Origin of the sequence: Rugamonas brunnea, assembly GCF_014042345.1 — a bacterium.
Lineage (GTDB): Bacteria > Pseudomonadota > Gammaproteobacteria > Burkholderiales > Burkholderiaceae_D > Rugamonas > Rugamonas brunnea.
The window spans coordinates 338,393-431,345 of the sequence record NZ_JACEZT010000002.1 but is presented as its reverse complement, the minus strand read 5'-3'; the positions used below and the strand labels follow the sequence as shown (position 1 = coordinate 431,345).

Sequence of the window (92,953 nt, the reverse complement as noted above, 5' to 3'; positions counted from 1 at the left end):
CTGGCGCGGTCGCGACCGGCGCGGTATCGGCGGCGGCGGCAACGGCAGCAACCGGCGCCGGCGCAGCGGTAGGGGCAGCGGCGGCGGCCGGGGCAGCAGCGGGCGCTGCCTCTGGCGCACCGGCTGCAGGCTTGGCTGCCTTGGCGGCCGGCTTGGCGCGCGGTTTCTTGACTGGCGCTTCAGCCGGCGCGGCCGCTGGCGCATCGGCCGGCGCGGCCGGTGCAGCTTCGGCTACCGCCTTGGGCTTGCGTTTGGGCTTGGCCGCGACCGGCTCGCCGGCGGCGGCAGCGGCCGCTGCGTCGGCTTCGATCTGGGCTTTGGTGCGGCGTTTAGGCTTGGCGACCACTTCGGCGGCGACTGCGCCGCTGACTGACTCTGGAGAATTAGGATTGTTCATTATTCATTTCTTGGTTGTGCTCAGCGTCAACCGTTAAATCTGGCGCAGGGCCGTGGGTAATGGCCGGGGCCGCCGAATCATCGGCCACCCCCGCGTCGTGGCCGGCATCCGGGCTGGCCGTGACATCCACAGCCACTTCCGCCTCACCATCCGTACCAACTGCTTGTTGCGCGGCATTATGTGCCGCAAAATTTTCCTGCAGGGCCGCTTCCAGCGCTTCCATATCGGGACCGCCGCCCTGCATTTCGCTGATTTGCTGCAGCGGCGGCAGCTGGGACAGCGAATTCAAGCCCAAATCATCCAAAAACTGCCTGGTGGTGCCCAGCAAGGCCGGGCGGCCCACCACATCGCGGTAGCCGATCACATCGACCCAGCCGCGGTCTTCCAGCATCTTGATCGTCTGCGAGTTGACGGCCACACCGCGGATTTCCTCGATGTCGCCGCGCGTCACCGGCTGACGGTAGGCGATGATGGCCAGCGTTTCCAGTGTCGCGCGCGAGTATTTGGGCGGCTTTTCCGGATTCAGGCGGTCCAGGTACAACTTCATTTCTGGCCGGCTCTGGAAGCGCCAGCCGCTCGACAGGCTGACCACTTCGATACCCTTGCCGGCCCAGTCCAGCCGCAATTCTTCCAGCAAGACCTTGATCGTGTCGGCGCCCACGCCCGGTCCACGTGGCCGGCCCTGGTCATCCACTTCGACGTACAGCTTTTTCAGACTGTGAATGGACAAAGGCTCATGCGCGCACAGCAGCGCGGTTTCGAGGACTTTTTTCGCCTCACCAGTATTCATAGCGATCTTATGGTTGCATTCACATGCAAGAAAGAAATCAATAACAATCAGTGAGGCGTATGGCAGGCATACGGGATGCCGCCTGGCTGGAGTACTCGCTGAAGCTGGTTTTTCCGACGCTCGTGCCGATGCGCGCTGAGCGGGAGGGAGAGACAGACCACTTACGGGGCCGCCGCGATGACGTGGCAGCTACCGATGATTTCAAGTGAAACGCAGTCCTGGCGCGCCGTTTTCGGGCGAAAAGCGGTGCGCACTACCTGGAACGATCCATGCCGTTTCATCCAACACAGCGAATTGTACCTGATAAAAGACTGAAAAGCGCATTTCGCAACCGCGAAATGTAACAGGGCTTACGCTTGAGCAAGTCTTTCGGACAAGATTGCGGAGACGCCAACGAAGGCCGGGTATTCCGCCGTGATGACAAAGGTGGGCACCTTGGCCAGGTAAGCGGCGAAGCGGCCCTTCTGTTCGAAGCGGGCGCGGAAGCCGGAGCGGTCGAAGCGCGCTCCCAGGCGGGGCACGATGCCGCCGCCGATGTAGATGCCGCCCTGGGCGCCGAGCGTGATGGCCACGTTGCTGGCGACGGTGCCCAGCATGCAGCAGAACGCTTCGATGACCTGGTCGCACAGGGGCGACTCGCCGGACAGGCCGCGGCGCGTGATTTCCGGCGCACCGATGTCTTCGGCCAGCACGCCCGTGTGGTCGGCCAGCGCGCGGTAGATCAGTTCGATCCCCACACCCGACATCAGCCGTTCGGCCGACACGTGCTCGAATTCGCGCCAGGCGAAGCGCAGGATGGCCACTTCCGTTTCATTGAACGGCGAGAAGCTGACGTGGCCGCCCTCGCTGAGCAGCGCCGTCCAGCTGTCGCCGGACGGGATCAGGCCGGACACACCGAGGCCCGTGCCGGCGCCGATCAGCCCCAGCGGCGCGCCGGCCTGCGCCTCGCCGCCGCCGACCTGGTGTTTCTGCAGGTCGGACAACAGCGGCAGCGAACGGGCCAGCGCCGTGAAATCGTTGACCACCACCAGCGTCTCGAAGCCGCACGCGACGCGCAGCGCTTCGATCGAGAATTCCCAGTGATGGTTGGTCATGCGCACCAGGTCGCCCGTGACAGGGTTGGCGATGGCGATGGCGCCCTGCCGCACCGGCCCCACGTTGGCCTGCACCACGGCCGGCAAGGCCAGGTAAGCCTGCAAAGCGGCGGCCAGGGTCGGGTAATCGGCGCACGGTAGCACGTTGATCAGCTCAATCTTGCCCGGTGCCAGTTCCAGAGCGAAACGGGCATTGGTTCCCCCCACATCCGCCAGCAGGCGTGCGCCGCCAGGAAAAGCGATGGAGGAAGACTGTGGTGCGTGCAAGGACTGGGCTGTCATGATGAACTAAAAGAAGTTGAGCCCTAAGCTTAATGGATTTCTAAGCCGATCCGCAAGCATTGTTTGTAGTTTTAGTACACGCTCAGCGAAATTTCCTACAAAAAATTACATTACGAAATAATGGCGTCGTAGTATGACTACCGTTTTCGTGCATAGGAGCAACTGAAAACTGCTCTAAACATCCTCGGCACGTCCGTTTGCGGCCAGTCAAATCTGGATTTGGACGGCGCGGCTACGCTGGAAAACAAATGAAAATCCAACTAAAACTGCTTGTTCTAGCGGCAGCATTCGCGCCAACGTTGAACGAGGCCGCCGTAAACGGACCGCCCGAGTTTGCCCGGTATTATGTGGCGCAGCACTATGCCGGCCCCATGGCAAGGCCGTTGCTGGCAACGCGGCAGGACAAGGAATTTCAAACTCAGCTACGGCGCGGCGCCCAAGGGGAACCGAACTTCGCCGGGCATTATCGGATGGTCACGTTCGGATGCGGTGCATCGTGCGTGATGGGCGCCATCATCAACGCGCAAAATGGAAAGGTGCTTTGGCTGCCATTCACCGTGTGCTGCGGCAGCGATGCCAGCGCGCGCCCCGTGGACTTTCGCCCCGACAGCGCCCTGATCGTCATTAACGGCATGCGTAACGAGAAAGGCGACGGAACGCACTACTACGTGCTCAAACAGGATCGCCTGACGCTTATTGACTCACGCCCTCGGTAACTTCCTCAGGGGCCGCCGCTGGCGCCGGCGCGAACGCGGCGTTCCAGGCATCCAGACCGCCATGCAGCGGGCGGGCGCGGTGGAAGCCGTGGGCCAGCAATTCCTTGGCCACCTGGGCCGCCGTAACATCATTGGGGCAGCTGCAATAGACGATGATGTGGCTGTCCTTGTCCAGCGCCGCCAGATCGGGCAGCCCTGCGCCGCCCTTGAACAGCAGCGCGCCCGGCACGGCCGGTTCCAGCGATTGGGCGGTCGCGCTACGGGCGTCCACCAGCACCGGCTCGTGCCCCTCGTCCAGCAGGCTTTTCAGCTCGTCGATGGTGATGCGGTCCATCTGCGTTGCTTGATGGAAGCGCTTGCGCTCCACGTATTTGAACATGACGAACAGGCCCAGCAGCACCCCCAGCACGAGCAAGGCCGTCGTGCCCATGGTGCTGAGGATGCCCAGGACTTGCGCCACGCTGGCGTGGAAATAAGCGCCGATGGCGATGCCGGTGCCGCTCCACAGCAAGCCGCCGGCCATGCTAAAGCCCAGGAACGTGGCCTTGGCCGTGCCCATGGCGCCGGCCAGCGGCGAGGCGATGGTATTGAAGCCGGGGATGAATTTGGACACCATCAGCGCCTTCGGCCCCCAGCGCTTGAAGTTGTCCTCGGTCTGGCTCACGCAATAATCGGGCGACAGCGAGATGCGGCACAGCAGCTTGAGGATGCGCTTGCCGAAATAGCGGCCGGCATGGAACCAGAACTGGTCGCTGATCACGCAGGCGATCAGGCTCACGGCCAGCACGCCCGGCCATGCCAGGTCGCCATCCTTGGCCAACGCGCCGGCCACGATCAACACCGGATAGGCGGGTATGGGCAATCCGATCTGCTCGACCAGCACGACGGCGAACACGATGAGGACGCCGTATTGTTGCAGCAATGGGATGAGATTGGCCATCCCGCTATCTTAGCGCAATTCGGAAAACCACCGGGGTCAGGTCATGCAATCATGCATCTTGCGTGGTTGCATGACCTGACCCCGGTATGGCCGCCAGCAGACTGCGCGTGTAGGGATGCGTGGGATTGCGGTACAGCTCATCCGAATTGGCCAGCTCCACCACCCTGCCCTGCTGCATCACCATCACCTGGTCGGCCATGTATTTCACTACCGACAAGTCGTGCGAAATGAACAAGTAGGATAGTCCGTACTCATCCTGCAAGTCCTGCAGCAGGTTGAGCACCTGCGCCTGCACCGACACATCGAGCGCCGACACCGATTCGTCGCACACGAGGATCTCCGGCTTCATCGTCAGGCAGCGCGCGATGGCGATGCGCTGCCGCTGGCCACCGGAAAACTCGTGCGGGTAGCGGTGCATGGCCTGCACCGGCAAACCCACCCGCTCCAGCAACTGGCAGGCGATGGCGGTCCGCGCGCGGTCGTCCGCGCCGATGGCGTGGATGCGCATCGGCTCCAGCAGGATTTGCCCCACCGTGTAGCGCGGATTGAGCGAGGCGTAGGGATTCTGGAAGATGATCTGCATGCGCCGCTTGTAAGGTAGGAACTCGCGCGCACTCATGGCCAGCAGGTCGCGGCCTTCGAAGATGGCGCTGCCGGCCGTGGCCTGATGCAGGCGCAACAAGGTCAGCCCCACCGTGGTCTTGCCGGAACCCGATTCGCCCACCACGCCCAGCGTCTTGCCACGCGCCAGGGTGAACGAGACGTCGCGCACGGCATGGAACGCGCGGTGGCCGAACCAGCCTTCGCGCACGTCGAAGCTCTTGCCCAGGTTGTTCACGGTCAGTACCGTGTCATCGCCGGGCACCACGCCGCGCACGCGTTCGCGCGCGGGCGCGGGCTGGCCTGCGCCCGTCCTGCCCTCCAGATAGTCGGCGATCACCGGCAGCCGCCACGGCCGCGTCGCCAGCGGCGGCCGGCAATGCAGCAAGGCACGCGTGTAGGCATCCTGCGGCTGGTCGAACACCTGCCGCAGCGGGCCAGCCTCGCGCACTTCGCCATGGCGCATGACGATCACGTGGTCGGCGATTTCACCGACCAGCGCCAGGTCGTGCGTGATGAACAGCATCGACATCTTGTGCTTGCGGCGCAGGCTGGCCAGCAAGGCCATGATCTGCTTCTGGATCGTCACGTCCAGCGCCGTGGTCGGCTCATCGGCGATCAGGAGCTTGGGCTCGCACGCGATGGCCATGGCGATCATCACGCGCTGCTGCTGGCCGCCCGACAACTGGCCGGGATAGGCGTCGATCTTGTGCGCCGGGTCCGGGATGCCCACTTCGTCCAGCAGCGCCAGCGCGCGGGCGCGGGCTTGCCGTCGGTTCATGCCCATGTGCCGGCGCAGCACTTCGCCGATCTGGAAGCCGACCGTGAACACGGGATTGAGCGAGGACATGGGCTCCTGGAAGATCATCGCCACGTCCTTGCCGCACAAGGCGCGCCGTGCGCGCGCATCAAGCGCCAGCAGCTCGCGCCCGTCAAAACGGATGCCGGATGCCGGCGCGATGGCGGCACTGTCCGGCGGCAGCAAGCCCATCACGGCCAGCGCGCTGACGGATTTGCCGCTGCCCGATTCGCCCACCAGCGCCACGGTCGCATCGCGCGGCACGTCGAACGAGACGCCTTTGACGGCTTCCACGCTGCGTTGCCGGTCCACGCGGAAACGCACGCGCAGGTCGCGCACTTGCAGCAACGGTTCGCCACTCATGCGAAGCTCCTTACCTTGGGGTCGAGCGCGTCGCGCAGCGCGTCCGTCAGCAGCGAGAACGCCGTCACCAGCAAGGCCATGGCGGAGGCGGCGGCCGTCAGCTGCCACCATTTGCCCAGGATCAGCTCGTTCTGCGCCTCGTTCAGCATGCTGCCCCACGACACCACACCGACCGGCACGCCAAAGCCAAGGAAGCTCAGGATCACCTCGGCCTTGATAAAGCCCACCACCAGGATGGACAACTGCACCAGCGCCACGTGGCTCACGTTGGGGAAGATGTGGCCGAACATCTTGCGGCCATGCGAGGCGCCGATGGCGTCGGCCGCCAGCACGTATTCGCGCCCCTTGTGCTTGATGTACTCGGCCCGGATCAGGCGGTACGGGCCGGTCCAGCCGGTCAGTCCCAGGATCAGCACGATGGTCAGCACGCCCTTCTGCTGCAGCACGGCGGCCACGGCCAGGATCATCAGGATGGACGGGATGGAGGTGAAGATGCTGTAGAACCAGTTGAACAGATCATCGACCAGCCCGCCAAAGTAACCGGACACGGCACCAAACAGCGTGCCCAGCGTCACCGCCAGCAAGGCCGCCACCAGCCCCACGACGATCGAGGTTTCACCGCCCTTGATGGTTTTCTTGATCACGTCGTGACCCCACTTGTCGGCGCCAAATGGCAGGCTGGGCAGGCGCGCACCGTGGCCGTGGGCCTTGGCTGGCAAGGTGGTGCGCAACTGCGCCAGATCGGCAGCGAGCGGATCGGTCAGGCCATACATATCGGGCGCATCGGCAGCCGGCTCCTTCAGTTGGGCGCGCAGTTCGGCCAGGTCGGCGGCCAGCGGATCGAAGGGATTGTCGGGCGGCGCAGCAGCAGCCCGTGCGCCCGGGGCGTCTGCCGACGCTGTCAAACCGGTCGCATCCGGCACCGGCGGCGCGGCGGTGGACTGGGGCTGGCCGGTACGATCGAGCATGAAGGTGGGCGGCGCGTAGTTGACGGCCACCTCGTCCTCCCAGTCCGCCACGATCAGGCCGCTGGCCGACAGCAACAGCGTCAGCAGGAACGCCGCCACCACGGCCAGCGCCGCCATGGCCAGACGATCGGCGCGCAAGCGGCGCCAGGCCAGCGCCCACAGGCCGGGGGATGCCAGCGCGTCACGCATCGCGCCGCCTCATGCCAGTTGCACCCGGGGATCGACGGCCTGATACAACAGGTCGGTCAGCAGGTTGACCACCATGGTGGCAGCCGCCACGTAGATCGTGATGGCTTTGATGACGGGAAAATCACTGCGTTCGACCGCCAGGATCACCTCGCGCCCGATGCCGGGAATGCCGAAGAAGCGCTCCAGCAGGAACGCGCCGATCAGCAAGGCCGGCAGGTTGGACATCACGTAGGTAATGATGGGAATGGCGGCGTTGCGCAGCACGTGCACCCACATCACGCGCCGCTCGGACAGCCCTTTGGCGCGGGCCGTGCGCACGTAATCCTGCCCCACCTCGTCCAGCACGAAGCTGCGGAACAGGCGCAAGGTGGGCGCCACCGAGACGGCCAGCCCGATCAGAATCGGCAGCGGCGCATAACGCAGCAGGTTGATCCAGAAGCCGTCGCCCCAGCCCTGCACCGGAAACAACCCCAGCCGGTAAGCCAAGCCATACTGGAACACAATGATATAGACCAGGATGCTGACCGACATGCCCACCGTGCACGCCACCATCACGGCGCGGTCCGTCAGCGAACCGCGCACGAACGCGATGGCCAGCGCCAGCGCGATGCCGAGCGCCGTTTCCAGCACCGTCAGTGGCACCAGCACCGTCAGCGACGGGCCGAGCCGGGTGGTCACGATGCTGGACACGGCCTCGCCCGTGGCCCAGCTCTGGCCGAAGTCAAACGTCACGATCTGCTTGATAAAGATCCACAACTGCACGTAATAAGGTTCATCCACGCCCAACTGGTGGCGGATATTGGCGATGCTCTGGGCATTGGCCATCTTGCCAGCCAGGATATAGGCCGGGTCGCCGCCCACCCAGTTGAACAGGATGAACACCAGCAGCACCACACCGAGCATGGTGGGCAGCATTTGCCACAGGCGACGGACGATATAAGCAAACATGAACTTTTTCTTCTTTTATTAGCTGCGCTTATCTGGCCGGCCCGGCCGAGCGGTCCAGGTCGATATAGGGCCATTCCTGGTGCAGGATGGGATGCTTTTTATACCCGAGTACCGCCGGCTGCGCCAGCATATTGCGATACCGCGCGTAGCCCATCAACGCCACGCCGTTCACTTCGAGGCTGCGCGCCATCTTGTGGTACAGCGCGTCGCGCTCCGGCCCCGCCGGCAAGGCATGGCTGGCCGTGTACCAGGCATCGTACTGCGCATCGCGGTAGCAGGCGGCGTTGTTCTGATGCACATTGGCGCCGTAGAACAATTGCATGAAGTTGTCGCCATCGGGGAAATCGGCGATCCACTGGAAATTGCGGGTTTGCAGCTTGCACAGGGTTTCCGCCTGCATGATGTCGGCGAGGATCATGCGCTCGTTGTCCATGTGGATGGCCAGCGCATTATAGGTCTTGCGCCACAGCTCGGCCTGCAGCACGCCACTGGCTTCGTTGCGCGAGGTGTAGCGCACGCGCAGCGGTTTGCCATCGGGCAGCGTGCGCCAGCCGTCGGCGCCCTTCTTGTAGCCGTAGCGGTCGAGCAGCTTGTTGGCCAGCACGGGATCGTATTGCAGCAGGCTGCGGTAACGGGGGTCATGGCCCACCACGCCCGGCGGGATCGGATAGTGCACGGGCGTGGCCTGGCCGTTCCACACCAGCTGGATTTCCTCGTCCACGTTGTGGGCCATGGCGATCGCGCGCCGCAGGGCGATCTTCTCCTTGCTCAGGCCGCCCAGCACCGGGTCCTGCATGTTCCAGTAGTAATAGGTGATCTCGGGGTCGATCAGGCGCGACAACTGTATGCCCCTGGCCGCCAGCTCCGGCCGCAACTTGCCGTCGAGCAGGGCCTTGGGCGCCAGCGGGCCGTCCAGCCAGAACAGGTCGGCCGCGCCGCTGGTGAACGACAGCCAGCGCGACTGGTCCTCCAGCTGCACGGTGATCTCGATGCGGCCGATCTGCGGGATCTTCTTGCCCCGCATCTGGCGCACGATGCGCTGGTCGTCGGGATCGTCGCCGGCCTGGAAATTCCACACCATGGGCCGGTGGCCGGGATTTTCTTCCAGCACGATGCGGCTACCGCGCACCCATTGCCCCAACTGGTAGACGCCCGTGCCCACCGGATGATCGGCCACCTCGCCCTTGCCGTCGCCGTAGCGCGCCACCACTTCGCGCGCCACGGCCGCCAACGGCACATAGGCCAGGATCATGCCCAGGTTGAAATCGGTCTGCGTCAGGTGGATGCGCAGCGTGTAACGGTCAAGCTGTTCCAGCCCCGCCACCGGACGGTCATAGTCGAACCTGCCGCTGCGCGCGGCGTCGGCCGCCAGCTGGTCCAGACCGACGATCTTGCCTTCGAGCAGCCAGGTGTGGGGCGACGCCAGGCGGGGATCGAACAGCCGCTTCCACGCGTACACATAGTCGGCCACGGTCAGTTCGCGCCGCTTGCCGCCGAACGCGGGGTCGGGCGTGAAAAAGATGCCAGGCTGGAGGCGGATGGTGTAAGTCTTACCATCCGCCGAGATCTCCGGCAGCGCGGCCGCCGTCTGCGGCGCCAGCTTGACGGGGCGCGCCAGGTAATCGTAGGTGTAAAGCGTCTCGAAGATGGCTTCGTTGACGTGGCCCGTGTACAGGTCGCGCGCGATGGCCGGATCGAAACTGGTTTCAGCCGCCGGCAGGATGTAGTGCAGGGTCTTGGCCGCGTCCGCGCCGTGCGCCGGGATTGCCGCTGGCAAGCCGAGCAGGCAGGCCAGCATGGACAGATTCCTGATGCGTGTTGCCGTCATCCGGTGGCTCGCGATGGGTGGTTTCTAATGAGCAAACAACCATAACGATAACCGAATTCCCCCATCCCGACATCGAAGTTTTTGCATCAATTTGGTGCATTTTTCGCACCGTCAAGGTGCATCGATACCGCGTCGCACAATAACTGAGGCCAATATGCTGCAATGCCACGCAACTTGCGCAGTGGCTTTCCTGCCGTTTCCCCAAATTTTCCGTAAAGTCGGATGCTGCGTCGCAGCAAATCTGTTTTCCCGCATTTGCAGAGTGCAAACAAAACGTTGTATTTACACATCAATAATGACGATTTTGTTTGACAAGCAAGATCACGTAGTGTCTGATGCGCCCCTTCTAAAAATACATTTAGTGATTTTTGGAAAGAATTGGCGACTGATGCTTTCCGCTCCGCTACCCACGAGGTGGCAGGGTGGGCGTTTTGCCGCCGTCTAGATATCTTTCTATGGAGTTTTTGGTAATGATGATGGAAACGGTAATTTCCCGTTCCGTGCGCCTGATGTTCTCGGGCGGCGTGGCGGCAGTAAGCCTGGGCCTGGCCCAGCCGGCATTCGCACAAGACGCCAACATCCAGCGCGTCGAAATCACGGGCTCGAGCATCAAGCGTGCTTCGGCCGAAACCGCCTCCCCGGTCCAGATGATCGGCCGCGAGGAACTGATGAAGTCCGGCAAGGCGACGGTCGCCGAATTCCTGCAAACCCTGACCGTGGACGGCGCCGGTTCGCTGCCCACCGGCTTCGGCAGCGGCTTCGCCGCCGGCTCGACCGCCATTTCCCTGCGCGGCCTGGGCGCCACCTCGACCCTGGTGCTGCTGAACGGCCGCCGCATGGCGCCCTACGCCCGTGCCGATGACGGCCAGAAGAGCTTCACCGACCTGTCCACCATCCCGATGCAGATCGTGGAACGCATCGAAGTGCTGAAGGACGGCGCCTCCTCGACCTATGGCGCCGACGCCATCGCCGGCGTGGTCAACATCATCCTGCGCAAGGACTTCGAAGGCGTGCAACTGAAGGCCGACACCGGCGCTTCGCGCTACAGCGACAACAAGCAGAACAACATCGCCCTGACCGTGGGCAAGGGCAACCTGGACGACGACAAGTACAACCTGGTGTTCAACGCCGAGTACAAGAAATCGGACCTGCTGGCCGCCGCCGACCGCGCCGACCGCGGCTGGATCGGCCATGGCGACATCCGTCCCTGGGGCTACACCCAGAACACCCAGTACATGGGCGGTTACATCACCCCCGGCAACGCCTCCTACACCCCGACCGGCGCGCTGCGCGATCCCAAGACGGGCAACTTCGTGTCGCTGGACGGCTGCAGCCAGTTCTCGCAAACCGTCAAACAAGACCCGGCCGGTGGTTGCCTGTGGTCGCAGGACCAGTTCCGTTCGCTGCAACCGAACGTCGAAACGGTCAACCTGTACACCCGCGGCACGCTGCAACTGAACGCCGACCACCAGATCTACACGGAACTGGGCTACTCGCAGCGTAACAGCTCGTTCATGCTGGCACCCGTCTCGGCCACGCCTAACGTGACCTTCCCCGGCACGGCGGCCAATCCGACCGGCATCATCCTGTACAGCAACGACGTGCAGATGGCCGCATCGCACCCGCAGAACATCTTCGGCGTGAACACCCGCATGCGCTACGCCATGTTCGACGTGGGTCCAAGCAACCACATCGCCAACAACCAGTTCAACCGTTTCGTCATCGGCGCCAAGGGCACGGCCTTCGGCTGGGATTACGACACCGGCCTGACCCACTCGGAATCGAAGCTGCACATCGAGTGGACCAACCAGCTGAACATGAAGGTGGTGAAAGCCGCCCTGGGCGACCCGACCAGCCAGTACTTCCCGTACTACATTGGCTCGCAGGCGTACAAGAACCCGGCCTCGCTGTACGCGGCCATGGTGACCAACGCCACTTCCGATTCGAGCACCAAGCTCGACATCGTCGACTTCAAGGCCTCGCGTGAACTGTTCGCGCTGCCAGGCGGCAACCTGGGCCTGGCCGTGGGCGCCGAGCACCGCCGCGAGCAACTGGACAACCCATCGCTGAGCGGCACCGCCGATGGCTCGACCAACTCGAGCTACGTGGCCGCCAAGGGCGAGACCAAGGTCTCGGCCATGTACGCCGAAGTGCTGGCGCCGATCGTGAAGACGGTGGAACTGTCGGCCGCCCTGCGCTACGACCACTACAGCCAGTTCAACTCGACCACGCCGAAACTGGGCCTAAAATGGACCCCGGTCAAGACCTTCGCGCTGCGCGGCACCTACACGGAAGGCTTCCGCGCCCCCGGCGTGGCCGAAGCGAGCGCCGACAGCCAGTCGACCGGCTCGTCGTCGGTGGTCGATCCAGTCCGCTGCCCGGGCGGCAAGCCAGCCGCCGGCGGCGCCACCACGCTGGACTGCAACATCCAGATCGGCGCCGTCAAGGTTGGCAACCCCAACCTGGCGCCGGAGAAGTCCAAGGGCTACACGCTGGGCATGGTCTGGGACCCGCTGAACGACACCAACATGTCGCTGGACGCGTGGAAGATCCGCCGCACCAACGAGATCAACCCGCTGTCGTACGTGGAAGCGGCATCGCTGCCGTCGGCCGTGCGCCTGGATAACAACCTGGTGGTGAACGGCGTCGTGATCCCGAACTCGGGCACGCTGCTGATCTCCAAGGCCCCTTACCAGAATTCCAGCTACACGGAAGTCAAGGGTATCGACCTGGACGTCAAACAGCGCCTGCGCCTGGGCAACTACGGCAAGGCCACCATCAACCTGGTGTGGTCGCACGTGGCTTCCTGGGTACGCGCCGACAAGAACCAGACCTTCCAGTTCGCCGGCACCCATGGCAACTGCGATACGTCGGACTGCGCCGGCACGCCGAAGGACAAGATCAACCTGATCACCTCGTGGGACAAGGGTGACTGGAACGTCAGCGGCACCATCAACTACCGTTCGGACATGAAGAACATCCGCTATGAAGGCGCCAACTGCGCCACGTTGATGGCCGATGGCAGCAAATCGCCGAACGGCGCCTGCCGCCTGGCCTCGTTCACCACGCTGGACCTGTCGACCCGCTACAACTACAGCAAGCAACTGCAACTGTACGCGTCGATCAACAACGTGCTGGACAAGATCGCCCCGCTCGACCCGCTGACCTACGGCGGCATGAGCTTCAACCCGATGGACGCTTCCGGCGCCACCGGCCGCTACTTCAAAGTGGGCGCGCAGTACAAGTTCAACTAAGCTGAACTGACGTGACCGGCCCGGCCGGTCCGGAACGGAGGGCGGTGAGCGATCACCGCCCTTTTTTCATGCCCGGCAAACATGCGCCACGGGGCCCGGCCCATTCAACAGGCGTAAAAAAACCCCGGGCAAGCCCGGGGTTTTTGTGGGTACTAAGCCTTACGGCATTAGAACTTGACGTTGCCGGTCAGGTAGAACGAACGGCCGATCGGATCAGCGTAACGACCATCGTAGCCCAGCTGGTTACCACCACCTGCGTTCTGCAGGGTCAGTGGTGGGTTGCGATCGAAGATGTTCTTCACGCCGCCGGTCAGGCTGAACTTACCGAAGTCGTACTTACCCTGCCAGTCGAAGGTGGTGTACGAAGGCGTCCACAGGCCATCGAATGCCACGGACGAACCTTTCGTACCATCTGGATTCGCAGCGTAGATCGAGGTACCGACCGGGTATGCCTGGTCGTGGTAGCCCGACTTGTAGTGCGCGGTCACGGTGTTGGTCATCTTGCCGTTGGTCAGGCTCAGCGACAGGTTGGTCTGCACGCGGAACACGACAGCATTGTCAGGACCGAAGGTACCCAGATCGGAGTTCACCGTGCCACCAGCTTCGGTGGTGTAGTTCTGCTTGATCATGTAGGTACCGTTCCAGGCCGCGCGCAGGTCGCCGATCGACGACTTGGCACGGTAGGTGAAGTCCCAATCCACACCGCGGTAGTTAGCCACACCGCCGTTGATCGGTGCCAGCAGGTAAGCAATGGTGGTGTAACCAGCTGGGTCCGGGTACGGGTTGGTGAACAGGTACTTGTACTGCTGCGGGTTGGCGAAGCCAACTTGCTCAGGCGTACCAGCGGACAGCACCTGGTTGCGGATCTGCACGTTCCACAGGTCCAGACCCAGCGACAGGCCCTTCGCCGGTTCGATACGGCCGCCGAAGGTCCACTGCTTGGACTTCTCAGGCTGCAGGCCGGCCGAACCGCTGGCGCCGTTAGGACCGCTCAGCAGGTCGTACTGGGCATTGCCCACCAGGCAACCGGTCGAACCAGGGAATGGGCAAGCATAACTGCCCGAGGTGCTGCCACCGAAGGTGTTGGCACCGGCGATGTCGTTGATGTTAGGCGCCTTGAAACCGGTGCCGTACGCTGCGCGCACCAGCACGGTGTCGACCGGCGTCCAACGGGCGCTGATCTTGTAGGTGCCGGCTTTGCTGGTGTTACCCAGATCGCCGCTGGCCAGTTGCTGCTGGATGCCGTTGGCATCAGGCACGGTCGCGAAGATGTAGTTGCTGTGGGTCTTGCCATAGCTGTCGTAACGGCCGGAAATGGTCGTTTCCAGGGTCTTGGTGACAGGCAGCAGGATCTCGGTGTACGCACCCCAGTTGTTACGGCTGGCGTCGAACGGCACCTGGCCATAGTTACCGCCGACTGGGTAGTCGTCGGACGCTGGCTGGGTCGAGAAGCCGGACTGCGACAGGATCAGCGGGCTGTACGCGGTCTGGTAGTGGGTCTTCGAGTAGTCGCCACCCAGGGAGATGATCGACGTACCGCCGCCCAGCTCCATCAGGTCATGCTGAGCGCCAGCATGGATGGTGTTCAGCTTGGAGTCGGTGGTCGAGAAGTTGACGCCGTTCAGCAGCGCGTTCTTCAGCAGGCCAGCACCGGTGCCCATCACAGGGTCGTAGGCGCCGGTGGCGACCAGGTTCGACAGCTGGGTGAAGTCGGTGTAACCGCCAGCCGCGTTGTCCTTGATCTTGCTGCTCGACAGGATCAGGCTGGCCGTGTAGTTCCAGCCCGCCGCTGCACCGTCGATACCGGCCGCGAAGTGGCGTGCGTCGGTCACGAACTCGTCAGTACGACCGCCGACCAGCACGGAACGGTAGCCCAGGGTTGCTTTCTGGGTTGGGTTTTCCAGGCCGTTCGCGTCCAGGTAAGGCTGCACATACTTGGCGTACAGGCCAGGGAAGCGGGTGGTCGAGTTCACGCCCATCGGCTGCGCCGATGGTGCGAACTGGGCGGTCATGGCGAAGCTCGACAGAACCAGTTCACCCCACAGCTTGGTGTCTTCGTTCAGTTGCAGCGTGCCTTTCAGCAGGCCACTGTCGCGGCGGTTGCCGGGGATGTTCTCCACGGTGGCGGCGTAGTTGAAGCGGCACTGGGAACCGGCGGCGCCAGCCAGCGCGCTGCCGCAGTTGCCGTTGGCGGCCAGGTACGGATTGATGGCCACGCCGTGGGTATCCACGGTCGAGCCGATTGGACGCACGTTGAAGGTCAGGTTGGCCGGCTCGGTGTTGCCGGTGCGCTGGTCAAAGAAGTAGTCCTTGCCGCCGCTGCTGAACTTGAAGAAAGCGCCCTTGGCCGAGAAGTCACGCTGCAGCGCGGTCAGACGCTGCTGTTCGTCGTGGCTGTACGAGAACAGGACGTTGAACTTGTCGGTGTCCAGGTCGCCCCAGCCCTTGGTGATGCCCATGCTCGACGAGCGGCCACCCGATTTTTTCGGCTGGTTGTAGGTGGCGAAGGCTTCGCCCTTGGTGTTGTTCTTCTTCAGGATGAAGTTGACGACGCCGGCAATGGCGTCCGAACCGTACAGGGCGGAAGCGCCGTCGGTCAGGATCTCGACGCGCTCAACCGCTTCCAGCGGGATCGATTCGATGTTGACGGCATAGCCGCCGCCCTGGCCCGAGCCCACGGCCGTTGGCGCCATGCGCTGGCCATCCAGCAGCACCAGCGTGTATTTCGATGGCAGCGAGTGCAGTGCCGCGGTGGTGGCGCCGCCGCCGCCGCCGTTGACGGAGCTCGACGATGGCACGAAGCCTTGCATCGATGGCAGCATCTGGATCAGATCGGACGCCGAGGTAGCGCCGCTCTTCTTGATCTCGTCCTGGTTCAGCACTTGAACCGGCAAAGCGCCTTCCTTGGCGATCCGTTTGATCGACGAACCGGTAATTTCCACCCGTTGGATGGTCGTGTCAGTGGTTGCTTGCTGCGCCAGCACAGGCTGGGCCAGCAAACCGAAACCTACAGCTACACCGCCCGAGAACATCAGGCGCAGCGAGCGCGACAGTACAGTTTCTTTAATCATTGCTATCCTTGAATTTGAATTTATTAAGCGGCGCACCGGCTGGTAGGTTGATGCGTCGACTAAACACTGCTCGTTTTTGAAGCATGAATTGCGCGGATCTGAGCATTTTGTGATGCCACAAACCTGCATGGTTCAAGCAAGGCCGGGGGCCGGTTTCTCCCCGATTTATTTACCAGTTCACCATTTCAGGCAAATTTAAGTAGGCTTTTGGACCAAAACAGCCACTTAACTGATCATGGATGAGAACATGGCAGCACAAACAGTGTCAACGCGCCCCATGTCATCAAGATGTAATAAAACAACAAACATGCAAGTATTCCTCGCCCTCAGCCCGATTCTTGGTGCACCATTAGATACTGGGGAGCTATGCCCCACCTCCACACACCGAAAAACTGTCGCTTTTCAGTCTTAGCATGAAATAAACGTTGTCCGGGATATCAGGACAATGCTGCGACCATGCCACTCGATTTCTCCCCGCCGCCCCACCCGCCCATGGCGCATTCCCGTTGCTGCAGCCTGGCCACGCCTGTTGTTCCAGCACCACAAAAAATGTTTTAAATACAATCTTGTACCCTTCCGGAAACTTTCGAAAATTTTGAACTAGACAAGAATTTCCAAAACATTATGGTTGTCAGATCGTCTTTAAACCACTTTAATTTTCCTTCACCTATTGATTTATAAACAAAATCAGCATCGTCCGATTTGCCTGTAAAAACGCGCGCAGGACAAGACACATTATTAGGCTGAGACGCCAACATTTACAGATTGACACCCCAGAACGCGAATGTTTAGATGCGAGCCGAAGAAGGGGCAAACCAGCCCGCTTTTTTCTGGGAGGGGAAACATAGCCTCTTTTGCGCGGCCCAGCGAACGACGCGACGACCAGTGGTGATCGTCTCTGGGCTTTTAGTAGAACTTCGGGGAGTCTAAAAAAATGATGGTTGAAACAGTTTTATCGCGCTCGATCCGCCTGATGTGCGCTGGCGGTCTGGCTCTGGGCATGCATGCGGCATACGCACAGGAAGCCCAACCTCAGACGGTGCAACGGATCGAAATTACCGGTTCCAGCATCAAGCGCATCGCGGCCGAAGCGTCGCTGCCGGTGCAAACGTTTAATGAAAAAGATATCAAGCGCGCCGGCGTCACGTCGGCCACCGACTTCATCCAGCAACTGCCGGTCATGCAGGGCTTCACCGTGGCGGCCGACTCGGTCGGCGGCGGCGGCGGCGGCCTGACCACCGCTTCGCTGCACGACGTGGGTGAGCAGTACACGCTGGTACTGGTGAACGGCCGCCGCATCGCGCCCGCCAACTCCGGCACCACCATCGACATCAACGCCATTCCGCTGGCCGCCATCGAGCGCGTGGAAGTGCTGACCGACGGCGCCTCCGCCCTGTACGGCGCCGACGCGATCGCCGGCGTGGTCAACTTCATCCTGAAAAAAGGCGCCGCGCCTCTGCAGATCGACGCCAAGTACAGCAAGCCACAAAGCCCAGGCGGCAAGGACAAGTCGGTCAGCATCAGCAAGGGCTTCGGCGACATCGAGGACGACGGCTACAGCGTGTTCCTGTCGGCCAGCCACCAGGAATCGACGCGCATGAAAGCGTCGCAGCGCGACTTCGCCAAGACCGGTATCATCAACTTCAACGACCCCGTCACCGGCAAGCCGCTGCAGTTCTTCAACGGCTCCTCGCGTTCGATCCCGCCTAACGTCACGATCCGCTACCTGGACGCGGCCGGCGCCAAGAAGTCGGTCAACGTCAATCCCTACATGAAGATCAACGGCAAGTGCCCACCGGCGCACGTTGACGCATTCGGCGATGGCCAGTGCTATTTCGATTACACCTCGACCGTGGAAATCGCGCCTGAAGTCCAGCGCGACAACGCCTACGGCTCGGCCAGCATCAAGCTGGGCAACAGCGGCTTCAAGGCCTTCACGGAAGTGTCGCTGGGCGAATCGCATGTGTACGCCAACATCGCCGCCTATCCGGCTGAATTCTCGCTGGACAAGTCCTCGCCCCTGTTCGCCAAGTATGTCGCGCCTTACCTGACGGCCCAACAACTGAGCGGCATGACCTCGGCCACCGTCAAGTACCGCCTGCAGGACCTGGGCGGCCGTGCCTACGACTACCAGAGCAAGACCGCCGACATCGTCGCCGGCGTCGACGGCAGCGCCATGGGCTGGGACATCAATTCGGCCTTCACCTATTCGACCAACAAGTCGCCGACCAACTACGTGGGCGGCTTCCCGCTGGCCGACAAGTTCGACGCGGCACTGGCCAGCGGCACCATCGATCCGTTCCCGTACGCCCAGGGCACGATGCCGGCAGCCATGGTCGATGCGCTGAAAGCAACCCAGTACATCGGCAACTACAGCAACACCGACATCAAGATGCACGGCTTCGACGTGCACGGCTCGCATGAACTGTTCGACCTGCCAGGCGGCAAGTCGCAGATCGCCGTGGGCGCCGACTACCGCAAGACCAGCTACTCGGAAAAAGGCAACGACGCCGTCAGCCACTCGGAAATCCTGTTCGATTCGGACCAGACCCCGTTTGACTTCACCCGTCACAACGCCGGCGCCTTCACCGAACTGCTGATGCCGATCGTGAAGGACCTGGAAGTGACCGGCTCGCTGCGTTACGACAGCATCAGCAAGCTGACCGACAACCTGACCAACAGCTCCGTGGGCAACAACCAGTCGGCCACCACCTACAAGCTGAGCACCCGCTACCAGCCAACCAAGACCGTGCTGCTGCGCGCTGCCTACGGCACCGGCTTCCGCGTCGCCAGCATGAAGCAGATCGGCCAGCCACTGGCTGACTTCGGCGTCACCGGCGGCACCTACAACTGCCCGCTGAGCGCCGCCAACGGCCTGGCCAACCACCCGCTGGCCCAGTACTGCGACGGCCGCAACCAGCTGGAAGTGTGGCAGGGCGGCAATGCCAACCTGAAGCCTGAGCACTCCAAGCAGTGGTCGTTCGGCACCGTGTGGGAGCCAAACGCTTCCTTCAGCGCCAAGGTCGACGTGTGGAACGTGGAAATCCGCGACGCGGTGACGTCGGTCAGCGAATCGCTGATCGCCAACAACCCGAACAAGTATATCGACCTGTACACCACCAAGTACAAGGCGTCGACGGGTGTGAACGCGCTGGCGATCAAACTGATGCCGATCAACATCGGCCGTCAGGAAAACCGCGGCATCGACTATGACCTGCTGTTCAAGACCAAGCTGGGCGAGGCCAAGATCACCAACCGTCTGGCCGGCACCTACATGCTCAAGTCGCGCTTCACCACCCCTGGCACCAACGACCAGTGGGAAACCAGCCTGAACGAATACGGCAGCAACGACGCCGTCACGTTCCGCAACGTGGTGAAAGCATCGAGCACCTACGAGCTGGGCCCATGGACGCATACCCTGACCGCCAACTATCGCAACGGCTACAAGGATAAGCACCATGACATCGACAACTGCGCCGTGACCACCAACGACGCCAACCAGGATTGCGTCGATGTCCAGCTGGAAGTGCCGAGCTACACCACGTTCGACCTGCAATCGCAGTACCACGTGATGAAGAACTTCGACGTGACCGCCGGCATCAACAACCTGGCCGACCGCAATCCACCGCTGTCGCTGCGTAACACGGGTTCGCACCAGCTGGGCTACGACCCACGCTACGCCAGCCCTGTGGGCCGCACCTTCTACCTGAGCGGTTCGTACAAGTTCTGATACGCCTGACTCAGTAGTCAAAAAGCCCGCCGGTTCGCACCGGCGGGCTTTTTTCATTGTGGCGGGCGCGCCATGCGCACGGCGCCACGGGCTGCGGCACCGGCCCGTGCAGGGCCCGCGCCGGGACCGCCTCAGTCGGCGGCCCGTTCCTCGGCCTTCAGGCGGCGCTGGCGCACCGCGTCGGCCAGGCTGTGCAGCACTTGCACGCTGGTGTCCCAGTCGATGCAGCCGTCGGTGACGGACTGGCCGTACACCAGTTCCTTGCCCGGCACCAGGTCCTGGCGGCCGGCCACCAGGTTCGATTCCACCATCACGCCGACGATGCGGCTGTCGCCGCCGGCCACCTGGCTGGCGATGTCGGCGCACACCGGCACCTGGTTCTCCGGCTTCTTGGAGCTGTTGGCGTGCGAAGCGTCGATCATCAGGCGCGCCGCCAGGCCCTGGGCCGCGATTGCCTTGCACGCCTCTTCCACGCTGGCCGCGTCATAGTTGGGGGCCTTGCCGCCGCGCAGGATGATGTGGCAATCCTCATTGCCGTTGGTGGACACGATGGCCGAGTGGCCGCCCTTGGTCACGGACAGGAAGTGGTGCGGCTGGGAAGCGGCCTTGATCGCTTCCACGGCGATCTTGACGTTGCCGTCCGTACCGTTCTTGAAGCCGACCGGGCACGACAGTCCCGAGGCCAGCTCGCGGTGCACCTGCGACTCCGTGGTGCGGGCGCCGATCGCGCCCCAGCTGATCAAGTCGGCGATGTACTGCGGGCTGATCACGTCCAGGTATTCGGTGCCGGCAGGCAGGCCCATTTCGTTGATGTCGCGCAGCAGTTCGCGCGCCATGCGCAGGCCGTCGTTGATGCGGAAGCTGTTGTCCATGTAGGGGTCGTTGATCAGGCCTTTCCAGCCCACGGTGGTGCGTGGCTTCTCGAAATAGACGCGCATCACGATCTCCAGTTCGCCGGCCAGTTCCTGGCGCAGCTTGACCAGGCGCTGGGCGTAGTCCATGGCCGCCTTGGGGTCGTGGATCGAGCACGGGCCGATCACCACCATCAGGCGGTCGTCCTGGCCGTGCAGGATGCGGTGCAGCGCCACGCGTGCCGCGGCGGCCGTCTGCTCGGCCGCTTCCGTGCAGGCAAATTCACGGATCAGGTGCGAGGGCGGCGTCAGTTCCTTCATTTCGCGGATACGCAGGTCGTCGGTACGGGGCATGCTGTTACTCCTTAAGGGTTCGATGGTGAAGTCTGGAAAAATTCAGGGTAAAAAAAAACCGCCATCGCTGGCGGTTTTTTCGGATTCTGCTGGGTTACGTTTTGCTGCTACGTGTACCGGCCGCTACTCCACCGCCTTGAGGCTGGAATTGCTAAAGTAAAAATAGCCGGTAAAGAAAACAATCGAGCGCATGAACGAAATCCGTGGTGTTTGAACGACTATAACAACAATAGACTGAAATTGGCAAGGCTTTCCTTGGAATAAGCTTATATCTGAGCCATGTTGTTGTTCTTCACTTGATCCGGCGAAGGATCAGGCCGTGCCGCCGACCGTCACGCCGTCCAGCCGCAACGTGGGCTGGCCCACGCCCACCGGCACGCTCTGGCCTTCCTTGCCGCACACACCCACGCCCGGATCGAGGCGCATGTCGTTGCCGATCATGGACACGCGGTTGAGCACGTCCGGACCGTTGCCAATCAGGGTCGCGCCCTTGACCGGGTAGGTGACCTTGCCATCCTCGATCATGTAGGCCTCGCTGGCCGAGAACACGAACTTGCCGTTGGTGATATCGACCTGGCCGCCGCCGAAATTGACGGCGTACAGCCCGTTCTTGACGGACGCCAGGATCTCGCCCGGGTCCTTGTCACCGCCCAGCATGTAGGTGTTGGTCATGCGCGGCATGGGCAGGTGGGCGAACGATTCGCGCCGCGCGTTGCCGGTCACGGGCATCTTCATCAGGCGCGCGTTCATGGTGTCCTGGATGTAGCCTTTCAGGATGCCATCCTCGATCAGCGTGGTGCACTGGGTCGGGTTGCCCTCGTCGTCCATGTTAAGCGAACCGCGGCGGTCGGCCAGCGTGCCGTCGTCCACCACCGTCACGCCCTTGGCAGCCACGCGCTCGCCGATGCGGCCCGAGAAGGTGGACGAACCCTTGCGGTTGAAGTCGCCCTCCAGGCCGTGGCCGATGGCTTCGTGCAGCAGGATGCCGGGCCAGCCCGGGCCCAGCACCACGGTCATGGGGCCGGCCGGGGCCGGGCGCGCGTCCAGGTTGACGATGGCCGAGTTGACGGCGTCCGTCGCGTACTGCTCCAGCAGCGCGTCGCTGAAATAGCCGTAGTCGTAGCGGCCGCCGCCGCCGGACGAGCCCATTTCGCGGCGGCCGTTCTGTTCCACGATCACCGTCAGCGAGACCCGCACCAGCGGTCGGATATCGGCCGCCAGCACGCCGTCGCTGCGCACCACCAGCACCACGTCATACTCGCCGGCCAGGCCCGCCATCACCTGCACCACGCGCGGGTCCTTGGCGCGGGCCATCTTCTCGACCTTTTCCAGCAGCTTGACCTTGGCCGTCGCGTCGAGCGACACCAGCGGATCGTGCGGCAGGTACAGCGAGCGCACGCCCTGCTGCGTCATCTGGCCGGCCACCTTGACCTTGCCGGCGCCGGCGCGCGCGATGGTGCGGGTGGCGGCGGCCGCGTCCAGCAGCGCGCTTTCGGAGATGTCGTCCGAGTAGGCGAACGCCGTCTTGTCGCCGGACACGGCGCGCACGCCCACGCCCTGGTCGATCGAGAAGCTGCCCGTCTTGACGATGCCCTCTTCCAGGCTCCAGCCCTCGTTCTTGGTGAACTGGAAATACAGGTCGGCGTAATCGACCTTGTGGGTAAACATGGAGCCCAGCGCCTTGAGCAGCTTGGCTTCGTCCAGCCCGAACGGCGTCAGCAGGATGTCGCGCGCCACGGCCAGGGTGGAAAGATTCGGTTCAAATGGGGTCATGATGGTGCCTCTGGATGGTGCCTCTGATTAGTTGCTGCCATTGTATCGGAAGGCGGCTTACATCGTGCGGTGTTTCAACGCCGGCAAGCTCTCGCGCACGCTGGCCATGAAAGCGGGATCGACCTCGCCATGGATCACGCCTTCCCCCTCGGGCAGCACGGCCTTGATCTCGCCCCACGGGTCGATCAGCATGCTGTGGCCCCAGGTGCGGCGGCCATTGACATGCAAGCCACCCTGGGCCGCGGCCAGCACATAGCATTGGTTCTCGATGGCGCGCGCGCGCAGCAGCACCTCCCAATGGGCGCGGCCGGTGGTGTAGGTGAACGCGGCCGGCACCACGATCATGGCCACCGGCCCCATGGCGCGGTACAGCTCGGGGAAGCGCAGGTCGTAGCAGACCGACAGGCCGACCTTGCCGAACGGCCCGTCCACCGTGCCCACGGTGCGGCCCGGCACGATGGTCTGCGCCTCGTCGTACGATTCCGTGCCCTTGGAAAAGCCGAACAGGTGGATCTTGTCGTAGCGGCCCACGTGCTCGCCCTCGGGGTTGTAGATCAGCGTGGTGTTGATCACCTTGCCAGCCTGGTCCGACACCAGCGGCAGCGTGCCGCCGATCAGCCACACGCCATACTGGCGCGCCATGGCGGCCATGAATTCCTGGATGGGGCCGCTGCCGGGGCGCTCCGCGTGGTCCACCTTGTCGCTGTCGCTCAGGCCCATGATGGCCCAGTATTCGGGCAGCAGCACCAGTTCCGCGCCCGTATCGGCGGCCTGGGCGATCAGGCGGCGCGCGGTGGCGATGTTGTGCGCCACATCGGGCGAGGAGATCATCTGGACGGCGGCAACGGTATGCATGGCTACACCTCGGAGAAAGTTATTGGGCCGGCACGGCGGCCGGCGCCGGGGAATCAGGCTGGGCGCTGGCCAGCTTGGTCACGACGGGCGCCTTCCACGGCCCCGTCACCTGCATCTGGTAAGTGAGTGCCTTCATCACGGGCGCGCTCAGGAACAGCTGGGCCAGGAAGCTGCCCAGCCCGATCACGGGGTTGACGGCCAGCGCGTACACCAGCGGCGCCGTGCCCAGGTTCACCTGCGGGATCACCACCACGTGCAGATTGGTCGATTCGTTGGCGATGTCGGCCGTGCCATCCATCAGTACAGTGGCGGCCACGCCGTGCATTTTCAAGTTCTCGGTCTTGACGATGCCGTGGTCGATGGCGGCGTTGGCCGTGATGCCGTCGAACGCCAGCCCTTCCGAGAACACGTCGTGGAAATCGAGCTTGAGCAGGCGCGGCAAGGCTTGCAGGCTGAGCACGCCCAGCAGCTTGGCCGCGCCCGGGTCCTGCTTGAGGAACTGGCCCTTCTCCACGTTCATCGTGATCTGGCCCGACAGGCTGGGGATATCGAACGCATACGGCAAGCCCTTCCAGGCGATATCGCCCGACAGCGTGCCCTTGCCGCCGCGCAGCGTGCCGGCGAAGCCGAAGCGGTCCAGCAGCTTGCCCGCGTCCATCAGCTCCAGTCCGAAATTGAGGCTGCTGCTCTGCACGCCATCCTTGCTGATCCAGCGGCCCGTGCCTTTCAATTCGCCATCGGGATTGGCCAGCAAGAGCTTGCTCACGCGCCACTCGCGTCCCGTGCTCAGCATGACGTTATTGGCCAGCAACTCCAGCTTGCCCAGCGGTTTGTTGAACAGTTCGAAACGCTCGGCCATGATGTCGAGCGCGGGGATGGTGGCCGTGCTGTTCTTGCCCTCCAGCAGATCGCGCACGTCGCCGGCGGCCGACTCGGGAATGATCAGCGTCGACAGCCGGGCCGTGACCTTGCCCAGGCCACCGGGCGCCTCGGCCCACGTCAGGTAGCCGTTGGCCTGGCTGGAATCGATGTTGGCCTGCCACACATTCTTCTGGTGGGACAGGCCCAGCAGCACATTCTCCAGCTTGCGGTCGCCCACCAGCAATTCGCCGGCCCGCACTACGATGGCGTCCGGCTGCACGAACTGGGCCACGTCCATGCCCTCCTCCTCGGCCGCCTGGCGCGCCGGCGCAGGAACAGCAGCGGGCGCGCTACTCATGGCGCTGGCCAGGTCCAGCCACGCATCCACGTTCAGCGCCCGCATGTTGAGGTTGAACGCCACGCCACTGTCGGGTTCGGGCGCCGGCGCGTTCACGCCCACGCCACCGCGCACCAGCCGCCACGGCCCCTTGCCCGTCTTCTGGCGCTGGTAGCGGGCCGCGATGGCGTTGCCGATGCCGATGCGGATATCGTCGCGCCACGCGCCTCCTTCCGGATTGAGGTTGCTGTTCATCACGAAGCGCAGCGGCAACGCTTCGGGCGCCGCCTTTTTCAGCGGCGCCGGCAAGTCCAGCCCCGCCCCCACCAGGCTGGTGTCGACGGCCACCTGCAGCTGGTGGTCGCGCACCGTGACCTGGCCGCCGAAACGGGTGGCGCCGGCGAAATGGCTGGCCAGGCGCTGCATGGCCGGCGCCGGATAATTGCGGCGGAAGCCATCGGCCGTGACGGTGCCGGCCAGCTTGACGACGATGGCGTTGTCGCGCTGGGTGCCGCCGCTGATGGACACCGGTCCACCCAGGAAGCTGCCGCCCAGCCCGTTCAGATTCACGCCCCGCTCGTTGAACTCGATCTTGCCCTGCGAACCGAGCACGGGCGGCAGGTCGTTGAACAAGGTCACATCGTTGCCCTGCAACTGCAACACGCCCAGCACCTTGGCGTCGATGAGGTGGTTGAGCGGCAAATGCAGCTTGAGCGCCAGTTTGGTGTTGCCGCTGGACTGGGTTTCATCCGTGAAGTGGTTGATCCATTCCTGCACCGGGCTCACCGTCACGTACTTGAGGAATTCCTGCATCGGGCCGGTGGCCGTGCCGTCGATGTCGAGCATCATGTCGTGCACGGTCAGGTCGGGGATCACGGCTTTCACATTCGACAGCGCGGCGCCGCCGGTGCGCGCCGTGTCGCCGCGGATCTCCATGCGCGGCCCTTCGAACACGAAGCTGCCCTTGATCTTCTCGGCCTGCGGCCACAAGGGCAGCTTGCCCTCGTCGCGCAGCGTCTCGCCCGGCGTGTAGTTCAGGCGCGCGTTCTCCAGCCGGCCCGCGACGCGGAACTCGCCGCGCGCGCGCTCGGCCGCCGTGTCGGTGCGGAACGGGAACTGGGCCAGGTCGCCGCGCAGGCGCAGCGTGACGTCCTGCGCCATGCCATCCTCCAGCGCGCCCGTCAGCCAGGCGCGCAGGTCATGGGGCGTCTGCAGCGGCAGGTAGCGGTCGATGGTGTTCAGCGCGAAGCCGTTCAACTTGCCCGTGAAGTCCACCTGGCCCAGGCCCTTGCCGGCCAGCGGCAGCACGTGGCTGCCCGACAGCGAGGCCGTCAAGCCCTGCTGGGCGAAGTCCAGGCTGTCCACCTGCACGCGCAGCTTGTCGTCCTTTTCGAACGACCAGCGGGCGCGCATGGCCAGCCGCTCGAACGGCATCGACGGTTCGGTGAAATAAGCCGGCATCTGCAACACCAGTTGCTGGGTATCGAGGCTCAGGGTGCCGCCTTTTTCCGTGGCGTCGATGCTGCCACTCAGGTTGTCGAAGCCGGGGATGGCGGGCATGCCGGCAATGGCCGGGCTGCGCGCCGTCTTCGGCTGCGGCGGCTGGGCCGGCAGCGGGTTCAGGCCCAGCCCGTCCAGGCGGCCACGCACGCGGTAGGTTTGCAGGGCCGGATAGGCGCCCTGCCATTCGGCCACCACGTCCAGCAGCCGGCCATGAGGGGCGAAATCGGCCAGCATCTTGCGCTGGCGCGGCGTGAGCGGCAACCGGCCGGCCAGGCTGGCCAGCGTCTGCAGGTCCAGCAGCGGCGCGCGCAATTCCGTCTTTTCCGGCTGCTTGCCGCTGGCGGCCAGGTGGTGTTCGAACAGCGAGGTGGGCGCCAGCGTGAGGCCGTCGCGCGTGGTCAGCGAGAAGTTGCTCAGTTCGACCGTGTGGCCGCGCGCGCCGAACGTGGGCTTGCCCTCCTTGTCGCCGGCCGGATACTCCTCGCGTGCGGCCAGCCGGCCCTGCACCTGCACCAGGTCCAGCGGCGGCAAGTCCTTGCCCAGCACGGCGGCCACGTTGGCCAGCCGCACGTCGGCCATGAAGCCGGCCAGCTTGGCGTGGTCCAGGTCGACCCAGGCCCGCAGCGAGCCCTGGCCCGCTTGCACGGTGAATGGATAAGTCAGGTAGGTGTTCCAGGCGGCCAGGTCGGCGTCGCGCAATTGCGCGTATAACTGGCCGGTCCACATGGCCACGTTCGACACGCGCGAGGTGAACGGCGGATGGGTGAAGTCGGCCCGCACGTCGAGCGGCGCGCTGAGCGCGGCCGGCGGCGTCGCCTTCAGGGCGAACTGGTGGCGCCGCCACTGGTTGCGCAGCACCAGCGTCAGCTGGTCCAGCGCCAGCGGCGGGGCCGCGCGCAACTGGTCGGTCCACACGATGCGCCCTTCGCGCACCACGATCTCGCGCTGCCCCAGCAGCCAGTCGGCGGCCCGGCCGTCGCCGCCCTGGTTCAGGTCGATGTGCACGCCGGCCACCACCAGCGTGCCGTCGGGCAGGCGGCGCGCATCGAGGTCGGGCCGGATCAGCTCCAGCGATTCGAAGCGCACGTCGGCCGCCAGCACGCTCCACCACGACAAGGTGGCCGACACACTGGGCAGGGCCAGCACTTGCCGGCCCTGGGCGTCGCGCAGCAGCACGTCGCCGAGGAACAGGTTGGGATGCAGGCCATTCCAGGACGCGTACAGGCGCGCGATGGTGACCTGGTTGCCGACGGCGCGGCTGGCCAGCCGTTCGATGTCGGGCTTGTAGTGGTCGATATTGGGCAGGATGGCGTAGCGCAGCACGAGGAACAGCACGCCGAACACGAAGTACAGCAAGGCCACCGACTTGATGGCGAAGCCGAGCACATGGTGGCTGGCCAGGTTGCAGACCCGATAGACGGCACGCAGCCGCTGCCAGCGCACGGCCAAGGGCACGTTGCCTGTCACGGTCTCCTCTGCTGTTTTTTTGTCGAGTATGCTAATAAATTCAGGCCCGGCGTAAAATACATCGCTACAATCGTCCAGCGCACTTGGGTCCGGGCACACTCCCCGGGCACAAGCCATTTCGCCTGCGCGGCAATTTTACCGCAACCGCCGAACCGACCTCGCCCCGCTTACATCCGGTTACCGCCACCACGCCCGACACCATTCTTCATGAGCCCAACTTCCCTCACGTCCGCATCCCGCTTCTACCAACGCTGGCTGGCCGCCAGCCCCGAACGCCAGAGCCAGGTCGATGAACTGGCGCAATTATCGCTTGCCCGGCTCGATTTTGCTGAATTTTTGGCAAAAGAGACGGGCGCCGGCCTGCCGCTGGTGCGCGCCATGCGCCGCCTGCGCAACCTGGTGGTGTGCGGCCTGATCCGGCGCGACCTGGACGGCGCGGCCGACCTGGACGAGGTGGTCACCACCATGACCCGCTTCGCCGATTTCGCCATCCAGAGCCACCTGGCCGAGCTGGACGCGGAAATGCGGGCCGCCCACGGCATCCCCACCGGCCACGACAGCGGCGAGGAACAGCAGATGATGGTGCTGGCCATGGGCAAGCAGGGCGGCGGCGAGCTCAACGTCTCGTCCGACATCGACCTGATCTTCGTCTACCCCGAGGATGGCGACACGGTGGCCACGGAAGCGGGCCAGCGCAGCCTGTCCAACCACGAATACTTCATCCGGCTGGGCAAGAAACTGATCGCGGCCCTGTCCGAGATCACGGAAGACGGCTACACCTTCCGGGTCGACATGGCGCTGCGCCCGAACGGCGCCTCCGGCCCGCTGGCGGCCAGCCTGGGCATGGTGGAGCAATACCTGATCGTGCAAGGCCGCGAATGGGAGCGCTACGCCTGGGTCAAGGCGCGCGCCGTCAGCGGCCGCGCGCAGGACATCGCGGCGCTGGACGCCATCGTGCGCCCGTTCTGCTTCCGCCGCTACCTGGACTTCGGCGTGATCGAGGCGATCCGCACCATGCACGCCCAGATCCGCGCCGAGGTCAACCGCCAGGAACGGCTGCACCCGGACCGCAGCAACAACGTCAAGCTGGGCCGCGGCGGCATCCGCGAGATCGAATTCCTGGCCCAGGTGTTCCAGCTGATCCGGGGCGGGCGCGACGCCGCCCTGCGCGACCGCTCCACCCGCGCCACGCTGCGCACAGTGGCCGAGAAAGGCTTGCTGGCGCCGGCCATCGTCGAGGAACTGCTGGCCTGCTACACCTTCCTGCGCAACCTCGAACACCGGCTGCAATACCTGGACGACGCCCAGACCCACACCCTGCCCGCCAACGAGGCCGACCGGCGCGTGGTGGCGCAGATGATGGGCCTGCCCGACACGGCCACCCTGCTGGCCCGGCTCGACGAATGCCGCGCCTTCGTCGCCGCCCAGTTCGACGCCATGTTCGCCGACAAGTCGGCCGGCGCCGAGGCCGACATCGATCCCCAGTCCAGCAACGAGTGCGCCGACCCCGACAACCGCGAGGCGATCGAGGCCCGCTTCGCCGCGCTCGGCTTCGACGACGCCCCCGGCGCGGCCAAGCGCCTGATCGCCACCTGGCAGGCGCCGCGGCTGCAATCGCTGCCCGAGGCCAGCCGCAACCGGCTGGTGGCCCTGGTCAACACGGCCCTGCCCCTGATCGCGCGCTGCGCCGATGAGGCGCGCGCCGGCAACCGCCACGATACGCTGGGCCGCCTGCTCGACTTCCTGGAAGCGATCGCGCGCCGCTCGGCCTATCTGTCGCTGCTGACGGAATACCCGCACACGCTGGAGCGGGTGATCCGCATGGTGCACGCGTCCGGCTGGGCCGCCACCTTCCTCAGCCAGCACCCCATCCTGCTCGACGAGCTGCTCGACGACCGCATCCGCAACCTGGTGTTCGACCCGCAGGCGCTGGCGGCCGACCTGGCGCGCCAGCTCGACGCGGCGGCCGGCGACACGGAACGCCAGATGGACATCCTGCGCGAAGTGCACCACGCCCAGCTGTTCCACCTGCTGGCCCAGGACTTGGCCGGCGACCTGACAGTGGAGAAACTGGCCGACCACCTGTCGGCGCTGGCCGACACCATCGTGGCCGCCACCGTGCAGGCCGTGTGGCAGACGGTGGCCACCCGCCACCGCGAGGTGCCGCGCTTCGCCGTGATCGCGTACGGCAAGCTGGGCGGCAAGGAGCTCGGCTACGTGTCGGACCTGGACGTGATCTTCCTGTTCGACGACGACGACCAGGACGCGCCGGCCCAGTACGCCAAGCTGGCGCAGCGCTTCATCACCTGGATGACCTCGCACACCTCGGCCGGCATCCTGTTCGACATCGACATCGCGCTGCGCCCGGACGGCGCCAGCGGCATGCTGGTGTCGAGCGTGGCGGCGTTCGAGCGCTACCAGGCCAGCTCGGCCTGGGTGTGGGAGCACCAGGCGCTGACCCGGGCCCGCTATTGCGCCGGCGACGCCGACATCGGCGCCCGTTTCGAGCAGATCCGCGAGCAGGTGCTGCGCACGCCCCGTCCGCCCGACGGCCCGCTCAAGGGCGAAGTGCTGGCCATGCGCCAGCGCATGTTCGACGCCAAGCCCAACCGCTCGGCCCTGTTCGACCTGAAGCAGGACCCGGGCGGCATGATCGACATCGAATTCATCGTCCAGTTCCTGGTGTTGCAGCACGCGGCCGACTACCCTGCCCTGACCGGCAATATCGGCAACATCGCCCTGCTCAAGCTGTGCGGTGAACTGGGCCTGATCGACGCCACGCTGGCCGGCCATGTGGCCGACGCCTACCGCGCGCTGCGCAAGCTGCAGCACCAGCTGCGGCTGCAAGGCCAGGACCTGGCGCGCGTCGATCCGGCGCTGGTGTCCGGCCATGCGGCCCAGGTGCGGGCCTTGTGGACTGCCATCTTCGGCGCCGGCGATGGCGACGCCAAAGCGGAGGCACGGCCCGCCGCCGCCTGACCACACCAAATCAGAAAGACGATAAAAAAACGCTGCGGGGCTTCCACGCAGCGTTTTTTTTCACATCCGTGGCCGCCGCGGCGGCCACGCGCACCATTACTTGGCCGTCATCAGGGCGACGGTGGTGTCCAGCATGCGGTTCGAGAAGCCCCACTCGTTGTCGTACCACGACGATACCTTGACCAGGCGGCCCGACACCTTGGTCAGGGTCGAGTCGAAGTTGGACGAGGCTGGGTTGTGGTTGAAGTCGATCGACACCAGCGGTTCGGTCTGGTAGGTCAGCACGCCTTTCAGCGGGCCTTCAGCAGCGGCCTTCATCAGCGCGTTCACTTCTTCCACGGTGGTGTCGCGCTTGGCGATGAACGACAGGTCGACCAGCGACACGTTGATGGTCGGCACGCGGATGGCGAAGCCGTCCAGCTTGCCGTTCAGCTCAGGCAGCACCAGGCCCACGGCGGCGGCGGCGCCGGTCTTGGTCGGGATCATGCTCATGGTGGCCGAACGGGCGCGGCGCAGGTCTTCGTGCATCACGTCGGACAGCACCTGGTCGTTGGTGTAAGCGTGCACGGTGGTCATCAGGCCGGTTTCCACGCCGATGGCGTCGTTCAGCGGCTTGACCAGCGGGGCCAGGCAGTTGGTGGTGCACGATGCGTTCGAGATCACGGTGTCGGTCGACTTCAGCACGTGCTGGTTCACGCCGAACACGACGGTCGCGTCCACGTCCTTGCCGCCCGGGGCCGAGATGATGACTTTCTTGGCGCCGCCCTTCAGGTGGGCCGAGGCTTTTTCCTTGCTGGTGAAGAAGCCGGTGCACTCGAGCACCACGTCCACGCCCAGCTCGCCCCATGGGATGTCGGCTGGGTTGCGCTGCGCGAACACGCGGATCTTATCGCCGTTCACGATCATGTTGTCGCCGTCCACTTCCACGGTGCCGGGGAACTTGCCGTGGGCCGTGTCGTAGCGGGTCAGGTGGGCGTTGGACTTGGCGTCGCCCAGGTCGTTGATGGCCACGATCTGGATGTCCTGCTTTTTGCCGCCTTCGTAGAAAGCGCGCAGCACATTGCGGCCGATGCGGCCATAACCGTTGATTGCAACTTTGATCGTCATACTTTACTCCTGATTATGAAAAAAAAGGGTTCCAGCGACTAGGCACTGGCTGCCTGAGTCCTCAGGCGGCCAATACCGATTGAACTTTTGCCACGACGTTGTCGACCGTGAAGCCGAAGTGCTTGAACAGCACGCCGGCCGGGGCCGATTCGCCGAAGGTGTCGATGCCGACCACGGCGCCTTCCAGGCCCACGTACTTGTACCAGAAGTCGGTCACGCCGGCTTCCACGGCCACGCGCGGCAGACCCTTGCCCAGCACGGCGGCCTTGTAGGCGGCATCCTGGCGGTCGAACACGTCGGTCGACGGCATCGACACCACGCGGGCGGCCACGCCCTGGGCGGCCAGCGCGTCAGCGGCAGCCACGGCCAGTTCCACTTCCGAGCCGGTGGCGATCAGCACCACCTTGGCGTCGGCCGCGTCGCGCAGCACGTAGCCGCCGCGGCGGATGTCGGCGATCTGCTGGGCGCTGCGCTCCTGGTACGGCAGGTTCTGGCGCGAGAAGATCAGGGTCGACGGACCGTGCTGGCGCTTGACGGCCTCGCCCCATGCCACGGCCGATTCCACCGTGTCGCATGGACGCCAGTTGTCCAGGTTGGGGATCAGGCGCATCGACGAGATGTGCTCGACCGACTGGTGGGTCGGGCCGTCTTCGCCCAGGCCGATCGAGTCGTGGGTGAACACGAAGATCGAACGCTGCTTCATCAGCGCGGCCATGCGCAGCGCGTTGCGGCTGTAGTCCGAGAAGGTCAGGAAGGTGGCGCCGAACGGGATGAAGCCGCCGTGCAGGGCGACGCCGTTCATGATGGCGCTCATGCCGAATTCACGCACGCCGTAGTTGATGTGGTTGCCAGGCTGGCCCGAACGCAGGGCCACGCATTCCTTCCAGTTGGTCAGGTTGGAGCCGGTCAGGTCGGCCGAGCCACCCAGGAACTCGGGCAGCGACGGGGCCAGCGCCTGGATCGCGTTCTGGCTGGCCTTGCGGGTGGCGATGTTCTCTTTCTTTTCCACGCAGGAAGCGATGGCGGCGGCCAGCGCACCTTCGAAGGCGGCCGGCAGTTCGCCTGCCATGCGGCGGCTCAGTTCGGCCGCTTCGGCCGGGAATTGCTTGCCGTAGGCGGCGAACAGTTCATTCCACGCGCCTTCGCGGGCGGCGCCGGCCGCTTTCGCGTCCCAGGCCGCGTACACGTCGGCCGGCACTTCGAACGGGGCGGCGTCCCAGCCGATGTATTCGCGCACGGCCGCCACTTCCTTGTCGCCCAGCGCGGCGCCGTGCACCTTGTCGCCGCCTTGCAGGTTGGGCGAGCCCTTGCCGATCACGGTCTTGCAGCAGATCAGGGTCGGACGGTCGGCCTGCTTGGCGGCGGCGATGGCGGCGCTCACGGCGGCCACGTCATGGCCGTCCACGGCGCGGATCACGTTCCAGCCGTAGGCTTCGAAGCGCTTCGGCGTGTCGTCGGTGAACCAGCCTTCGACCTTGCCGTCGATCGAGATGCCGTTGTCGTCGTACAGGGCGATCAGCTTGTTCAGGCGCAGGGTGCCGGCCAGCGCGCACACTTCATGCGAGATGCCTTCCATCAGGCAGCCGTCGCCCAGGAAGGCGTAGGTGTAGTGGTTGACGACGTCGAAGCCGGGCTTGTTGAACTGGCTGGCCAGCAGGTATTCCGACAGCGCCATGCCGACGGCGTTGGCGATGCCCTGGCCCAGCGGGCCGGTGGTGGTTTCCACGCCCGGCGTCACATCCACTTCCGGGTGGCCCGGGGTCTTCGAATGCATCTGGCGGAAGGCCTTGATGTCATCCATGCTCACCGCATAGCCGGCCAGGTGCAGCAGCGCGTAGTGCAGCATGGAACCGTGGCCGTTGGACAACAGGAAGCGGTCGCGGTTGACCCACTTCGGGTTGGCCGGGTTATGGCTGTAGTGGCCGCTCCACAGGGCGACAGCGATCTCGGCCATGCCCATCGGCATGCCTGGGTGGCCGGAATTGGCCTTCTGGACGGCGTCCATTGCCAGCGCGCGGATCGCGTTAGCCATTTTGGTGGTGGGGAGCGTAGAGGTCATCGTCTATCTATCACGAAAGTAGGGAAACTGGTTGCGCTGCGGTCTTGCGCGCCACTCTGGCGGCGGCCGGCCACTGGCTGAACCCATTATTTTACCAGACCCGATCTGTTCAACAGAAAAATGGCGACCCCGCTTGCGCCCGCGCGTGGTGCTTACGCCCGCCGCGCGGCCTTCATGCGCCCACTCCGGCGTTGCGAAATTATTACACTTGGCAAAATAATATACCAGAGCATTGTTGACAAAAAGACATATAGGGTGTCTGATGGCAGTTGCGAAATACTCAATGTTATTTAAATATTTCGCCGATCGATCAGCAGCATCCCATTTATCCAGATTGGTACCAAGAGGAGTTGAGCAATGATGATGGAAAAAGTGTTATCGCGTTCCTTACGCCTGATGTTTTCCGGTGGCGCCGTGGTCGCCGGCCTCGGCATGCTGGCGCAGCCCGTGCTGGCGCAGGAAGCGCCGATCCAGCGCGTGGAGATCACCGGTTCGTCGATCAAGCGCATCGCCAAGGAGGGCGCGCTGCCGGTGCAGACCCTGACCAGCGCCGACATCGCCAAGACCGGCGCGAAAAGCGTGGAAGACCTGGTGCAGGCGCTGCCGGCCATGCAGGGCTTCATCGCCGCGTCCGAATCGGTCAACGGCGGCGGCGGCGGCGTGCAGACGGCTTCCATCCACAACATCGGCACCGGCTACACGCTGGTGCTGCTGAATGGCCGCCGCATGGCGTCCTACAACTCGGGCAGCGGCGTCAACCTGGCCAGCATCCCGCTGGCGGCCGTGGAACGGGTCGAGATCCTGACCGACGGCGCCTCGGCCCTGTACGGCTCGGACGCCATCGCCGGCGTGGTCAACTTCATCCTGAAAAAGAACCAGCAGGACTTCAACATCGACGGCACCTACAGCGCGCCGGAGAAATCGGGTGGCAAGAGCAGCAAGTTCTCCATGTCCAAGGGCTTCGGCGACCTGGAGAACGATGGCTACAACGTCCTGCTGTCCTATGCCCATGACGAGCAGAAGGAGCTGAACGCGGCCGACCGCGACTTCGCCAAGACCGGCCTGGTGCGCTTCTCCGAAGGCGGCAAGCAATACTCGATGTACCAGCTGGCCGTCAACACGGCCCCGGCCTCCGTCACACTGAACTTCAAGGACAAGACGCGCGATCCGCTGACGTTCTCGCCCAACTACCTGCGCGACGGCAAGTGCGCGCCCAACACGGCCTACATCGGCACGGCCACCGACAAGTCCTGCTGGTTCGACTATTCCGGCACCGTGCAGCTGATCCCCGAATCGAAGCGCGACAGCTTCTTCGCCTCGGGCAATCTCAAGCTCAACGCCGACACCAAGCTGTTCGCCGAAGTGGTGGACTCCAAGTTCAAGCAACGGGCCCGCTTCGCGCCACCGGCCCAGACCCTGTCGCTGCCGCTGACCGATCCGAAGTACGCGGCCAACGTCATGCCCTACCTGAGCCAGCTGGGCGTGAACCCGGCCGACGTCCAGAAAGCGCAGATGAACCTGCGCCTGGTCGACGCCGGCGGCCGTGCCGAAACCTATGACACGGAAGCGCGCCACATCGCCCTGGGCGTCGAAGGCAGCTATAAAGATTATGATTACAGCGCCTCCTACGTCCATTCGGAAAACAAGCAGACCATGAACTACGATGGCGGCTTCCTGAGCCGCAATACGTACAAGACGCTGACCTTCGATCCGTTCGGCATGCCCGGCAACTCGGCGGCCATCCTGGCCCCGGCCGTGCTGCATGAGCTGGACAACGAAATCAAGACCAAGCTCGACGTGCTGAGCCTGCGCGGTTCCGGCACCGTGTTCAACACGGCGGCCGGCGCGGCGCAGCTCGGCGTGGGCGCCGACTACACCAAGCAGAGCTACACCAACACCCCAAGCTCCATCACCCAGGGTCCGAACCCGCAGCAGCCCAACTGGACCGATACGGTGCTGGGCAGCGCGCCCGGCGCCCTGCCGGTCGATGCCAGCCGCAAGAACTGGGGCAGCTTCGCTGAAATGCTGGTGCCGGTGCTGAAGAACCTGGACCTGTCGGGCGCGCTGCGTTACGACAGCTACGACGCACCGAAGAACAACAAGGTGTACGACCTGGACGGCAAACTGATCGGTTCGGCCACGCAAGGCAACTCGGCGTCCAAGACGACCTACAAACTGTCGCTGCGCTACAACCCGGTCGAGACGGTCCTGCTGCGCGCTTCCTACGGCACCGGTTTCAAGGTGGCCGAACTGGACCAGATCACCAAGCCGGTGCAGGACTTCGGCGTGACCTCGGGCAAGTACGCCTGCCCGGTGACCGCACCTGATCCGCGCGCCAACGATTGCATGGGCAACACCCAGTACGCGCTGACCTCGGGCGGCAACGCGCTGACCGGTTCCAACGGCCTGCGTCCGGAAGAATCGAAGCAGTACACGCTGGGCTTCCGCGTCGAGCCGAACAACAACGTGTCGTTCGGCATGGACCTGTGGAACGTCAAGCTGAAGAACCAGATCGACCAGTTGCCGGAAACCTTCCCGTTCGCCAATCCGGCCCAGTACAACAACCTGTTCTCGACCGTGTACGACGCCGGCCAGGGCCAGAACAAGCTGGTCACGCTGCTGCCGTACTTCAACCTGGCCGGTTCGCTGTACCGCGGCATCGACTGGGATGGCACGGTCAAGAGCAAGACCGGCCTGGGCAACCTGACCGTCAGCTGGACCGGCACCTATATGCTGAAGTCGGAAAAGGATGTGCCGGGCAACCCGACCGAGAGCAGCCTGGGCCGCTTCGACGCCTATAACAACGCCACCGCCCGCGTCATCACCCACCTGGCGGCCAGCCTGCAAGCGGGCATGTACACCCACACGCTGACCATGAACTACCGTTCCGGCTACCACGACCAGGTGGTGTCCGCCGACGACGCCGTGGTCAAGTCGGTCAACGCCGATGGTACGCTGGGTGACTTCGTCGACATGAAACGCGATGTGTCGTCCTACCAGACCTTCGACTGGCAGACCCGCGCGCAGATCAACAAGACCTTCGCCATCACCGGCGGCATCAAGAACCTGCTTGACACCAAACCGTCGTTCTCCGACCGCACGGCCGGCGGCGGCAACCAGGTCGGCTACGATGGCCGTTACAACAGCCCGCTGGGCCGCGAGTTCTACGTGACCGCGTCGGCCAAGTTCTAAGCTGACCCCGCGCCCGGGCCGCCACCGGCCCGGCGATACCCAGCCCGCCGGCCTGCCGACGGGCTTTTTTTATGTCCCCGCCCCGCCCGGCCGCCAGCCGCCCCGTCCCCGGCGGCCGAAAGCGCTTCCCATCCGCGGCGCGCGCCATTACCATCCTGCCAGCGGCCCTGAAGCCGTGCTCATCGTTACCCATCCACCTCAGGAAGCGCCATGCCCCGTTTTTACTGCCCCCAGCCCCTCGCCATCGGCCTGGACGTCACCTTGCCCGACACCGTGGCGCACCACATCCAGGTGCTGCGGCTGGCGCCGGGCGAGCTGGTCACCCTGTTCAATGGCGACGGCGGCGAATACAGCGCCAGCCTGGGCCACATCGCCAAGCGCAGCGTGACGGCCACGGTCAAGGCGCACACGGCGCGCGAGGCAGAGCTGCCCTATGCCGTCACGCTGGCCCAGGCCCTGCCCGAGGGCAGCAAGATGGACTGGATCGTGGAAAAGGCGGTGGAACTGGGCGCGGCCGCCATCGTGCCGCTGGCGGCCCAGCGCTGCGTGGTGCGGCTGGCGGCCGAGCGGGCCGAAAAGAAGCTGGCCCATTGGCAGGGCATCATCGTGGCCGCGTCCGAGCAGAGCGGGCGCAACCGGCTGGCCCAGCTGGGCGCGCTGCAGGACTACCGCCAGTGGATCACCCAGCACGACCTGCACCGGCGCGTGATCCTGTCGCCGCGCGCGGACCAGTCGCTGGCGGACTGGGCCCGCCACCAGGCGCCGCAGCCGCTCACGCTGGTGATCGGCCCGGAAGGCGGCTTGAGCGAGGCCGAGGAACAGGCCGCGCTGGCCCACGGCGCATTGGCGCTGGGCATGGGGCCACGCATCCTGCGCACGGAGACGGCCGGCCTGACGGCGCTGGCCACGCTGAACGCCATCTGGGGCGGCATGTAAGCACAGGCAGGTCAGCACATAAAAAAACGCCGCCGGGCTTGCGCGCGGCGGCGTTGTCGCAGGTTCAGGACCGGGCGGTCATCAGAACTTGTAGTTGGCCTTCACGGTGAAGTAACGGCCACGGGCATTGTGCAGCGCCGTGTTGTAGCCGGCCGTTGCATAGCTCGGGTCATACGGCGCCTTCGAGTCGAACAGGTTGGCCACGTTGAAGCTCAGCACCGTGTTCTTGAAGCCCGAATAGGCGTACGCCAGGTCCACCGTGGTCCAGCTGTGCACTTCGCAGTCCGGGTAGAACTTGGTGTACTGCGGGTTCACGCCGGGGCGGCCATACTGGCAGAACGGCTGCTCGTAAGGACCGACCGTGCCGTCGTCCTGGGTGCTGTAGCGCGCCATCATCGACAGCGAGGACACATAATTCACGTTGGCCGTCAGGTTGTGCGCCTGGTAGCTCCAGGTGGTCGACAGGGTGGCGCGCACGCGCGGCAGTTCGCCCACGCTGGTGGTGTCGTTGCTGATGGCGCCGTTGGTGCCCACCAGGTCGAACATCGGATCGCCCACCACGGCGGCCTTCTTGTAGTCGAACACATAGGTGTAGTTCAGGCGCGACGACAGCTTGCCCAGGTCGCCCAGCGAATTGCGCACGTCCAGTTCCAGGTCCACGCCGCTGGTGCGGGTGCCGCCGGCGTTCACGTACGGGGTGGCGATCGAGATCAGCGGACCCGTGTTCGGGATCGGCTTGCCGTTGGCGTCTACCAGCCAGGTGCCAGGATTCTGGTCACGCTTGACCAGGTCGGCGTACTTCGGATTGTCCACCACGGCCGTGTTCGGCAACAGGTCCACTTCCTTGTCCTTGCGGATCGTGTAGTAGTCGACCAGGATGTCGATGCTGCTGGTGGGCGAGAAGATCAGGCCAGCCGTGAAGCTGCGCGCGGTTTCCGGTTCCAGTTCCTTGTTGGCGGCCGCGATGCCCGACAGGCTCTTGGCGCAGTCGGTCGAATCCGAACCGGGCTTGTTGCAGCGCAGCTTGTCTTCGAAGTTGTTGACGAAGTACTGGGTGCCGCCGTTGACCATCTGCGTCAGCGATGGCGCGCGGAAGCCTTCCGAGTAGGTGCTGCGCAGCGCGAAGGTCGGGGTCACGTCCCATTTCGCGCCCACTTTCGGCGTGAAGTGCGACTTGAAGCCATCGTACTTGTCGTAGCGGCCGGCGAAGTCCATCTCGAACGACTTGAAGAACGGCGTGCGCAGTTCGACGAAGGCCGAACGCACGTTGCGCTTGGCGTCCGAGTAGGTGTTGACCAGGCCGATGATCTTGCCGTCCACGGTCAGCGGATCGGGCACGATGTTCATCTTTTCCTGCTTCACTTCGGTGCCCACGGCCAGGCCCAGTGCGCCGCCCGGCAGCTGGCCGAACTCGGTCGAGCCCTTCAGGTCCCACTGGGTGATGCTGGACTTGCCGTCCAGGGTGACGTTGCGCGTCACGCCCGGGGTGCTGGCGATGGTGGCCAGCGGCACATTCTGCGTCATCAGGGTCTGCACGATGGGCAGGTACAGGAAGCCGTTCGACAGCTGGTGGCGCTTGGATTCGTTGTACAGCAGCGCGCTATCCCAATCCCAGCCGTAGTTCGTGCCCTGCAGGCCGGCCAGCAGGCGGGTGGCCTTGTTCTCGTTCGAGCTGCCGCCAGGGGCGTTGACGAAGCGGTAGGCCACGGCCACCGGCACCGGATTGGCCGTGCCGCGGGTCGGGTTGTCCGGATGGTCCACGCCCAGCACCGGGCGGAACGGGGTGCCGGCACCGTCTTTCGGGAACACGGTGGTGAGGCTGCGGCCGGTCATCGAGCGCGACACGCCGTCGTAGAACAGTTCGGACTGGCTGTAGGCCGCTTCCGTGAACGCCTTCAGGTCGGCGCCCAGCTTGAACTCGGCGCGCGCCAGCAGGTTGCCGCTGCGGTTCTTGCCTTCCGCATCCTCGTACTGCCAGCCATCGTAGTTGCAGAACTTGTTGCCGATCAGCGGATCGTTGGAACGCATCGGTACCAGGGCCGTGGAACCGGTGCGGATGTCGGCCGGGTTGCAACCCAGGTCGGCGCTCACATACTTGTTGAAGCTGCCGCTGCCGAGCTTGGATTCCTTGTAGAACACGGGGTAGCCGCTGATGCCGCTGTAGAAGCTGCTCAGGCGGCCGTCCATGATGCGGCTCTGTTCCACCTGCGACGACTTGGCGTCCTTGAGCAGGGTGCGGTCGCGCTGCGACACGTCGAACGCGACGAAGGCGTTGTAGTGGTTCTCTTCCAGGTCGCCGAAGCCGACCACGCCGTTCAGGCCCGAGCGGCCGAAGGCGTTATCCTGGTTGCGGCTGGCCTGCAGGGTCAGCTCGCCACCCTTGTAGTTGCTCTTGGTGATGAAGTTGATCACGCCGCCGATAGCGTCCGAACCGTACACGGCCGACGCGCCATCCTTCAGGATCTCGACCCGCTCCAGCGCCGACAGCGGGATGGAGTTCAGGTCGTACTGGGTCGATTGGCCCGCGTTCGGGTCGGCGTAGGCGGCCGGCGACATGCGGCGGCCGTTGATCAGGATCAGGGTCGAGGCGGAACCGAGGCCGCGCAACGAGGCCGTGGCCAGGCCCTTGGAGAAGCCGCCGTCGCGCGCATCAACCTGGTTGTTGGAACCGAGCGCCGGCACCTTGGCGATCAGGTCGGCCACCGACACGGCGCCCGTGTGCTCGATGTCCTTCTTGGTCAGCACCTGCACCACGGACGGGTTCTCCGTCGCGGTACGCTTCAGGTTGGAACCGGTAATGACGACGCGCTCGACGTTCGCCTCGTCGGCGGCAAACGCCGCCTGGCTCCAGCCCACGCAGCCAAGCAGCGCGATGGCCTGGACAATAACTTTCTTCTGCATTCAAAGACTCCCTCAACGTGGTGACCAGCGGTTCGTGGCCGCCTGCACCAATAAAAAAACCGCCGCAGCGGTCCTGTCCGTTTGTTAGTAGAAATGAACATTGTTCCTACCAACAAGATTTTGATTGTAGCAACATTAAGATACATTAAGATACATAGCGCTGTAGGCAATGAGGATTTTTTGGCAATTTCGCCTGAAATACAACACATCGGACAATAAATCGCGCGCGGCGCTTGACAAGCAAATTTCCCGCGAAACGAACCAGCCTGATCCCGGTACGGTAAAATGGCGGGTTGTCGCGCGCCCCGGCGCCGCCCCGCTCTCCGCTAGCTACGGAGCCCTGGAACCACAGAACGAAAACATCATGCTGCGAATCAATGAAGTCAAACTCCCGCTGAACCACACCGAGCCGGAACTGCCGGCCGCCATCCTGGCCCGGCTGGGCATCCCCGCCGCCGACCTGCGCGGCTACACGGTCTTCAAACGCAGCTACGATGCGCGCAAAAAAGCGGCCATCGTCCTCATCTATTCGATCGACGTGGACGTGGCCAACGAGGCGGCCGTGCTGGCCCGCCTCAAGCACGACATCCACCTGATGCCCGCGCCCGACACGGCCTACAAATTCGTGGCCGACGCGCAGCAACTGGCCGGCCACGACCGCAACGAGCGCCCGGTGGTGATCGGCACCGGCCCGTGCGGCCTGTTCGCGGCCCTGATCCTGGCCCAGATGGGCCTGCGCCCCATCATCCTCGAACGGGGCAAGCAGGTGCGCGACCGGACCGTGGACACCTTCGGCTTCTGGCGCAAGCGCAAGCTGAACCCTGAATCGAACGTGCAGTTCGGCGAAGGCGGCGCCGGCACCTTCTCAGACGGCAAGCTGTACAGCCAGATCAAGGACCCCAAGCACTACGGCCGCAAGGTGCTGACGGAGTTCGTCAAGGCCGGCGCGCCCGAGGAAATCCTGTACGTGAGCAAGCCGCACATCGGCACCTTCCGCCTGGTCAAGATGGTGGAACAGATGCGCGCCACCGTCGAGGCGCTGGGCGGCGAGTACCGCTTCGAGAGCAAGGTGGTCGACATCGACATCGAGCAGACGCCCGAGGGCGGCCAGGTGCGCGGCGTGACGCTGGAAAACGGCGACAAGATCGCCACCCGCCACGTGGTGCTGGCCATCGGCCACAGCGCGCGCGACACCTTCCAGATGCTGTACGACCGCGGCGTGTACATCGAGGCCAAGCCGTTCTCGATCGGCTTCCGGGTCGAGCACCCGCAATCGCTGATCGACCAGTGCCGCTTCGGCCCCAACGCCGGCCACCCCATCCTGGGCGCGGCCGACTACAAGCTGGTGTACCACGCCTCCAACGGCCGCGCCGTGTACAGCTTCTGCATGTGCCCGGGCGGCACCGTGGTGGCGGCCGCGTCGGAACCGGGCCGCGTGGTCACCAACGGCATGAGCCAGTATTCGCGCAATGAGCGCAACGCCAACAGCGCCATCGTGGTCAACATCTCGCCCGAAACTGATTATCCGGGCCACCCGCTGGCCGGGGTGGAATTCCAGCGTCGGCTGGAGGAAAAGGCGTTCGAGCTGGGCGGCGGCACCTATAACGCGCCGGGCCAGTTGATGGGCGACTTCGTGGCCGGCCGCGCCTCGACCGAATTCGGCAGCGTGATCCCATCCTACAAGCCGGGCGTGCACCTGACCGACCTGGCCACCATCCTGCCCGAATTCGCCGTCACGGCCCTGCGCGAAGCGTTCCCCGCGTTCGACAAGCAGATCAAGGGCTACTTCAAGCACGACGCCGTGCTGACCGGACTGGAGACGCGCACCTCGTCGCCGGTGCGCATCAAGCGCCGCGACGACACGCTGCAAAGCCTGAACACGCGCGGCCTGTTCCCGGCCGGCGAAGGAGCCGGCTACGCGGGCGGCATCCTGTCGGCCGGCGTGGACGGCATCAAGGTGGCCGAAGCCGTGGCCCTGTCGATGGCGGCCGAACAGCCGGCCGCCTGAGCCGGAACGCGGGAACGCCGGAACGCGGCTACAGCCAGCCGGCGCGCTTGAAGCGCCGGTACAGGTACAGGCACACCGACACCATGATGGCGACGGCGGCCGGATAGCCATACTTCCATTCCAGCTCCGGCATGACCTTGAAGTTCATGCCCCAGATGCCGGCGAAGGCGGTGCAGATGGCGAAGATGGCGGCCCACGCGGCCAGCCGCTTATTCACTTCGCCCTCCTCGATGGCCACCATCGACAGGTTGACCTGGATCGCCGTGCTGATGGTGTCGCGCACGTTGTCGAGCGTGGCGCTGATGCGGTGCAGGTGGTCGTGCACGTCGCGGAAGTATTCCTGGGTGTCCAGGCACATGGCCGGCACGCGGCCGCCGTGCAGTTTGCCGGTCGCCTCCATCAGCGGCATGACGGCGTGGCGCACGGCCATCACCTTGCGCTTGAGTTCATACAGCCGTTCGATGTTGTCGCGCTGCGAGCCGTGCAGGAAGATGCGTTCCTCGATCTCCTCCAGTTCCACTTCCAGCGCATCGGCCACGGGGAAGTAGCGGTCGACCACGGCGTCGAGCAAGGCGTACAGCACGAAGGCCGGGCCCTGGCGCAGCAGATGCGGCTCGCGCTCGGCGCGCGCGCGCACGCCGAGGAAACCGTGGCTGCTGTTGCTGCGGTTCGACAGCACATAGTTGGGGCCGACGAACACGTCCACCTCCCCCACCGTCAACTGATCGCGCTCGAACTCCACCATCTTGGCCACCACGAACAGCGAGTCGCCGTACTCCTCGATCTTGGGGCGCTGGTTGCCGCGCCGCGCATCCTCCACGGCCAGCTCGTGCAGGCCGAATTCCTCCTGCATGACGGACAGCTCGGCCGCGTCGGCATCGCGCAGCGCCACCCACACGAAGCACTCGGGCCGTGACACATACTCGCTGATATCCTCGACGGGAATGTCGGCCAGCTTCTGGCCATCCTGGTACACCACGCAATTAATCAGCATACGAATCCATAAAAAAAAGCTCCTGGCAATCAAGCCAAGAGCTTACTGCAAATGCGCGGGCTGCCGCGAGCGCGACGGGCCTCAGTCGTCCTTGGCGCCGTCGATGCCCAGTTCCGCGATCTTGCGGGTGATGGTGTTGCGGCCTATGCCCAGCCGCACCGCCGCGTCGTTCTTGCGGCCGTGGGTGTGCTTGAGGGCCGTGCGGATCAGGGCCGACTCGAACTGGCGGCCCAGCACGTCCATCACTTCATGCTGACCGTTGCTGAGCATGCTCGCGGCCTGCAGTTCCAGCAGGGTGAGCCAGCTGTCCGGGCCGCCGTGCGCGGTGGCCTCGGCCAGCGCCGGCGGCACGGTGGAAACGGTGCCGTGGTGCGTCATGCTGTACGCTTCGTGGGCCGGGGCCGGCGCGGCCGGGCTGTGGCCGCCGGTATCCTGGCCCTGGGTCAGTTCCAGTGGCAAGTCCTTCACTTCCACCGTCTGGCCGGGCGCCATCACGGTGATCCAGTTGCACAGGTTTTCCAGCTGGCGCACATTGCCCGGCAAGTCCAGGCCGCTCAGGAAGTGCAGCGTGGCGTCGCTCATGCGCTTGGCTTCCACGCCCAGCTGGCGCGCGCTCTGCACCAGGAAGTGGCGCACCAGGATGGGGATATCCTCACGCCGTTCCCGCAAACTGGGCAGGCGCAAACGGATCACGTTGAGGCGGTGGTACAAGTCCTCGCGGAACAGGCCGTCGCGCACGCGCTGCTCCAGGTTCTGGTGCGTGGCCGTGATCACGCGCACGTTGGCCTTCAAGGGCTGGTGCCCGCCGACGCGGTAGAAGTGACCATCGGACAGCACGCGCAGCAAACGGGTCTGCAGGTCGAATGGCATGTCGCCGATCTCGTCCAGGAACAGCGTGCCGTTCTCGGCCTGCTCGAAGCGGCCGCGACGCGTGGCCTGGGCGCCCGTGAACGCGCCGCGCTCATGGCCGAACAGTTCCGATTCCAGCAAGTCCTTGGGGATGGCGGCCGTGTTGAGCGCAATGAACGGTTGCGACGCGCGCGGGCTGTGCTTGTGCAGCGCGCGCGCCACCAGCTCCTTGCCGGAACCGGATTCGCCCGTGATCAGCACCGTCACGTTCGATTGCGACAGGCGGCCGATGGCGCGGAACACTTCCTGCATGGCCGGCGCCTGGCCGAGGATCTCGGGCGTGTCGGCCGGGCCCGATTCCACGCTGGTCTCGCGCAGGCTCTCGTCGAGCGCGCGCCGGATCAGCTCCACGGCCTTGTCGATGTCGAACGGCTTGGCCAGGTATTCGAAGGCGCCGCCCTGGAACGCGGCCACGGCCGAGTCGAGGTCGGAGAACGCCGTGATGATGATGACGGGCAGGCCAGGGTGGCGCGATTTGACCAGCGCCAGCAAATCGAGGCCGGAGTCGCCCGGCATGCGGATGTCGGACACCAGCACCTGCGGCGTCTCGAACTCCAGCGCCGCGATCGCTTCGCGCGCGTTGGAGAAACTCTTGGTGGCGAGGTTTTCCCGCGCCAGCGCTTTTTCCAGTACCCAACGGATCGACTCGTCGTCGTCTACTATCCAGATTGGCTTCATGTGTTATGTGGTTCCCGCGTTGGATCGGCTATCAAGGGACCCCGGAAACGCACCGGCTCGCACGCCGCTTATGGCAGCGGCAGCAGGATGCGGAAATCCGTGTATCCAGGCCGGCTTTCGCACTCGATCACACCCAGGTGCTGCTGCACGAAGGTTTGCGCCAAGGTCAGCCCCAAACCACTGCCGCCCTCCCGGCCCGACACGAGCGGATAGAAGATGCGGTCGCGGATCTGGGGCGCGATGCCCGGTCCATTGTCGATGATATGCAAATCTAATGCCAGCCCGTAGCGGACCTTGGCCAGCGTCACCTGGCGCGCCACCCGGGTCTTGAAAATCAGCTCCGCGTCGCCCGCCTCGATGCGGGCCGACAGGGCCTGGGCCGCGTTGTGGGCGATGTTGAGCACGGTCTGGATCAGCTGTTCCTTGTCGCCCCGGAACTCGGGGATCGAGGCGTCGTAGTCGCGCCGGATCGCCAACCCGGTCGGGAACTCGGCCAGGATCAGGCTGCGCACGCGCTCGCACACTTCGTGGATGTTGACGTCGCCCACGATGTGCGGCCGGCGGTGCGGCGCCAGCAGGCGGTCCACCAGCGTTTGCAGGCGGTCCGCTTCCTTGATGATGACCTGGGTGTACTCGCGCAACTGGCCCAGGTGCAGCGGCGGCAATTCCATCTCCAGCAGCTGCGCCGCGCCGCGGATGCCGCCCAGCGGATTCTTGATCTCGTGCGCCAGGTTGCGGATCAGCTCCTTGTTGACCTGGCTCTGGTCCAGCATGCGCTCCTCGCGGTCCAGCTTCAGATGCTGCAAGTGTTCGCGCAGCTCGATCAGGATGTGGTCGCGCGGTTCCTCCAGCGCCGACACGATGCTGTGCACGTGCAGCGGATCGCGTCCGGCCCGCTCCAGCGTCAGGTCCTGGCGCAGGTCGGCGAACTTGTGCTGGCGCGCCTGGGCGCAGATGTGTTCGAGCTCCTCGGGGTTGAGGAACTGGGCGCTGAGCTTCTGGCGCGACAGCGCCTTGAGCGAGCTCTCCAGCAGGTTCTCGGCGGCCGCGTTGGCGTAGGCGATCTGGCCGGCGCCATCGACCAGCACCACGGCCGAGGCCAGCAATTCCAGCCCGGCCAGCGAGGGCATGGCCGCGCCCGCGCGGGCGTTCGTCGTCACAGCATTCATCGGATAGTCGCGATCTCGCGTTTCAAGGCTTCGATATTCTTTTCCGAGCGGCTGATGCTGTCGCGCATCTGCGCCACCCGTTCCTGGTATTTGGCGTAATTGCGTTCATCGCCATGGCGTTCCGGCTCGCCGTTGTTGAACTCCTTGCGCAGGTCGGCCAGCTTCTGCTGCTCGTTGCGCAACTCCTCGTTGAGGATGCCGAGCCGGTCGGCGTCGCGCGCGCGCTGCTCGGCGCTGTCCACGCGCGGAAAATCGGCCGGGGCCGCGGCCGGGGCAGCCCGCTGCGGCGCGCCCGCCGGGCGGCGCGGCGGGGCCGGGATCGCGGCATTGCCCGGCACATCGAGCAGTCTGCAGCCCGGCTTATTGGCGTCCGTCAGTTCCTTGTGGCCGGCCGCGTCCACGCACAGGTAGATGGGGCCGTCGGCCCTGGCGGCGGCGCTGGCGGCCAGCAAGACCAGTACCGTTAGTAAGCGTGTTGTCATTCCCTATCCGTGAAGAGCATTGGTGCACCCCGAATATACAACATCCAAAGAAAAACGCGAGGAAAGCCGGAGCTCGCCTCGCGTTCTGGCCATACGGCGGGCGCCGGCTTGCGGCCGGCGCGCTGCCATTACAGCGAGTAGTACATGTCGAATTCGATCGGGTGCGTGGTCATGCGCATACGCTGCACGTCCTGCATCTTCAGTTCGATGTAAGCATCGATCATCGAATCGCTGAACACGCCGCCACGGGTCAGGAACTCGCGGTCTTTGTTCAGGTTGTCCAGCGCCTCTTCCAGCGAGGTGCAGACAGTCGGGATCAGTGCATCTTCCTCAGGCGGCAGGTGGTACAGGTCTTTGGAAGCGGCTTCGCCCGGATGGATCTTGTTGATGATACCGTCCAGACCGGCCATCAGCAGCGCGGCGAAGCACAGGTACACGTTCGCCAGTGGGTCTGGGAAACGGGTCTCGATGCGGCGGCCCTTAGGATTGGCCACGTGCGGGATACGGATCGAAGCGGAACGGTTACGGGCCGAGTAGGCCAGCTTGACCGGGGCTTCGTAGCCTGGCACCAGGCGCTTGTACGAGTTGGTGCCTGGGTTGGTGATGGCGTTCAGTGCCTTGGCGTGCTTGATGATACCGCCGATGTAGAACAGCGCGGTGTCGGACAGGCCGGCATAGCCGTCGCCGGCGAACAGGTTCTTGCCGTCTTTCCAGATCGACTGGTGCACGTGCATGCCCGAGCCGTTGTCGCCCACGATAGGCTTAGGCATGAAGGTGGCGGTCTTGCCGTAGCTGTGCGCCACGTTCCACACCACGTACTTCAGGTTCTGGGTCCAGTCGGCGCGCTCGACCAGGGTCGAGAACTTGGTGCCGATTTCGTTCTGGCCGGCGCCGGCCACTTCGTGGTGGTGCACTTCGACCGGGATGCCCAGCGATTCGAGGATCAGGCACATTTCCGAACGCATGTCCTGGAAGCTGTCGACTGGTGGCACTGGGAAGTAGCCGCCCTTGACCGCTGGACGGTGGCCGCTGTTGCCGCCTTCGATTTCCTTGTCGGTGCTCCACGAAGCTTCGTCCGATTCGATCTTGACGAAGCAGCCGGACATGTCGACTTTCCAGCGCACGCTGTCGAAGATGAAGAATTCTGGCTCAGGACCGAAGTAGGCGGTGTCGCCCAGGCCCGACGATTTCAGGTAGGCTTCAGCGCGCTTGGCGATGGAGCGTGGGTCACGGTCGTAGCCCTTGCCGTCCGACGGTTCGATCACGTCGCACTGCATGAACAGGGTGGTTTCTTCCATGAACGGGTCAATATTGGCCGTGTTCGGGTCAGGCAGCAGGATCATGTCGGATGCTTCGATGCCTTTCCAGCCGGCGATCGACGAACCGTCGAAGGCGTGGCCGGACTCGAATTTGTCCATGTCGAAGTGCGACACGGGCACGGTCACGTGCTGTTCTTTACCACGGGTATCGGCGAAACGAAAATCAACGAATTTGACTTCGTTGTCTTTCACCATCTTCATCACTTCTGCGGCTGTCAATGCCATGCGTATCTCCTAAAAGGGAATGTGTGGGTGAGCCGACCAACTGTGCGTGCGCGGATGTTCTGCGCGTCCCCGTGTAGTGCGACCGAAACTCATCATCGGGTTAAGCAGTATCCGTGCCAGCTCAAAATTCTCACCATCTGCCAGAACCAACTTGGAACTTGCTGGCAAATGATTCTAAAATCGTCCGGCCAGCCAAATGGGCCTGGTTTGCGCCAGCGCAAGACTGCTCCATTATGGTGCGATTTTGCGGAAATGCACCTATTTCGTGCATTTTCGAAAAAAATGCGAAAAATGCCCTCGTTTGGTGCGTGCGCGCGTCACGGACGTTCAGGGCCTCTATAATAAACTTAATCTCCTTTCCGGAACATAACATGAGCGATGTAGATGCAATCCTGGCCCTGGCCCGCGCCCGCAGCAAGGACTGGCCGTACGCCGGCGCCGTCAACCCGCAGGAGGCGTGGGAACTGCTGCAAGCGGACCCGCACATCAAGCTGATCGACGTGCGCACCAACGCCGAGCGCGACTGGGTGGGCCGTGTGGCCATCCCGGAGACCCAACATGGTGCGGTGCAGTGGGCCACCTACCCTGGTGGCGTGGCCAACCATGAGTTCATCGAGCAGCTCAACAGCCAGGCCCGTAAGGACCAGGTACTGTTGTTTTTATGCCGCTCCGGCGTGCGTTCGCGCCACGCGGCCAAGCTGGCCACGGAATTTGGTTATCAACATTGCTACGACGTGCTGGAAGGCTTCGAAGGCGACAAGGATGAGAACGGCCACCGCAAGAACGTCAACGGCTGGTGCCGGGCCGGCCTGCCGTGGCTGGGCGCCTGAACCGCGCCCATCCCCTCTGGTGACGCCGCCGGCGGCCGGCCCCGTCAGACGGGCACGGCCGCAGGCACCACCGGCCCCGCGGGCGCGGCCTCGTTCAGCAGGCTGAGCACCCGCTCCCGCACGAAATTGATATGGCTGCGCAAGCCATACAAGCCATCCGCGAACGACAGCGGGATGGAAATCTGGTTCACCAGTTCCTCGATCTCATTGAGCCGCACCAACTGCGCGGCATAGATCTCCATACGGCGCTCGCCCTGCGACTGCGACTGGGCATCCTCCAGCGCCTGCTCCACCGTGCGCAACTGCCCGTACCAGCGGTACACGCGCGAGCGGATGCGCCACACGTACAGCGGCGGCACCACCTTGGACAGCGGCAGGATCAGCGCGCCCAGGCCCAGCACCAGCACCCACATGCGGTCGAAGAAATTGGCCAGCCAGAAGCTCATGTAGCGTTGCAGGAACGGCGGCCCGTCCTTGTAGAACTTGGCCGCGGCGGGCGCGACGGGAATTTCCGTGTAGCGCGCGGACGGGAACTGGCCCTGCTGCTGGAACCAGCCGGCGCCGCTGTGGATCGAGGCGGCCGCCTGCACGAACAAATCGATCAGGGCAGGATGCAGGCTGTCGCGCGCCACCAGCGTGGCCGTGGGCGCGATCAGGTTGTAATCGACGGGCGGTATGTCGCGGCCCAGATCGACGATGCCACGCGGCAGGACCACATGGCTGAGGAAGGGCAGTTTGCGCGCGTAGGCTTCGGCCTGGTCGAAATCGAACAACTGGATGCCCGGCGTTTGCAGCAGCATCTGGATCAGCGGCGCTTCCGGCGCCGAGGTGAACACCAGGCCGTCGATGCGCCCTTCCAGCAATTCCACCGTGGCCGGCGTGTTGGCCAGCGAACTGCGGATCACTTCATTCGGTTCGATGCCGTTCAGCGCCAGCACCTGCTTGAACAAGCGCGGCGCCCCGGCGCCCTTGGGGCCGAAGTTGATCTTCTTGCCCTTGAGTTCGGTGAGGCGGGTGATGGGCTTGCCCTTGGTCTCGCGCAGGAACAGCCACATCGGTTCCGTGAACAGGCTGCCCAGCGACACCAGCCCTTCCCGCTCCGCCGCCGCCTCGTCGGTCGAGCCGCTTTGCACGAAGGCGATATCGACGGCGCCGCTCTTGAGCCGGCGCAGGTTCTCGCCCGAGCCGGCCGATTGCATCAGCGTCACCTTGACGCCGTGCTTGGCCAAGGCGGCCGCGTATTTCTTGCCGATCTGTTCATAGGCGCTGTTTTCCTGGCCCGTGGACAGCACCACGTGGCGCGGCGGCGACGGATCGACCAGCACATAGGCAAGCACGCAGACGCCGACGATGGCGAGCAAGGTAGGCGCGGCGGCGACGAGCAGGTCACGCACGGAAAATTGCGTGAACTTGAGGATTTTCGACATGGTGTGGCGTACAGGTTTCATGGGCTGTCACCTTGCCAACAATTGCGCTGTTTTGCAAGCGCCGCACGCCGGACCGCACGGACGCGGCGGCGGGCCGGGCGCGCGCGGTGGCGCGGCGCACGGCCCGGGGCAGCATCAGCCGCCGTTGCTGCCCCCGCCGCACGGCGGCAGCGGCGCGGCGGCGGCGGCGGCTGCGGCCGTGCCGGCGGCCACGTTCTGGATGGTGGCCGGCTTGACCGGATTCGGTTCGATCAACGGCATCAGGCTGGGCGCCAGCACCGTCAGCAACTGCACCGGCAGCGCGCTGGTGAAGTCGTAGTTCTTCGATTCGGGCCCGCGCACATAGGCCGTCATGCTGCCGAAGAAGCGCTCGCCGATGTTGAACACGAAGGTGGCCGAACGGTTCACATAGCGCGACTCGATCAGGCGGCCGCCGGGCGCGAAGATGTCGAAGCGCTGGTCGCCGGTGCCGGTCTTGCCGCCGACCGGGATCACGCTGCCGTCCGACTTGACGAAGGCCATGCGGGCCCGCTTGGCCGTGCCGTCCGAGACCACGCCACGGATGGCGTCGGCCACCACGCGCGCCACTTCCGGCGACAGCACCCGCTCGCTCAGCGTGCTCTTGCCGGGCGCCACCTGGGTGTCGTACGGCGTGCCGGCCGCGAAGTGCAGCGACGAGATGCGCTGGCTGGGCTTGCGGATGCCGCCGTTGACGATGATGCCCATCAGCTCGGCCAGCGCGGCCGGCCGGTCGGCCGAGGCGCCCAGCGTGGTGGCGTAGGACGGCACCAGCGAGTCGAACGGATAGCCCATCTTCTTCCACTGGGCGTGGATCTTCATGAAGCCTTCCATCTCCAGCAGGCCGGCGATGCGCTTGTCCTGCGCGTGCTTGTGGTGGGTCTTGAACAGCCACTGGTAGACCTCCTGGCGCTGCTGCTCGCTGGCGGCCGTCATCTCGCTCAGCGTGGCGCCGGGATGGGTCAGCATGTAGGCCGCCATCCACATTTCCAGCGGGTGCACCGAGGCCAGGTAGCCACGGTCGGCCAAGGACCACTTGTCGATCGCGTACTGCTCGTACAGCTTGGCCACGCGCTCGGGCGGCACTTCGTTCTGCGACGGCAGGTTGTCCTTCAGGAAGGCGGCGAACTGCTCTTCGGTCGCTTCCGGATACAGGGTGCGGTGGATCACGGCCAGGCGCACCGGCGTGCCGCGGATGTTGGCCAGCAGCGTCTTCTCCAGCTCGTCACCCTTCTTGCCCTTGTACTTGACGTAGAAGCGGTTCAGGAACTCGCGCCCTTCCTTGTCGGCGAAGCGGGCCAGGTACTCGGCGCGGCGTGGATCGTCGGCGTCCTGCAGCAGCGAGGCCGAGGAACCGGGCGACTGGAACATGTAGAACTTGGCCACGTCGCGCATCAGGCGCACGAACACCAGGTTGGTCGAGTGGCGCAGCGCTTCCGTCACGGTCAGGATCTTGCTGTTGTCTTCCTTGGAGAAGTTGCCGAAGTGGTGCAGGCCGCCGCCCGTGAAGAAGCCCTCGCCCGGATTGCCCGAGTACTTGCGCTCCATGGCCGCGTTCAGCATCGGCGTCAGCTCGCGCCCGCCCTTGTCGACCGGCAGCGCCTTGAAGTAGTCGATGGCCCACTGCGACAGCTTGTCCTGCGGATCGACCACCACCTTGTTCAGGGCCGCCGTGTCCATGCCGCCGTAGCGCGTGTGCAGCTGGTCGACGATGTCGAGGTAGGTGACCAGGGTGCGCAGCTTGGCCGTGGAACCGAGGTCCAGCTTGGCGCCCTCGTTGATGTCGAGCGGCTGGTCGAAGTTATCGGTCTGCAGACGCAGCAGGTTGGCCTGCTCGCCCTTTTCCAGCAGCGTGAAGCTGTAGACCACGTGGGCCGGGTCGCCGTTGCCCAGCATGCCCTTGCCGGTCAGGCCGGCGGCCTTGGCCATCTCGGGGTCGCGCAGATCGCGCAGCACCTGGGTGACGGCTTTCTGGGCGCGCGCGTCCAGCGTGCTGACCACGCTCAGGTCGAGCCGGTCCAGGTTGTACAGGCGGTTGTCGCCCAGCAGGCTGGCCAGGTGGGTGCGCACCGCGTTCGAGGCCTTGCGCGTCACATAGGTCATGGCCGGCGCGGCCTGCACGCCGGAGCCGGCCGATGGATGCAGGCGCTGCTTGAGGGCCGCGTCGCGCACGGCCGGCGTGATCACGCCTTCCTGGGCCAGCAGGCGCAGGTGCGAATTGGCCAGCGTTTCCAGGTCGGCCGTGCCGTCGCCCAGGTAGTAGCTGGGGCGGCGCTGGGCAATCATCAGGCTCAGCGCCTCCTTGAAGGCGAGCGCGCTGTCGGGCTGGTCCAGCTTGCCGCTGAGCAGGTGGTTCACTTGTGCGAAGTCGCGGCCGTACCAGACCCACATGCCGTCGCCGATGCCGTTCACTTCACCGTAACCGGGCTTGGCCGACAGCGGCACCGTGTTGAGGTAATCGATCACGATCTGGCGCCGCACGGCCGAGGTATCCTCGCCCTGCTGGTAGGCGCGCAGGCTGGCCGACACCATCTGCTGCAGCTTGTCCTTGAGGGTGCTGGTGCGCCCTTCCGGCGAATGGCGGTACTTCTCGATCTGGGTCGCCAGCGTGCTGCCGCCGGCCGGCCGGTGGCCGCCGGAGAAAGTGCTGGCCGTCTTTTCCAGCACGGCCTTGCTCAGGCGGTCCCATTCGACGGCCGGATTGCGTTTCGGGTATTTGCTGTCGAGCAGTTCGCGGTTCTCGATGAACAGCAGGCTGCGCACCAGCGCCGGCGGCGCTTCCTCGAACTTGCCGTACACGCGCTCGGGATAGCTGGCCGTGAACAGGGGCTGGGCGCGGCAATCGACGATGGCCAGGCCGGTCTTGGTCTTTTCGCGGTAGGTGGTGAACACCCCCATGTCGGTCAGCTCGACCAGCTTGGGCGAGAAACGCGACTGGGCCGTGACCGTGTAGTCGCGCGTCTTCAGTTTGCCCAGGTAGTCGGGGATGTTGGCGTAGCCGAGGCGCTCGTCGTACGGGCTGTCCTTGGGGAAGCGGATGGCCGCGCTGGGGCCCGGCTCCACGCGGTAAGTGAGCTTGCCCACCAGGCCGGAGAAGAACTGCGCTTGCATGGTCGAGGTACGGATTTCCTGCAGCACCCAGTACACACCGCACGACAGCAGCACCAGCATGGCGACGATGAAGGCGTTGCGCGAGCGCTTGCTCTGGACCGGCTCGGATGGCGGCGGCGAGGCCGGCTGGGTGTGGGCCAGCAGCACGGCTTCGTCAACGGCTGCGGGCGGGGGCACGGCACGCAGATGGCGGCGCCGCCCATAGCCCATGGCGGCCGCGCCTGCGCGCAGTTTGCGCACCGCGCGCAGGACGATGCGGGGCCGGCGGAAACGTCGATTGCTTAACATATGATTCAAACCGGTCAGTCGTTTGTTCAGTCACACTGCGCGCCGCACCGCATCCACATGGCCGTGGTGAACAGCGGGCGCGCGACAGCGGATGCTTGCCATGTTCACTACTTAGTTGGCTGCGTTACAAGCGCACCTTCTTTTGCACTTAACTCGCGTGGCGCACACCCCGTTGACCGGGTCGCGCGACACGCGCAGCCTGCTATCCATTCCACCACATCGGCGCCACATGGATGGGCCGGTGCGCAGAAAAATCTTCGTTCGCCGGGGCTTTTCGCAAAAAAACAACGGCGTTCGCCACGCAGGAGAAGCGGCGGGGAAGCGCTGGGGGAACGCCGTTCGCGCCCGGCGCGTATCGCCGTGAAGACGGCGCGCCGCGAGGCGTCAAGAGAGGTGCTTGTACTCTACCTGCAGGCGCGACAATTCGGCGCACAGTTGGGCGAACGCGGCGGCCGTCGGTTCGGGCGCGCCCTTCACGCCCAGCTCAATGTGGCGGCGCGTGTTGGCGTCGCCCACGCTGGGCAGGCTGAACACCTTGACGCCGGCGAACTGCGCTTCGAGCGCCTCCATCAGCGGCGTCAGCGCCGATTCGGCCGTGCCGTACACCAGCACCGATTGCTCGCTGTGCGGCGCGCGGTGGAACAGGTGGGCGTAGTGGTGGTCGAGCACCCACGCGATCATGGGATGGGCCATGACGGGGAAGCCGGGCACGAAGTAGTGCTCGCGCAGCGCGAAGCCGGCCACGTTGTTGTACGGGTTGGGGATCAGCGCGGCGCCTTCGGCGAATTCGGCCATCTTCAGCCGGTGCAGGTTCTCGGGCGAGTTGAGGTCGGCCGGCTGGCCGCTCTCCTCGCCCATCTGCAGAATACGCTGCTGGATGTTGCGCTTGCCCTGTTCATGCAGCACCAGCGGCAGGCCCAGCGCATCGGCGGCCGCCTTGCGCGTATGGTCGTCCGGCGTGGCGCCGATGCCGCCACAGCTGAACACGATGTCGCCGCTGGCGAAGGTGCGGCGCAGCGTGGCCGTGATGCGGGCCGGGTCGTCGCCCAGCACTTCGGCCCAGTCCAGCTGCAAGCCGCGCTCGGCCAGCATCTGCACCACTTTGGTGAAGTGCTGGTCGGTGCGCCGGCCCGACAGGATTTCGTCGCCGATGATGATCAATCCGATTGCCATGTCAGTCCTCGAAGTGTGTGGGTGTGCTTTGATACCCAAATGGTATCAGTTGACCGCCGCATTATGGTCACTGATGTCGCGCATCGGCGGCGCCGCGCGCAACCGTTCCAGCGCCTCCAGGCAGTAGTGGGCAAACCACAAGCCGGTGAAGATGAAGATCACCACGTACAGCCAGATCGAGGCGGCCGCCAGGAAGGGGAACAGCACGACGGACAAAGCCGTGCCGCCCAGCCACAACATGCCCGGCAGCGCGCCGGCCAGGCCCGACAGCACGCCGATGGCCAGCAGCGGCCAGCGGTGGCGCTGCAGCACGTCGGCCCGTTCCTCGGGGCTGGCGTGGTCGGCCAGGGTGTCGTACACCATCACGCGGCAGGTGAGCCAGCCCCACAGCAGGGACTGCACCACCAGCGCCAGCGGTGGAAACGCGTACAGCGGCAAGGTGAGCAGCCACAGGCCGATGAACACGGCCATGCCCGCCAGCGCCGTCAGCGCGCTGCCGACCAGGCTGCCGCCGTGCTTGCGTTCGAGCTGGCCGTAGCGGCGCTGGCCCACGTGGCGCACGATGGCCGGCATGGCGGCCACGCCGATGAACACCAGGGCCGTCAATATCATCAACGGCAACAGCAGCAGCATGGCGATCATGGGCACCACCACCGTCTTCAGCATGCCCAGGCCCAGCGAGGTGAGCAGGTTGCTGCTGTAGGCGAAGCCGTCGTACTGGATGAACAGGGCGTGCAGGTAATCGATCAGCGGTTGCAGGCCCACGTACAGCAGGCCGCCCCACAGCACGACGGCCAGCACGAAGGGGATCACGCTCAGCAGCAGCATGCGGCCATGCAGCTGCGACATCCAGGCGCGGCCATAGGACCGCATCAGCGCGCCCATCAGCGCAGGGTGCCGCGCGCGGCGGGCTTCAAATCGTGTGACATGGCGAATTCGCTTCCATTCCAGGGTGGTGGCCGGCCCCTGCCGGCGACGCCTGGCGATGATACTCCAGCGGCGGCGCTTTTTGGCGGGCCACGGCCGCTTGTTCTACAATGCGGGATTATCGTCAACGAACACCAAGGAAAACCATGTCCACCATCACCACCGCCTCGGGCCTGCAATACATCGAACTGACCGTCGGCGAAGGCGCCGAAGCCAAGGCCGGCCAGAACGTTACCGTGCACTACACCGGCTGGCTGCGCAACGACGACGGCAGCAAGGGCCCGAAATTCGATTCGAGCAAAGACCGCAACGATCCGTTTGAATTCGCCCTGGGCGCCGGCATGGTGATCCGCGGCTGGGATGAAGGCGTGCAAGGCATGAAGATCGGCGGCGTGCGCCAGCTGATCATCCCGTCCGACCTGGGCTACGGCTCGCGTGGCGCCGGCGGCGTGATCCCGCCAAACGCCACCCTGATCTTCGACGTGGAACTGCTGGCTGTTTAAGCTATCCACGAACGTCGTTCCCGCCTGCGCGGGAACGACGTGCTAACCTAGCCTCACCGCTGCCAGCTTCATCTTCAGCGCTGCCAACCCCGCCGCAACGCTTCCAGTTCCGCCCTCGGCTCCAGCATGTCGCCCACGATGCGCTGGTCTATCGCTTCCAGCAAGGCCGTCGGCATCTCCGCCCCGCCCCGCTTGTAGACGCCTATCTGCGGCATCGGTTTGCCGCCCTGCACCAATACCGGGATGCGCCACTCGTCGCTGGCCCGGCAAGCCAGACCCGTCAGCTCCTGCCCCGTGCCGGCCAAGGTGAACGTGCGGCAGTAGCCGCCCTCGCGCGACAGGAAACTGAGGCCGATCCGCACTTCACTCGACGCCGTGGCCGCGCCCCCCATCTGCAAACTGAGCGCCGACGCCAGCGCGCCCTGGGCGGCCAGCATGCCGTCATGGCTGGCCACCACCGTGACCGGTGTCGGCGGGCCGAACCAGCCGGGCTGCCAGCGGGCCAGGCCGAATTTGCCGGCCACCACCCCGACCAGCAGCGCCAGCGCCAGCGCGCCCCCTTCCAGCCAGCCCCAGTGACGCCGGCGCGCGCGGCGGGCCGCGCTGTGGTTGGCGGCGCGGCTGGCCCGCACGGCGTCGAGCTGCACCACGTTGGCGCCGCGCCGCGGGCGCGCGCTCTCGCGCGGGGCCTGGGCCGCGTACTGGCCCTGGCGCAGCGCCCGGTAGTGCGCCACGCGCCGCGCCACGCTGTCGTCCTGCCGCATGGCTTCCTCGACGGCGCGGCGGGTCGCCTCGTCCAGTTCGCCGTCCGCGTACGCAATCAGGATCTCGTCCGAAAAACTCATGATGGTGTCCTCGCTGGTACAGATCATAACCCTTTGCGGGGCCGCGCGGGCGCGCCACAGGCGCCGGCGTTGCGGCTTTTTCGCATGCCGCGCGGGGCGCCGCCAGACAAGGCAAAACGTGGTGCGGCGCGTCATAAAGCCTGCCAGCACAGGTGTTTTTCGGGCGCGCGGCGTGGCATGTCAGCTACTGTATGGCCTACTTCAACGAGAAACCATTACATTTGACAATATTTATGCTAATCTGCGCGCTCTATTAACCAAGGAGGTAGTAATGAAAAAAGGCGAATTGATTGCAGAGTTTGCGAAACGCACCGAGATGTCCGCTGCTGCCGCCAACGGTGCGGTGAACACGCTGATCGCCATCATCACCGAGCGCCTGAAAAAGGGTGACACGGTAGGCATCACCGGCTTCGGCACTTTCGCCGTTGCCAAGCGCGCCGCACGCAAAGGCCGTAATCCTGCCACCGGCGAAGCGATCAAGATCGCCGCGTCGAAGACCCCGAAATTCTCCGCTGGCGCGACGCTGAAAGCCGCTGTCAATCCGAAGAAGAAGTGATCTGCCCGCAGTAGCAATACTGGACAAGTGCCTGCCCAGGCACCGGAACCGGCGGCCCGGCGCGCAAGCGCAGGCCGCCGTTCTGTTTTTCAGACCTCGTCCATCAGCGCCAGCAGCACCAGCTTTTCGAACTCCGGTTCGAAGCGGCGGATGATGTTCTCCGGATCGCGCGCCAGCGCGTCGTCCGTCACGATGCCGAACTGCACCCCGCCGTTGTAGCTGAGGATCGATACCCCGATGCCGATGTCGCCCGACTGCGGCACCCAGAACATGACCTGGTCGAGCTGGCTGCCGGCCATGTACAGCGGCGTGCGCGGCCCCGGCACATTGCTCATCACGGCCGTGGCCTTGCGGGCGAAATAATTCTGAATCTCATTCTGCACCTGCTTGGGCGTGGCGCCCAGCACGCCCAGCACCGACATGGCCACCAGCGCCGTGTAGCCGCCCTTGAGTTCGTCCATGCGGCGCTGCACTTCGCGCAGCCGCGCCACCGGGTCCTCCAGCCCGACCGGCAGCACCAGCGGCACCAGGCCGAAGGCGTTGCCCAGCTTCTGGTGGCCGTCGGCCTTGCGCAGGTTGACCGGCACCATCACCCGCACCTGGCAGGCCGGGTCCACCGTGTCGCCGCAGGCGCGCAGGTAGGCGCGCAAAGCGCCAGCCACGCTGGCCATCAGCACGTCGTTGATCGAGCAGCCGTAGGCCTTGCTGATGGCCTTGACCTCGGACAGCGGCAGCGGCTCGCTCCAGGCCACGTGCTTGCGGCCATTGGGCTTGCCCTTCAGGCGCGTGGCGCTGTCGGAGTCCATGGTGGTGAGCTTGACGGCGTCCAGCGCCAGCTTGGTGGCCGTCTGGCCCAGCTGGCCGATCTTGCCGACCATCTGCGGCATGTCGGTCCACAGCCGCATCGACTTGAGCCACATGGCCGACGACAGGTCGATGGCCTTGACGGTGGTGGCCGTGATCGGCAGCAGGATCTGCTCCCACGGATTCTCCTCGGCCGCCTCGACGGCGACCTCGGACGGCCGGTGCAACTGGCTGTCCGGATGGGCGCCGAACATGGACATGAACACGCCCACCAGCGCCACGCCGTCGGCGATGCAGTGGTGGATGCGCACGATCAGGGCCTGGCGCACCTTGCCGTCCTCGCCCACGCAGTTGTCGACCAGGTGCATCTGCCACAGCGGCAGCACCGGGTCCAGCGGCTGCTGCGACAGCCGCCCCACCAGCCCCTGCAGCGCCGGCTTGTTGCAGCCGCCATCGGGCGCATCGTGCAGGCGCAGGTTGACCACGTGGTCGTCCAGGTTCACCTCCTGCTCCTGCCACCAGGCGCCCGTCACGTCCTGCACCACGCGGCTGCGGAAGCGGCGGTAGGCCAGGAAACGGGTGGTGAGCGCTTCCTTGAGGCCGTCGAGCGCGATGGGCTGGCTCATGATGGCCACGCCCACGATCATCATCTGGTTGCCTTCCGAATCCATCCTCAGCCATGCCGTATCCACGGTCGACATCTTCTTACGGCCAAACAAGGCTTTGGACAACATTCGAGCATCTCCTCTAAGGTTTGTAGGCGGTTTGTTTGTATTATGTCGCTGATCGGGATGTCAATGCGCTAAGTATTTATAGTGACATTGCTCTAACAACAATATGTGCAACACTTTTCGTCCACAGGAGCCGTTATGAGTTTACAAGAGCAATTCGCGCAGGCGCAGGCCGATTCCAAGAATCTGCCGGAGCGTCCGGACAATATGACCCTGCTGAAGATCTACGCCCTGTTCAAGCAGGCCAGCAGCGGTGACGTGGAAGGTGCGCGTCCTGGCTTCACCGACATGGTGGGCCGCGCCAAGTATGATGCCTGGGCCGCCCTCAAGGGCAACAGCCAGGATGAGGCGATGCAGCAATACATCGACCTGATCGAAGAACTGAAGGGCTGATCAGGCCCAACGCAAAAAAAGAGAGGGGCCGCGGCCCCTCTCTTTTTTTTCGGCCGCCGTTCAGGCCTTGCCGCCAAAGACTTTCTGCATGTTTTCCGCCACCTTGTGTTCGATCTTGTGGGCGAACGCGCTCAGCAAAAATCCCAGCTTGATCTGCATCTGCGCCTGATGCTTGTGCAGCGTGAGCGAGCCGGATACGCCGCTACGCTCGAAATGCAGGACATCGCCCTGCCAGGTGCACTCGATGTCGAATTCCTCGGCCATCTGCTCGGCCACTTTCTCCGCCGCTTCGCGGGCTTTCTTGTGTGACAGGTGGTGATCCTGCACGATGTTGATGTCCGCCATCTGGCCTTCCTCACTAATTGAACCAGCCGCCATGATGCCAGTTGGGGCCGCCCGGCGCTAGTGCCCGCGCTAGGCCCCTGCCTGGTGCGGCTGCCAGCCCAGCACCACCAGCAAGGCCGCGAAACCGACCACATAGGCCAGCGCCACATGCCAGCCGTGGCGCAGCCACAGCAGCACGGAACGGGCCTCCGGATACTGGCCGCTGAGCGCCACGCCGGCCGAGGAGCCGAACCAGATCATGGAGCCGCCAAAGCCCACCGCATAGGCCAAAAAGCCCCAGTCAAAGCCGCCCTGGCGCAGCGCCAGCGCCGTCAGCGGGATGTTGTCGAACACGGCCGACACGAAGCCGAGCGTGAGCGCGCTGGGCCAGGACGCGGCCGGCAGCGCCTGCACCGGCATCATGGACGCCGACCACACCAGCGCCAGCAGGAATACGGCGCCGCGCAGCGCACCGGGCAGCTCGTGCCAGTCGGGCCGGCGCCACAGGGCGGTGGCGCCCAGCGTCAGCCACACGGCCGCGCCCAGGAAGGGGAACACGCCTATCCAGTCCGGAAAGCGCACGCTGAGCAGCACATTGGTCAGCACGGCCGCCACCAGCACGCCGGCCACGATGGCCACCCGCGCCGCGTCGATGCGCACCCCGGCCGGCGCATCCTTGACGATGGGGCTGTAGGCCTGCTGCTGGCGCGCGGCCGGCAGCGCGCACACCAGCAGCGCCACGCCGGCCGCCACATAGGCATGCAGCACCTGCGACGGCGCCACCCCGGCCAGCCACATCATGGTGGTGGTGGTGTCGCCCACCACGCTGCCCGAACCGCCCGCGTTGGAGGCGGCCACGATGGCGGCCAGGTAGCCGATGTGTACCTTGCCGCGGAACACGCTGTGGGCCACGGTGCCGCCGATGATGGCGGCAGCGATGTTGTCGAGGAAGCTGGAGATGAAGAACACCAGCCAGAGCAGCACAAACGGCCCCTTCCAGTCGTCGGGCAGGTAGTCGGGCAGGATGTCGGGAATGCGGCTGCGCTCGAAGTGCTTGGCCAGCAGGGCGAAGCCGAGCAGCAGCGCCAGCAGGTTGGCCAGCCCCACCCACTCGTGGCCGGCGTGGGCCAGCAGGCCGGCCACGCCCGCCCCCTCGCCGAACGGCGCCCACAGCACCTTGTAGATGGTGATCACCAGCGCCCCGCCCAGCGCCGTCAGCATGGTGGATACGTGGGCGAAAGCGACCATGGCCAGCACCACGGCGAACAACAGGAATTCCAGCGGGATGCCGGCCAGGGCCGGCGTGACGGGATGGGGCATGCGGTCTCCAGGTAGGTGCGCCGGCTGGGCCGGCTGTCGTGTTTGGCTGGGATTCTAGCGCACCGGACCCGGCCACGGCCAATGGCGCAACCTTTGCGGCCACGCAAACCTGGCCGGCCCGCGCGGCGCGACGATGGACGCTGGCTGGCGCGCCAGCGCCATTCCCCACTCATCCAGCAAGGAGCGCGCATGAAAATTCTAGCAACGGCCCAGGGCGGCATCGCCGGCCAGGGCGGACATTACGAGGTCGACACCGACACCAACGTGCAGGGCAAGGCCCTGGAGGCGACCTTGGACAACGATCACTTCTTCGCCACCCCGCCCTCACCCCCGCCGCCGGCCGGGGCCGACCAGCTGCACTGGACCATCACGGTCGACGACCGGGGCCGGCGCCACAGCGTCTCGTTTTGCGAGGACGGGCGGCCGGCCAACCAGCGCTGGCAAAAGCTGCTGAACCAGATCCGCGCCGCCACCTGAGCCGCGCCTCCCGGCCTGCGGCCTGTTCGGGCCAATCTTGACTAGCGTCATCACCCCGCGCGCCGGGGTGTGCTACTGTCATTCCCCAGTAGAAAAAGCACCTGTCAGCAGACCGCCAGGCCCCGGCGCCGGCGGTGCGTGACCGTGCGCGGACCAGCGCGCGGCACGCATTTGCTTATAGAGATTGTATATAAGCGCAATTTGTGAGATGTGGCAAATTACCTTAAAATACAGTGCTTTGCTGAAGTTGGCATGGCCGATACGACGCCGCTGACGGACCAGCGCACCAACATTGATAGGACTGTTATGACTCACGTTGTCACCGAATCTTGCATCAGCTGTCGTTACACCGATTGCGTCGATGTTTGCCCGGTAGATTGTTTCCGCGAAGGCCCGAATTTCCTGGCGATCGATCCGGACGAATGCATCGACTGCGCCGTGTGCGTGGCCGAATGCCCCGTCAACGCCATTTTCGCTGAGGAAGATGTGCCGTCGGACCAGCAGCAATTCATCAAGATCAACGTCGAGCTGGCCCGTAACTGGCCCTCGATCACCAAGACCAAGGCGGCCCTGCCGGAAGCCGAAGAGTTCAAGGACGTCAAAGAGAAGCTGCACCTGCTGGTACGCTGATCGCGTCCCGCCCCGCACCGGCGCGCGTCCGGCACGGCCGGCTGGCAACGACAGGCAGCAACAGGCAGTGTTCAGGCGTGTCCGCCGCGTACGCGGCGTGCCCCGTTGTTGCCTGAACATTTAGCCCGAATGTTTACGCAACAACAGGGAAAATGGTATGCAAAGTGTCACCCCCACCCCAGCCGGCGTCATCGAAGCGGATGCCGTCATCATCGGCGCCGGCCCGGTCGGCCTGTTCCAGGTATTCGAACTGGGCCTGCTGGAAATCAAGGCCCACGTGATCGATTCGCTGCACGTCGTCGGCGGCCAGTGCGTGGAACTGTACCCGGACAAACCCATCTACGACATCCCCGCCGTGCCCTCGTGCACGGGCCAGGAGCTGACGGACAACCTGCTCAAGCAGATCGCCCCGTTCGAGCCCACCTTCCACCTGGGCCAGGAAGTGACCATCGTCGAGCGGCGCGAGGATGGCCGTTTCAACGTTGAAACGAGCACCGGCACCCGTTTCCTGGCCAAGACCATCTTCATCGCCGCCGGCGTCGGCTCGTTCCAGGCCCGCACGCTGAAAGTGGACGGCATCGAGCAGTTCGAAAACAGCCAGTTGTTCTACCGCGTCAAGGACCCCGCCCTGTTCGAAGGCAAGAACCTGGTCATCTGCGGCGGCGGCGACTCGGCGCTGGACTGGGCCCTGAACTTCGTCGGCAAGGCCGAATCGGTGGTGCTGGTGCACCGGCGCGAAGATTTCCGCGCCGCGCCGGCCTCGGTGGCCAAGATGAAGGCCCTGTGCGACGACTACGAAATGCAACTGATCATCGGCCAGGCCACCGGCTTCGACGCCAAGGATGGCAAGCTGACCGACCTCAAGGTGACGGGCGCCGACGGCGTCACGCGCCGCGTGCCGCTGGACATGCTGCTGGTGTTCTTCGGCCTGTCGCCCAAGCTGGGCCCGATCGCCGAATGGGGCCTGGACATCGAGCGCCGCCAGCTCAAAGTGCAGAGCACGGAGAAGTTCGAAACCAACGTGCCCGGCATCTTCGCCGTGGGCGACATCAACACCTATCCGGGCAAGAAAAAACTGATCCTGTCGGGCTTCCACGAAGCTGCTCTGGCCGCTTTTGGTGCAGCGCCATACATTTTCCCCGACAAGAAAATCCACATGCAATACACGACCACCTCGCCCAAGCTGCACAAGGTGCTAGGCGTGGAGACCCCCGTATTCGACTAGGAATCCGGCAGCGGCTTGGCCGTTCGTCCTACAAAAAAGCAGCGGAAACGCTGCTTTTTTTTATTCTGGCTGCGTTATGATGACTCATAGAGCCAAAAAGTTCGCTCATTCCCTTGCGGAAACAGAGGTATCATCATGCAAGGCGCCAGTAAACATGCCGCTCCCGCCTTTCTCGCGGGAATCTCGAAATGCTTTACGACACGAACAAATATCCTATAATTGATCCATGATGTATAGGTATGGTGCGCCGCACCATCCTCACTGCCAGGAATATTTATGCTCTACCAACTGCACGAAATGCAACGCTCGTTCCTGACGCCTTTGATGCATTGGGCCGACGCGTCGTCCAAACTGTTTACCAACCCTGTCTCGCCGCTGGCGCACACGCCATTCTCGCAGCGGATCGCGGCCGGCTACGAGTTGATGTACCGTTTGGGCAAGGATTATGAAAAACCGGCGTTCGAGATCGACAGCACCGAGATCAACGGCGAACAAGTGGGCATCATCGAACAAGTGGTGGAAACCAAGCCGTTCTGCCGCCTGATCCACTTCCGCAAGGACCTGGGCGAGAAAGCGCTGCGCGCCCTCAAGCAACCGAAGGTCTTGCTGGTGGCGCCGCTGTCGGGCCACCACTCCACGCTGCTGCGCGACACCGTGCGCGGCCTGCTGGTGGAACACGACGTCTACATCACGGACTGGACCGACGCGCGCATGGTGCCGGTCTCGGCCGGCCCGTTCCACCTGGACGATTACATCTTCTACGTGCAGGACTTCATCCGCCTGCTGGCGCCGGACCTGCACGTGATCTCCGTGTGCCAGCCGACGGTGCCGGTGCTGGCCGCCATCTCGCTGATGGCGTCGGACAACGATCCCAAGCTGCCCAAGACCATGACCATGATGGGCGGCCCGATCGACCCGCGCAAATCGCCGACCCAGGTCAACAACCTGGCCACGGAAAAGAAATTCTCGTGGTTCGAGAATACGGTGATCTACGCGGTGCCGCCCAACTACCCGGGCTTCGGCCGCAAGGTCTATCCGGGCTTCCTGCAGCACGCCGGTTTCATCGCCATGAACCCGGGCCGCCACGCCCAGAGCCACCGCGAGTTCTACATGCACCTGGTGCAGGGCGACGACGAGCCGGCCGACAGCCACCGCAAGTTCTACGATGAATACAATGCCGTGCTCGACATGCCGGCCGAGTACTACCTCGACACCATCAAGACCGTGTTCCAGGAATTCCGGCTGCCGAAAGGCACCTGGATGGTAGGCGGCAAGCCCGTGCGCCCGCAGGACATCAAGACGGTGGCGCTGTTCACGGTCGAAGGCGAGCTCGACGACATCTCCGGCGCCGGCCAGACCCAGGCCGCGCACGAGCTGTGCAGCGGCATTCCGGCCGACATGCAGCAAGACTTCGTGGCGCCGCAAGCGGGCCACTACGGCATCTTCTCGGGCCGCCGCTGGCGCGAGATGATCTGCCCGAAAATTGGCGAGTTCATCCGCAAGCACGGCTGATCCCGACCAGGCAGTCCCACAAGGCGGGACGTCACACCAGGCTGGTGTGACGTCCCGTTTTTTTATGCCCCGCTGCGCGCGGTGACTAGTCGGCCACCGCCCGCGCGTGCGGCGTGCCGGTCCGGCGCGGCACGCTGCCGCCGTCGAGGTGGGCGCGCTGCCAGTATTCCTTCTCCAGCCGCTCCAGGTCCAGCTCGCGGGCCGCGTTGTTGAACGCCTTCTGCTGTTCCAGCCCCTGCGCCGTGTGCTTGAAGCACACCGTCACGGGCCGCTCCTTGAACAGGTTGTCCGCGATGCCCACGCGCTCGCGCTCGGCCGGCCCGAACTGCGGCTCGTGCAACAGGTAATCGAGCACGTGGCGCTCGATGACGATCACGGAATAGCGCCCGATCAACAGCTTGCGCAGATTGGTCTCGTCGTTGACGCCCTCCTCCGGCGACACGTCGCCACGCGCGCGGGCCGCGTCGAACTGCTCGCCATACGCGTAGCCGGCCACCGTGCCCAGCCGCACGCCGCGCAGGCCGGCCAGCGTGTCGGGCCGCACGGGCGCCGATTTCAGGTAGGCGAGCACCGTCAGCGTGCTGCCGATGGGGGAGGAAAAATGGCACAGCTTCTCGCGCTCGGGCGTGCGCCACACCGGCAGCAAGCCCGCATAGCGCGGATTATGCAGGCCAAACTCCATGGCCCGCTTCCATGGAAAATATTCGATTTCCGAGCGCATGCCCAGCTTCTGGTAGACGGCGGCCACCAGCGCGCCAGACAAGCCATCGCCCGGCAGCGCGGCGGTGACGAACGGCGGCCACTCGTCGGCCGAAAAACGCACCACGGGCAAGGGCGCCGCCGCCAGCCACGCCGGCCAACACGCGCAGGCCAGCCACGCCACCACAATGCTCGACTTCAACCGCCCCATCCACATACTCCATCGTAAGCCCGGCGGTTACCATGCCGCCGGTATGATCGGTCACTATCGTCCCACAAAAGGCCACACAACACGGTTGTATTTCAGCAACTTTCCGGATCATGCGCACGGCGCAATGATGGCCGATATTTTTCGGCCCATCGCGCGCGGATATTGGATAATGACGTTTTACCGCATTCAAGCTGACCGTGTCGTCCACCAACACCCCCACCCTCGCCGACCGCATCGAAGACGTGCTGCCGCAAACCCAGTGCACCAAATGTGGCTACCAGGGCTGCCGCCCTTACGCGGAGGCAATCGCGGCCGCCCAGGCCGGGATCAACCAATGCCCGCCCGGCGGCGCGGAAGGCGTGGCCCGCCTGGCCGCGCTGACGGGTCAGAAGGTCATTCCCATCAACCCCGTCAACGGCATGGAACGTCCGCGCGCCGTGGCCTACATCGATGAAGCGCTGTGCATCGGCTGCACGCTGTGCATCCAGGCCTGCCCGGTGGACGCCATCGTGGGCGCGGCCAAGCAGATGCACACCATCGTGCCCGACCTGTGCACCGGTTGCGATCTGTGCGTGAATCCGTGCCCGGTCGATTGCATCGTCATGTACCCGGTGACGGAGACGACCGGCTGGGATGCCTGGAGCCAGCCGCTGGCCGACGCCGCCCGCGAGCGGCACGACTTCCGCGCGCAGCGCCTGCGCCGCGACGCCGAGGAAAACGACGCGCGGCTGGCCGCCAAGGCCGTGGCCAAGATGAAGGCGGTGGACGCGCTGGACCCGGCCACGGCGGCCGACGAGGCGGAGAAGGAACGCAAGCGCGCCATCATCGCAGCCGCCATGGAACGGGCGCGCCTGAAGAAGGAAGCGGCGCAGCAGGAGCAGCAGCAGGCGCCGCAAGACAAGGCCGCCAAGGAAAACAAACCGGAATGAATCAAGCCAAACGCTACGAAATGTTCACGCGCTTTCGCGCAGCCAATCCCAAACCCGTCACGGAACTGGAATACACCACACCGTTCGAACTGCTGATCGCCGTGCTGCTGTCGGCCCAGGCCACGGACGTGGGCGTGAACAAGGCCACCCGCAAGCTGTACCCGGTGGCCAATACGCCGGCCAAGATACTGGCGCTGGGCGAGGAAGAACTCAAGGGCTATATCCAGACCATCGGCCTGTACAAGACCAAGGCCAAGAACGTGATCGCCACCTGCAAGATCCTGCTGGAGCAGCATGGCGGCGAAGTGCCGCGCGACCGCGAGTCATTGGAGGCGCTGCCCGGCGTGGGCCGCAAGACGGCCAATGTGGTGATGAACACGGCCTTCGGCGAACCGACCATGGCGGTCGACACCCACATCTTCCGGGTGGCCAACCGCACCGGCCTCGCACCGGGCAAGAATGTCGACATCGTGGAGCAGAAGCTGCTCAAGTTCGTGCCCAAGGAATTCCTGCACGACGCCCACCACTGGCTGATCCTCCACGGCCGCTACACCTGCAAGGCGCGCAAGCCCGAATGCTGGAACTGCATGGTGGCCGACCTGTGCGACTACCGCCAAAAGACGCCGGCGCCGGAAGGCGCTTGACGAACAGCCGCCCGCGCGCCCGTCACGCGCGCGGCGGCCATCGCTTTGCTTACACCAGCACCAGGTTGTCGCGGTGGATCAGCTCCGGGCCTTCCACGAAGCCGAGGATGGCTTCGATTTCCGTCGATGGCTTGCGCATGATGCGGCGCGCTTCGGCGCTCGTGTAGTTGGACAGGCCGCGCGCCACCGGATGGCCTTCCGGATTGACGCAGGTGATGACGGCGCCACGGCCGAACTCACCCTTCACTTCCGTCACGCCGATCGGCAGCAGCGACTTGCCTTCATCCTTCAATTTCTGCACGGCGCCCGCGTCCAGCACCACCTGGCCCACCGTGTGCAGGTGGTCGGCCATCCACTGCTTGCGCGCCGTCAGGTGGCCCGTCTGCGCCGTCAGCTCGGTGCCGATGGCTTCACCTTGCGCCAGGCGGCTCAGCACGTCGCTGTCGCGGCCCCAGGCGATGATGGTGTGGGCGCCCGACTTGGCAGCGCGCTTGGCGGCCAGGATCTTGGTCAGCATGCCGCCGCGGCCGATGCTGGTGCCGGCGCCACCGGCCATGGCTTCCAGCGCCGGATCGCCGGCGCGGCCCTGACGGATCAGCTGCGCGTTCGGGTCCTTGCGCGGATCGGCTGAATACAGGCCGTGCTGGTCGGTCAGGATGATCAGCGCGTCGGCCTCGATCAGATTGGCCACCAGTGCGCCCAGCGTGTCGTTGTCGCCGAACTTGATCTCGTCCGTCACCACCGTGTCGTTCTCGTTGATGATGGGGACCACGCCCAGGCGCAGCAAGGTGGTGAGCGTGGAGCGCGCGTTCAGGTAGCGTTCGCGGTCGGCCAGGTCGGCGTGGGTGAGCAGCACCTGCGCCGTGCCCAGCTGGTGGGCGCGGAAGCTGGTCTCGTAGATCTGCGCCAGGCCCATCTGGCCCACGGCCGCGCAAGCCTGCAGTTCGTGGATGTCGGTGGGGCGCTGCTCGAAGCCCAGGCGCAGCATGCCCTCGGCCACCGCGCCCGACGACACCAGCACCACTTCCTTGCCCAGCGCCCGCAGGCCGGCGATCTGCGCGGCCCAGCGCGCGATGGCGGCGTGGTCCAGGCCCCGGCCGTCGTTGGTGACCAGCGAGGAACCGACCTTGATGATGACGCGGGTGGCTTTCTGTATGACGGAATTCATAGTGCGGCGGTTCTTATCTCAAGGCGCGGCCTGGCCGCGCATGGCTATCAAACACCCCGGCGCACGCGCCAGGACAGGGTTTGCTGTGATATCGCCTGGGACGGGCGGGTCGCCCGGTCTTGCCGCAACCGGCGCCGCGCCCGTGGTAGCGGGGCCTGCGCCGACATGGATGACACAAACAGTGGTAACCGTTTATCTCAAAGGGAAAATGCGAATCGGCCGCGCGAGGCGGCCGAATGGGAATCACGTACTGTGATTGTAATCGAAGACGGGCTTGCCGTTCAGTGCGATCAGTCCAGGATTTTAGTCCAGGATTTTGAAACGGGGATCGTCCGGGTCGATGGACGAGATGCCGCGCGCCTCTTCCGTCATCTGGGTTTCTTCCGCGCGCTGCTCCTCGTGCTTCTTCTGCTCCAGGTGCAGGTAGATGGCGTTGACCAGGTCCTGCGTGCCTTCGTGGCTCAGGGCCGAGATCTCGAACACGGGGCCCTTCCAGCCGAAGCGCTTGAGGAAGTCCTTGACGACCGTCTTGCGCTCGTCCGCCGGCACCACGTCCAGCTTGTTGAGCACCAGCCAGCGCGGCTTGTCGGCCAGCGCCTCGTCGTACTTCTTGAGCTCCTTGACCAGCGCCTTGGCTTCCTTGACCGGATCGACGTTGGCCTCGAACGGCGCCAGGTCGACGATGTGCAGCAGCAGGCCGGTGCGCTGCAGGTGGCGCAGGAACTGGTGGCCCAGGCCCGCGCCTTCGGCCGCGCCCTCGATCAGGCCGGGAATGTCGGCGATCACGAAGCTGCGCTCATGCGACACGCGCACCACGCCCAGGTTGGGGTGCAAGGTGGTGAACGGGTAGTCGGCGATCTTGGGACGGGCGTTGGAGACGGCCGAGATGAAGGTCGACTTGCCCGCGTTGGGCATGCCCAGCAGGCCCACGTCGGCCAGCACCTTCAGCTCCAGGCGCAGTTCGCGCCGTTCGCCTTCCTTGCCCTCGGTCTTCTGGCGCGGCGCACGGTTGGTCGACGTCTTGAAGTGGATGTTGCCCCAGCCGCCCTCGCCGCCCTTGGCCAGCAGTTCGATCTGGCCGTGTTCGGTCAGGTCGGCGATGATTTCGCCGCTGGTGTTGTCGATGATCAGGGTGCCCACCGGCATGCGCAGCTGGATGTCTTCCGCGCCCTTGCCGTAGCAGTCGGCGCCGCGTCCCGGCTCGCCGTCCTTGGCCTTGTGCATCTTGGAGTAGCGGTAGTCGACCAGCGTGTTGACGTTGCGGTCGGCGATGGCCCAGATCGAGCCGCCGCGTCCGCCGTCGCCGCCGTCCGGGCCGCCGAAGGGTCTAAATTTTTCACGGCAAAAAGAGGCGCAGCCATTGCCGCCGTTGCCGGCGATGACTTCAATTTTTGCTTCGTCGATAAACTTCATAGTGTGCCGCCATAAAACTAAAAAGGCTCTACCTTGGGCAGAGCCTTTCGATTGAAGGCTTGCGCCTTACGGGGTGGCATGCCGCATGGGCATGCCGGTACCAATTACGCTGGTACGACGGTCACGAACTGGTGCGAGTTCGGGCCTTTGACAACGAACTTCACCTTGCCGTCCACCAGGGCGAACAGGGTGTGGTCCTTGCCCATGCCTACGCCTTCGCCGGCGCGCACTGGGGTGCCGCGTTGACGAATGATGATGCCGCCGGCGTTGATCGCCTGGCCGCCGTAGACTTTAACGCCCAGACGTTTTGATTCTGAGTCACGGCCGTTTCGCGTAGTGCCGCCGCCTTTTTTGTGTGCCATGCTAAAGCTCCTTCGATACTAGTTTGGTTAGGACAGCGGCGATTAGCCGTTGATCGAAACGATTTGGATTTCGGTGTAATTCTGGCGATGGCCCTGATGCTTCTGGTAGTGCTTACGACGACGCATCTTGAAAATCTTCACCTTATCGTGACGACCGTGTGCCACAACAGTTACCAGTACCTTCGCACCTTCGACCAATGGAGCACCAAACTTGATGCTGTCGCCCGCGCCAACGGCGAGAACCTGATCGATGGTGATTTCGGAACCAATGTCTGCCGGTATCTGTTCTACTTTGAGTTTTTCGCCAGCGACAACTTTATACTGTTTGCCACCGGTTTTTATGACCGCGTACATGATTTGAAACCTCATCAAATGTTTAGAAAAATTCCCTCCCGACTCGGCGTTGCAAGCAGGCTGAAAACGGGGGAACCGCTGATTATACATGCGTTGGGATTTCGCGTCAAAAACTATTCACAAACTTGATGCGGCGTGGTATGTCACTCTGCGCGCCGGCGCCAGTCGTTATGCAAATGATATCCAAGTTGCAGGCCCTGGCGGCCAAATGCCCCTTGCCGCAGGGCCATGTCGTATAATCGCGGCACACTACACAGTCCATTGCAGGTTCGCCTTGTCCGACGCTACCCAACACACCAAGCAAAACACCATCGCCCAAACGATCGCCGCCGACATGGACGCGGTCAACACGGTGATCCGCCAGAAATTGCATTCCGAGGTCAGCCTCGTCAACCAGATCGCTGAGTACATCATCAGCGCCGGCGGCAAGCGCATCCGGCCGGTGCTGGTGCTGCTGGTGGCCAACGCCTATTCTTACCAGGGGACGGCGCACCACGAGCTGGCGGCCGTGGTCGAATTCATCCACACCGCGACCCTGCTGCACGATGACGTGGTGGACGAATCGTCGCTGCGCCGCGGCCGCGCCACGGCCAACGCGCTGTTCGGCAACGCCGCTTCCGTGCTGGTGGGCGACTTCCTGTACTCGCGCGCGTTCCAGATGATGGTGGGCCTGAACAATATGCGTGTGATGCAGATCCTGTCGGACGCCACCAACGTGATCGCGGAAGGCGAAGTGCTGCAACTGCTGAACATGCACGACCCGGACGTGAACGAGGAACGCTACCTGCAAGTGATCCGCTCCAAGACGGCCAAGCTGTTCGAGGCGGCGGCCGAGCTGGGCGCGCTGGTGTCGGGCGCCACCGACGCCCAGATCGCGGCGGCCGGCGAATACGGCCGCTCGCTGGGCACGGCCTTCCAACTGATCGACGACGTGCTGGACTACGCGGGCGACGCGGGCGAGATCGGCAAGAACGTGGGCGACGACCTGCGCGAAGGCAAACCGACGCTGCCACTGATCTACCTGATGGAAAACGGCACCGAGGAACAACGGGCGCTGGTGCGCAGCTGCATCGAGCAGGGCGACGAACAGCATTTCGACACCATCCTGGCCGCCATCACCACCAGCGGCGCGCTCGAATACACGCGCCAGCAAGCCGTGACGGCCGCCCAACGCGCCGCCGACGCCATCGCCGACCTGCCCGACAGCGTCTACAAGCAATCGCTGCTGCAACTGGCCAGCTTCGCCGTCGACCGCACGCATTAATCCTGCGCGTGCGGCGCGCCGTCCTTACAGAATCTCTTTCACCAGATCGACTGGGCGGCACAGGCGCACGCCCTTGTCCGTCACCACGAACGGACGGTTGATCAGGATGGGATGGGCCATCATCGCATCGAGCAAAGCCTCATCCGGCAAGCTCATGTCCGACAGGCCCAGCTCGTTGTACAAATCCCCCTTGTCGCGCATGGCGCCCCGCACCGTGAGGCCGGCCGCCGCGATCATCTGCTGCAACGCCTCGCGCGTGGGCGGGTTTTTCACGTAATCGACGATCTGCGGTTCAACGCCGGTGGCGCGGATCAGTTCCAGCGTGTTGCGCGACGTGCCGCATGCCGTGTTGTGATAGATGGTGATGCCCATGATAGTCCTTGCTCGTTCTGGATTGGATAGTGGGAAAATGCGGCAGGCATTATCGCCGAAATGGCGGCAGGACGGCGTCGCATCAATTTTGATTAAAAATTGCAGGTCGATAGTTGAACAATCCACAAATTTCTGGTGTAATTGTTCCTAAGCGGGGTGTAGCTTAGCCTGGTAGAGCGCTACGTTCGGGACGTAGAGGCCGGAGGTTCGAATCCTCTCACCCCGACCAAAATCTTCTTTACGGACAGTCAGCTATTACGTCCGCCGCTTGGGGTCACTTCCGTCGGACTCACGTAACGATCAAGCTGAATTTGCGATGGTCGCGGCAATTGTCGTTAGCATCAGCGAATAGCCCAGCCGAAGGCCGCGGTCTCGAATCCCTTCACCCGACCAATCTTCAATTCCTTACCTGTTTTCTTCTTCATTCGGCGAATGGACTGAAGGACAACTTGCGCCGGCTTGATTTATACAGTTTAATTGTATATATTGCCCTACATACCAGCCGCTGACGTACTGGCTAGCAATCGTAGGAGCAAGCAACAAATGGACATCACACCAAAATCTGTCGTACGGCGTTTCAACAAGGAGGTCATCGAGGATGGCAACCGTATGTCGTTCGACGCGATCATGGACGACAGCTTCGTCAATCACTCAGCACCTGCCGGCGCACCAACTGGCCCGGAAAGCATGTGGAACACCTTTCAAAACGTTCTGCGTCCGGCACTGAGCGAACTGCAAGTACAGATTCATGAGCAGCTATGCGAGGGCGACAAGGTCACTACCCGGAAAAGTATCAGCGGCCGCCATACCGGCACGCTGATGGGCATCGCGCCGACCGGCCGTCAGGTGTCGATCGACGTGATCGACATTGTGCATGTGCGCGATGGCCGCTATGCCGAACATTGGGGCATCAATACTTTGCCAGCTGTACTCGCGCAGCTGCGCGCGGGCTGAAGCACATGGGCAAAAAAGCGAGCCCGCCGAACGGGGGACAGCCCGATGTGCAACTGCTGGCGGAAAATATGCGCGACACCATAGGCAACTTCGTACGTGCAGTGCGCAGGCACGCCGGAACGCCGAGCACCGCACAAGGGGAAACCCTGGCGTTCCTGGAGCGCAGCGGTCCTGTCAGCATTGCCGCCGTGGCGGAGAACCGTGGCGTCAAGCATCAAAGCATGCGGCTGGTGATCGCAAAGCTGGAAGAGTCCGGCCTGGTGGCGTTGCAGCAGGACCCTCAGGATGGCCGGGGCTATCTGGTGACGCTCACCAAGGCGGGGCTGGCGGAAACCGCCAGCGCCCGCGCTGCCCGCACGCAATGGCTAAGCAGCGTCCTGGCCACGACGATGACGCCGGATGAGCGCGCCATCCTGCAGCAGGCACTGCCCATTCTGCAAAAAATCACGAATCTGGATTAATCACGCCACAAACCGCTCCACAAGCCGCACGCCAGCCACCAACCCGAGCACATTCCAGCCCGCACTTCAGGTCAAGCGGGCGGTGACACGGGACTGCTTCATCGACCGGCGCAATGCGACCGCATCAGTCCGGGCAACGGCACCATTATCCAGCCAGAACACTTGCATGGTTTCAGCGACCGACTGTGCCGTTCCCTCCAGCGAACCGGCCGCTGCGGCCATCTCCTCCACCATCGCGGCGTTTTGTTGGGTAATCCCGTCCAGCTCGGTGACGGCGCGGTTCACTTCCGAGATCCCCGTCAGTTGCTCGTGCGATGCGCTGCTGATGGCACTGACCAGGGCCGACACGCGGCGCACGCCGTCCACCGCCTTGTTCAGCGTGACCTGCGCGGCCGCCGTTTTCGCATGGCCCTGCTCCACCTTGCCGCCGGAGTCGTCGATCAACTGTTTGATCTCCTTGGCCGCGCCGGAGGTACGCTGCGCCAGAGCGCGCACTTCGCTCGCCACCACGGCAAAGCCGCGCCCCTGCTCGCCGGCCCGCGCCGCCTCGACCGCCGCGTTCAGCGCCAGGATGTTGGTTTGAAACGCGATGCTGTCGATGACCTGGGTGATTTCGCTGATACGTCCCGAGGCGGCCTGGATTTCCTGCATGGTGCTGTTGACCTCATCCACCGCCACGCGGCTATGCTCGGCCACCTCGGAAACCTGCTCGGACAATTTGTTCGCCTGATCCGCCGCCTCGGTCGTCTGGCGCACCGTGCCGCTGATTTGGTCGATCGCGGCGGCCGTCTTTTCAAGATTGGCCGCCTGCAGCTCAGTTCGGTTAGAGAGTTCCGAGTTGCCTTGCGCGATTTCATGCGTTCCCTGCAGCATCACCATGCTCTGCTCGCGCGCGTCGCGCACGATGGACAGGATGTTGACGTTCAGTTGTGCCAGGGCTTGCTGCAATTCCCCCAACTGATCGTGGCGGGTGCGCGCCACGATCCGGGTCAGGTCGCCCGCCGCCATGGTATTGGCGGCATTAATGAGCACGTCGAGCGGCTTGACCATCAACCCGCTCAGGTAGCGCCAGGCGCAAAACAGGGTAAATAGTTTGAAGACAAAAAATCCTGGCCCGGCCGCCGGCAAGTCGGGGGGAATCAGCGCCCCCACCACGGCATTGATTAAGACCACCGCCAGCAACGCCAGCAAGATATTGGCCGACAGCCCGAAACGGAACAGTCGCGCCAGCCGTCCCTTCAAGGTGTCGCTCATCACGCTGCCGCCTGACAGCCGCAAAGTCTGTTTGCCGCGCTGCTTCTCCTCCCGCATCGCGGCGTATAGCTGCTCGGCGGCACGGATCTGCTCGCGCGTCGCCTCGGTGCGCACCGACATGTACCCGATCGGCGTGCCGTCGTTCATCAGCGGGGTGGCGTTGGCGATGACCCAGTAATAATCCCCGTTGCGGCGGCGGTTCTTCACCGGCGCCGACCACGGCTTGCCGGCGCTGATCGTGGCCCACATGTCGCGGTAGGCTTCTTCCGGCATGTCAGGGTGCCGCACGAGATTGTGGGGCTGCCCCAGCAATTCCTCCTTGCTGAAGCCGCTGACCTCGATGAATGTCGAATTGCAGTAAAGAATACGTCCCTTGGTATCGGTCGTCGATACCAGCGTCTGGCCTTTAGGGAAAGGGTATTCGTTCTGGGTGACAGGGAAATTGGAACGCATGCGCTAGCCCTCCGTTTTGGTTGACGCAAGGCAACTTTACATCGTAATGCGGGCGTGTCGCTGCACTTTTCATGACATGGTGTACTCAATTCGCGACATTGCAAACGTGCCAACAATGACGAAGAAGCTCAGCTTCAATCTTCAGCAGCCGGGACGCAGTCGGCGGCATGGCACCCCCGGACGATGTAAGGCTTGCGTCAGCGGATGCTGCCAGCATGGGATATGTCTAGCGAGGAGCATACGATGGTCCTAAACCGCATGTGCATGGCGCTGGCCGCCCTGGCCGTCAGCGGCGCGGCGTCCGCCGAAGTCTATTGTTCCGACCCCATCGCCGACTGGCAGCCCAGGGAGCAATTGCAGCACGAAGCCGAGCGGCGCGGCTGGACTGTCCAGCGCATCAAGATCGACGACGGTTGCTACGAACTGCGGGCCGTCGACCGCAAGGGCAACAAAATCAAGGCCAAATTCGCGCCCGCATCGCTGCGCATCCGCACGCTGGCGGTGGAATTCGACGCGGCTGGCGACGCATCCGACTACTTGCCGGACCTGGCGCCGCCCGGACCGCGCCGGCAGCGTCTCGGCCCCAACGCACACGGAGAAATCAAATGAAGATCACAACAGCCTGCGCCTGCCTGGCCGGTAGCCTGGTGCTGCCCGGCCTGGCCCAGGCGCGCCCCGTCACGCTGACGGCCCAGATGCAGAACTATGGCGGCAACGGCGCCTACCTGGCCGTCTACGTCACTGACGCCGCCGGCAAGTACAAGAAGACGCTCTGGGTGGCCGGCAAGAAGGCCAAGTATTACAAGCACCTGAGCGACTGGGCCCGCGGCAGCGGCATGAATCCGCGCGAATTCGACGGCGTGAGCGGCGCCAGCGTCGGCAGCGGCAAGGCGCTCAAGGTGACGGTGGAACTGGCCGATGCCCTGATCGACGCCGACTATGAAATCCGCGTTGACAGCGCCGTCGAGGATGGCCGCGACCATCCGGCCGACGCGCGCGCGCCGCTGACGAAACAGGGCGCCGGCAAGCCGGTGGGCGGACGCGGCTACGTCAAGTCCTTCACCTACGATATGTAATCGCCCGGCATGTTGCGCCAGTTGCATGCGCTGCCCGGCCTGATCAGCGCACTGCTGGTGATGCTGATCGGCTTGACGGGCGCCGTGCTGTCCGTCGATCCCGCGCTCGACCGCCTCGGCGCCAGCGTGCCCGCCGGCGTCAGCGTGGCCCAGCTGGCGGACCGGGTGCTGCGCCATTACCCCGGCGTGGAACAGATCCAGCGCTCGCCGTCCGGCTCCATCATCGTCTATTACAGTGCGGACGGGCAGTCCGGCGCGGACCTGGTCGATCCGGCCAGCGGCCAGCGCCGCGCGCCCTATGTGCCGCCCGTGACCCTACGCTGGATCAAGGAACTGCACCGCTCCCTGTTCCTGGACACGGCCGGCAGCGCGGCCACCGGCATCACGGCGCTGGCCATGCTGCTGCTGTCCGTCTCGGGCCTGCTGTTGCTGGTCAAGCGCGTGGGCGGCTGGCGCCAGCTAGCGCGCCCGCTGCACGGCAACCGCAGCCAGCGCTGGCATGCCCAGGTCGCGCGGCTGGCCGTGGCCGGCCTGCTGTTGTCGGCGCTGACCGGCAGCTACATGTCGGCCGCCACGTTCAGCCTGGTGTCCGACGGGGCGCAGGAGGAACCCGATTTCCCCGCCGCCACCGCCAGCGGCCCGCCGCTGCCGGCCGCGCGCCTGACCGCCCTGCTGGCCACCGACCTGGGCGACCTGCGCGAACTGGTGCTGCCCGTGCCCGGCAACCAGCCCGCCGTCTACACCCTGCGCACCGTGCACGGCGATGGCTACGTCGATCCCGCCAACGGCGCGCTGCTCGGCTACCGTCCCCACAGCGGCGTGCGCGATGTGTACGACCTGATCTACCAGCTCCATACGGGCGAAGGCTTGTGGTGGCTGGGCCTGCTTCTTGGCCTGTGCGCGCTGGGCGCGCCGTGGCTGGCCGTGACAGGCGCCATCGTCTGGTGGCAGCGCCAGCGCGCCAAGCCCCGCCTGCCCGGCAACAGCGCGCTGGCCTCGGCCGACGCCGTGATCCTCGTCGGCAGCGAGAACAACAGCACCTGGGGCTTCGCGCGCGAACTGCATGTGGGCTTGCGCCACGCCGGTTTGCGCGTGCACACGGCGGCCATGAACCGTTTCTCGCCCCGCTATGGCGCCGCGCGCCAGCTGTTCATCCTGACCTCGACTTACGGTGACGGCGACGCGCCGGCCAGCGGCAAGCAGTTCCTGGCCCATCTGAAGGGCGTCAAGCCCGGCCCCGACGCCAGCTTCGTCGTGCTGGGCTTCGGCGACCGCCAGTTTCCCAAGTTCTGCCAGTTCGCGCACGACGTGGACGCGGCGCTGGCGGCAAGCGGCTGGCGGCGCGCGCTGGACCTGGCCCTGATCGACCGCCAGTCGTCGCAGGACTTTGCGCGCTGGGGCCTCGGCGTCGGCAAGCTGCTCGGCCACGAACTCGTGCTCGAACATACGCCGGCGCATCCGCGCACCCACGCGCTGCAACTGCTGGAGCGCCACGATTACGGCCTGCTGGAACAAGAGCCTACGGTGGTGCTGCGCTTTGTCGCGGCGCCGCCGCCCGCCGACGCGGGCTGGCTGGCGCGCCGGTTCGCGCGGCGCCACCTGCCCCATTTCGAAGCGGGCGACCTGGCCGGCATCATCCCGCCCGGCAGCCCGGTACCGCGCTTCTATTCGCTGGCCAGCGACTCGCGGCATGACGTGCTTGAAATCTGCGTGCGCAAGCAACCGGGCGGCGTCTGTTCGGGCTACCTGCATGGCTTGCGTCCGGGCGAACGCATCGAGGCCTTCATCCAGCCCAATCCCCAGTTCCGCCCCAGCTCGGGCAAGGCGCCCGTGATCCTGATCGGCGCCGGCACCGGCATCGGGCCGCTGGCGGGCTTCATCCGCAACAATACCGGCCGGCACCCGATGTTCCTGTACTGGGGCGGGCGCGATCCCGAGTCCGATTTCCTGTACGAGCCGGAGTTGCGCAACTACCTGGCCGACCGCCGCCTGACCCAGTTGCACACGGCGTTCTCCCGGGTCAAGGATGGCGTGCGCGTGCAGAACCGCCTGCTGGAAGACGCCGAGCATATGCGGCGCCTGATCGACAGCGGCGGCCAGGTGCTGGTCTGCGGCAGCCGCGCGATGGCCGCCAGCGTCCGGCAAGCCATCGACGAAATCCTCGCACCACTGAAGCTGGACGTGCGCACACTGCAGGAAAATGGGAGGTATCGTGAAGACGTCTTCTGAGCTATCGCCGGAACAACCGGAGCGCTACAGCCTCAATGGTGAGACCATGGGCACGCGCTACACGGCGCTCTTCTACGGCCCGCCGGGACTGGACCGCGCCGCCATCCACGCCAGCCTGTTCGCGGCCGTGGATCAGGTCGACCGCCAGATGTCGAACTGGAACCCGGACTCCGACCTGTGCCGCCTGAACGCGGCGCCCGCACATGCGTGGCTCGCCGTGCCTGCGGAGCTGGCGCAAGTGCTGGCGACGGGTCTGCGGATCAGTCTGCAATCGGACGGCGCGTTCGAGATGGGCGTCGGCGATTTGGTGGCGCGCTGGGGTTTCGGTCCGGCGCAGCGCCAGCCCACGACGACCGGCATGGCGCCGCCGCCCGCCGTGTTCACCCCGGCCACCACGGCGCTGGAGGTGGACCTGGGGCGGCTGCGGGTGCGCAAGCATGCCCCGCTGGCATTGGACCTGTGCGGCATCGCCAAGGGTTACGGCGTCGACAAGCTGGCCCATTGCCTGGACGGTTGGGGCATCGACCGCTACCTGGTCGGCATCGACGGCGAAATGCGGGCGCGCGGCACAAAACCCGATGGCGCGCCTTGGGCCGTGGCGCTCGAAAAGCCCACCTACGGTACGCGCGAAGTGGCCGGCGTGATGGAACTGGAGGACATGGCGATCGCCACCTCCGGCGATTACCGGCACTGGGTGGACGTGGACGGAACGCGCTACGGGCACACGATGGACCCGGCACAAGGGCGGCCGCTGTCGAATGGCCTGGCCGCCGTCACCGTGTTGTCGTCGACCTGCATGCTGGCCGACGCCTGGGCCACGGCGCTGATGGTGCTGGGCCCCGTCGAGGGCGTGGCGCTGGCCAGGCAACGGGGCATGGACGCGCTGTTCGTGCTGCGCGACGGCGACGGCTTGCGGGAAACCCTGATCCTCGCGGGCGAGCTCGCCCAACCTGCCTGACCAACGCCAGCGCCCGGGTACGCGACTTCAGCTTGCCCGATCCCGCTGGCCACGGCGCCACAGCGCCGCAGCCCCCCCTCACCGGACCTTGGGATTGAGCGTGTAGGTGCCGGTGATATGCGCCTCGGCCAGCACATGCCCGGCGATCGCGCGGAGCACGGCCTGGCCATCCATGACGCGCTCCTTGGGCAGCACGGGAATATCGAGCGCATACAGCGTGAACACATAATGGTGCAGCAGCGTGTCGTTCCATGGCGGGCACGGGCCGTCGTAACCATGGTAGTCGCCGCCCATCTCGCCGTCGCCGGCGAACCAGCCCGTGTAGTCGTTCACGCCGTGCACCATGCCATGCGGGGCGTCCGGGCCGGACTTGCCGCGCGGCGTGATGCCCTCGCTGTGGCTGCCCGCCGCGATCTCGCGCACGCTGGCCGGAATGTCGAGCAGCAGCCAGTGGAAGAAGTCCACGCGCGGCAGCGACGCCGGCACTTCACGGCCTTCCTGGTTGACGTCGTCGCCCCGGCTGGGCACGTCCGGATCGTGGCAGATCAGGACGAAGGACTGGGTGCCGGCCGGCACATCGCTCCACGCCAGCTGGGGATTGCGGTTGCCCGACAGCGCGACATGGTTCGCGGGATCGATCACCGCGAACGCGAATTCGCCGGGGATGGTCCCGTTGTCGGCGAAGCTGGTACTGGTCAGTTTCATGGTGTGCTCGCTTTCCCAAAAAGTTATGCTTCGTTCAAAATTATAGAAGGCGCGGCCCGATCGCGGCGCACTTGTCCCGACAAATAATGCGGCCGTTGCGCGGACAGCGCACTGGCCGCGCCATGCCGCGCGCCGTCAATCCGGCCCGACTTTCTTAAGCCTGCGCTCGGCATTTTTCGCTACACTATCCGCATGCGCCGCTCTTTTCCATCCCTGTTCCGGCTGATCGCGTGCCTGCTCATCATGACCATCATGAATTCGGGCATGGCGATGGCCCTGTACGTCTGTCCGCAGCAGACGGTGGAACCGGCGCAGGCGCGCGCCATGGCCGGCATGCCTTGCGCCGGCATGGACATGGACAAGCCCATCCAGTGCGCCGAATACCAGTCCGCCGCCAAGGTGGCGCATGACCATGCGGGCAACGCGCCCGACCTGGTGCCTGTCTCCATCGCCTTCATCATCCCCGCCGCCACCCCGGTCGTGCCGCCGCAACTGGCGCTGGCCTGGACCGACACCGTGACGCCAGCGGGGACCGATCCGCCCTACCTGCGCACGCAACGCCTGAGAATCTGACACCGCCCCTTCCGGTTCGCGCCGCCCGGCCCCAGGCCAGGTCGGCGCTCGTCTTTCACCAGAAGGGGTTTTCATGTCCACACTTTTCACACCGACTGCGGGCGCCGGCCGTCCGCATCATGGCGGGCTGCGACTGGCGCTGCTCGCCGCGCTGTGCTGCGCCTCCACGCTCGCCTTCGGCCAGGCCGCCAACCTGACGCTGGACGAGGCGCTGCGCCTGGCCACGCAGGCGTCGGCCGCGAACCGCGCCGCGCAGGCTTCCGTGCAGGCCAGCACCGAGGCCGCCGCCCGGGCCGGCCAGTTGCCCGACCCGATGCTCAAGCTGGGCATCGACAACGTGCCGCTCAGCGGCCCCGATCAATTCAGCACCACGGCCGACTTCATGACCATGCGTAAGCTCGGCATCGAGCAGCAGTGGGTCTCGGCCGACAAGCGGGCCGCCCGCCAGTTGCGCGCCAGCCGCGCCGTGGAAGCGGAACAAGGCGCCCGGCTCGACACCGTGGCCAAAGTGCGCGCGGAAGCCGGCAAGGCCTGGCTGGCGATGCTGTACGCGCAGCGCGGCCTGCGCCTGTATCAACAAGTGGACCAGGAGACGGCGGCCGACCTGCGCACCGTGCGCGCCAGTCATCGCGGCGCCCAGGCCACGGCGGCCGACGTGCTGCAAGCGCAGCTGGAACAGGCCCAGTCCAACGACGACACCCGCCGCGCGGAGCAGGAGCTGCAAGCGGCGCGCATCGTCCTCGCGCGCTGGACCGGCGTGCGGGCCGATGCCGTGGCCGACGCAACGCCACCACTCTCGGCACACGACGCCAGCACCGCCGACGCCACGCTGGAACAACGCCACCCCGCCGCCATCGCGGCCCAGCGCGCGCTGGCCCTGGCCGATGCCGACGCGGCGCTGTCCGTGCGCGAGCGCAATCCCGACTGGACCTTCGAAGCGGGCTTCAGCCAGCGCGGCAGCCAGTACGCCAACATGTTCTCGTTCGGCGTGAGCATCCCGCTCACCGTCAATCGCGGCCAGCGCCAGGACCGCGAGGTGGCCGAGAAGTCGGCCATGGCCACGCGGGCCCGCCTGCTGCGCGACGACGCCCTGCTCGAACTGCGGGCCCAGCACGACGCCATGGTGCTGGAGCTGGACAGCACGCGGCAACGCATCGCCCGATTCGATGCGGACCTGCTGCCGCTGGCGCGTGAACAGGTCGAACTGGCCACGGCCGCTTACCGCTCCGGCGCCGGTCCGCTGGCGGCCATCTTCAAGGCCCGCCGCACGCTGCTCGAAAAACAACTGCAGCGCAACGAGCTGGAAAAGCAGGCCGCACTGGCCTGGGCCCGGCTGGAACTGGATCTGATCCCAACCGACATGGCGCAAGCCGCTGGGGACGCACAATGAACAAACCATCCACTCCCACCATCCTGATCCTGGCGTTGGCGGCAGCCGGCCTGTCCTACGGCGGCTACCTGCTCGGCACGCGCGCGGGCGCGCAGGGAGCGGCCACAGGAACGATGGCGGCAGCATCCACTGCAGCGCAGGCACCGGCGCATACGACGCACACGATGCCAAAGGAGGCACAAGCCGGCGGCGACAAGATCGATCCGGCCACTGGCCGTCGCGTGCTGTACTGGCATGACCCCATGAAGCCCGACCAGCGGTTCGACAAGCCCGGTAAAAGTCCATTCATGGACATGGAGCTGGTGCCCGTGTTCGCGGACGAGGGCGCGAGCGCCAGCGCCGGCACCACTGGCACCGCCGGCAGCGAGGCCGAAGCCGACGACGGCGCCGGCGTGCGCATCAGCCCCGCCTTGCGCCAGAACCTGGGCATACGCTACGCCACCGTGCGCCACGCGGAAGTACGCGACACGCTGTCGCTGGTCGGCACCACCCAGTTCAACGACAGCACGACGGCCGTGGTGCAAAGCCGCGTGACGGGCTACGTCGAACGCCTGCACGCGCGCGCGCCCATGCAGGCGGTGCGCCGTGGCCAGCCCATCGCTACACTGTTTGTGCCGGAATGGCTGGCGCCGCAGGAGGAATACCTGGAACTGCGCCGCAGCGGCAACGACGCGCTGGCCGCCGCCGCGCGCCAGCGCATGCGCGCGCTGTCCATTCCCGACGCGCTGGTGGCGGAGGCCGAACGCAGCGGCAAGGCGCAGCGCGGCTACACGCTGACGGCGCCCGTGTCGGGCATCGTCACGGAACTGGGCCTGCGCGAAGGCGCCATGGCCAGTCCCGGCATGACGATCGCCAAGATATCGCCCGTCGATAAAATCTGGCTGCTGGCGGAAGTGCCCGAGTCGCTGGTGCCCGCTGTCAGCCCCGGCATGACGGTCCACGCTGCGTTCGCCGGCGCGCCGCAGCGCAGCTACACGGGCCGCGTGCGCGAGCTGCTGCCGGCCGTGAACCCCGCCAGCCGTACGGTGCAGGCGCGCCTGGAGCTGGACAATCGCGACGGCGCGCTGGTTCCCGGCATGCTGATGCAGGTGCAGCTGGAAGGCGCCAGCGCCGGGCACGGACTGCTGGTGCCCACGGAAGCCATCATCACCTCGGGCAAGCACGCCGTGGTGCTTGTGGCCGACGAGCAGCACGGTATCCGCCCGGTGGCCGTCACGCCCGGCCGCGAGCATGGCGACGAGACGGAAATCCTCAGCGGCCTGGAAGCAGGCCAGCGGGTGGTCGCTTCCGGCCAGTTCCTGATCGACTCCGAAGCGAACCTGCGTGCAATCCTGCCGAAATTCCTGCCCAAGGACCTGCCGAAGCCAGTTGACAGCGCGCCGCCCAAGGGAGGCATGCAATGATCGCCCGCGTCATCCGGCACGCCATTGCGTACCGCATCTGGGTGCTGCTGGCCGCCGCGTTGCTGGCCGCGTGGGGCCTGGTGTCGCTGCGCCAGACCTCGCTCGACGCCCTGCCCGACCTGTCGGACACCCAGGTCATCGTGCGCGCCCAGTATCCGGGCCAGGCGCCGCAGCTGGTGGAGGATCAGGTGACCTATCCGTTGACGACGGCCCTGCTGTCCGTCCCCGGCGCCAGGACCGTGCGCGGCTATTCCTTCTTCGGCGACGCCTTCGTCTATGTGCTGTTCGACGACGCCACCGACCAGTACTGGGCCCGTTCGCGCGTGGCCGAGTACATCAACCAGGTGCAAAGCCGCCTGCCGGCCGGCGTGCGCGCCGAACTGGGGCCGGATGGCACCGGCGTGGGCTGGGTCTACGAATACGCTCTCGTGGACCGCAGCGGTCGTCACGACCTGGGCCAGCTGCGCGCGCTGAACGACTGGTTCCTCAAGTTCGAACTCAAGACGGTGGCCAACGTGGCCGAAGTGGCCAGCATCGGCGGTATGGTGCGCCAGTACCAGATCGTGCTGGACCCGGACCGGCTGCGCGCCTACGGCATGTCGCACGCCAAGGTGCTCGACGCCATCGCCAAGGCCAACCAGGAATCGGGTGGCTCGGTGGTGGAGATGGCCGAGACGGAATACATGGTGCGCGCGCACGGCTACCTGCGCTCGCTGGACGACTTCCGCAACATCGTGCTGGACGCCGGCGAAAGCGGCACGCCGGTGCTGCTGCGCGACGTGGCCAGCGTGCGCCTGGGGCCGGAAATGCGGCGCGGGATCGCGGAACTGAACGGCGAAGGCGAAGTGGCTGGCGGCGTGGTCGTGATGCGCTCCGGGAAGAACGCGCTCGACACGATCACCGCCATCAAGGCCAAGCTGGCGGCGCTCAAGGCCTCGCTGCCGGCCGGCGTGGAAGTGGTAACCACCTACGACCGCTCGACGCTGATCGCCGCCTCCGTGGCCAACCTGCGCGACAAGCTGATGGAGGAATTCATCGTGGTGGCCATCGTCTGCGCGCTGTTCCTGTTCCATCTGCGCAGCGCCGCCGTAGCCATCATTTCCCTGCCGCTGGGCGTGCTGGCGGCCTTCATCGTGATGCGCTACCAGGGCGTGAACGCCAACATCATGTCGCTGGGCGGCATCGCCATCGCCGTGGGCGCGGCCACCGACGCGGCGCTGGTGCTGATCGAGAACGCCCACAAGCACCTGGAGGCGTGGCAGCACGCGCATCCGGGCCAGGGCATCAGCGCGGCCCAACGCTGGGAACTGATCACGCAAGCGGCTATCGAAGTGGGGCCGGCCCTGTTCTTCTCGCTGCTGATCGTGGCGTTGTCCTTCATCCCCGTGTTCGGGCTGGAGGCGCAGGAAGGCAAACTGTTCTCGCCGCTGGCCTACACCAAGACCTATACGCTGGCGGCGGCCGCCGGCCTGGCCATCACGCTGGTGCCGGTGTTGATGGGCTATCTGATCCGGGGCCGCATCCCCAGCGAAGCGGCCAATCCCGTCAACCGCCTGCTGGTGCGCCTGTACCGGCCGCTGCTCGACGCCAGCCTGCTGCATCCGCGCACCACCATCGCCGTGGCGCTGGCGGCGCTGGCGCTGACGGCCATCCCCCTGTCGCGCCTGGGCGGCGAATTCCTACCGCCGCTGAACGAGGGCGACCTGCTGTACATGCCGTCCGCCCTGCCCGGCCTGTCGGCCGCCAAGGCCGGCGAACTGCTGCAGCAGACGGACCGCCTGATTAAGACCGTGCCGGAAGTGGCCACCGTGTTCGGTAAGGCCGGCCGCGCCGAAACGGCCACCGATCCGGCGCCGATGGAGATGTTCGAAACCACCATCCAGTTCAAGCCGCGCGACCAGTGGCGGCCCGGCATGACGCCGGCCAAGCTGGTGGAGGAGCTGGACCGCGTGGTCAAGGTGCCCGGCTTGTCGAACGTGTGGGTGCCGCCCATCCGCAACCGCATCGACATGCTCTCGACGGGGATCAAGACACCGGTGGGCGTGAAAGTCACGGGGCCGGACCTGAACCGGATCGACGCCATCGCCACCAGCATCGAGGCGGCCGTCAAGCAGGTGCCGGGCGCGACGTCGGCGCTGGCCGAGCGGCTGCGCGGCGGGCGCTACATCGACGTGACGGTGGACCGGGCCCGCGCCGCGCGCTACGGGCTGGCCGTGGCGGACGTGCAGTCGGTGGTGGCGACCGCCATCGGCGGCGAGAACGTGGGCGAAGTGGTGGATGGCCGCCAGCGCTTCCCCATCAACGTGCGCTATCCGCAGGATTACCGCGACTCGCTGCAGGCGTTGCGCGCGCTGCCCGTGGTCACGCCACGCGGCGCGCAGATCCTGCTGGGCGACGTGGCCACGCTGGCCGTCAACGACGGCCCGCCCATGATCCGCAGCGAGAACGCCCGCCTGTCCGGCTGGGTGTACGTGGACGTGCGCGGCGTGGACCTGGCCGGCGCCGTGCGCGCCATGCAGGCGCGCGTGGCGCGCGAGGTGGCGCTGCCGCCCGGCTACGCCATCGGCTGGTCCGGCCAGTTCGAATACCTGGAGCGGGCCGAGGCCAGGCTGCGCACCGTGGTGCCGCTGACGCTGGGGGTGATCTTCCTGTTGCTGTACTTTGCGTTTCGGCGCGTGAGCGAGGCGGCGCTGCTGATGTGCACCGTGCCGTTCGCGCTGGTGGGCGGCTTCTGGTTCGTGTGGGCGTTGGGCCATGCGGTGTCCGTCGCCACGGCCGTGGGCTTCATCGCGCTGGCCGGGCTGGCGGCCGAATTCGGGGTGGTGATGCTGGTCTACCTGCGCAACGCGCTTGACGCGCGGCTGGCGCAGGGCCGGCCGCTGTCGCATGAGCTGATCCTGGAGGCGATCCGGGAAGGCGCCGTGCAACGGGTGCGGCCCAAGGCCATGACGGTGGCCGTGATCCTGGCCGGCCTGCTGCCCATCATGTTCGGCAGCGGCGCCGGTTCGGAGGTGATGCAGCGCATCGCCGCGCCCATGGTAGGCGGCATGGTGACGGCGCCGCTGCTGTCGCTGTTCGTGATCCCCGCCGCGTGGCGGCTGCTGCAGGAATGGCGACTGCGGCGGGCCGCCCGCTGATCCGGCGCGGGGCCGGCGTCAGGGCTTGTAGATGCCGGTCCCGAGGCAGAAGTCGTCCACCTTGACGACGTAGCTTTGCTTGGCTTCCACCGTGTTGGTGACGGGGTTGGGCCACTTGTAGTTGACCCAGCCCTTGCCTTCCTTGCTATTGCAGGTCTTGAAGATTTCGCGGATCAGGTAGACGCCGTCCGCGTCGCGCATTTCCGACAAGTCCTTGCCGACAATCTTGGGGTTCTTGCCATGCACCAGCTGGCCCGCCGTGACTTGCTTGGCGTTGAACATGAACAGGTACAGATCGCCCTTCTTGTTGATGTCGCTGGTCGAATTGAAGGGGCTGGTGAGCGTGTTGAATTCCGTGATGGACTTCTCGGGTCCATTCTTCTTCAGATAATCGATGGCCTTGTTTACCAGCGCCACCGCATCCTCAGCGTTGCTGCGCTCCACCGCCAGCGCCGGCAGCTGCCAGGCCGTAGCCAGCAGCACTCCCATCATCCACTTGTTCATGTCGTTCTCCCTGAATTTGCCGTTAGCGGCTATCGTTATGAAACCATGCTAAGAGCATACGCCAGCCGCGTCAACGCTTCGGCATTGCATCTCGTCATGTCCGTGGCTTTCAGGTGCGTTCGATTTTCCGTCAAACAATAGGCATTTCCGCAACTTGCGAAAAAAAAGTGCAGATGGGCTGCCAGCGGCGTGGACCACGCCGGCGGCGCGGGGCCAGGCCCGCGCCGCCGAGGACATTTACTGGGCCGCGCGGTAGCGCTTCAGTTCCATCTTGCCGATCTGGGCCCGGTGCACTTCGTCCGGACCATCGGCCAGGCGCAGCGAGCGCGCGCCCGCGTAGGCCGGCGCCAGGAAGGGATCGGCCATGCCGCCGCCGCCGTGCACCTGGATCGCCCAGTCGATCACCTGGCACGCCATGTTGGGCGCGGCCACCTTGATCATGGCGATCTCCTTGGCCGCCACCTTGTTGCCGACCGTGTCCATCAGGTGCGCCGCGTTGAGCACCAGGAAGCGGGCCTGGTCGATCAGGATGCGGGCTTCGGCGATGCGCTCCAGCGTCACACCCTGTTGCGCCAGCGGCTTGCCGAAGGCGACCCGGCTCACGCTGCGGCGGCACATGTGCTCCAGCGCGCGCTCGGCCAGGCCGATCAGGCGCATGCAGTGGTGGATGCGGCCCGGGCCCAGGCGGCCCTGGGCGATCTCGAAGCCGCGGCCCTCGCCCAGCAGCAGGTTGGAGGCCGGCACGCGCACGTTCTCGAACACGATCTCGCTGTGGCCGTGCGGCGCGTCGTCGAAGCCGAACACGGGCAACTGGCGCACGAAGGTCACGCCGGGCGTGTCGCGCGGCACGATGATCATCGACTGCTGCTTGTGGCGGTCCGGGTTATCGGGTGAGGTCTTGCCCATGAAGATGAACACCTGGCAGCGCGGATCGCCGCCGCCGGACGACCACCACTTGCGGCCGTTGATCACGTAATCGTCGCCATCGCGCACGATGCTGCTTTCGATGTTGGTGGCGTCGGACGAGGCCACAGCCGGTTCCGTCATGGCAAAGCAGGAGCGGATGCGGCCATCGAGCAGAGGCTTCAGCCATTGCTCCTGCTGGGCCGGCGTTCCGTAGCGGGCCAGCACTTCCATGTTGCCCGTGTCGGGCGCGGAGCAGTTGAACACTTCGGCCGACCAGATCACGCGGCCCATGATCTCGCACAGCGGCGCGTATTCGAGGTTGGTCAGGCCGGCGCCCAGTTCGGACTCGGGCAGGAACAGGTTCCACAGGCCGGCCTCGCGCGCCTTGACCTTCAGGTCCTCGATCACGCGGGTAGGAATCCACGCGTTGCCGGCGGCGCGGTTGGCCTCCACCTCGGCGTAGTACGCGGGTTCGGCCGGGTACACGTGTTGTTCCATGAAGGCCGTCAGGCGGGCCTGGAGCTGTTGTACTTTCGGGCTGTATGCGAAGTCCATAGTGTTGGGTTCCTGGTTAGATGTAGGTGATGGCGCCAGCTTCGCCCAGCCATTCCAAATGGGCGTAGTTGTTCAGGGAGCTCAGGCTGATCTGGCCCGGCGTGTGGCGCAGCCGCGTGACGGCGCCGTTGGCCAGGCTCCAGTTGAGCGTGACGACCTGCTGATCGGGCAGGCCAAGCAGATGCTGGGTCAGGGCCGCGATCACGCCGCCCGAGGTGAACACGATGCTGGCCTGCGACGGCGCGTCGGCGCCCCCCGCGCCCTGGGCCGCGTCGGCCTGGGCCGCCACGCGCTCGAGCGCGTCCACGCAGCGCTGGCGGAACTGGGGCCAGCTCTCCACATAATCGTCCGCGTGCGCGCCGCTCATCCAGCGCAGCATGGCTTGCTCAAACAGGTTGCGGAACGCCAGTTGCGGCTGCGGCGACCGGGCCAGCAGGCGCTTGAACGCGTCCGCGTGGCCGAACTCGGGGCAGTGGCGTTGGAGCACCTGGTGGTGGTCGAATTCCGCGAAATCCGTGTCGGTGCGCCATTCGGTGTCGTGCAGCAGGGCCTTGGGCAGCTCGGCCAGGCAGGTGTCCGCGCTCTGGCGGTGGCGCTGCATGCCACCCATGACGACCCGGTGGAAGCCCTGGCGCGTGTTGGCGAACCACTGGCCCAGCAAGCGCACCTGCTCGAAGCCCAGTTCGGACAGCTGGTCGTAATTGGCGCTGCCAAACGACGCCTGGCCGTGGCGCACCAGATAAATAGTTCCCATTTCGCTCACTCATTCGTATCAGATTAAGACACAGCTTACCGCCACGCCTATAATTCATCAAATGAATAGTATTAATCGTCCTGTATAAATACCATGCATATATCGCGCGTCGACCTCAATCTGTTCATCGTCTTCGAAGCCATCTACGCGGAAGGCAGCCTCACGCGCGCCAGCCTGAAGATGAACCTCACCCAACCGGCCATCAGCCACGCGCTGGGCCGGCTGCGCCAGTTGTTCGACGATCCGCTGTTCGAACGCCAGGGCCACGTGATGGTACCCACGCCGCTGGCGCGCTCCATCATCGAGCCGGTGCGGCAGGCGCTGCGCGGCTTCGAGGTGACGCTGAACGGCGTGGAGCGCTTCGATCCGGCCAGCAGCGAGCGCACCTTCTCGGTGGCGCTGCGCGACGTGCTGGAGGCCAGCGTGCTGCCGCCGCTGATGGCGGAGCTGGCGCACAGCGCGCCGTCGGTGGGGCTGAACGCGCTGCAGGTGGGGCGGCGCGAACTGGAAAGCGAACTGGCGGCCGGCACGCTGGACGCGGCCATCGACATCCTGCTGCCGCTGTCGCCGGACGTGCGCCACACGCGGCTGGTGCGCGACAAGACGGTGGTGCTGGTGCGGCGCGACCACCCGCTGGTGCGCGACGGGATGCTGGACATGGACACCTACCTGGCGCTGGAGCACATCATGGCCAGCTCGCGCCGGCGCGGGCCGGGGCTGGAGGATTTCGAGTTGAGCCGCATGGGACTGCAGCGCCGCATCCGGCTGCGCTGCCAGCACTACTTCTCGGCCTGCCGCGTGGTGAGCCAGACGGATCTGGCGCTGACCATCCCGGAGCGGCTGGCGCAGGTCGTGAACCAGCAGTTCGACAATCAGATCCTGCCCTTCCCGCTCACCATGCCGTCGCTCGACATCTACCTGTACTGGCACGCCAACGTGGACAACGACCCGGCCAACGTGTGGCTGCGCGAGCGGTTGACGGCGGTGACGGCGACCTTGCCGGGCTAGTCGCCTTAAACCGGGGTCAGGTCATGCCGTCACGCAATGACATTTTGCGTGATTGCGTGACGGCATGACCTGACCCCGGTTTTTAGCAGCCGGCGCCACCGCTGGCCACGCGCTGGACGGCCGCGCCGATGGCGTCGGCCAACCTGCCGAGGGCGCGACGGTGGCCTTCCACCAGCGCGTCGTATCCTGGTGCGACCGGCTCCCGCAGTTCGCTGCGGCAGGTCAGCACCTTCGGGCTGCCGGCCAGCCGCACGCTCCACACCACGTCCAGCAAAGCGTACTGCCCGGGCGCCGATTCAAAGCGCTGCACGCTGGTGCTGATGCGGTAGATGGACGCATGCTCGGGCGTGGGCGTGCGGAACACGTCGATCGCACCCAGCCGCGCCGTCAACGCCAGCGACAAGGCCTGGCCCAATTCCGACGCCAGCGGCGCGGCCCACCGTTCCTGCTCCAGCAAGTCGACACGTCCGGCGCCGGATGTGATCACCATCTGGCTGCGGGCCACCTGCGGCGGCACGCTGGGCGCCAGCACTTCGATAAAGTATGGCGCGGCGGCGGCGCGTTCGGCGGCTGTCCCGGTGGCCGCCTGCGGCGCGGCCGGCAAGCCGCTACTCAAGCTGTAGAAATGTTCGGGCGGCGGGCTGGCACAGCCGGCCAGCGCCGCCATCGTTGCCATCGTCGCCAACGCCAGCGCCACTGCGCCCGGCGCCGAATGCATCCGCATGACGGATGACGGTGTTGCCACGAAGCGGTGCGCCGGGGACTTGGACCTCATTTGCGTTCTCCTTGTTTGCCGCGTATCAGCGCCTCGGGGTGGCGCTCCAGGTAGTCCGACAGCGCGTTCAGCGATTGCAGCGTTTGCGTCAACTGCTGCAAGGCTTCGCGCAAATCGGACTGCACCGGCGAGTCCTTTTGCAGCAGCACTTCGGCCGTGCCGAAGGTCTGGCGGGCGGCGCCCAGCGTCTGCTTCATTTCCGGCATCAACTGCGCATCGACCTGCTTGAACAGGTTGTCGGCGCTCTTGAGCGTGTCGCGCAGGTTGGCGCCGATTTCCGCGAACGGCACCTGATCGAGCTTGTGGGCGATGCTGGCGATCTGGGTCTGCAGTTCATCGAGGCTATTGGGCACGGTCGGCATCACCATCGGATACTGGCTCACGTCCAGCTTCACGTCGGGCGCTTTCGGGAAGAAGTCC

70 protein-coding genes, 1 tRNA gene and 1 pseudogene (1 of these 72 only partly in view) are annotated in these 92,953 nt (G+C 65.1%); 30 read left to right on the top strand and 42 right to left on the bottom strand.

Annotated features, from left to right (window positions below):
* From H3H37_RS05710 to H3H37_RS05700, 3 genes and pseudogenes are all read right to left on the bottom strand, one after another.
* Positions 1-397 (bottom strand): annotated as a pseudogene (locus H3H37_RS05710) (23S rRNA pseudouridylate synthase B); the annotation flags it as partial.
* Complete coding sequence (gene scpB / locus H3H37_RS05705) at positions 384-1,187, bottom strand: SMC-Scp complex subunit ScpB (protein ID WP_182160661.1); 804 nt, start codon at positions 1,185-1,187, stop codon at positions 384-386. The pseudogene H3H37_RS05710 and the gene scpB, both read right to left, overlap by 14 nt.
* A gap of 350 nt (positions 1,188-1,537) precedes the next feature.
* A complete protein-coding gene (locus H3H37_RS05700; RefSeq protein ID WP_182160660.1) occupies positions 1,538-2,563 on the bottom strand; it encodes a glucokinase in 1,026 nt (341 codons plus the stop codon).
* Positions 2,564-2,811: 248 nt separating this feature from the next.
* Between H3H37_RS05700 and H3H37_RS05695 the strand changes: the two genes are divergently transcribed.
* Positions 2,812-3,279, top strand: a complete 468-nt coding sequence (locus tag H3H37_RS05695; RefSeq protein WP_182160659.1) for a hypothetical protein — start codon at positions 2,812-2,814, stop codon at positions 3,277-3,279.
* On the opposite strand, the gene H3H37_RS05690 is transcribed toward H3H37_RS05695, so the two are convergent.
* Genes H3H37_RS05690 through H3H37_RS05670 form a run of 5 tightly spaced genes read right to left on the bottom strand, consistent with a single transcriptional unit; the run spans position 3,257 to position 9,884 of the window.
* Positions 3,257-4,219 (bottom strand): VTT domain-containing protein, encoded by a 963-nt coding sequence (locus H3H37_RS05690; protein ID WP_182160658.1) that lies wholly within the window; start codon positions 4,217-4,219, stop codon positions 3,257-3,259. The two genes, H3H37_RS05695 and H3H37_RS05690, sit on opposite strands and share 23 nt — an antisense overlap.
* 49 nt (positions 4,220-4,268) lie before the next feature.
* Positions 4,269-5,981: an ABC transporter ATP-binding protein gene (locus H3H37_RS05685; RefSeq protein WP_182160657.1), complete on the bottom strand. Its 1,713-nt coding sequence runs from the start codon at positions 5,979-5,981 to the stop codon at positions 4,269-4,271.
* On the bottom strand, positions 5,978-7,138 hold the full coding sequence (locus H3H37_RS05680) for an ABC transporter permease (protein WP_182160656.1): 1,161 nt from the start codon (positions 7,136-7,138) through the stop codon (positions 5,978-5,980). The genes H3H37_RS05685 and H3H37_RS05680 overlap by 4 nt, the downstream gene beginning before the upstream one ends.
* A gap of 9 nt (positions 7,139-7,147) precedes the next feature.
* Positions 7,148-8,086: an ABC transporter permease gene (locus H3H37_RS05675; RefSeq protein ID WP_182160655.1), complete on the bottom strand. Its 939-nt coding sequence runs from the start codon at positions 8,084-8,086 to the stop codon at positions 7,148-7,150.
* Between the two features lie 28 nt (positions 8,087-8,114).
* Positions 8,115-9,884 carry an ABC transporter substrate-binding protein gene (locus H3H37_RS05670; protein WP_229218672.1) on the bottom strand — a complete coding sequence of 590 codons (1,770 nt, stop codon included), beginning with the start codon at positions 9,882-9,884 and terminating at the stop codon, positions 8,115-8,117.
* A gap of 500 nt (positions 9,885-10,384) precedes the next feature.
* Between H3H37_RS05670 and H3H37_RS05665 the strand changes: the two genes are divergently transcribed.
* The gene (locus tag H3H37_RS05665) at positions 10,385-13,168 is read left to right on the top strand and encodes a TonB-dependent receptor (protein ID WP_229218671.1); all 2,784 of its coding nucleotides are present in this window, start codon (positions 10,385-10,387) and stop codon (positions 13,166-13,168) included.
* A gap of 167 nt (positions 13,169-13,335) precedes the next feature.
* Here H3H37_RS05665 and H3H37_RS05660 read toward each other — a convergent pair whose 3' ends face one another.
* Positions 13,336-16,239, bottom strand: a complete 2,904-nt coding sequence (locus H3H37_RS05660; RefSeq protein ID WP_229218670.1) for a TonB-dependent receptor domain-containing protein — start codon at positions 16,237-16,239, stop codon at positions 13,336-13,338.
* Between the two features lie 1,000 nt (positions 16,240-17,239).
* Here H3H37_RS05660 and H3H37_RS05655 point away from each other — a divergent pair.
* The gene (locus H3H37_RS05655; RefSeq protein ID WP_182160652.1) at positions 17,240-19,969 is read left to right on the top strand and encodes a TonB-dependent receptor domain-containing protein; all 2,730 of its coding nucleotides are present in this window, start codon (positions 17,240-17,242) and stop codon (positions 19,967-19,969) included.
* A gap of 131 nt (positions 19,970-20,100) precedes the next feature.
* On the opposite strand, the gene aroG is transcribed toward H3H37_RS05655, so the two are convergent.
* The 4 genes from aroG to H3H37_RS05635 all read right to left on the bottom strand — a co-directional run bounded on the left by aroG (position 20,101) and on the right by H3H37_RS05635 (position 27,970).
* The gene (aroG, locus tag H3H37_RS05650; protein ID WP_182160651.1) at positions 20,101-21,174 is read right to left on the bottom strand and encodes a 3-deoxy-7-phosphoheptulonate synthase AroG; all 1,074 of its coding nucleotides are present in this window, start codon (positions 21,172-21,174) and stop codon (positions 20,101-20,103) included.
* Positions 21,175-21,486: 312 nt separating this feature from the next.
* A complete protein-coding gene (gene tldD / locus H3H37_RS05645) occupies positions 21,487-22,947 on the bottom strand; it encodes a metalloprotease TldD (RefSeq protein WP_182160650.1) in 1,461 nt (486 codons plus the stop codon).
* A gap of 57 nt (positions 22,948-23,004) precedes the next feature.
* Positions 23,005-23,802: a carbon-nitrogen hydrolase family protein gene (locus H3H37_RS05640; protein ID WP_182160649.1), complete on the bottom strand. Its 798-nt coding sequence runs from the start codon at positions 23,800-23,802 to the stop codon at positions 23,005-23,007.
* A gap of 19 nt (positions 23,803-23,821) precedes the next feature.
* The gene (locus H3H37_RS05635) at positions 23,822-27,970 is read right to left on the bottom strand and encodes a YhdP family protein (protein ID WP_311197397.1); all 4,149 of its coding nucleotides are present in this window, start codon (positions 27,968-27,970) and stop codon (positions 23,822-23,824) included.
* A gap of 207 nt (positions 27,971-28,177) precedes the next feature.
* On the opposite strand from H3H37_RS05635, the gene glnE reads away from it, so the two are divergent.
* Positions 28,178-30,949, top strand: a complete 2,772-nt coding sequence (gene glnE, locus H3H37_RS05630) for a bifunctional [glutamate--ammonia ligase]-adenylyl-L-tyrosine phosphorylase/[glutamate--ammonia-ligase] adenylyltransferase (protein ID WP_182160647.1) — start codon at positions 28,178-28,180, stop codon at positions 30,947-30,949.
* 96 nt (positions 30,950-31,045) lie between these two features.
* Here the strand turns inward: glnE and gap are convergent, their stop codons facing one another.
* Together gap and tkt are read right to left on the bottom strand one after the other, a co-directional pair.
* Positions 31,046-32,056, bottom strand: coding sequence for a type I glyceraldehyde-3-phosphate dehydrogenase (gene gap, locus H3H37_RS05625; protein WP_182160646.1), 1,011 nt, complete (start codon positions 32,054-32,056; stop codon positions 31,046-31,048).
* 61 nt (positions 32,057-32,117) lie between these two features.
* The gene (tkt, locus tag H3H37_RS05620) at positions 32,118-34,115 is read right to left on the bottom strand and encodes a transketolase (RefSeq protein WP_182160645.1); all 1,998 of its coding nucleotides are present in this window, start codon (positions 34,113-34,115) and stop codon (positions 32,118-32,120) included.
* A 357-nt stretch (positions 34,116-34,472) separates the two neighbouring features.
* On the opposite strand from tkt, the gene H3H37_RS05615 reads away from it, so the two are divergent.
* Both H3H37_RS05615 and H3H37_RS05610 read left to right on the top strand, forming a co-directional pair.
* Complete coding sequence (locus H3H37_RS05615) at positions 34,473-37,307, top strand: TonB-dependent receptor domain-containing protein (protein ID WP_182160644.1); 2,835 nt, start codon at positions 34,473-34,475, stop codon at positions 37,305-37,307.
* 210 nt (positions 37,308-37,517) lie between these two features.
* Positions 37,518-38,243: a 16S rRNA (uracil(1498)-N(3))-methyltransferase gene (locus H3H37_RS05610; RefSeq protein WP_182160643.1), complete on the top strand. Its 726-nt coding sequence runs from the start codon at positions 37,518-37,520 to the stop codon at positions 38,241-38,243.
* Between the two features lie 81 nt (positions 38,244-38,324).
* Here H3H37_RS05610 and H3H37_RS05605 read toward each other — a convergent pair whose 3' ends face one another.
* Complete coding sequence (locus H3H37_RS05605) at positions 38,325-41,144, bottom strand: TonB-dependent receptor (RefSeq protein ID WP_182160642.1); 2,820 nt, start codon at positions 41,142-41,144, stop codon at positions 38,325-38,327.
* A 364-nt stretch (positions 41,145-41,508) separates the two neighbouring features.
* On the opposite strand from H3H37_RS05605, the gene H3H37_RS05600 reads away from it, so the two are divergent.
* Positions 41,509-43,152, top strand: a complete 1,644-nt coding sequence (locus tag H3H37_RS05600; RefSeq protein WP_182160641.1) for an NAD(P)/FAD-dependent oxidoreductase — start codon at positions 41,509-41,511, stop codon at positions 43,150-43,152.
* 28 nt (positions 43,153-43,180) lie between these two features.
* Here the strand turns inward: H3H37_RS05600 and corA are convergent, their stop codons facing one another.
* From corA to glnA, 5 genes are all read right to left on the bottom strand, one after another.
* Complete coding sequence (gene corA / locus H3H37_RS05595; RefSeq protein WP_182160640.1) at positions 43,181-44,146, bottom strand: magnesium/cobalt transporter CorA; 966 nt, start codon at positions 44,144-44,146, stop codon at positions 43,181-43,183.
* An 81-nt stretch (positions 44,147-44,227) separates the two neighbouring features.
* Complete coding sequence (gene ntrC, locus H3H37_RS05590; RefSeq protein ID WP_182160639.1) at positions 44,228-45,733, bottom strand: nitrogen regulation protein NR(I); 1,506 nt, start codon at positions 45,731-45,733, stop codon at positions 44,228-44,230.
* Positions 45,734-45,801: 68 nt separating this feature from the next.
* Complete coding sequence (gene glnL, locus H3H37_RS05585) at positions 45,802-46,863, bottom strand: nitrogen regulation protein NR(II) (RefSeq protein ID WP_182160695.1); 1,062 nt, start codon at positions 46,861-46,863, stop codon at positions 45,802-45,804.
* 35 nt (positions 46,864-46,898) lie between these two features.
* Complete coding sequence (locus H3H37_RS05580) at positions 46,899-47,384, bottom strand: DUF4124 domain-containing protein (protein WP_182160638.1); 486 nt, start codon at positions 47,382-47,384, stop codon at positions 46,899-46,901.
* Between the two features lie 128 nt (positions 47,385-47,512).
* The gene (gene glnA, locus H3H37_RS05575; protein WP_182160637.1) at positions 47,513-48,928 is read right to left on the bottom strand and encodes a type I glutamate--ammonia ligase; all 1,416 of its coding nucleotides are present in this window, start codon (positions 48,926-48,928) and stop codon (positions 47,513-47,515) included.
* 371 nt (positions 48,929-49,299) lie between these two features.
* Here glnA and H3H37_RS05570 point away from each other — a divergent pair, with 371 nt between their 5' ends.
* Complete coding sequence (locus tag H3H37_RS05570) at positions 49,300-49,758, top strand: rhodanese-like domain-containing protein (protein WP_182160636.1); 459 nt, start codon at positions 49,300-49,302, stop codon at positions 49,756-49,758.
* 44 nt (positions 49,759-49,802) lie between these two features.
* Here H3H37_RS05570 and H3H37_RS05565 read toward each other — a convergent pair whose 3' ends face one another.
* The 4 genes from H3H37_RS05565 to H3H37_RS05550 form a co-directional block, all read right to left on the bottom strand.
* Positions 49,803-51,185 carry a TAXI family TRAP transporter solute-binding subunit gene (locus H3H37_RS05565; RefSeq protein ID WP_182160694.1) on the bottom strand — a complete coding sequence of 461 codons (1,383 nt, stop codon included), beginning with the start codon at positions 51,183-51,185 and terminating at the stop codon, positions 49,803-49,805.
* Positions 51,186-51,320: 135 nt separating this feature from the next.
* Complete coding sequence (locus tag H3H37_RS05560) at positions 51,321-54,374, bottom strand: transglycosylase domain-containing protein (protein ID WP_229218683.1); 3,054 nt, start codon at positions 54,372-54,374, stop codon at positions 51,321-51,323.
* Between the two features lie 612 nt (positions 54,375-54,986).
* Positions 54,987-55,775, bottom strand: coding sequence for a competence/damage-inducible protein A (locus H3H37_RS05555; protein WP_182160635.1), 789 nt, complete (start codon positions 55,773-55,775; stop codon positions 54,987-54,989).
* Positions 55,776-55,820: 45 nt separating this feature from the next.
* Positions 55,821-56,660: an EI24 domain-containing protein gene (locus tag H3H37_RS05550; RefSeq protein ID WP_182160634.1), complete on the bottom strand. Its 840-nt coding sequence runs from the start codon at positions 56,658-56,660 to the stop codon at positions 55,821-55,823.
* Between the two features lie 188 nt (positions 56,661-56,848).
* Between H3H37_RS05550 and H3H37_RS05545 the strand changes: the two genes are divergently transcribed.
* Positions 56,849-57,205: an FKBP-type peptidyl-prolyl cis-trans isomerase gene (locus tag H3H37_RS05545; RefSeq protein WP_182160633.1), complete on the top strand. Its 357-nt coding sequence runs from the start codon at positions 56,849-56,851 to the stop codon at positions 57,203-57,205.
* Positions 57,206-57,279: 74 nt separating this feature from the next.
* Here H3H37_RS05545 and H3H37_RS05540 read toward each other — a convergent pair whose 3' ends face one another.
* Positions 57,280-58,077 (bottom strand): anti-sigma factor, encoded by a 798-nt coding sequence (locus H3H37_RS05540; RefSeq protein WP_229218669.1) that lies wholly within the window; start codon positions 58,075-58,077, stop codon positions 57,280-57,282.
* Between the two features lie 244 nt (positions 58,078-58,321).
* Between H3H37_RS05540 and H3H37_RS05535 the strand changes: the two genes are divergently transcribed.
* On the top strand, positions 58,322-58,606 hold the full coding sequence (locus tag H3H37_RS05535; protein ID WP_182154442.1) for an HU family DNA-binding protein: 285 nt from the start codon (positions 58,322-58,324) through the stop codon (positions 58,604-58,606).
* Positions 58,607-58,695: 89 nt separating this feature from the next.
* On the opposite strand, the gene H3H37_RS05530 is transcribed toward H3H37_RS05535, so the two are convergent.
* Positions 58,696-60,144 (bottom strand): wax ester/triacylglycerol synthase family O-acyltransferase, encoded by a 1,449-nt coding sequence (locus H3H37_RS05530; protein ID WP_255459126.1) that lies wholly within the window; start codon positions 60,142-60,144, stop codon positions 58,696-58,698.
* 135 nt (positions 60,145-60,279) lie between these two features.
* Here H3H37_RS05530 and H3H37_RS05525 point away from each other — a divergent pair, with 135 nt between their 5' ends.
* Positions 60,280-60,534 (top strand): acyl-CoA-binding protein, encoded by a 255-nt coding sequence (locus H3H37_RS05525; RefSeq protein WP_182160632.1) that lies wholly within the window; start codon positions 60,280-60,282, stop codon positions 60,532-60,534.
* 60 nt (positions 60,535-60,594) lie between these two features.
* On the opposite strand, the gene H3H37_RS05520 is transcribed toward H3H37_RS05525, so the two are convergent.
* Together H3H37_RS05520 and H3H37_RS05515 are read right to left on the bottom strand one after the other, a co-directional pair.
* Positions 60,595-60,879: a polyhydroxyalkanoic acid system family protein gene (locus H3H37_RS05520; RefSeq protein WP_182160631.1), complete on the bottom strand. Its 285-nt coding sequence runs from the start codon at positions 60,877-60,879 to the stop codon at positions 60,595-60,597.
* A gap of 69 nt (positions 60,880-60,948) precedes the next feature.
* On the bottom strand, positions 60,949-62,178 hold the full coding sequence (locus tag H3H37_RS05515; protein ID WP_182160630.1) for a citrate transporter: 1,230 nt from the start codon (positions 62,176-62,178) through the stop codon (positions 60,949-60,951).
* 189 nt (positions 62,179-62,367) lie between these two features.
* Here H3H37_RS05515 and H3H37_RS05510 point away from each other — a divergent pair, with 189 nt between their 5' ends.
* From H3H37_RS05510 to H3H37_RS05495, 4 genes are all read left to right on the top strand, one after another.
* On the top strand, positions 62,368-62,655 hold the full coding sequence (locus H3H37_RS05510) for a protealysin inhibitor emfourin (protein ID WP_182160629.1): 288 nt from the start codon (positions 62,368-62,370) through the stop codon (positions 62,653-62,655).
* A 306-nt stretch (positions 62,656-62,961) separates the two neighbouring features.
* Positions 62,962-63,285, top strand: a complete 324-nt coding sequence (gene fdxA, locus H3H37_RS05505; RefSeq protein WP_182160690.1) for a ferredoxin FdxA — start codon at positions 62,962-62,964, stop codon at positions 63,283-63,285.
* Positions 63,286-63,442: 157 nt separating this feature from the next.
* Complete coding sequence (locus H3H37_RS05500) at positions 63,443-64,510, top strand: NAD(P)/FAD-dependent oxidoreductase (RefSeq protein WP_182160628.1); 1,068 nt, start codon at positions 63,443-63,445, stop codon at positions 64,508-64,510.
* A 276-nt stretch (positions 64,511-64,786) separates the two neighbouring features.
* Positions 64,787-66,022 (top strand): polyhydroxyalkanoate depolymerase, encoded by a 1,236-nt coding sequence (locus H3H37_RS05495; RefSeq protein ID WP_182160627.1) that lies wholly within the window; start codon positions 64,787-64,789, stop codon positions 66,020-66,022.
* 85 nt (positions 66,023-66,107) lie between these two features.
* Here H3H37_RS05495 and H3H37_RS05490 read toward each other — a convergent pair whose 3' ends face one another.
* A complete protein-coding gene (locus H3H37_RS05490; RefSeq protein ID WP_229218668.1) occupies positions 66,108-66,923 on the bottom strand; it encodes a substrate-binding periplasmic protein in 816 nt (271 codons plus the stop codon).
* 200 nt (positions 66,924-67,123) lie between these two features.
* Between H3H37_RS05490 and rsxB the strand changes: the two genes are divergently transcribed.
* The gene (rsxB, locus tag H3H37_RS05485; protein ID WP_220456350.1) at positions 67,124-67,861 is read left to right on the top strand and encodes an electron transport complex subunit RsxB; all 738 of its coding nucleotides are present in this window, start codon (positions 67,124-67,126) and stop codon (positions 67,859-67,861) included.
* On the top strand, positions 67,858-68,505 hold the full coding sequence (gene nth, locus H3H37_RS05480) for an endonuclease III (RefSeq protein ID WP_182160624.1): 648 nt from the start codon (positions 67,858-67,860) through the stop codon (positions 68,503-68,505). Before rsxB ends, nth begins: the two co-directional genes overlap by 4 nt.
* A 49-nt stretch (positions 68,506-68,554) precedes the next feature.
* Here the strand turns inward: nth and proB are convergent, their stop codons facing one another.
* The 4 genes from proB to rplU form a co-directional block, all read right to left on the bottom strand.
* Positions 68,555-69,673, bottom strand: a complete 1,119-nt coding sequence (gene proB, locus H3H37_RS05475; protein ID WP_182160623.1) for a glutamate 5-kinase — start codon at positions 69,671-69,673, stop codon at positions 68,555-68,557.
* Positions 69,674-69,976: 303 nt separating this feature from the next.
* Positions 69,977-71,086, bottom strand: a complete 1,110-nt coding sequence (gene obgE, locus H3H37_RS05470; RefSeq protein WP_182160622.1) for a GTPase ObgE — start codon at positions 71,084-71,086, stop codon at positions 69,977-69,979.
* Between the two features lie 104 nt (positions 71,087-71,190).
* Positions 71,191-71,448 (bottom strand): 50S ribosomal protein L27, encoded by a 258-nt coding sequence (rpmA, locus tag H3H37_RS05465; protein WP_182160621.1) that lies wholly within the window; start codon positions 71,446-71,448, stop codon positions 71,191-71,193.
* Positions 71,449-71,490: 42 nt separating this feature from the next.
* Positions 71,491-71,802 carry a 50S ribosomal protein L21 gene (rplU, locus tag H3H37_RS05460; RefSeq protein WP_056149930.1) on the bottom strand — a complete coding sequence of 104 codons (312 nt, stop codon included), beginning with the start codon at positions 71,800-71,802 and terminating at the stop codon, positions 71,491-71,493.
* A 274-nt stretch (positions 71,803-72,076) separates the two neighbouring features.
* Between rplU and ispB the strand changes: the two genes are divergently transcribed.
* Positions 72,077-73,066, top strand: coding sequence for an octaprenyl diphosphate synthase (ispB, locus tag H3H37_RS05455; RefSeq protein WP_182160620.1), 990 nt, complete (start codon positions 72,077-72,079; stop codon positions 73,064-73,066).
* Between the two features lie 24 nt (positions 73,067-73,090).
* Here ispB and arsC read toward each other — a convergent pair whose 3' ends face one another.
* Positions 73,091-73,438 carry an arsenate reductase (glutaredoxin) gene (gene arsC, locus H3H37_RS05450; RefSeq protein WP_182160619.1) on the bottom strand — a complete coding sequence of 116 codons (348 nt, stop codon included), beginning with the start codon at positions 73,436-73,438 and terminating at the stop codon, positions 73,091-73,093.
* A 152-nt stretch (positions 73,439-73,590) separates the two neighbouring features.
* Here arsC and H3H37_RS05445 point away from each other — a divergent pair.
* The 3 genes from H3H37_RS05445 (at position 73,591) to H3H37_RS05435 (ending at position 74,853) form a co-directional block, all read left to right on the top strand.
* A tRNA-Pro gene (locus tag H3H37_RS05445) sits at positions 73,591-73,667 on the top strand.
* A gap of 314 nt (positions 73,668-73,981) precedes the next feature.
* Positions 73,982-74,392, top strand: coding sequence for an ester cyclase (locus H3H37_RS05440; protein WP_182160618.1), 411 nt, complete (start codon positions 73,982-73,984; stop codon positions 74,390-74,392).
* Between the two features lie 5 nt (positions 74,393-74,397).
* Complete coding sequence (locus H3H37_RS05435; RefSeq protein ID WP_182160617.1) at positions 74,398-74,853, top strand: MarR family winged helix-turn-helix transcriptional regulator; 456 nt, start codon at positions 74,398-74,400, stop codon at positions 74,851-74,853.
* 66 nt (positions 74,854-74,919) lie between these two features.
* Here H3H37_RS05435 and H3H37_RS05430 read toward each other — a convergent pair whose 3' ends face one another.
* A complete protein-coding gene (locus H3H37_RS05430; RefSeq protein ID WP_182160616.1) occupies positions 74,920-76,560 on the bottom strand; it encodes a methyl-accepting chemotaxis protein in 1,641 nt (546 codons plus the stop codon).
* Between the two features lie 243 nt (positions 76,561-76,803).
* Here H3H37_RS05430 and H3H37_RS05425 point away from each other — a divergent pair, with 243 nt between their 5' ends.
* Genes H3H37_RS05425 through H3H37_RS05410 form a run of 4 tightly spaced genes read left to right on the top strand, consistent with a single transcriptional unit; the run spans position 76,804 to position 80,823 of the window.
* Positions 76,804-77,169: a PepSY domain-containing protein gene (locus H3H37_RS05425; RefSeq protein WP_182160615.1), complete on the top strand. Its 366-nt coding sequence runs from the start codon at positions 76,804-76,806 to the stop codon at positions 77,167-77,169.
* The gene (locus H3H37_RS05420) at positions 77,166-77,636 is read left to right on the top strand and encodes a DUF2271 domain-containing protein (protein WP_182160614.1); all 471 of its coding nucleotides are present in this window, start codon (positions 77,166-77,168) and stop codon (positions 77,634-77,636) included. The genes H3H37_RS05425 and H3H37_RS05420 overlap by 4 nt, the downstream gene beginning before the upstream one ends.
* A 9-nt stretch (positions 77,637-77,645) precedes the next feature.
* Positions 77,646-79,865: a PepSY domain-containing protein gene (locus H3H37_RS05415; protein WP_182160613.1), complete on the top strand. Its 2,220-nt coding sequence runs from the start codon at positions 77,646-77,648 to the stop codon at positions 79,863-79,865.
* Positions 79,846-80,823, top strand: a complete 978-nt coding sequence (locus H3H37_RS05410) for an FAD:protein FMN transferase (RefSeq protein WP_311197402.1) — start codon at positions 79,846-79,848, stop codon at positions 80,821-80,823. The genes H3H37_RS05415 and H3H37_RS05410 overlap by 20 nt, the downstream gene beginning before the upstream one ends.
* A gap of 78 nt (positions 80,824-80,901) precedes the next feature.
* Here the strand turns inward: H3H37_RS05410 and H3H37_RS05405 are convergent, their stop codons facing one another.
* The gene (locus H3H37_RS05405; RefSeq protein WP_182160611.1) at positions 80,902-81,528 is read right to left on the bottom strand and encodes a YbhB/YbcL family Raf kinase inhibitor-like protein; all 627 of its coding nucleotides are present in this window, start codon (positions 81,526-81,528) and stop codon (positions 80,902-80,904) included.
* Between the two features lie 192 nt (positions 81,529-81,720).
* On the opposite strand from H3H37_RS05405, the gene H3H37_RS05400 reads away from it, so the two are divergent.
* From H3H37_RS05400 to H3H37_RS05385, 4 genes are all read left to right on the top strand, one after another.
* A complete protein-coding gene (locus H3H37_RS05400) occupies positions 81,721-82,101 on the top strand; it encodes a hypothetical protein (RefSeq protein ID WP_182160610.1) in 381 nt (126 codons plus the stop codon).
* 73 nt (positions 82,102-82,174) lie between these two features.
* A complete protein-coding gene (locus tag H3H37_RS05395; RefSeq protein ID WP_182160609.1) occupies positions 82,175-83,491 on the top strand; it encodes a TolC family protein in 1,317 nt (438 codons plus the stop codon).
* Positions 83,488-84,894 (top strand): efflux RND transporter periplasmic adaptor subunit, encoded by a 1,407-nt coding sequence (locus H3H37_RS05390; RefSeq protein ID WP_182160608.1) that lies wholly within the window; start codon positions 83,488-83,490, stop codon positions 84,892-84,894. Before H3H37_RS05395 ends, H3H37_RS05390 begins: the two co-directional genes overlap by 4 nt.
* Complete coding sequence (locus H3H37_RS05385) at positions 84,891-88,031, top strand: efflux RND transporter permease subunit (RefSeq protein ID WP_182160607.1); 3,141 nt, start codon at positions 84,891-84,893, stop codon at positions 88,029-88,031. Before H3H37_RS05390 ends, H3H37_RS05385 begins: the two co-directional genes overlap by 4 nt.
* 18 nt (positions 88,032-88,049) lie before the next feature.
* On the opposite strand, the gene H3H37_RS05380 is transcribed toward H3H37_RS05385, so the two are convergent.
* The 3 genes from H3H37_RS05380 to H3H37_RS05370 form a co-directional block, all read right to left on the bottom strand.
* The gene (locus tag H3H37_RS05380) at positions 88,050-88,535 is read right to left on the bottom strand and encodes a cache domain-containing protein (protein ID WP_229218667.1); all 486 of its coding nucleotides are present in this window, start codon (positions 88,533-88,535) and stop codon (positions 88,050-88,052) included.
* 237 nt (positions 88,536-88,772) lie between these two features.
* On the bottom strand, positions 88,773-89,996 hold the full coding sequence (locus H3H37_RS05375; protein WP_182160606.1) for an acyl-CoA dehydrogenase family protein: 1,224 nt from the start codon (positions 89,994-89,996) through the stop codon (positions 88,773-88,775).
* A 16-nt stretch (positions 89,997-90,012) separates the two neighbouring features.
* Positions 90,013-90,750, bottom strand: coding sequence for a histidine phosphatase family protein (locus H3H37_RS05370; RefSeq protein WP_182160605.1), 738 nt, complete (start codon positions 90,748-90,750; stop codon positions 90,013-90,015).
* 93 nt (positions 90,751-90,843) lie between these two features.
* Between H3H37_RS05370 and H3H37_RS05365 the strand changes: the two genes are divergently transcribed.
* Positions 90,844-91,758, top strand: coding sequence for a LysR family transcriptional regulator (locus H3H37_RS05365; protein ID WP_182160604.1), 915 nt, complete (start codon positions 90,844-90,846; stop codon positions 91,756-91,758).
* Between the two features lie 82 nt (positions 91,759-91,840).
* Here the strand turns inward: H3H37_RS05365 and H3H37_RS05360 are convergent, their stop codons facing one another.
* Together H3H37_RS05360 and H3H37_RS05355 are read right to left on the bottom strand one after the other, a co-directional pair.
* A complete protein-coding gene (locus H3H37_RS05360; RefSeq protein ID WP_229218666.1) occupies positions 91,841-92,533 on the bottom strand; it encodes a PqiC family protein in 693 nt (230 codons plus the stop codon).
* Positions 92,530-92,953, bottom strand: partial view of a PqiB family protein gene (locus H3H37_RS05355; RefSeq protein ID WP_229218665.1) — the end only. The gene runs 1,202 nt beyond the window's last position; the window shows 424 of its 1,626 coding nt (coding positions 1,203-1,626); its start codon lies off the right edge, out of view; its stop codon occupies positions 92,530-92,532. The genes H3H37_RS05360 and H3H37_RS05355 overlap by 4 nt, the downstream gene beginning before the upstream one ends.

What these genes read in the sequence shown, in the direction of transcription:
- scpB (WP_182160661.1), bottom strand. Translation starts at nt 1,187, where the DNA reads ATGAATACTGGTGAGGCGAAAAAAGTCCTCGAAACCGCGCTGCTGTGC.
- H3H37_RS05700 (WP_182160660.1), bottom strand. Translation starts at nt 2,563, where the DNA reads ATGACAGCCCAGTCCTTGCACGCACCACAGTCTTCCTCCATCGCTTTT.
- H3H37_RS05695 (WP_182160659.1), top strand. Translation starts at nt 2,812, where the DNA reads ATGAAAATCCAACTAAAACTGCTTGTTCTAGCGGCAGCATTCGCGCCA.
- H3H37_RS05690 (WP_182160658.1), bottom strand. Translation starts at nt 4,219, where the DNA reads ATGGCCAATCTCATCCCATTGCTGCAACAATACGGCGTCCTCATCGTG.
- H3H37_RS05685 (WP_182160657.1), bottom strand. Translation starts at nt 5,981, where the DNA reads ATGAGTGGCGAACCGTTGCTGCAAGTGCGCGACCTGCGCGTGCGTTTC.
- H3H37_RS05680 (WP_182160656.1), bottom strand. Translation starts at nt 7,138, where the DNA reads ATGCGTGACGCGCTGGCATCCCCCGGCCTGTGGGCGCTGGCCTGGCGC.
- H3H37_RS05675 (WP_182160655.1), bottom strand. Translation starts at nt 8,086, where the DNA reads ATGTTTGCTTATATCGTCCGTCGCCTGTGGCAAATGCTGCCCACCATG.
- H3H37_RS05670 (WP_229218672.1), bottom strand. Translation starts at nt 9,884, where the DNA reads ATGCTGGCCTGCCTGCTCGGCTTGCCAGCGGCAATCCCGGCGCACGGC.
- H3H37_RS05665 (WP_229218671.1), top strand. Translation starts at nt 10,385, where the DNA reads ATGATGATGGAAACGGTAATTTCCCGTTCCGTGCGCCTGATGTTCTCG.
- H3H37_RS05660 (WP_229218670.1), bottom strand. Translation starts at nt 16,239, where the DNA reads ATGATTAAAGAAACTGTACTGTCGCGCTCGCTGCGCCTGATGTTCTCG.
- H3H37_RS05655 (WP_182160652.1), top strand. Translation starts at nt 17,240, where the DNA reads ATGCATGCGGCATACGCACAGGAAGCCCAACCTCAGACGGTGCAACGG.
- aroG (WP_182160651.1), bottom strand. Translation starts at nt 21,174, where the DNA reads ATGCCCCGTACCGACGACCTGCGTATCCGCGAAATGAAGGAACTGACG.
- tldD (WP_182160650.1), bottom strand. Translation starts at nt 22,947, where the DNA reads ATGACCCCATTTGAACCGAATCTTTCCACCCTGGCCGTGGCGCGCGAC.
- H3H37_RS05640 (WP_182160649.1), bottom strand. Translation starts at nt 23,802, where the DNA reads ATGCATACCGTTGCCGCCGTCCAGATGATCTCCTCGCCCGATGTGGCG.
- glnE (WP_182160647.1), top strand. Translation starts at nt 28,178, where the DNA reads ATGAGCCCAACTTCCCTCACGTCCGCATCCCGCTTCTACCAACGCTGG.
- gap (WP_182160646.1), bottom strand. Translation starts at nt 32,056, where the DNA reads ATGACGATCAAAGTTGCAATCAACGGTTATGGCCGCATCGGCCGCAAT.
- tkt (WP_182160645.1), bottom strand. Translation starts at nt 34,115, where the DNA reads ATGACCTCTACGCTCCCCACCACCAAAATGGCTAACGCGATCCGCGCG.
- H3H37_RS05615 (WP_182160644.1), top strand. Translation starts at nt 34,473, where the DNA reads ATGATGATGGAAAAAGTGTTATCGCGTTCCTTACGCCTGATGTTTTCC.
- H3H37_RS05610 (WP_182160643.1), top strand. Translation starts at nt 37,518, where the DNA reads ATGCCCCGTTTTTACTGCCCCCAGCCCCTCGCCATCGGCCTGGACGTC.
- H3H37_RS05605 (WP_182160642.1), bottom strand. Translation starts at nt 41,144, where the DNA reads ATGCAGAAGAAAGTTATTGTCCAGGCCATCGCGCTGCTTGGCTGCGTG.
- H3H37_RS05600 (WP_182160641.1), top strand. Translation starts at nt 41,509, where the DNA reads ATGCTGCGAATCAATGAAGTCAAACTCCCGCTGAACCACACCGAGCCG.
- corA (WP_182160640.1), bottom strand. Translation starts at nt 44,146, where the DNA reads ATGCTGATTAATTGCGTGGTGTACCAGGATGGCCAGAAGCTGGCCGAC.
- ntrC (WP_182160639.1), bottom strand. Translation starts at nt 45,733, where the DNA reads ATGAAGCCAATCTGGATAGTAGACGACGACGAGTCGATCCGTTGGGTA.
- glnL (WP_182160695.1), bottom strand. Translation starts at nt 46,863, where the DNA reads ATGCCCTCGCTGGCCGGGCTGGAATTGCTGGCCTCGGCCGTGGTGCTG.
- H3H37_RS05580 (WP_182160638.1), bottom strand. Translation starts at nt 47,384, where the DNA reads ATGACAACACGCTTACTAACGGTACTGGTCTTGCTGGCCGCCAGCGCC.
- glnA (WP_182160637.1), bottom strand. Translation starts at nt 48,928, where the DNA reads ATGGCATTGACAGCCGCAGAAGTGATGAAGATGGTGAAAGACAACGAA.
- H3H37_RS05570 (WP_182160636.1), top strand. Translation starts at nt 49,300, where the DNA reads ATGAGCGATGTAGATGCAATCCTGGCCCTGGCCCGCGCCCGCAGCAAG.
- H3H37_RS05565 (WP_182160694.1), bottom strand. Translation starts at nt 51,185, where the DNA reads ATGTCGAAAATCCTCAAGTTCACGCAATTTTCCGTGCGTGACCTGCTC.
- H3H37_RS05560 (WP_229218683.1), bottom strand. Translation starts at nt 54,374, where the DNA reads ATGCTGGTGCTGCTGTCGTGCGGTGTGTACTGGGTGCTGCAGGAAATC.
- H3H37_RS05555 (WP_182160635.1), bottom strand. Translation starts at nt 55,775, where the DNA reads ATGGCAATCGGATTGATCATCATCGGCGACGAAATCCTGTCGGGCCGG.
- H3H37_RS05550 (WP_182160634.1), bottom strand. Translation starts at nt 56,660, where the DNA reads ATGGGCGCGCTGATGCGGTCCTATGGCCGCGCCTGGATGTCGCAGCTG.
- H3H37_RS05545 (WP_182160633.1), top strand. Translation starts at nt 56,849, where the DNA reads ATGTCCACCATCACCACCGCCTCGGGCCTGCAATACATCGAACTGACC.
- H3H37_RS05540 (WP_229218669.1), bottom strand. Translation starts at nt 58,077, where the DNA reads ATGATCTGTACCAGCGAGGACACCATCATGAGTTTTTCGGACGAGATC.
- H3H37_RS05535 (WP_182154442.1), top strand. Translation starts at nt 58,322, where the DNA reads ATGAAAAAAGGCGAATTGATTGCAGAGTTTGCGAAACGCACCGAGATG.
- H3H37_RS05530 (WP_255459126.1), bottom strand. Translation starts at nt 60,144, where the DNA reads ATGTTGTCCAAAGCCTTGTTTGGCCGTAAGAAGATGTCGACCGTGGAT.
- H3H37_RS05525 (WP_182160632.1), top strand. Translation starts at nt 60,280, where the DNA reads ATGAGTTTACAAGAGCAATTCGCGCAGGCGCAGGCCGATTCCAAGAAT.
- H3H37_RS05520 (WP_182160631.1), bottom strand. Translation starts at nt 60,879, where the DNA reads ATGGCGGACATCAACATCGTGCAGGATCACCACCTGTCACACAAGAAA.
- H3H37_RS05515 (WP_182160630.1), bottom strand. Translation starts at nt 62,178, where the DNA reads ATGCCCCATCCCGTCACGCCGGCCCTGGCCGGCATCCCGCTGGAATTC.
- H3H37_RS05510 (WP_182160629.1), top strand. Translation starts at nt 62,368, where the DNA reads ATGAAAATTCTAGCAACGGCCCAGGGCGGCATCGCCGGCCAGGGCGGA.
- fdxA (WP_182160690.1), top strand. Translation starts at nt 62,962, where the DNA reads ATGACTCACGTTGTCACCGAATCTTGCATCAGCTGTCGTTACACCGAT.
- H3H37_RS05500 (WP_182160628.1), top strand. Translation starts at nt 63,443, where the DNA reads ATGCAAAGTGTCACCCCCACCCCAGCCGGCGTCATCGAAGCGGATGCC.
- H3H37_RS05495 (WP_182160627.1), top strand. Translation starts at nt 64,787, where the DNA reads ATGCTCTACCAACTGCACGAAATGCAACGCTCGTTCCTGACGCCTTTG.
- nth (WP_182160624.1), top strand. Translation starts at nt 67,858, where the DNA reads ATGAATCAAGCCAAACGCTACGAAATGTTCACGCGCTTTCGCGCAGCC.
- proB (WP_182160623.1), bottom strand. Translation starts at nt 69,673, where the DNA reads ATGAATTCCGTCATACAGAAAGCCACCCGCGTCATCATCAAGGTCGGT.
- obgE (WP_182160622.1), bottom strand. Translation starts at nt 71,086, where the DNA reads ATGAAGTTTATCGACGAAGCAAAAATTGAAGTCATCGCCGGCAACGGC.
- rpmA (WP_182160621.1), bottom strand. Translation starts at nt 71,448, where the DNA reads ATGGCACACAAAAAAGGCGGCGGCACTACGCGAAACGGCCGTGACTCA.
- rplU (WP_056149930.1), bottom strand. Translation starts at nt 71,802, where the DNA reads ATGTACGCGGTCATAAAAACCGGTGGCAAACAGTATAAAGTTGTCGCT.
- arsC (WP_182160619.1), bottom strand. Translation starts at nt 73,438, where the DNA reads ATGGGCATCACCATCTATCACAACACGGCATGCGGCACGTCGCGCAAC.
- H3H37_RS05440 (WP_182160618.1), top strand. Translation starts at nt 73,982, where the DNA reads ATGGACATCACACCAAAATCTGTCGTACGGCGTTTCAACAAGGAGGTC.
- H3H37_RS05435 (WP_182160617.1), top strand. Translation starts at nt 74,398, where the DNA reads ATGGGCAAAAAAGCGAGCCCGCCGAACGGGGGACAGCCCGATGTGCAA.
- H3H37_RS05430 (WP_182160616.1), bottom strand. Translation starts at nt 76,560, where the DNA reads ATGCGTTCCAATTTCCCTGTCACCCAGAACGAATACCCTTTCCCTAAA.
- H3H37_RS05425 (WP_182160615.1), top strand. Translation starts at nt 76,804, where the DNA reads ATGGTCCTAAACCGCATGTGCATGGCGCTGGCCGCCCTGGCCGTCAGC.
- H3H37_RS05420 (WP_182160614.1), top strand. Translation starts at nt 77,166, where the DNA reads ATGAAGATCACAACAGCCTGCGCCTGCCTGGCCGGTAGCCTGGTGCTG.
- H3H37_RS05415 (WP_182160613.1), top strand. Translation starts at nt 77,646, where the DNA reads ATGTTGCGCCAGTTGCATGCGCTGCCCGGCCTGATCAGCGCACTGCTG.
- H3H37_RS05405 (WP_182160611.1), bottom strand. Translation starts at nt 81,528, where the DNA reads ATGAAACTGACCAGTACCAGCTTCGCCGACAACGGGACCATCCCCGGC.
- H3H37_RS05400 (WP_182160610.1), top strand. Translation starts at nt 81,721, where the DNA reads ATGCGCCGCTCTTTTCCATCCCTGTTCCGGCTGATCGCGTGCCTGCTC.
- H3H37_RS05395 (WP_182160609.1), top strand. Translation starts at nt 82,175, where the DNA reads ATGTCCACACTTTTCACACCGACTGCGGGCGCCGGCCGTCCGCATCAT.
- H3H37_RS05390 (WP_182160608.1), top strand. Translation starts at nt 83,488, where the DNA reads ATGAACAAACCATCCACTCCCACCATCCTGATCCTGGCGTTGGCGGCA.
- H3H37_RS05385 (WP_182160607.1), top strand. Translation starts at nt 84,891, where the DNA reads ATGATCGCCCGCGTCATCCGGCACGCCATTGCGTACCGCATCTGGGTG.
- H3H37_RS05380 (WP_229218667.1), bottom strand. Translation starts at nt 88,535, where the DNA reads ATGAACAAGTGGATGATGGGAGTGCTGCTGGCTACGGCCTGGCAGCTG.
- H3H37_RS05375 (WP_182160606.1), bottom strand. Translation starts at nt 89,996, where the DNA reads ATGGACTTCGCATACAGCCCGAAAGTACAACAGCTCCAGGCCCGCCTG.
- H3H37_RS05370 (WP_182160605.1), bottom strand. Translation starts at nt 90,750, where the DNA reads ATGGGAACTATTTATCTGGTGCGCCACGGCCAGGCGTCGTTTGGCAGC.
- H3H37_RS05365 (WP_182160604.1), top strand. Translation starts at nt 90,844, where the DNA reads ATGCATATATCGCGCGTCGACCTCAATCTGTTCATCGTCTTCGAAGCC.
- H3H37_RS05360 (WP_229218666.1), bottom strand. Translation starts at nt 92,533, where the DNA reads ATGAGGTCCAAGTCCCCGGCGCACCGCTTCGTGGCAACACCGTCATCC.